Origin of the sequence: Streptomyces sp. NPDC005533 (assembly GCF_042871845.1) — a bacterium.
GTDB lineage: Bacteria > Actinomycetota > Actinomycetes > Streptomycetales > Streptomycetaceae > Streptomyces.
In genome coordinates, this window is record NZ_JBIAJH010000008.1 from 155927 (window position 1) to 253993 (window position 98067).

The window sequence follows — 98067 nt, forward strand, 5'->3', positions numbered from 1 at the left end:
GTACCCGCGCCGCGCAGCGGCACCCGCATCGCGCAGCGGGTCCCGCATCGCGCAGCGGGACCCGCGCCGGGCAGCGGGGCCCGGGTCGGGGGTCGCTTCGCGCGGCAGGGGGTAGGGGTGGGGATACCCGGTCGGGGGGGCTAGGGCCATGGTCCGGGTGGGCGGCCGCGGCTAGCGTGCCTGCATGGACGATGCCCCGCCCGCCCCCCGCGGCCACTACCTCCGCTCCGCCCGCCCGTGGCGAGCCGCGGGCTACCTCGCCGGCAGCGCCCTCACCGGCATCCCGACCCTCCTCACCCTCGTCCTCCTCGCCACCGCCGGCGCGGCCCTCGCCCCCGTCGCCATCGGCTTCCCGCTCCTCGCCCTGCTCGGCCTCGCCGGCATCCCCGCCGCCTCAGTAGAGCGCCGCCGGCTGCGGCTCGCCGCCCTAGACCACGGCCTCGACCCCGCCGCCACCCCCCACCGCACGCCCGCCGAGCCCGGCCTCCTCGCCTGGGCCGGGCTGCGCTTCCGCGAGCAGGCCACCTGGCGGGAGCTCGCCCACGCCGTCCTGCACGGCTTCCTGCTCTGGTGGGTCGACCTCGTCGCCGTCGGAACCCTCCTCGGCCTGCCCCTCCTCCTGCTCACCACACCGCTCCGGCTCGCCCTCTCCGCCGACGGCGAGGTCAAGGTGATCAAGCTGTGGCTGGTCACCTCCTACCCCGCCGCCTGCGCCCTCGCCGTCGCCGGAGCCGCGCTCCTCCCCGCCCTCCTCTACCCCCTCGGCGCCTTCGCCCGCGCCCGCGCCGCCCTCACCCGCGCCCTCCTCGCCCCCCCGTGAGCGCGAGCTCCGGGGACTGCTCGCCGAGGTCACCCGTTCCCGGGCGCGCCTCGTCGACGCCTACGAGGCCGAACGCCGCCGCATCGAGCGCGACCTCCACGACGGTGCCCAGCAGCGGCTCGTCGCCCTCACCATGACCCTCGGCCTCGCCCGCCTCGACGCGCCCCCGGGCCCGCTCGCCGATCAGCTCGCCGCCGCCCACGACGAGGCCGCCAAGGTGCTCGGGGAACTGCGCGAGCTGATCCACGGCATCCACCCCCAGGTGCTCACCGACTACGGCCTGACCGGCGCGCTCGCCGACGTCGCCGAGCGTTCCGCCGTCCCCGTCGACACCGACCTGGCCGCCGGCCTGCCCCGGCTGCCGGAGTCCGTCGAGGCCGCCGCCTACTTCGGCGTGTGCGAGGCCCTCGCCAACACCGGCAAGCACAGCGGCGCCACCCGCGCCGCCGTCACCGCCCGGCACACCGGCGCCGCGCTGCTGATCGACGTACGGGACGACGGCCGCGGCGGAGCGGATCCGGCGGCCGGATCCGGGCTGACCGGACTGGCGGACCGGATCGCCGTCCTCGATGGCACACTGACGATCACCAGCCCGCCCGGCGGCCCGACCGTCCTCAGCCTGGAGATCCCGTGCCCGGTGAGCCCCTGAAGATCGTCCTCGCCGAGGACGGGGTCCTGCTCCGCGAAGGGCTCGTCGGTCTGCTGACGCGTTTCGGCCACGAGGTGGCGGCCGCCGTGGGGAACGCGGGCCAGCTGCGGACCGCGGTCGCCGCGCACGCCCCGGACATCGTCGTGACCGACGTACGGATGCCCCCCGGCCACGGCGATGACGGACTGCGCGCCGCCGTGGAGCTGCGGACGGCCCGGCCCGGCCTGCCGGTGCTGGTGCTCAGCCAGTACGTGCAGCGCTCGTACGCCGCGGACCTGCTGGACTCCGGCGACGGCAGTGGCGTCGGCTACCTCCTCAAGGACCGGGTCGGGCAGGTGCAGCAGTTCCTCGACGCGGTGGTCACGGTGGCCGGCGGCGGCACGGTCGTGGACCCGGAGGTCGTGCGCCAGCTCCTGCGCCGGCGGCGCGATCCGCTAGCCGCGCTGACCCCGCGCGAGCGGGAGGTGCTGGGCCTGGTGGCGGAGGGGAAGTCCAACGGGGCCATCGCCCGCACGCTGGTGGTCTCCGAGGCGGCCGTCGGCAAACACATCGGGAACATCCTGGGGAAGCTCGACCTGCCGCCCGCCGAGGACACCCACCGCCGGGTCCTGGCGGTCCTCGCGTACCTCCGGAACTAGAGCCCCCGCCAGGACCTCCCCATTGGTTTTGAGCACCCCTGAGGAGCAGGTAGTATTTTCTCTGTCAGCAGGCGCCGCTAGCTCAGTTGGTTAGAGCAGCTGACTCTTAATCAGCGGGTCCGGGGTTCGAGTCCCTGGCGGCGCACCTGTCCTTCGGGCGGTTTCCGGTTCACCGGGAACCGCCCGAAGTGTTTTCCGGCCCGCGTACCGCCCCCCCCGCGGTCAGAGCGTGAGCGACAGCAGCAGCGGCGCGGCCTTCCGGTTCAGGGTGTCCGCCGCGGCGCGCAGCCGGTGCGCGTGCTCGACCGGCATCGACAGGGCCAGGCAGCCGACCGAGGCGCCGGCCGTGATCGGGACCGCCGCGCAGACCGTGCCCACGGCGTACTCCTGCAGGTCCAGCATCGGCACGGTTGCCGGCTGGGCGTCCAGCTTGGAGAAGAGGATCCGCTCGTTCACGATCGTCTTCGACGTGAGCCGGGCGATCTTGTGCCGGGACAGGTGGTCGCGCCGCCCGTTCAGGTCCAGCTGCGTGAGCAGGCACTTTCCGACGGCGCTGGCGTGCGCGGCGGAGCGGAAGTCCACCCACTCGTGCACCTTCGGCGTGCGGGGGCTGTCCGCGAACTGCGTGATCCTGACCTCGCCGTCCACGTACCGGCTGATGTAGACGGCCGCGCCGACCGAGTCGCGCAGCCGGTCCAGGGTCTCCTGCAGCTTGTCCGTGAGCGCCTGCTGCCGGTCGATGCCCGAGCCGAGCAGGACGAGGGAGTCCCCTATGGCGTAGGCGCCGTCGGAGACCTGCAGGACATACCCCTCCCGACGCAGCATGAGCAGCATCGGGGCGAGATGGACGGCGGGCAGGCCGGTCTCACGCGCGATCTGCACGTCGGTCACACCACCGGTGTGCCGTGCGATCGTTTCGAGTACGCGTAGTGCGTACTGCACCGAGTGGAACGGCGCGGTCGGCTCGGGCTTCAGCGCCACGGTTTCCCCCTAGCAGGTTGTTACCGCTTGCCCTACCACGATAGCCATCAAGAGGCCCATGTGGAGCGCCTGTTGGGGAGATTGATGGCTCAATCACGTCTCTCTGCCTGGATCTACTCCGCTGGCATATGCCACGGTCACGCGCGCTGTCCCGGTGCGCCGGGAATGCCCGGCCGCCGTTCACGGTTCGAATTCTTCGTACGGACGACACGGCGAGACGGGAGCGACGATGAGTGACACCGGTGGCGCACATGGACAGCACGGCGGGAACGGCGACATCCGGGGTGCCGCACAGGGCCGGGCCACCGTACCGCTCTCGGTCCTGGACCTCGTCACCGTCGGCGCCGGCAGCACCGCCCACGACTCCCTGCGCACCAGCGTGGCCATCGCCCGGCTCGCCGAGTCCCGCGGCTACCACCGCCACTGGGTGGCCGAACACCACTCCATGCCCGGCGTCGCCAGCTCCTCGCCGGCCGTGATCCTGGCCCACCTCGCCGCGCACACCTCCCGCATACGCCTCGGATCGGGCGGCGTCCTGCTGCCCAACCACGCCCCGCTCGCCATCGCCGAACAGTTCGGCACCCTGGAGGCGCTCGCCCCCGGGCGGATCGACCTCGGGCTCGGCCGGGCCCCGGGCACCGACGGCCGCACGGCCGCCGCGCTGCGCGGGACCGGGCGCCTCGACGAGTCCGCGGACGACTTCCCCCGCCAGCTCATGGAGCTCACCCGGTTCCTCGACGACGACTTCCCGGACGGGCACCCGTACGCCCGCGTGCACGCCGTACCGGGCCCCGTCCAGGGCCCCGCCGGACGCCCGCCGCTGTGGCTGCTCGGCTCCTCCGGCTTCAGCGCCCGGCTCGCCGGCGAGCTCGGCCTGCCCTTCGCCTACGCCCACCACTTCTCGGCGGCCGGCACCCTGCCCGCCCTCGACCTCTACCGGCAGAGCTTCCGCCCCTCGGCCGTCCTGGACGCCCCGTACGCCGTCATCGGGGTCTCGGCGCTCGCCGCCGACACCGACGCGGAGGCCCGCGCCCAGGTGCTCACCGGCGCGCTGTCGATGCTGCGGCTGCGCACCGGGCGGCCCGGACTGGTCCCGACGCCGCAGGAGGCGGCGGCGTACCCCTTCTCCCCGGCGGAGCGGGAGTTCGTGGACGGCTGGCTCGCGAACATCGTCCACGGCACCCCCGACGAGGTCCGCACCGGACTGGACGACCTCGCCAAGCGGACGGGCGCGGACGAACTGATGCTGACCGCCAACGCCCACAGCGGCGCGGCCCGGCTGCGTTCGTACGAGCTCGTCGCGGACGCGTACGGCATGCCCGTGCAGCCCCTGGCGGAACGCCCCTGAGGTGGCCCGCCCGCCTACGGACGCAGCCGGATGGTCCGGCGGGCCGAAGGACCGTCCAGCATGGCCGGGTCGACGGTGAGGGCCGGGCGGGGGGCGGGCGGGCTCCACGGGATGGTTTTCCGCTCGGACAGGGCCGAAGCCCACTGCCGCATGTCCGGTCGGGCGCCGTACGGCCCCGCCGCCTGACGCAGCAGCCGTTCCACCGCCGCCCGTTGGGTGTCGTTCAGCGTGCCGGGAACGGGGTGCCACGCATCGGCCGGGCGCAGGTAGGGGTCGCACGCCAGGACCCGCCCCACCAGCAGGGACACCTTGTACCGGTCGCTGTCGAGCGTCGGGTGGCCCGGCGGGGCCAGCGGGTCGTCCCAGTCCGGGGTGTTCGCCTGTGCGAGCACGGGAATGCTGCCGATGCGGCGGGCGCCGTCGCAGTCGATCAGGTGGACCGCGGGCAGGGGGCGCACCGACCACAGCAGGTTGGCGTGGGAGACGTCCCCGAAGACCAGGCCCCAGTCGTGCAGGCGGCCCAGGAGTGCGACACAGGCCCGGGCGAGTTCGAGACGCTGCTCGGGTGTCGGCTGGGGCAGGGACTGGTAGGCGGGTTTCGCCGGGCGCAGGAGGTACTGGATCTCGGCCAGCATGGTCTTCCCGCCGAGGGACTTCCAGGCGAACGCCCCCGGCACCCGGTTCATGAGGAAGCCGATCACCCTGCCGCCCTCCGTCACCCGGCACAGCGGCCAGGCCGCCTGGGCGTCGAGCACCGCCTGCTCGGCGGCGGGAAGGCTCTGCCGCCGCTTCACGAGGGCGTCGAGGGCGTGCGGGTCGGGCCGACCGTTGTAGAACTCCTTGAAGATCAGTCCGGGTTCGTCGGACAGCTCGTGGATGTGTCCCTGGCCGCCGGACGCCAGCCGGTGGCCCAGCCGCAGGGCCCGCAGTTCGACGTCGATGCCGGTGGCCGCGCCGGTACGGGCCGTCACGGCTGCTCCTCCCACACGCAGACGGCGCTGCGGTCGTCGTCGTAGCTCTTGGCCCGGACCTGCGCCTGCCAGAGGAATTCCGTGAGGCCGGGAATCCTTCCGAAGGCCCAGTGCGTGAGGAGGAACTCCTGGACCCTGGGCTCGTTCATCGGGTTGGACAGGCCGTCCGTGCAGATCATCAACAGATCGCCGGGCTCCGCCGTCAGCCACTGGACGACCGCCTTCGGCGACTCGCTCGGAAGCGCCGCCGTCCCGGTGTCGATCACCTCGCCGGAGCCGGACCGGTCCCAGGGCTCCTGCAGGTTCTCCCACACCCCGGAGCGCGCCCGGAAGAGCCCGCCGTCACCGACCCCGAAGTGGACCCGCTCCCGGCGCTCGGGGGCGGTGGGAACCAGCAGGCAGTGCAGGGTCGTGGCGTACATGCCGGGAGCGTCGGGCATGGCGTAGTCGGCGAGCCGTGTGCTGACGTGGGAGACGACCTTGTCCGCCACCTGATGGAGGGCCGTACGGTCACCCGCGCGCAGGGCTCCGGACAGTTCAGCGTGCCACCTGCCGACCGCCACGGAGGCCAGCCGGCAGGCCCGGTGCGCACCGAGGTGCGACTTGGGGGCGGAGCCCACCCCGTCGGCCACGGCCAGGAAGAGGAGCTCGTCCTCGCCCTCGCCGACCTGGGCGAGCAGCATGGCGTCCTGCCGTTGCTCGCCCCGGTAGCGGTGCAGGTCCCCTTTCACCGACGCGCCGCGGACGGTGAGCCGGCCGTAGCGGGCTCCGTCGAGGGCGATGTCGGGAATCACCAGTTCGGTGCGTGCTCCCTCCGGGAGGGGCAGCCGCACCGGGTCGGGGCTGTAGGACGGCGGCCGTGGTCCGACGTACGGGAGGTCGCCGTGGCCCCGCCACGCGTCCGGCTCGGTCGGCCGTGCCGTGTCCGCCGGCGGGGCGACGGGGGCTCCCTCGGCCCCGGGGTCCGGCAGGGCCGGGACTTCCAGGACGGGGGTGTCCGCGCCGCTCGCGGTCGGGTCGGTGCTCTCGCTCATCTGCCGCGCCCTCAGACCGTGTCGAGCGGGATCGAGGTGAAGCCGGGCACCGTGTCCGCCACCTGCAGGTTGGGTCCCTGCCCGCCGGGGGCCATGCCGTTGACGGAACGGACTATCGACTTGGTGAGTGCGGTGGCGAACTCCCGCAGCGCCGCCGCCGGCGAGACGGAGGCGTCTTCCTGGATGAATGCCTTGAAGGTCGCCACTTGGGTGATGGTCGCCCGATCGCAGTCCCCGATGCCGAAGGCGACGATGTGGGGACGGATCCCGGCCGCGGGGCCCGTGAGCGCGGCGTACTCCTGTGCCCAGCTGTCGGTCGGCACGCCGTCGGAGAGGAAGAAGACCACCGGCCGGTACACCTGATGCCCCTCGGCCTTCAGCCGGGCGACGTCCGCTTCCATCGTCAGACGCAGGGTCTCGAAGGCATGGCCGAAGTGCGTCAGCCCGCTGACCTGGAGGGCGGGCAGTCCGGTGAGCTCACTGATGTCGGCCAGCGGCTGGAGCACCCGGGCCTCGCTGGAGAATCCGATCAGACAGAACCGCGTCTTGTCCGAGACGGTCGGGTTGGAGCTGATCTCGTCGTAGAGCTCGGGCAGGGCGCTGTTGATGGCGTTGATGGGTTCACCACCCATGGACCCGGACTCGTCGCAGACCATGTAGAAGGGCAGAAGCTGCACGGATTACTCCCGTTTCGAGGCGCGTCAGGTGGTGGGGGTGAAGAAGTAGATCTCCACTTCGGCGGTGCCGCTGGGGCCGCTCAGGTAGTGGAAGTCCCGGGTGGTGGTCTGGGGGAACATCTCCGGCCGGGCCACGGCCAGCAGTTGGTTCACGGAGTGCGCGTACGCCTGCCCGGCGTCGGCGTTGCCGCCCCGCCCGAAGGTGAGCACGATGGCGGCCTCCCGGCCCTGGTGCCCGGCGGTGGCGGCCCGGATCTGCGCGATGAGGGCCTCCCGACTGTCGGGGCTTCCGCTCACGCTCAGTTCCACGGGCTTCTTCTCCACGGCCCGCGGCCCGGCCTGCTTCACGTCCGCGGTGGCAGCCGGTGTCGGGGCCGGTGCGGGGGCGGCCGAGGCGCGATCCACCGGGTGGTCGGGCTGGCTGCCGAGGGCCACCAGGGCGAAGACCAGCAGCATGTCGGCGAAGAGCCAGCCCGCGATCGCGGCGGGACCGGTGAAGGCGGTCCCCGTTCCGAGTCGCTTCACGAAGCCTGCTTCTTCTGGAAGTCGACGCTCCGCGACTCGTTCGACGGGTTCCCCGGCGGTACGGCGTCCTCCACGGGCAGGTGTACGGTGCCCAGGCCTTGGAGGGTGGTGACCCCGGCCGCGAACTGTGCCGCGCTGCCGCTCACCAGGTCGGCGCCTCGTCTCACGTCCACGGCGACGTCGCTCAGCCGGCTGGCCGATGCGTGCAGGGCGTCCAGTACCTGGCCGGTGACGTCGGCGACGAGCTCCGTACCCGTGGTGAAGCCGCGTTGGGCCACGGAGAGGTCGGCCAGCGCTTCCCCGACGCGTTCGCTCGCCTGCCACAGCTGGCCACCGACCACATCGGCGAGCTTCTCCAGGCCCGCGCCGGTCTCCGCGTTCACCCCGGCGAGCTGCTGCGCGTTCTCGCGGACCACGCCTTCGACGCGTACGCCGATCCGTTGCAGCTCGTCGCCCACGGCCTCCGCGAACTTCTCCAGGCTCGCCCTGGTGTCCGTACCGACCGCATCCACGGTGGCGGCGATCAGCGCCCCCTGTTCGGCGTTCTCGCGGACCACCTTCTCCACCCGCTCCACCGCGTCGGTGAGCGGGGCCACGGAGCGGTCGACCCGGTCGAGCTGGTCGTGCGCGGCCGCGGTGGTCTCGGATATCGACTCCGCCGCCTCGGTCAGCCTGCCGTGGGCGTCGAGGGCCTGGGAGGTCAGCTTGCCGAGCCGCCGGGAGGCCGACGTCAGTTCGGCGGTGAAACGCTGCGGGGAGGAGAGCCGATGGGTGTTCAGCACCAGCTGGATACGGGTCAGCAGCGGGACGAGCGCGTCGAGCAGGTGCTCTCCGCGCAGTTCGGCGGCTGCGGCGCGAGCGGACACCCTGCCCCGCTTGGCGGCGTGCAGTCCGGAGATGAGGAGCAGTCCGGCGATGAGGACGGTCGCGTCGGTGGCGACACTGCCGAATGTCAGCCATCCGGGCAATCTGCCGCCGAATCCGGACTGCCACAGCTGGAGAAAGGGCCGTTCGGCCTGTGCGGGATCACTGCTGATCAGCTCGCCGTAGGCATTGCTGGCCTGTACCAATCCGAACCAGGTGATCAGCAAAGGGAGGAAAACGATGACCCCCAACGCGATTTCGGCGCCTGCCAGCCATTTCGTCCCGCGCTCCGAATCGACCCGCGTCAGGCTCTCCGGACGGGCGTAACCGGCCAGGAGATCCAGCTCCGTCCAGGGGTCGAGGGGTCCGTCGCCGTCCAGGGCGTCGGCCAGGGCCTCCAGTTCCGCCCGGCGTGACGTGAGCTCGGGAGCCGAGGCCACGGAACGCAGCTCGACGGAAAGCACAGTCTGGTCCAGCAATTTCGGGTCGGCCACAGATTCGGCTCTTCCTCGATGTCGTCAGATCACGTGGGGGCAGCACATGTTAGGGGCAGATCTTCCGCCCGGTGACGGTCTGTCCATTCTGTGAAATCAGCTCCGTTCTACTCGCGTTGACCCACCCGAGCGATGCCCGTTCACCTAGCATGACCGCGCGCCCGGCCTTTTTTCGGGATCGCTCCCTGCCCATTCGCCCCGAGTATTGGCGGTCGTCACGTGATGCATCAGCTGCCGGCGGACGAGCCCGTCGCGCGGGGGATAGCCGACTGGCAGGCCGCCGAGGCGAACGCGGTCGACTGGCTGCGCTGGCTGGGGCATCCCCGCGCCACGTCCACCACCGGCGGGGCGGACGGCGGGGTCGACGTCGTGGGCGACGGAGCTTTCGCGCAGGTCAAGTTCTACGGCAAGGCCATCGGGGTGCAGCCCCTGCGCGAGCTGTACGGGGCCCGGGCCGGGAACCCCGGTCGCCTGTACTTCTTCATCAACTCCGGATACAGCCAGCCGGCCCTGACCTACGCCGAGCAAGTCGACATCGCGGCGTTCACGTACTCGGTGGTCACCGGCCGGCTCCACGCCATCAGCTCCACCGCTCGGGCCGTCCACGCCGAGGCGGTGCGGCGGACCGGGCTCCCGCCCGCTCCGGTCCCGCTGCCCCGATCCCCGGCTCCGGCACCCGCGGTCGCCCCGACGGCGGCGCCTTCGACGGCGGCCACGCGGCGCATCATCCCGTTGACCCCTGCGGGCGCCCCGAGGCGGCAGCCCGAGCCGGGCAGCCTGCCGGGACGCGAGATCATCCCGCTCGGCCCGCGGACCGGGCCCGCCCGTCCGGCGGGCACCGGCGAGCCCTCCGAGCACCCCCCGCGCCGCATCATCCCGCTGCGGCCTTAGCGCCCCGGGCTGTTGGGGCGTGCACCGGGGTGCCGCCGCCGGGCCGCGAGCGAAGCAGCGGGGATGCAAACAGGAGGGTCGACTTCCGTATCGAGCATGCGAACGGGGTTTGGCTGGTTTGTTGACGAAACCTTGCGGGGGGATGTCTGAAGGCAGCCTTAAACCGCTCGTCACCCGGGGTGGCGAGCGGTTTCTGATGTGCGCTCAACTCTCTGACTTGGGGAAATAGCGCGGGAGTGGTCTAGTCCTTCTTTGGTCCGAACCATTGACGCGGGGCTGGAGTGATCGCTATCACTTCTCTCACCTGAACTTCTTGCTCTCTCCTCCCACCCCCACGGAGCGGTTCATGCACATCCGTAAACCCCTCATCGCAGCCGCCGCCACGGCCGCGCTGGCAGCCGGAGCGCTTGCCTCCTTCGCGGGACTCGGCACGGCCCAGGCCGCCGGCGCCGGCACCACCGCCGCGGCGGGCGGCGTCCGCATCGCCTACTACGACCAGTGGAGCGTGTACGGGAACGCCTTCTACCCCAAGCACCTCGACACCCGTGGCATAGCGGGCAAGCTGGACGTCATCAACTACTCGTTCGGCAACATCCACCCCACCGACCTCACCTGTTTCGAGGCGAACAAGGCGGCGGGCGACGACAACAACCCCAACGCCGGTGACGGGGCGGGCGACTCGTACGCCGACTACCAGAAGTCCTTCAGCGCCGCGGACAGCGTCAGCGGGGCCGCCGACAAGTGGGACCAGCCGATCGTCGGCGTCTTCAACCAGTTCAAGCAGCTGAAGGCCAAGTACCCCCACCTGAAGATCAACATCTCGATCGGCGGCTGGACCTACTCGAAGTACTTCAGCGACGCGGCGAAGACCGACGCCTCCCGCAAGAAGCTCGTGTCCTCCTGCATCGACCAGTACATCAAGGGCAACCTGCCGGTCGAGGGCGGCTACGGCGGCCAGGGCGTCGCGGCCGGCATCTTCGACGGCATCGACATCGACTGGGAGTACCCGGGCTCCTCGGGCGGCCACCTCGGCAACCACTACGCCCCCGAGGACAAGCAGAACTTCACGCTCCTGCTCAAGGAGTTCCGCACCCAGCTCGACGCCTACGGCGCGGCCAACGGCGGCAAGAAGTACCTCCTGACCTCCGCCCTCCCGGCCGGCCAGGACAAGATCAAGTACATCGAGACGGACAAGATCGGCGCGTACCTCGACTACGCCAACATCATGACGTACGACATGCACGGCGCCTGGGACGGCGACGGGCCGACGTACCACCAGTCCCCGCTGTACTCCGGCGCCAACGACCCGACCGACCCGATCGCGCCGGGCACCCAGAAGTACAGCATCGACAACGCCATCGACTCCTGGATCGACGGCAACCCGGCCTACGGCATCACCGGCGGCTTCCCCGCCAACAAGCTGACCCTGGGCTACGAGTTCTACTACCGCGGCTGGAAGGGCGTCCCCGCCGGGACCACCAACGGCCTCGCCCAGTCCGCCACCGGCGCCTCGGGCGCCCGGCCCACCAGCCAGCAGGCCGGCATCGCCAACTACAAGGAGCTCGGCGGCCTCGTCGACAACCCGGCGACCACCTTCTGGGACGACCAGGCCAAGGCCTCGTACTTCTACAAGGACGGCGAGTTCTTCACCGGTCTGAACCAGAAGTCCATCCAGGCCCGGGTCGACTACGGCAAGCAGCGCGGTCTGGCCGGAGCGATGATGTACTCCCTCCTCGGCCTGGACAACAACACCACGCTGCTGAACCAGATCTCGGACGCGCTCGGCTCCGCCACGGTCCCGCCGACCACGCCTCCGACCACGCCTCCGACCACTCCGCCCACGACGCCGCCGACCACGCCGCCGACGACCCCGCCGACCACGGGCTGCGGTTCGACCCCGGCGTACGTCGCGGGCACCATCTACACCGCCGGCAACGAGGTCTCCCACAACGGCCGCAAGTACAAGGCCCAGTGGTGGACGCAGAACGAGACGCCGGGCACCACCGGTGAATGGGGTGTCTGGAAGGACCTCGGCGCCTGCTGATCTCCCCCCACCCCGCGCCGAGCGACGCCTCCGCCCTGTCCCCTCTCCGGGGGCGGGGCGGAGGTGTGTGTGACATGGTTGCCGGATTCCGAACACCTCACCGTGTCGACGCCACTACGCTCGGCGACAAGTTCATTTCCCGCTTGGGGGTGCCGTCTCATGGTCCAGGCCCGTGAAATCGATCCCAGTGCCTCGCCGCTGGACTACTACAGCTACGAGTTGCGCCGACTGAGGGGGGAGGCGGGGCTCAAGCAGGCGCAGCTGGGCAGCATCATCTTCTGCACAGGTTCCCTGATCGGCATGATCGAGAACGGCAAGCGGGTGCCGACCCGTGACTTCTCGGAACGGGTGGACGCGGCGCTGGGCACAGGCGGTGTGTTCTCCCGCCTGGTGGGTCTGGTCCTGCGGAGCCAGCTACCGGCGTGGTTTCAGGCCTATGCGGAGATGGAGGCCAGGGCGACGCACATCTCCTCGTTCCAGCCTCAGCTGGTCTACGGGCTCCTGCAGACCGAGGCATACGCGCGAGCGGTCCTCAAGGCGGGGTGGGGGGAGAAGCTCGACGAGGCGGTCGCTGCCAGGATGGAGCGCCAGCGCATCCTGACCCGGGAACGCCCGCCGCTCGTCTGGGTGGTGCTGGACGAAGCGGTGCTGCACCGGCCGTTCGGCGGCCGCGAAATAATGCGGGACCAGCTGAGCCACCTGCTGAACTTCCGGGATTCCCGCGAGATGCGGATCCAGATCCTTCCCTTCAGCGCCGGCCATCACCCGGCCACGGTCGGGGCGTTCAACGTTCTCCGGTTCGAAGGTGACCCGGATATCGTCTACGCCGAGAGCTACGGTTCGGCTCATGTGACAGCGAATCCCGAGACGGCCAGCGACTGTGCACATCGCTACGACCATTTGCAGGCCGCAGCGCTCTCTCTGGAGGAATCGGCGGCTCTGATCGCCCGTGTACGGGAGGAACGTTATGGAGACCATGCAGGACCTGGCGGGCGTGCAGTGGCGTAAGTCCAGCTACAGCGGCGGGACCGGCGGTGACTGCGTCGAGTGTGCCCCCCTCGGCGGAGCCGCATGGCGCGGGGTCTCGTGCAGCGGAACCACCGGAGGAGACGGCCTCGTCGCGGTCCGGGACTCCAAGAACCCCGACGGGCCGGTCTTCACGGTCACGGCAACGGCGTTCGTCACGTTCGTGCGGAGCCTCTGACCGGCGGAGCCCCCGTCAGAGCCAGCCCTGCTGCGCCGCCTTGAGGCCGGCTTCGAAGCGGCTCGTCGCGTGCAGGCGTTCCATGAGCGCGGACATCTGCCGTCGTACGGTGCGCAGGGACACCCCGAGCCGCTTGGCGGCGGCCTCGTCCGTCATGCCCGAGGCCAGGAGCTTCAGCAGTTCGAGCTCGGTCGCGGTGGGCCGGGCGTCGCTGGGGCGGGGGCGGTCCGCGCCGAGCGGTACGGCCGAGTTCCACGTCTGCTCGAACAGGGTGGTCAGCGAGGCCACGATCCCGGGGGCGCTGGTGCACAGGGCGCCCAGCCGGGAGTGGTCCGGGTCGATCGGGACGACCGCCACCGTACGGTCGAACACCAGGAGGCGCGGCGGCAGGAGCGGACTCGTCCGCACCTGGCCGCCCTGCTCGGTCAGCCACCGCGCATAGGCCAGGGTCGTCGGGTCGTTGCGCGCGCTGTCCTGGTAGACCGAGCGCATCTCGATGCCGCGGGCCAGCACGCCCTGGTCCAGCGGCCGGGAGGCCTCCAGGCTCGCTTCGGACAGGGCGCCGCCCGGCAGGATCGCCAGGCACTCCCGGGTCAGTCCGTGCGCGAGCTGCTCCAGGCGGCCCTGGATGGCGTCCATGCCCACGAGCCGTTCCGCGCCGTCGACCTCGGTGTTCGGGCTGAGTTCCGCGAACTCGGAGACCACCTGCGCCGCGGCCGCCTTGCTGCGGGCCAACTCCTGCTGCTGCCGGGCCAGTTCCTCCTCCTGGCGGCGCAGCAGCAGCTCCAGACCCAGTTCGGGTCGCACCGCGCGCAGTCCGCCCGGGCAGTCCCGTGACGGTCTGAGCAGGTCGAGGTCGACGAGCCGGTCCAGGCCGTCGCGGACCTGGGTCTCCGTGAGGCCGAGGCGGGCGCTGAGCTCGGCGATGCCTCCCGAAGGGTCGGCCAGCATGCCCCGGTACACGGCTTCCACGTCGGCTCCGAGCCCCAGCGTCTGCAGCATCTCCCAGCCCCCCGGCTGTAGTCGGGCCGCCCCCGGCGAGCGTCGCCTCCGCGATCGTAGGCGAAGTCTGGCACCAAGGTGCCAGGCCTGTTGGTGACAGCCGGAACCTCTTCTTCGCCGGGCCACGGGCCAGCAACATGGTGGTCACCGGGACGGCGGGGACGAAACTCCCCGACTCAGGCCAGAGCCGCAAGGACGATCCGGGTCAGCGCGCAGCACACCGCACCGAACGCATCGATTCCGAGCCTGTGACCTGGGGGAACCATGTCCCGCACCGCCCGCACCGCCCGCACCGCCCGCACCGCCGCTGTCGCCGCCGTCCTCACCGCCCTGTGCTTCGGCGCGGTCACCACCGCCTCGGTGACCGCCGCCGCCGAGAACCACCGCGTCAGCGCCTCCGCCGACGGCAGCATCAACTGGGACACGGCGCCCGCGTCCGTCGAGGACAGCCTCCCCTGGGACTAGCCGGGATGCGCGTCGTCCGAGCCTCACTCTCAGGGCCTCGTACCGATCCGGACCAGGAGGGCGTGCTCGCGCTCGTCTCCGATCTGATCTGGGCCCACACGCCCGCCGCCCACGGACTCGAACACCTGCGGACCAGAGCCGCAGCCGACGGCGTGGACGTCTACCTCTTCCTGCGGGCCGCCTCCGAAGCCGCGGCCCTCACCCAGGCCCACGCCATCCTCGACGGCGCCCGCGCCCCGCTGCGGGCGCACGGCTACCGCCCCGCCGAGCCGCGCCGCGAACGTCCCTCAGGAGAACGCAGTGACCACCACCCTCCGTCAGGCTGCCCGTAAGAGCGCGGTGGCCGCACTCTCCACCGCCCTCGGCGCCGGACTGCTCACCGCCGCGGCCGTCGCCGCCGCCCCGGCCGCCGAGGCCGCGACCACGTGCGGCGGCACCGCCTCGATCTACGGCGTCCTTCCCGACGGCCGCCTCACCTTCAGCACCATCACCCCGGCCACCGGTGCGTTGAAGAAGGTGCGGGTCGGAGCGGACCTCGGGTTCGAGCCCAAGGCGATGGCCACCCTCAACTTCAACACGGTGCTGGTGACCTCGACGACGGGCGCGCTCTACCGCCTCGACGTCCTCACCAACAACGAGTCCCTCGTCCTGGAACGCCCGCCCGTCAAGATCTTCGACAGCGGCTGGACCCACGACAAGCTCACCTACGACGGACACGGCCACCTGTACGGCACGGCGGGCGGGGTCCTGCTCCAGTACCTGGTCTCCCAGCCCAAGCCGACCGGCTCGGCGCACATCGGCCAGCGCAAGGAGATCGGCAGCGGCTTCGTCCTGAAGACCCTCACGGCCGCCGGAGACGACCGGCTGCTCGCCACCACGGCGGCCGGCGCACTCTACTCCTACAAGATCAACAGCGCCGGCACCTGGGACCGGGACGACCTCAAGGCCTCCGGCTGGTCCGGCTTCGACCAGGTCGTATCACCCGGCGGCGGCCTCTACTACGGCCGGATCGAGACCACGGGCGCCATGTACTGGTACAAGGACGCCAACCCGGCCGACGGCAGCGGCGCCGACATCGCCTACCACAACGACACCCCCGTCAACACCGGCGGTTGGACGCAGCAGCTGCTCTCCGCCCAGCCGGAGACGTTCACCTGCACCACCACCGCCGACCCGCTCGACGGCCGCGACATACCCGCCGTGAAGGCGGCCGGCCGCGACCTGATGAACCAGCACGACGGCGGCGCCTGGAACAGCACCGCCCAGTGGAACTGCCTGGAGCAGCTCTGGGACCGGGAGAGCGGCTGGCGCTACTGGGCCGACAACCCGAACTCCACGGCGTACGGCATCCCCCAGGCCCTGCCCGGTTCGAAGATGGACGCCTTCGGCGACGACTGGCGCACCAACCCGGTCACCCAGATCAAGTGGGGCCTGTCCTACATCGACGGCCAGTACGGCACGCCCTGCGGCGCCTGGACCCACTTCCTGAACAACAACTGGTACTGAGCGGCCCCCGCGTCACGCCCGCTCCCCTCTTCTCCCTCCCCTCACTTCCCCGGCCCGACGCGCGTACGTCAGGGCTGCCCAGAATCCGGAGACACCCATGTCCTCGTCGTCCCTCAAGCGCCGCTTCGCCGCCACCCTGGCCGTCGCCGCCACCACCCTCGGCATGGTCACCCTCAGCTCGACGGCCCCGGCCCAGGCCGCCGCGATCTGCGGCGGCAACGTGTCGGTCTACGGAATCCTCCCGGACGGACGCCTCACCTACACGGCGATAGCACCCAACACCGGCGACCGCGTCAAGACCCTGATCGGCGCGGACCTCGGCTTCACGCCCAAGGCGATGGCCACCCTCAACTTCAACACCGTCCTGGTGACCTCGACGGCCGGCGAGCTGTACCGCGTCGACATCCAGACCAACGACAGCGCCCTGGCCCTGGCCGGTGTCACCAAGATCTGGGACAGCGGCTGGACCTTCGACAAGCTGACCTACGACGGCGCCGGTCACCTCTACGGCACGGTCGGCGGCGAGCTCCACCGCTACAACGTCTCCCAGGCCAAGCCCAGCGGTCCCGCCCACATCGCCAAGCACGCCGTGATCGACACGGGCTTCGTCCTGAAGACGCTGGCCGCCGCCGGCGACGACGTCCTGATCGCCAGCACCGCCGACGGCCGCCTGCTCTCGTACCAGATCAACGGCGTCGGGGACTGGGAGAGCTCGGTGCTCAAGAGCTCCGGCTGGTCGGCGGTCGACAACCTCGTCTCGCCCGGCGGCGGCCTCTACTACGGCCGTACGAACGGCGGGATGTACTGGTACCACGACGCCGACCCCACCGACGGCAAGGGCGACGACATCGCCTACCACCCCGCCGACCCGGTCGACGCGAGCGGCTGGACCCAGAGCCTGCTCTCCGCCTTCGCGGGCGACTGCACCTACCAGCCGCCGGCGCCCCCCACCCCCACCCCCTCCACCAGGGGCGGACAGATCGCCCGCAGCGAGATCATGAGCCGCGCCGCGAACTGGCTGAGCCGTGACATCCCCTACAACCAGGGCGCGTACGCCTCCGACCCGGACGGCGACCACACCTACCGCACCGACTGCTCCGGCTTCGTCTCCATGGTCTGGCACGCCGGTACCAGCTACACGACGCAGAGCCTGCCGGGCGCCGCCGCCACCATCTCCAAGTCCGACCTCCAGCCCGGTGACGCGCTGAACACCCTGGACGGGCACGTGGTGCTCTTCGAGAAGTGGGTCGACAAGGCCGCGGGCAAGTTCTCGTACATCCACGAGGCCAACACCAACGACGACATGATGCGCGGTCAGGACTACCTCAACGGAGGCAGCGACGGACGCATCGCCGGCCACGCCGCCTCCGGCTACGTCGCCCTGCGCTACGACCACGTCGTCAACGGCTAGCCCCCGCGCGGGCGCAGGCCGGACCACCCCGCGGGGCGGTCCGGCCTTCGCCGCGGGTCCGGCCGGCGCTCATTCGGCCCCGCGGATCACGGCCTTGCCGCGGGCCCGTCGGGCTGCGCTCCGGCCGCCTCGGCGGCGGCCGAGGCGGCCGCGGACGCCGCGGAGGCCGCGGTCTGGCGCCCGATCATGCCGGCGATCACGTCCGGGGCCACCGCGCGCGAGAACAGCCAGCCCTGCCCGGTGTCGCAGCCGACGCGGCGCAGCCGGGCCGCCTGCCCGGCGGTCTCCACGCACTCCGCGGTCACCGTCAGGCCCAGCCGGTGGGCGAGCTGGACCAGGGCCTCGACGATGGTCTCGTCGGCCGGGTTCGGGTGCGTGCCCTCGTCGTAGCGGAAGCCCCGCACGAAGGAGCCGTCCAGCTTCAGCACCGAGACCGGCAGCCGGCTGAGGTAGGCGAGGTTCGAGTACCCGGTGCCGAAGTCGTCGATCGCGATCCGCACGCCCATGTCGCTGAGGGCCTGGAGCGCCTGCAGCGGCCGGCCCGCCGAGCCCATGACGGCCGACTCGGTCAGCTCCAGCTGGAGCAGCTGCGGGGCCAGGCCCGTCTCGGCCAGGATCTCCGCGACGTCCCCGACCAGGTCGGAGTCCCACACCTGGCGCACGGCCACGTTGACCGACACGAAGACCGGTGCGTCGCTGGGCTGCTCGATCTGCCAGCGCCGGGCCTGCCGGCAGGCCGTCCGCAGGACCCACTGCCCCAACTGGACGATGGAACCGTCCTCTTCCGCAATTCCGATGAACCGATTCGGCGTCAGCGTCCCGAACTGCGGATGGTTCCAGCGCACCAGGGCCTCGACCCCGCGCACCACTCCGCTCTCCAGGTCGACCAGCGGCTGGTACTCCAGCGCGAACTCCCCGCGCTCCACCGCCGGCCGCAGCGTCGAGGACAGCGCCTGCCGGGTCATGCGGTGCGCGTTGCGCTCCGGGTCGAAGAGGGTCCAGCGGGCCTTGCCGTCGGCCTTGGCCCAGTACAGGGTCGTGTCGGCGGCCTGCATCAGCCCGGTCGCCGAGGTGCCGGCCGTGGCCCGCTCCACCACCCCGATCGACGCGGAGACCGACAGCCGCTGCCCGGCCAGGTCGAACGGCTCCTGTACGGCGGCCAGTACGCTCCGCGCCAGGTCCGCGAGCTGCTCGGTGCCGGTGGAGTCCTCGACCAGCAGGGCGAACTCGTCGCCGCCGAGCCGCGCCACCAGGTGCCCGCCGGTGCGCCCGTACCCCGACTGGTCGGCGCACTGGGTCAGCCGGGCCGCCACGGCGGTCAGCAGCCGGTCGCCGACGCGGTGGCCGAGGGTGTCGTTGACCGCCTTGAACCCGTCGAGGTCCAGGTAGCACAGCCCGATCCGGCCGGTGCCCCCGTGGTCGTACGAGGAGGCCTCCAGGGCGGCGGAGAGCCGCTCGAAGAACAGCGCCCGGTTGGGCAGCCGGGTGACCGGGTCGTGCATCTGCAGGTGCCGGAGCCGGGCCTGGAGGTCGCGGCGGTCGCTGATGTCGGAGACGGACAGCAGGACGTCCCCGGTCCCGGGTACGGGCCCCAGGGTGACCTCGGTCCACAGCGAGTGCCCGTCGGGGTGCTTCAGGCGGCGGGTGCAGCGCAGCCGGGCCTGCCGGCCGCGGAGCACCTCCTGGTACGCGGCCCAGGTGCGGGCCTCCGCGGCCAGGTCCACCAGGTCCGCGGCGCACTGGTGGACGAGCGCGTGCGGCTCGCTGCCCAACAGCCCGGCGAAGGCCTCGTTGGCGGCGACCACGTAGCCCTCGCGGTCCACGACCGCCATGGCGAGGTGGGCCGCGTTGAAGGCGGCCCGGTAGTCGCGCCGCTCCGACTCGCCGGCGCGCGAGGGCACCGCCGACGCTGACGGCACTGCCAAGTGACGCTCCGTAATGGCCGATCGGATGCTGTCGGCCGCCGAACCGGTTCCCTCTGAGGTTCCGCTCACCGTTGGCTCCCGCAGTGTTCGTGAGTGTCCGTGCAGGAAAGTGTGCCGATCATAGAGGCTGCCGGGAGGCCCTATCCAGCGGCGTCGCCGCGCGAGCCCCCGGAGTTCGGCGTGATGACGGATTGCCGGACCAAGATCGCTTGATCGTTTCTGCGCGGCTGTGAACATGCGGAGGCTTTGGCTGATCTCGGGTGATCGGTCGTGACGTTCTGTAGGCAGGTGCGTGAAGTCCGGGGGTCACCGACTTGCCTCATTGCTCACTCGTGTGGGGCAGCGGAACAGGGCATTAGTAAGACAATCGCCTCAAGGTGGCTAAACAGGTACGAATCCACCACCGGAGGTCGATGTGGCGCGACAGCAGACACCCGGGGGAGTGGACCGTTCCCGCATCCGAAGTACCGCCGCGGCGCTCACCTCCCTCACCGCTCTCGCCGCCATGTCGCTCGTCGCGGGCCCCGCGGTGGCCGACTCCGGCGCCGGTCCCTGCGCGCTGACCCGGACGGGCGCGCACCACTCGCTGGGCCTGGACAGCTGGAACGGCGCCTACCCCAAGCCCGAGCGCACGCTCGATGCGGTCATGGTCTTCCTCTCCTTCCCCGACCACCGCACCACCGTCACGACCACGGAGCTCGCCCGCGACCACTTCCCCGCCACCAGCGAGTTCTTCGAGCAGGCCTCGTACGGCCGGTTCCGGCTCGCCCCGCACCCGCAGAAGCAGTGGATCCGGATGCCCAAGCCGTCCACCGCGTACGGGATAAGGCGGGACTGGGCCGCCGAGGACCGGGCCGCCTACCTGCGGGACGCGGTCAGGGCGGCCGACGCCGAGGTGGACTTCGCCAAGTACGACATCGTCTACTTCGTCGCCGACCCGGACGCGCCCGGAGTGGACTCCGACGCCACCAAGGTCGTCAACTTCGACCGCCCGATCGTCGCGGACGGCACCGAACTGCGGCGGATCGTCACCGTCTTCGAACGCCACCCGCCCGACCGCAACGTCCTCGCCCACGAGACCGGCCACGTCTTCGACCTCCCCGACCTCTACCACCGGCCCACGGACGGCAAGGGCGACTGGGACACGTACGTCGGCGACTGGGACGTCATGGGCAGTCAGTTCGGGATGGCCCCGGACCTCTTCGCCTGGCACAAGTGGAAGCTGGGCTGGCTGGACGCCTCCCAGGTGGACTGCGTGCAGTCCGGCTCCTCCATGCACACGCTCCAGCCGCTGGCGCAGGCCCCGCCGAGCGGCGGCACGGGCGGGACCCGGCTCGCGGTGATCCGTACGGGCCCCGGCAGCGCCATCGCCGTCGAGGCGCGGGGCTCCGCCGGCAACGACGGGGACACCTGCACGGAAGGGGTCCTCGTCTACCGGGTGCGCAACGAGGCGGCGTCCGGCGGCGGCCCCATCGAGGTCATGGACGCGCATCCGGACACGGAGGCGTGCTGGGACCGTTCGGTGTACCCGCCGCTGGCGGACGCGCCGCTGGAGGTCGGCGAGACGTACACCGTGCCGGGGGAGCGGATCACCATCAAGGTGGCGGACCGGACCCGGTCGGGCGCCTACACGGTGAAGATCACGACGTGACCCGGGCACGACGAAGAAGGCCCCCACTCGCGTGGGGGCCTTCTTCTCGTCTGTGCGCCGCCAGGGACTCGAACCCCGGACCCGCTGATTAAGAGTCAGCTGCTCTAACCAACTGAGCTAGCGGCGCTTGCTGACGAGGAAGACATTAGCAGGAGGATCCGCGGAACGAAAAATCGATATCCCCAGGTCCGGTCGGTGCGGGGCTGCGGGCCGCCCGGACGAAGGCCCAGAGCAGGGCCTCGGGCCCGGGGAGCCACGGCGTCCGCGCGTCGGGGGCGACCAGCCACCGGGAGGAGCCGGGGGCGGCGGCCAGCGGCGGCACGGTCACGGCGTCGCCGGGGCCGTGGCACAGGGGCACCGGAACGGTACGGGCACCTCCCCGTTCCTCCCACGCCAGCAGGGCGGGAAGCCGGTGCGCGGTGCCGGGGGCGGCGAAGAGGAGCATCCGGCCGCGGTGCACGGCGACGGGCCCGGAGCCGGGCCCCTCGGCCCGGAGCAGGTCCAGGACGCGGCGGCCGAGGACGAGCGGGACGTTGACGACGTCGAAGGCGCTCCCGCAGGGCAGCGTGGCGGGCAGGCCGGGCCGGGCCTCCCAGAGCGCGAGGGTGCTCCGGGGGTCGGCGCAGGCGGAGGCGAGCCAGGCGGCGCCCTGCGGGGTGACGCGGGTGGTGGCGGGCGCGGACCGTTCGGTGGGGGCGGGGCAACCGGGAGCCGTCGTCAGCGTCGTCATATGCCAAGGTCTACCCGCCGTAGCGGACCGGTTTCCGGGAGTTACCGGAAACCGGGACGCGCGGGGGGCTGCTGCGGTATGTTGCGCCCCGCATATGCCATCCGGGTGGGCCGGGGGGAGGCCCGTGCGGCGGGTCGGCCCGGCCCTGCGACGGCGTAGCCACTGCGGCGTGCCGGCTACGGCGTGCCGGCTACGGCGTGCCGGCTCCGCGCTGGAGGCTCTCGCCGAACTCGATCATCTTGAGGGCGTAGTCCTCGGTCCACTCCGCCTGCTCGGCGATCACCGCGGGCGAGAGCCGGTCGAAGCGCCGCGGATCCGCCAGCTGGGCCGCCGCCAGCGCCTGGAACTCCACGGCCCGGTCCTGTGCCGCCCGGAAGGCGAGGGCCAGCTCGGTCGCCCGGGTCAGCAGCTCCCGGGGGTCCTCGATCGACTCCAGGTCGAAGAAGTGCTCCGGATCCCCCGCGGCCTCCGAGGGCTCGAAGAGCAGAGGCGCCGGCCGCAGCCGCCGCTCGGTCCGCTCGGGCTCTGCCATCCGTGTCCTCCTGCTGCGCGTGCGAAATGCTTCCGGGCCACCGTCCATTGTCCAACGCCGCGCAAGACCCCACGCGATGGGCTGGAACACCTGTACGGCCGGCGAGGCGCACGAGCAGACCGACCGCCTCAGGGGCGGGGGAGTCGCACGGACGAGCGGTCGCGGCGGCTCGGGTCGTACGCGCACGCCGCGTACGACCCCCGCCTCGTCGGGAGCCCGCTCAGACCGTGACGGACTCCGCGGCGCGGCGCGCGGCCAGCTCGGCCACGTCGTCCAGTACGCCGGCCAGCTCGCCGACGAGCGCCTCGGGGGCCTCGAAGCCCTCGGGTCCGATCAGCTTGGGGATGCCCGGGACCGCGACGGACCGCTCGGCGGGCAGCATGCCGAGGCGGGTGAGCACCGGCAGCAGCATCTCGGCGGCCGGGACGCCCCCGGTGGGGCCGGCGCTGTAGCTGACGATGCCGACCGGCTTGCCCTTCCACTCGTTGTAGAGGAAGTCGATGGCGTTCTTGAAGGGGGCGGAGAAGCCGCCGTTGTACATCGGCAGGACGAAGAGGAAGGCGTCGGCCGAGTCGACCAGGGCGCTCCAGTCGCGGGTGTGCTGGTGGGCGTAGTTGCCCGTCGAGGCGTATTCGGGTTCGTCGAGGAAGGGCAGCGCGATCTCGGCGAGGTCGACGGGGGTGACCTCGAAGCCGCCGCGGTCGCGGGCCTGCTCGGTGACCCAGCGGGCGAGGGGGCGGCCGGAGGAGGTCGGGCGGGTGGCGGCGGAGACGACGTGCAGGCGGGTCATGGAAGGGGCTCCCGGTCGGTGCGGTTGTTGATGTGTCACCTATAGAACCCGCAAGGTGCATGACATGTCAACGAGATAGATGATGTGTCACCGACCTGGCTAAAGTGGAAGACATGACCCCCGCATCCGAGCCGCCCCGCTGGCTCACGGAGCCCGAACAGGCCGCCTGGTACGCCTGGCGACGGATGTTCCCGCTGGTCGACGCGGAGATCGCGCGCGACCTCAGCCAGGACAGCGGGCTCTCCGAGGCCGACTACGACGTCCTGTCGGTGCTCGGCTCCACGGACGGCCACCGCATGCGGATCACGGCGCTGGCCGAGCTGATGCAGTGGTCCCGCAGCCGGCTGTCCCACCAGCTCACCCGCATGGAGAAGCGCGGCACCGTCCGCCGCGAGGAGGTGGCCACGGACGGCCGGGGCGCGGAGGTCGTCCTCACCGGCACGGGCGTGGCCACCATCACGGCGGCGGCCCCCCTGCACGTGGAGTCCGTCCGCCGCCACCTGATCGACATCCTGACCCCGGCCCAGCTGCGCACCCTCGCCGAAGTCGGCGAACTCCTGCGCGAACGCAAGGGCGTCCGGCGCAAACCCTGAGCCGCAGCCGGCGGGCCCGGCCTCCCCTACGGGCGCCAGGGGACGCGGTGTTCTGCCAGGTGGGCCAGGACCGAGTGGTTGGCTTCCCAGCCGTCCGGGAACTTCACCGTCACGCCCAGTTGGACCGGTTCCGTCGAGGGGTGGTCGTCCAGCAGTTCCGCTATGCCCGCCCGGGCCACCACCACGCACGCGTGCCGGTGCCGGGAGGCCAGGACGCACAGGCGGCCCGTCTCCAGGTGGAAGGCCGTCGCGTCCGGGCGCCCCGACAAGGGGTGGAGGACCACCGTGAGGTCGTACTCGCGGCCCTGGAGGCGGTTCGCGGTGTCCACCGTGACCCCCGTGACCCCGAGCGCGGCCAGCGCCGCGCGGACGGCGGCCGCCTGGTCGCGGTGGGCGGTGCCGACCGCGATCCGGTCCGCCGTCAGCGGGGACGGGCCCTCGGACCGCTCGTCGGAGGTCACCGCCCCGCGGTCCAGGGCGCGGCGCACCACCAGCGCCACCGCCCCGACCGCCTCCGGGTCGGTGCGGGGGGTGTGCCGCGCGGGCAGCTCCAGCAGGCCCCAGCCCGCCTCCGCGGCCTCGTCCAGCACCCGGTCCGGGCCCGACCCGTCCGAGGGGACCCCGTACGACAGCCGCCGCTCGCCCCGCCCCGTACCGCTACGGAACTGCGTGTACGGGTAGAACGCGCGGGAGACCAGCGGCGCAGCCGTCGCCGGGAGCCGCCAGGACACCGGCAGCCGGTGCTGCGGCAGCTGCGGGTTGTGCGCCAGCAGGGTGCTCACCGCCGAGGCGGAGGGGTCGTAGGACAGGCCCGCCCACTGCTCCGCGCCGACCACGCTGAAGGGGTCCAGCTGCCCCGGGTCGCCCACGAACAGTGCCCGCTCGAACAGCCCGGCCACGGCCAGCAGCGCGTCCGAGCGCATCTGGTACGCCTCGTCGACGATGGCGTGCTGCCAGGGCTCGACGTCCTTGACGAAAGCCCACTTCGCCGCCGTGGAGATGGTGATCGGCAGCTCCAGCAGGTCCTTCGGCTTGGCCGACAGGGTGACCGAGGGCAGTTCGCGCAGCGCCGGATCGTAGGCGTCGCCCTCGCTGCTGTGCAGCCGGCCCACCTTCAGCTCCGGGTCCTTGTCGGCGAGCCGCAGCACCAGGTCGTCGACCTGCGCGTTCGTCTGCGCCACCACCATCAGTCGGCGCCCGGCCGCGGCCAGCTCCCGGGCCGCCCGCACCACGAGCGTGGACTTGCCGGCCCCGGGCGGGGAGTCGACGACCACGCCCCGCTCGACCCCGTGCAGGGTGTCGCGCAGGATCGCGGCGGTCGCCTCGGCCGCCGCGGCCCCGGGATCGAAGGATGCGCTCGCGGTCACAGCAGGTCCTCGTCGGTCACGGCGTCGGGCAGGGGGACGGCGCTCAGGTGCCCCGGCGGCCCGCCGTGGGTCCACGGGGTCTGCTCCGGATCCGGGAGCTTCGGGCCGCCGCGCGCGTCGTGCTCGAAGAGCGTCCAGCAGACCCGGTCACCCTTCTCCGGGACGGACCCGGGCTCCGGGTCCCGGCCGCGGCCCATCTTGTCGAGGAGCCGCAGCACCAGCCGCCCGTCCTCCTCGAAGCGTACGAACTGCGCGCTCTGCGGGCGACCGTCCAGCGAACGGAACACCTTCCCGCCGCCCCCGTCGGCGAGCTGCGGCCGGTCCTCGGTGGCCACCGTCACCAGCGGGCGCGGGCTCGGCCGCTTCGACTCCGTCCACTCCATCACCACCTCGGTGACCTCGCCGGCGAACGCCTCGCCCGCGAGGCGCCGGCCCGCCATGACGAGGGGGTCGTCCAGCGCCTCCTGCGCGTCGAGCCGCACCTGCTCGGTCTCCCGCGTGGCCAGCTTCTGGGCGGCCGTCACCGCGTCGTCGCGGCGGGGCTGCGGCGGCTCGCCCGCCCGTACGCGGTCCCGGTGGCCGGTGTACGACCAGCGGTCGCGCGTCCAGCGCTCCTCCGCGCGCTCGCCCGGCGGCAGGGAGCGCAGCAGGTCGATGGCCTCCCACGTCGCCCGCCAGGTGGGCGACATCTGGTCCACGACCAGCCGGCGCACGGCCTCCTCGGCCTTCCGCACCTCTGCGGTCCTCCGCACCCCGCTGTCCGCGTCCCTGTCCCCGGCCCCGGCCCCGGCCGCCAGGGCCGAGCGCGCCGCGTCGTACCGGGCGATGGCCGGGGCCAGCAGCTTGTTGTCGAAGGCCGGGTCGGTCGCCGGACCGGCCGGCGGGCACAGCAGCCGGCCCTCCGCGTCACGGCCCAGCTCCGCCCGCAGCGCCGCCTCGGCCCCCGAGAGGCCCTCCGGCGGATCGATCCAGCCCAGCAGGGCGCCCAGGTGCTGGTCCTCCAGGTTGCTCTGCCCGGTCGCCCAGTGCCGCCCCAGCAGATCCGTCGCCGACAGCAGCATCGAGGAACCGGGCACCCGCGAGCGCTCGGCGAGGTGCGTGAACCAGCGGCCCAGCATCGGCACCTGCGAGGGCGCCGGGTACGGGTTCTCCGGCTCCTCCTCGGCGGTCCGCCGGAACCGCATCGACCGTCCCAGCAGCCGTACGTACTCGATGCCCGCCCGGCTCGGCACGATCAGCTGCGGCGCGTCCACGCACAGCTCGGTCTCCACCTTGACCCGCTTGCCCGTCTCCGGGTCGGTCTCGCTGCGCTCGGCCGGCTCCACCGCGTCGGCGTACGCGTCGATGTGGGCCAGCACGGGGACCGCCAGGTCCGCGAGGAACGCCCAGCGCAGGTCCCGGTCGCGCGGCTGGGGTATCACGAACACCTGCGGCGCGTGCCGGTCCGTGCCGACCAGCGCGCCCAGCGGAGCCCCGGCCTCACCGGCCGTCGTCAGCGGCACGAGGACCATCGGGGTCTCGCTCAGGTGGCGGTGCCGTACGGTCGCGAGCGGCTGGGCGCGGCCCGCCCGTACGGCCTGCAGCCGGGCCAGCGTGTTCAGCAGGCTCATGCGCCGACCCCCGCCGCCGACTCCAGGGCCTCGGCGCGCAGCCGGGCCGCGCGGTGCAGGGCGGCCGCGGTCGGATCGTCGGCGCAGCCGGCCCCGGAGGCCGCCGCGAGGGCCTCCTCGACGGTGGTCAGCGCGCCCAGCTCGCCCCGTACGGAACGGCCCAGCGCGGTCACCGCGCCCGTGGTGCGGGCCCGGTCCCGACAGTGGAAGGCCAGCTCGCAGGCGGCCAGGCACTCGGGCGCGTAGGCGGCGTCGACGGCGGACACCGCCTCGACGAGCTCCTCGGCGGTCCGGGTCGCCGGGTCGAAGCTGAGGCCCTCGGGCAGCGCCGCGGCCAGCTCCTCGACCCGGGTCAGCCGGTCCAGCTGGCGCCGGGTCACGGAGCGCTCGCGGCGGACGTCGACGGGCGAGGCGGTGGGCAGGTTGGAGAAGTCCTTCGGGCAGACCAGCAGCACGGTGTGCCCGACCTCGGCGCCCGCCAGCTTCCCTGCGGTCTTCTCCAGCGCCAGCACGTACACGGCGGCCTGGCGGGCGGCGGCGCCCACCTTCGCGGCGTCGGCGGCTCCGTCGATCATCGGGAACGACTTGATCTCCACGACGGTCCAGCGGCCGTCGGGATGCACGACCACGGCGTCCGGCTCCAGGTAGGCCGGGGAGCCGGCCACCTCCAGGGCCAGCATCGGGTGGTCCAGCAGGGTCCACGCCCCGGCCGCGGTGGCCTCGCGCAGGGCGAGGGCGGTCCGGGCGGAGCGGCCCTCGGGCCCGGCGGCGGTGAGGTCGGGGACGCGGGCGTCCGCGCCGGGGGGCTCGGCGGCCGGGTCGAGGTGCGCGTGGACCAGCCGCAGCAGCTCGGCTCCGCCGTCGCCCTTGACCTTGGCCTCGAAGGAGTTCCCGCGGACTATGGCGAACTGCGACTGCCCGAACGCGGCGGGCGAGCCGAGGGCCGTGGCGAGGGCGTTCTTGTCCACGCCCGCGCCGTCGAGCAGGGCCCGTCTGCCGCAGCCCGGGTTGGCGGCGAGGGCCGCCAGCGCCCGGGCGTCGAGCGGACGGGGCGGCACGGCCGGACCGCGCAGGCCGGCGAGCCGCTGCCGCAGCGTGGTCGGCTGCGCAGGGCTGCTGGGCGGGTAGGAGCTCACGGGCGGAAGTGTCCCATCCGCCACTGACATTCGTGGACCCAGCGCGGAAACCGGCGGCGGGGGCGGGGGGAGGCCGACCGCCACGTCCACGTGTTGTTGGATGATGGTCGGACGGCTGAATGACCGGAAAAACGCATGAACGCGCACAGACTCGTATGAAACGGGAGAACCCCATGGCCCCCCGCATCCTGCTGGCCCGCCACGGCCAGACGGCGTGGTCCCAGCTCGGCAAGCACACCGGACGCACGGACGTGCCCCTGCTGGAGGAGGGCAAGCAGGGGGCGAAGCTGCTCGGCGAGCGGCTGGCCCGCGACCCGTGGAAGAACCTCTCCGGGGTCGAGGTCCGCACCAGCCCGCTGGTCCGCGCGAGCGAGAGCTGCGACCTCGCGGGCTTCGGCGTCCGGGCGGAGCCGTGGGACGCACTGCTGGAGTGGGACTACGGCGACTACGAGGGCATGACCCCGGCCGAGATCCAGGCGATCCGGCCGGGCTGGCTGATCTGGCGCGACGGGGTCCCGGGCGGCGAGTCCGTCGCCGACGTCGCGGCCCGCGCGGACGAGGTCGTCTCCTGGGCGCGCTCGGCGGAGCGCGACGTCCTGGTCTTCGCCCACGGCCACATCCTGCGCACCCTCGCCGCCCGGTGGCTCGGCTTCGACGCCTCCTTCGGCGCCCGCATCCGCCTGGAGCCCACCTCCCTCTCGGTCCTCGGCTGGGCCTACGGCGCCCCCGCGCTGGAACGCTGGAACGACACGGGCCACCTGGACGGGTAGGCCCCGCCCCGAGCGGGGCCGAGCCGAACCGCCCGCGGCGCGGCCGGCCCGGTCCTTCGGCCCCACCGCGCGTCAAAGCGTTTTCGCCGCAGGGGAGTTGGGAGGGGCGGACCGCGGGGAGGATACCGGCATGACGATTACCTCCGTGGTGCTGCGGCGGCGCGTGGACGATCTCGGTCCTGCCCTGGACTTCTACGTCCGCCTCACCGGTCAGCCCGCGACCCGGTTCGGGTTCGCCGGCCTGGACCTGGCGAGCGTCGGCCCGTTCCTGCTGTTCAGCGGGCCCGACGCGATCGCCGAGCGGTTCGCGGGAGTGGCCGCCACCCTCTCCGTGGCGGACCTGGACGCGGCCGTCGCGCACTGCGCCGCGTCCGGGGGCGAGGTGATCGCCGCCCCCGCCCCCACGCCCAACGGCCGCCGCGCGGTGGTGCGCCACCCCGACGGCGGGGTCTACGAGTACGTCGGCGGCTGACCGGCGGGATCAGACCGCCGCGTGTCTCGCCAGGAAGGCCCCCACCCGTGGGGAGCGCTGATGCGGAACGAGCGCGCCCGCCGTCTGCGACAGCATCGACCGGACCCGGGTGGACTGCACCTCGGACAGCAGGTCCAGCACCCGCCCGCCCGCCCAGGCGGCCTCGTCGGGGGCGCCCGCGCGGGCCAGGTCACCGGCCAGCTCGGCGGTGTAGAGGGCGACGTTCCGGGCGAAGTGCGGGTCCTGGAGGTCGGCGGCGCGGCGGGCGTGCCGGGCCGCGCGGGCGTGGTCCCCGAGCGTCGCCCAGCACCGGGCCTCCAGGGACTCCAGCTCCGCCTCGCCGAAGAAGGACATCCACTCGGGGTCGGCGTCGGCCTCGCCCCGGGAGAACTCCGTGTGGGCCCGCGTCAGCGCCTCCTCGCAGGCCTTGCGGTCGGCCAGCCCCGCCCAGCCGCCGGCCTCCCGCAGGGCGAGCAGGGACAGCAGCCGCGGGGAACCGAGGGAGCGCGCGGCCCGCAGGCCCGCCTGGGCCGCCCGTACCGCCTCACGGGAGCGGCCGCAGTCCCGGGCCAGGAAGGCCATGTTGCTGAAGGCGTGCGCCTCCAGGCCCGCGTCCCGGGCGACCCGGGCCGTCGCCAGGGCCTCCGCGTAGTGCGAGCGGGCGTCGTCGAAGCGGCCGGAGTCGTGGGCCAGCCAGCCCACCGAGACGGCCAGTTCACCGGCGCCCGCGTGCAGCCGGTCCTCGGTGGACTGCCGGGTGGCCCCCGCGTCGAGCAGGGCGTAGGCGGTGCGCAGGGGCTCGGCGGCCCTGCGGTACAGGGCGTCCGCCCCGTGCCGGTCGTCGAGCAGGCGGATCTGGCGTACGGCGTCCTCGACGGCGGCGGCTTCCGTCTCACCGGCGCGGGAAGGGAGCCGGCGGGTGTCGCCGAGCAGGGTGAGGCTGAGCGTCGCGGCCGCCACGGTCGCGGAGCCGCCCGCCATGAACGCGCGACGCAGCACGTCGCTCTCCTTGGCACTGGAAGGGGAACGGTGGAGGGGGACGGGGGAGGGGTCGCGCCGGCCCGATCGGCCACGGACGCTCTCACGCGGGGAGAAGCCCAGGTCGGCCAGGGCGCGGCCGGGGAACATATGGAGGAAGACGCGCTCGTAGGCGTAGTTGGGGCAGCGGATCTCGCCGGACTCGACGCGGCCGATGTAGCGCGCGTCGCAGGAAACCGTTTCTCCGATCTCCTTCGCCGCCCGGCGCACGAGGGCCGCGAACTCGGCCGGGGAGTGCTGCCCGCGCAGCCGCCGGAAGGTGGAGTTGGGTGAGTGGGGGGACGCCGCCATGGACGTGACCTCTCTGGCAAGGAACGCAGCACCGGTGCTGTGACCGGGGTCCGGCGCGCATGAACGTACCGCCAGCGAGGGGGTGTTCAAGCGATGTTTGGCTACAAAACGGATATCTCACCCGCGATCCGCCATGAACTGCCATCCTTTGCAGCGTCTTGCCGCCGCACCCGTTGACGTTCCCGTGCGTTGAACCCATGCGGATACGGATCGAGGAGGGGTTCCCTTGGTGGAGGGCGGCATGGAGAGCACTGGAACGAACACCGCGCCCGAGCCCGGCACGGCCCCGGACCTGGATCTGGATCTGGTGACCGTGCCCACGCGGCAGGGGCTGGAGGCGGTGGACATCATCCGCCGCGCGGCCAGCCAGGCCGGCGGGGTCGGCCCCGTCCTGCACGACGGATCCGGAGACACCCTCGGCTTCCTCGTCCCGCCCGGCACCGCCGACGCGTGGGACCTGCCGGGCAGCGCCTGTACGCAGACCAACGGGCGCGGGATGCGCTTCGGCGACGCCGCCTCGCCCGCCGCGGACGTCACCGGCTGGCTGCTCCCGCCGGAGGCCGTCGGCCCGGTCACCGACCCCGAGGTGCTGCGCGCGGCGCTCGGCGAGGCGGCCCGGCTGATCGAGGCCGCGGACAACTGCCGCTGACCCCTTCCCGACGTGCGCCCGGCACAATGGGGAGGTGGCGGGCAAGGACAGGAACAAGGGCAGGCAGCGCGGTCGCGGCACCGCGGAGGCGGTCACCGGGCAGGTGGACGGCGGCCGGGCGGAGCTGGAGCCGGACCGCGAGCGCGCCGGTGCCTGGACCCTGCTGATCGACGGGGCCCCGCAGTCGCATGTGGCCCTGGACGATCCCACGTACCTGGACTTCGCCTACCAGCGGCGGATCGGCCACCTCATCGACCTCGTCGCGCCCGCCCGGCAGCCGCTGAACGTGGTGCACCTGGGCGGCGGCGCCTTCACCCTCGCCCGCTACACGGCCGCCTCCCGCCCCCGCTCGACCCAGCAGATCGTGGAGATCGACGCCGCGCTGGTGGCCTTCGTACGGGAACACCTGCCGCTGGACCCGCAGGCGCGGGTCCGGGTCCGGGCGGTGGACGCCCGGGCGGGCCTGGCGAAGGTTCCGGACGGCTGGGCGGACCTGGTGATCGCGGACGTGTTCAGCGGCGCGCGTACCCCGGCGCACCTGACGAGCACCGAGTTCCTGGACGACGTACGGCGCGCCCTCGCGCCCACCGGGTGGTACGTGGCCAATCTCGCGGACGGTCCGCCGCTGACCCACCTGCGGAGCCAGATCGCGACGGCCGCGTCCCGGTTCACGGAGCTGGCGCTGGCCGCGGACCCGGTGGTCTGGCGGGGGAAACGATTCGGCAATGCCGTCCTGGTGGCCGCCGACCGCGAGCTGCCCGTCGCCGAATTCACCCGACGGGTCGCGAGCGACCCGCACCCGGGCCGGGTCGAGCACGGCCGGGCACTGACCGACTTCGCGGGCGGCGCGGCCCCCGTCGCCGACGCCTCCGCGGTGGCCTCGCCGCAGCCGCCGCCCTCGGTCTTCCGGTAGCCGAGCGGGCCTCCCGGCGCCAGGTCCCCGAGCGCAGCCGGGCCGGTGACGGACGCGGATCGCGCAGTTACAGATAAAGATCCCCAGAGTACTCCCGGCGGACGGCCGCCCTGCGTAGCCTGTGAACCCCTAGGAGGGCCTGCCCTCCTACGACGCGTTCAGGAGACGGCAAGGCAATGTCTGATTTCCCCGCAACCCCCGGTGCCCCCACCCCCGGCACCCCGAGCACCCCGAGCACCCCCAGCACCGCCGGCTCCGACTACACCCAGCGGCTGGCGCGCCTGGAGCAGTCCGGAATCAAGCGGCTGCTGCCCACCCAGGCGCCGTACCGCTGGAACCTGCAGCGCCTGCAGCTGGGCCGGGTCCTCGACATCGGCTGCGGGCTGGGGCGGAACCTGCTCAACTGCGGCCCCGACAGCGTGGGCGTCGACCACAACCCCCACTCGGTGCAGACCTGTCGCGAGCGCGGACTGAACGCCTACACCCCCGACGGGCTGGCCGCCGCGCCGGACTGCGGCCCCGGGTCCTTCGACAGCCTGCTGGTCGCCCACGTGCTGGAGCACGTGGAGGAGGACACGGCGGCGACGCTGCTGGAGCAGTACCTTCCGCTGGTCAAGCCGGGCGGGTCGGTCGTCATGATCACCCCGCAGGAGGTCGGTTTCCGGTCCGACGCCACCCACATCCGCTGGGTCGGCTTCGAGGAGCTGCGCAGCCACGCGGCCAAGGCGGGGATAGCCGTCCGACGGACCTACTCCTTCCCCTTCCCCCGGCCGATGGGCAAGGTCTTCCCGTACAACGAGTTCGTGCTGGTGGGCACGGTCCCCGCCTGAGGCCTCCCGTCCGGGACGGCCCGGCTCAGGGGTCGACGATCTCCACCATCGGCGGGTGGTCGTGCCAGGTGCAGAACACCGAGACCTCGCGGCCGTCCCGGGTGAAGGTGACCCGGATCCAGAAGTCCTGCTTCCACACCTGCATCCGCCAGCCGGCCGCCGGCGTCGCCGAGACCAGCTCGGCGGAGGACGCGCCCAGCGAGAAGACCACCCGGCCGCCGGAGACCGGATAGGCTTTCACGTTGCCCTGATGCGGCCCGTCCCCCTGCCCGTACGGGGACGGGCTTGCCGCGGGCTTCTGGGACGGCTTGCCGGAGGAGGGCGCGGTGGACGACGGCGCGGCCGGCGTCGGCGACGCGGAGGGCGACGGCGACGCGGACGCGGACTGCGCCGGGGCGTCCGGCGGCTGCGCGCGCTGCGTCGAGGAGGACAGCGGCTGGGCGGCCAGCGGCACCGCGAGCGGCGGATCGTAGGCCGTTCCCGACATGACGCTGTGCACGCCCCACCACGACAGCGTCACCGCCGCCCCGGTCGCCAGCGTCCACGCCATGGCATGAAGAAGTCCTCGTCGCATCAGGGCACATACTGCACCACCCGTCACAAGAGCCGCCCGACACCCCGCTGAGTCCCTCGAATGGACTACGGTGCGGGCCATGGCAAGTGTGCTCGTGGTCGAGGACGACCAGTTCGTACGTTCCGCCCTCATCCGGCACCTCACCGAGGCCTCGCACACCGTGCGCAGCGTCGGTACGGCCCTGGAGGCCCTGCGCGAGGTCGCGCACCACCGCTTCGACGTGGTCATCCTCGACCTCGGCCTGCCCGACCTCGACGGGTCGGAGGCGCTCAAGATGCTGCGCGGCATCACCGACGTGCCGGTGATCATCGCCACCGCGCGCGACGACGAGGCGGAGATCGTCCGGCTCCTCAACGACGGCGCCGACGACTACCTGACCAAACCGTTCTCCGTGGAGCACCTCTCCGCCCGCATGGCCGCCGTCCTGCGCCGCTCCCGGGCCGCCGCCGGAGCCGAACCCCCCTCGCGCGTCCTGCGCGTCGGCGGGCTCGCCATCGACCCGCTGCGCCGCCAGGCCGAGCTCGACGGGACCGTACTGGACCTCACCCGGCGGGAGTTCGACCTGCTGGCCTTCCTCGCCGGCCGGCCCGGGGTGGTCGTGGCCCGGCGCGAACTGCTCGCCGAGGTCTGGCAGCAGTCGTACGGGGACGACCAGACCATCGACGTCCACCTGTCCTGGCTGCGCCGCAAACTCGGCGAGACCGCCGCCCGCCCGCGCTACCTGCACACGCTGCGGGGTGTGGGCGTCAAGCTGGAGCCGCCGCAGTGATGGCCCGATGAGATGGGCCCTGGTCAAGGTCTGCCTCGCGGTCACGGCCATGGTGGTCGTGGCCTTCGCCGTGCCGCTCGGCCTCGTCGTCCAGGAGATGGCCAGCGACCGGGCCTTCTCCAACGCCGAACGGCAGGCCGCCACCATCGGGCCGACCCTGTCCATCACCACCGACCCGGTCCAGCTGCAGAAGGCCGTCGAGTCCACGCAGATGGGCGCCGCCCGGCGGATGGCCGTCCACGTCCCGGCCGTCGGCGACAGCGCCCCCGTGGAGATCGGCCGGGGCCGGGCGGGCGAGCACGCCGTCGCCGAGACCCGGCGGATCGGGCGGGCCACGACGGCCTCGGTGCCCGGCGGGGGTTCCGCGCTGCTCCAGCCGACCGCCCTCGGCTCCGGGGACATCGCCGTGGTGGAGATCTACGTACCGGAGAGCGAGGTCAGCAACGGCGTCGCGACGGCCTGGTTGGTGCTCGCGGGCGTCGGGCTGGCGCTGATCGTGGGCTCGGTGGCGGTCGCCGACCGCCTCGGCGCCCGGCTGGTGCGCCCGGCCGAGCGGCTCGCCGACGCCGCCCACCGACTGGGCGAGGGCCGGCTCGGGGCGCGGGTCCCCGAGGTGGGGCCGAAGGAACTCCGCTCGGCGGCCGTCGCGTTCAACGCGATGGCGGACCAGGTGGTGGAACTCCTCGCCAACGAGCGGGAGCTGGCCGCCGACCTCTCGCACCGGCTGCGGACGCCGCTGACGGTGCTGCGGCTCAACACGGCCTCGCTCGGGGACGGCCCGGCCGCCGAACAGACCCGGGCCGCGGTGGAGCAGCTGGAGCGCGAGGTCGACACGATCATCCGCACGGCGCGGGAACAGCGCCCCGCCACCGGCCTGGTCGGGGCGGCCGCCGGCTGCGACGCCTCCGAGGTGATCCGCGACCGGATGGACTTCTGGTCGGCGCTCGCGGAGGACGAGGGCCGCGAGGTGCGGCTCGCGGGTGTGGACCGTACCGTACGGATCCCCGTGGCCCGGCCCGAGCTCGCCGCCGCCCTCGACGCCATGCTCGGCAACGTCTTCCGGCACACCCCCGAGGGCACGCCCTTCTCGGTGGACGTCCACGACGCGGGTGACGCGGTCATCGTGCTCGTCTCGGACGCGGGCCCCGGCATCGCCGACCCGGAGGCGGCCCTGCGCCGGGGCAACGACGGCGGCCGCGACGGATCGACCGGCCTGGGCCTCGACATCGTGCGCCGCGTCGCCGAGTCGACGGGCGGCGACGTACGGCTCGGGCGCTCCGTCCTCGGCGGGACCGAGGTCCGGGTGTGGATCGGCCTCGACGGCCGGACCCTCGGCGGCCCGGGCGGCGGGCGGGCGGCCCGCGGCCGGCGCGGCAACCGCCGCAACCGGGGGCGCGCCTGAGCCGTCCGGGGGTACGGGAGCGACGTGTCCGGCCTGCACCGGTACGCGGGGGCGTGGACCCTCTTCCGCTGGTCATCGCCGTCGGCGCGGTGGCGGTCCGCATCGAGGAGGGCATCCACCGGTTCCCGCCGCACGACCCGAACCGGTACCCATTCTCCTGCGCCGTGGGCATCCTGGACCAGCCGGGAACTCCCGGCCGAGCGGAAGGAATCAGGCATGCGCTACGCAGTCCTCGGAACCGGGATCGTCGGCCGCACGCTGGCCGCCCGGCTCGCCTCCCTGGGCCACGAGGTGGTCATCGGCACCCGGGACCCCGAGGCGACCGCCGGGCGCGCCGAGTACGCCGACTGGCAGGCGGGGCAGCCCGGGGTCCGGCTCGCCGGCTTCGCGGAAGCCGCGCGGGACGGCGACACCCTGGTCAACGCCACCGGCGGGCAGGTCAGCATCGCCGCGCTGACGGAGGCGGACGCCGCGCACCTGGACGGCAAGATCCTCATCGACGTCGCGAACCCGCTGGACTTCTCGCGGGGCTTCCCGCCGAGGCTGGAACCGGTGGACACCGACAGCCTGGGCGAGCTGATCCAGCGCACCTTCCCCGGGCTGCGGGTGGTCAAGACGCTGAACACGATGAACTGCCTGGTCATGGTCGATCCGGGGCGGGTCGCCGGCGAGCACCACGTCTTCCTCTCGGGCGAGGACGCGGACGCGAAGAAGACCGTACGGGAGCTGCTCCACTCCTTCGGCTGGCCGGAGCGGAGCATCCTGGACCTGGGCGGGATCGAGACGGCGCGGGGCGCCGAGATGCTGCTGCCCGTCTGGCTGCGGCTGATGGGCTCCCTCGGGCACGCGGACTTCAACTTCCACATCCAGGGGGCGTCTTCGGACTGACGGTCCGGGGCGGGATCCGAGCGCCGGATCCCCCGCCGCACGGACGGGGGCGCAGATGTTGCCGCGCCCCCGGGTCGCGCCGAGTGTGGGCGTGACGGAAGGAGCCACGCATGAGAGTCATGCTCAGGGCGCACTTCGACACGGTCGCCACCAACGAGGGCATCAAGACCGGCTCGCTGCCCCAGGCGGTCAGGAAGCTGATGGACGCGGTGAAGCCGGAGGCGGCCTACTTCGGTCTGCACGAGGGCGTCCGCTCCTGCTGGATGGTCTTCGACCTGGACGACAGCTCGCGGATGCCGGCGCTGATGGAGGACATGTTCCTGCAGTTCAACGCCGAGCTGGAGGTGTCCCCCGTCATGAACGCGGAGGAGCTGGCGAAGGGCCTGGCGGCGATGCAGTCCTCGCCGTGACAGCCCCCGCCCCCCGACGCGGCGCGGCCGCCAGAGGTTAGGCCAGGGCCGGCTGTGTGGGGGTGATCCCCGCGGTACGGCCCCGCTGCGGGGACTCCGGCCCCGGGCCTCGAACGCCGGCGAGCCCGGACCGGCCGGTTGGGCCGGGGGTGGGTGTGTGTCGGGGTGATCCCCGCAGGGCGCCGAACGCAACAAGGCTCCGCTCTCCGACCCCTCGCCACGTTCGGCGTCCGAGGAGACGCCCCGACGCGCGCCCGCCCCCGGCCCAACCGGCCCCCTCGTACCCGGCCAGAGCGGCGCAGCCAACCGGCCCGGGCCAGTGGCAGCGCAGTCAGCCCGAGCGGAGGGAGCTGGTCACGGCCATGGCAGCCCACACGAGCCCGGCCGCGCCCGCCTCGCCGAGCGATTCGGCGAGCGCGTCGACCCCGGTGTTCGCCGCGCTCCAGGCGGCCCCCTGAAGCACCGCCAGCGCGCACAGCAGGGCCAGCCCGGGCGACCACAGCCGTACGCCGGCCCGCGCGCCCGGGGCGGCCACGGCCGGGCCCGGAGCGGTCGGATGCACCGCCGCGGCGGGGTGCACGGTGACGGCCAGAAGACCGGCCAGCGCAGGACCGACCATGCATCCGACCTCGTCCAGGGGGAAGGACAGGGCGGACCCGGGCAGCCTCTTGTCCGCACCGGCGAGCCGTGCCCAACGGACCCTGGCCAGCGGCCCGATCTGCGGCACGGTGAGTCCGGCGGCGACGGCGAGCGCCACGCGGGCGGCCGGCGGCAGCACGCCGAGGACGGCCGCGACCAGGGCGAGGAGGGCGGCCGGGTTCGCGGCGCAGGCGACGAGCAGCACGGGCCGGTGGCCGCGCCGGTCGGCGCGCCGGGCGAGGAACGCGTGGAGGGGAGCGGCGGAACGGACCCCTCGGAAGACCGTCAGCCGGTTTCCCCCGAGTTGAGTCGCTGGGCCTGGGCCCGGCCGACCTCGGCGGCGCGGTGCAGGTAGTCGGCGATGACGGCGAGCTCGCTGTCGGAGTAGCTCTCCAGGACGGCGCCGAAGGCACGGCCGGGGGTGTCCCACGCCGCGCCGATCCGCTCGCGGGCCGCGGGCGAGAGGGAGACGAGGGAGCGGCGGCGGTCGTTCGGGTCGGCGTGCCGCTCGACGACGCCCGCCTTGACCATGCGGTCGACGAGGCGGGTGGCGGAACCGGAGGTCAGGCCGGTGAGGCGGGCGATGTCGCCGGTGCTGACGGGGCCGGGCTCCATGTCGAGAAGGGCGACGCACTGCATGTCGGTGGGGTGGAGGCCGACGTGGTCCGCCATGGCCTGGTTGAAGAGGGAGTAGTCGGCGTAGTGCCGCTGGCTCTCGGTGACGATGCGCGCGAGCAACTCGGCGCGGCTCCACTCCTCGTCACCCGTACGAGTGGGATCGGTTGACATCGGCTCCTCCGTGCTTCAAATTTAACTGCGTGACGCAGAGAATGTGTCGCACAGAATCTGTTTCACATGTGGATTCTATGCCCAACTCCAGATGAGGAACCAGTCAGCCATGTCCATTCTCGTCACCGGCGGCCGCGGCGCCGTCGCCCGCGGCCTCCGTGCCCTCCTCGACGCCCACGGCGTCCCCTGCCGTCTCGGCTCCCGCGAGCGGGACACCCCCGATGCGGTCCACTGCGACCTCACCGATCCGTCGACTTTCCCCGACGCCCTCGCCGGTGTCCGCTCCGTCTTCCTCTACGCGGAGGCCTCCGGGGTCGACGCCTTCGTCAAGGAGGCCGTCGACGTGGGCGTCGAGCACGTCGTGCTCCTGTCCTCCTCCTCGGTGCTCGCCCCCGACGCCGCCGACAGCCCGCTGTCCGCGTCCCACCTCGCCGTCGAACAGGCCCTGTCCGCCTCCCCGCTGCGCACCACCCTGCTGCGCCCGGGTTCCTTCGCGAGCAATGCCCAGGGCTGGGCCTGGTCGGTGAAGTCCGGCCGCCCGGTCCACCTGCCCTACCCCGGCGCCTACTGCGATCCCGTCCACGAGGCGGACCTGGCCGAGGCGGCCTTCGCCGTCCTCACCGACCCCGCCCTCGCAGGGCGCGCCTATACCCTGACCGGTCCGCAGTCGCTGACCTTCGCGACCCAGCTCGCGATACTGGGCGATGTCCTCGGGCGGCCCATACCCTTCGAGGCCGTCTCCGCCGAGCAGTGGAAGTCCGAGGTCGACGGCTACATACCGGGCCCCTATGCCGACGCCCTGCTCGACTTCTGGGCCTCCTCGGACGGCCTCCCGGTCGAGATCACCGACAGCGTCGAGCGCCTCACCGGCCGCCCGGCGCGCACCTTCGAGACCTGGGTGGAAGACCACGCCGACGCCTTCGCGGCCTGAGCGCCGCGACGCGTGGCCTCAGCTGAGGGAGCCGATCCAGGCCCCGCGCCGGGCCCGTCAGAAGGCACCGTCGCGGGCCAGGCGGGCGTACCAGTGGGCGCTGGAGCGCGGGGTGCGGACCTGGGTCTCGTAGTCCACGTGCACGATGCCGAAGCGCTTGCTATAGCCGTAGGACCATTCGAAGTTGTCCAGCAGCGACCACAGGAAATAGCCCTCGACGGGGGCGCCGTCCGCCAAGGCCCGGTGTATGGCGCCGAGATGGGCCTCCAGGTACGCGATGCGAAGCGGGTCGTGCACGTCAGGCGCGTACGCCGCGCCGTTCTCGGTGACCAGCAGCGGCAGGCCGGGGGCCTCGCGGGTGAAGCGCATCAGCAGGTCGTACAGGCCGCTCGGGTCGATCGACCAGTCCATGTCGGTTCGCTCGCCCGGCGGTTGGTGGAAGGCCACCGTGTCCGCCGCGGGCCAGGGGGAATGGGCCGTACCGCCGTGACCGTCGGCGCGCGGGCCGTCCCCGTCGGGGGAGGCCGACACCACGGCAGGGGTGTAGTAGTTCACGCCGAGGAAGTCCAGCGGCTGGTGGATCAGTGCCTCGTCGCCGGGGCGGACGAAGGACCAGTCGGTCACCGGGGCCGTGTCCGCCAGCAGGTCCTGCGGATAGGCGCCGTGCAGCAGCGGCCCGGTGAAGATCCGGTTGGCGAGGGCGTCGATACGGCGGGCGGCGTCCGCGTCGGCGGCCGACGGGGTCAGCGGCCGGACCGCGCTGGGGTTGAGCGCGATGCCGGCCCGGGACCCGGCGGGCAGCGCGGCGGCGGCCATGCCGTGGGCCAGGTTCAGGTGGTGGGCGGCGCGCAGCGAGTCGGCGGGGGAGGTGCGGCCCGGGGCGTGCACCCCGGAGGCGTAGCCGAGGAAGGCGCTGCACCAGGGCTCGTTGAGCGTGGTCCAGAGTTCCACCCGGTCGCCCAGCACCGCCGCGACCTGGGCCGCGTACGAGGCGAAGGCGTAGGCCGTCTCCCGTTCGGGCCAGCCCCCCGCGGCCTCCAGCACCTGCGGCAGGTCCCAGTGGTAGAGGGTCACGCAGGGGGTGATCCCGTGGGAGAGGAGCTCGTCGACGAGCGCGTCGTAGAAGCCGATCCCGCCGGCCAGCACGCGCGGCCACGACACCGAGAACCGGTACGCCCCGAGCCCGAGTTCGGCCATCAGCCGCACGTCCTCGCGCCACAGCCGGAGGTGGTCGGCCGCCACGTCGCCCGTGTGCCCGCCGTACACCTTCCCCGGCGTCGCACAGAAGGTGTCCCAGATCGAGGCCTCGCGCGAGGCGGAACCGCCCTCGATCTGGAAGGCCGCCGTGGCCGTGCCCCAGAGGAAACCCTCGGGGAATCGCATGTCCGTCATCCCTTGACCGCTCCCTGCATGATGCCGCCGACGATCTGGCGGCCGAAGACGATGAACACCAGCAGCAGCGGGAGCGTCCCCAGCAGCGCGCCCGCCATGATGACCGACTGGTCCGGTATGTAGCCCCGGCCGAGCCCGGTCAGGGCCACCTGCACCGTCGGGCTGCCGTTCTGGGTCAGCGCGACGATCGGCCAGAAGAAGTCGTTCCAGGCCATGACGAAGGTCAGCATCCCCAGCACCGCCATCGCCGGCCGGGCCGCCGGGAACACCACGTGCCACATGACCCGAAGGGAACTCGCCCCGTCGGTGCGCGCCGCCTCCACCAGCTCGATCGGCAGCGCGTGCACCAGGTACTGGCGCATGAAGAACACCCCGAAGGCACCCACCAACGTCGGCAGGATCACCGCCTGGAGCCGGTCGGTCCACGACAGCTTCGCGATCAGCATGTAGAGCGGCACCACGCTCAGCTGGGGCGGGATCAGCATCGTCCCGACCACCAGCGCCATCAGCGTCCGTTGGCCGCGAAAGCGCAGCTTGGCGAAGGCGAAGCCCGCCAGCGTGGAGAAGAGCACGGTGCCCGCGGTGACCGTGCCCGCCACGATCACGGTGTTCAGCAGGGCGGTGCCCATGTTGGCGTCGGTCCACGCGACCTGGAGGTTGTGCCCCAGGTTCCCGCCGAACCAGAACGGCGGCGGGGTCTGCGCCAGCCGCGTGCTGTTCCGGGAGGCCGCGATCGCCGTCCACACGAGCGGGAAGAGCGAGCCGGCCGTGAACAGGCCGAGCACCAGGTACGTGAACCGGCCCGCGCGCAGTGATCTCATCGGGAGTCCTTCCGTCCGCGCAGCAGCCGCGCCGCGCCGGCGATCAGCAGCAGGATCAGGAACATCGCCCACGCGATCGCCGAGGCCCGGCCGAGGTGCAGGTTCACCCAGCCCTGCTCGTACAGGTACAGCCCGAGCGTCTGGAACTGGTGGTCCGAGCCGCCCGTCGCAGCCCCACCGCCGTTGAACAGCAGCGGCTCCCCGAACAGCTGCGTCGCCCCGATCGTCGACACGACACAGGTGAAGAAGATCGTCGGCCGCAGCGAGGGCACCGTGACGTGCCGGAACTGCTGCCAGGGCGAGGCCCCGTCCAGCGCGGCGGACTCGTACAAGTCACCCGGCACGGCCTGCATGGCGGCCAGGTAGATCAGCGCGTTGTAGCCGGTCCACCGCCAGATCACGATGGTGGAGACCGCCAACTGCGAGGCGAAGGTGCCGTTCTGCCAGTCGACCGTCCCGAAACCCACCCCCGAGAGCGCCCAGTTGATCATCCCGTAGTCCCGGCCGAACAGCAGCACGAAGACGAGGGTCGCGGCCGCCACCGACGTCGCGTACGGGGTGAGCAGCGCGACCCGGAAGAACGCGGAGCCGCGCAGCTTGTAGTTGAGCAGATGGGCCAGGCCGAGCGCGATCGCCAGCTGCGGAACCGTGGACAGCAGCCCGATGGTGAAGGTGTTGCGCAGCGCGTTCCAGAAGAACTCGTCGTCCCACAGTCGGGTGAAGTTCTTCAGCCCCACCCACGTCATGCTGTCGGGATCGGTCAGCTCCACCTGGTGCAGCGCCGCCCAGCCCGTGTAGAGCAGCGGGAACAGCCCGAAGGCGGCGAAGAAGAGGAAGAAGGGCGCCACGAAGGCGTAGGGACTGAAGCGCAGGTCCCAGCGGTAGCGGCGCGAGCGCCACACCTGACCCGGCCGGCCCCGGCCGTCCCCCTCCGCCGCCGGCCGCTGCCGGCCGACGGCGGAGGGGGACAGGGCAGTGGTCTCGTCCGTCACCGACGCCTCACTGGTCCAGGGCGTTGTCGATCGCCTTCACGGCGGCCTCCCAGGCCTCCTGCGGCGAACGGCCCTTCTGGTCGACCTGGAGCATGCCGATGTCCGCCAGGTTCTGCGAGATCACCAGGTCCTTCGGGCCGACCACGGTCACCGGCACCCCCTCCGCCGCCTTCGCGAAGATCTCGCCGATGGGAGCGCCGCCGAAGTACGCGTGCTGCGCGCCCGACACCGACGGCAGCTTGTACGAGGCGCTCGCGCTCGGGAAGCTGCCCCGCTTCTCGAAGAGCTTCGCCTGCTGCTCCGGGGCCGTCAGCCAGGCCGCCAGCTTCGCCGCCTCCTGGGCGTGCTTGCCCGCCTTCGGCACCACGAGGAAGGAGCCGCCCCAGTTGCTGGGCTTCGGCGCCTGCGCCACGTCCCACTTGTCCTTGCCCGCCGGGCCCGCCTTGTCCTGGATGTAGCCGAGCATCCAGGCCGGGCAGGAGACCGTGGCGAAGGAGCCGTTGGCGAAGCCCTGGTCCCAGCCCGGGGTGAACTGCTGGAGCTTGGCGCTCAGCCCGTCGGTGGCGAAGGAGGCCGCCAGGTCGAAGGCCCCGCGCACCGCCGGGTTGGTCTTGTAGACGACCTTGCCCTGCTCGTCGTAGAACCGCTGGGCGCTGCTCCCGGTCACCGCCGCCATCACGCCCGACGCCGAGTCCACGAAGGCCTTCCCGTCGCCGGCCTTCGCCTTGTACGCCCGGCCCGTCTCCAGGTACTTGTTCCAGTCGCCCGCCCACAGCGCCCCGACCGCGGCACGGTCGGTGGGCAGCCCGGCCGCCTCGAAGAGGTCCTTGCGGTAGCAGATGCCCTGCGGGCCGATGTCGGTGCCGAGGCCGACCGTGGCCCCGCCCTTCGCCGCGCTCGCCGTGCCCTGCGCCCACTTCCACGGCAGGTACGCGGCCTTGTCGACGCCCGGTGCCTTGCCGAGGTCGACGAGCTTGTCGGCCTGGGTGGCGGTGATCTCGGCGATGTTGTTGACCTCGACGGCCTGGATGTCCGCGAGCCCGCTGCCCGTCCCCAGGTGGGTGAGGAGCTGGGGGTAGTAGTTCTCGTTGCGCTCGATGGAGGTCTGCTCGATCCGGACCCCGGGATTCTGCGCCATGTACTCGTCGTACAGCCCGGCCTCCTTGAGGCCGAAGGCCCCGAAGACCCCGACGGTGAGGGTGGTCTTCCCCTTGGCGTCGGCCGGGGCGCCGGCGTCCGGCTTCTCGGCCGGGTCCTGCGCGCACCCCGCGAGCAGCAGGGCGGCCGCTCCCACCGCGGTGACCACCGTGACGAGGTTTCTTCGCACTCGGGCTTGGGCTCGCATGTGCATCCTCCCTGAAGGACGGAACGTGCCGGGTGTCTGTGACACAGTGTGGGAGCGCTCCCACAGTCGTCAAGGGGTAGATTCACAACCGGGAGGAAGCCATGAACGGGCACGGGCGCAGCGGGGGACGGCCCACGCTGGAGGAGGTCGCGGCGCGCGCCAGGGTAGGGCGCGGCACGGTCTCCCGGGTGATCAACGGATCCCCCAAGGTCAGCGAGCATACCCGGGCCGCGGTCGAGGCCGCGGTGGCGGAGCTGGGGTACGTGCCGAACCGCGCCGCGCGGGCGCTGGCGGCCAACCGGAACGACGCCATCGCTCTGGTGATCCCCGAGCCCGAGGCCCGTTTCTTCGCCGAGCCCTACTTCTCCGAAGTGGTCCGCGGGGTCGGCGCCGCCCTCGCCGAGACCGACGTCCAGCTCGTCCTGACCCTGGCCGGCAGCGACCGCGAGCGCCGCCGCCTCGCCCAGTACCTGTCCGGGCACCGCGTGGACGGCGTCCTGCTCGTCTCCGTCCACGCCGGGGACCCGCTGCCGGAGCTGCTGGCCGAGCTCGGCATCCCGACCGTGATCAGCGGCCGCCGCTCGGCCGCCGAGCCACTGCCGTCCGTCGACTCCGACAACCTCGCGGGCGCGGCCGAGGCGGTGCGTCACCTCCTCGATCGGGGCCGCCGCACGGTCGCCACGATCACCGGACCCCTGGACGTGTACGGGGCCCAGTGCCGCCTCGACGGCTACCGGCAGGCCCTGGCCGCCGTCGGCCGCCCCGTCGACGAGCCGCTGATCGCGGTCGGCGACTTCACCGAGGACGGCGGCCGACGGGCCATGCGCGAGCTGCTGGAACGCCGCCCTGGGCTCGACGCGGTCTTCGCCGCCTCGGACGTCATGGCGGCGGGCGCCCTGCGGGAGCTGCGCGCGGCCGGCCGCCGGGTACCGCACGACGTGGCGCTGGTCGGCTTCGACGACTCGGTGGTGGCCCGGCACATGGATCCGCCGCTGACCAGCGTCCGGCAGCCGATCGAGGAGATGGGCCGCACCATGGCGCAGGTGCTGCTGGCGAGGATCGCGGGGGAGACCGCCGAGACGGCCGAGGCGTCCGTCGTGCTGCCGAACCGGCTGGTGGTCCGCGAGTCGTCGTAGGAAAGCAGAAGGCCCCGATCGCCTTCGCGATCGGGGCCTTCCCGCAGGGTGAGTGACGGGACTTGAACCCGCGGCCACCTGGACCACAACCAGGTGCTCTACCAACTGAGCTACACCCACCATGTCCGGTCGGAAAACCGACCGGCCGAAGAAAAGGGTACAGGGTCCGGGAGGGTGCTCGCTCCACCCTTTCCCGCGCCCCCCTCCGGGAGGTACTACGCGCCCGGCGCGCTGTGCTTGGCGGCGATGGTCCGGGCGGTGTCCGAGTCGGGCCCGGGCTGCGGAACGAAGACCGCCTCCCGGTAGTAGCGCAGCTCGGTGATGGAGTCCTTGATGTCCGCCAGCGCCCGGTGGTTGCCGTTCTTCGGCGGGCTGTTGAAGTAGGCCCGCGGGTACCAGCGGCGCGCCAGCTCCTTGACCGAGGACACGTCCACGATCCGGTAGTGCAGGTAGCTCTCCAGCGCGGCCATGTCGCGCAGCAGGAAGCCGCGGTCGGTGCCGACCGAGTTCCCGCAGAGCGGCGCCTTGCGCGGCTCCTTCACGTGCTCCCGCACGTACGCCAGGACCTGCGCCTCGGCGTCCGCGAGGGTGGTGCCGCCGGCCAGCTCGTCGAGCAGCCCCGAGGCGGTGTGCATCTCGCGCACCACGTCGGGCATGGTCTCCAGGGCCGCGTCCGGCGGGCGGATCACGATGTCCACGCCTTCGCCGAGCACGTTGAGCTCCGAGTCGGTGACCAGTGCGGCCACCTCGATAAGTGCGTCGTCCGTCAACGAGAGCCCGGTCATCTCGCAGTCGATCCACACCATGCGATCGTTCATGTGTCCCACCTTATGCGGTCCCCCGCGGAGCGGACCGCATATGCGGAAGGTCCCCCATCGGCGGTGACCGATGGGGGACCTTCCGTTCGTCGTACCCGTGGTGGGGTTACGCGTGTTCCCGCAGGACCCGGCCCGGAGCGTAGAGCTCCGTCACCGTCGGGCCCGCCGCGGCCAGGGCCGCCGCCGCCCGGTGGGGCTGCGGAGTGCGCTGGTGCGGAACCGGCCCGGAGATGTCGGCCACCTGCGCGACGTCGGCCTGCGGCCGGCGTGCCCGGTAGGCGGAGCGGTAGGCGGCCGGGGAGGACCCCAGCTGCCGCCGGAAGTGACCCCGCAGGGCCACCGGCGAGCGGAACCCGCAGCGCCCGGCGACCTCGTCGACCGAGTAGTCGGACGTCTCCAACAGTCGCTGTGCCTGGAGCACCCGCTGGGTGATCAGCCACTGCAGCGGCGCACTGCCGGTGAGCGAGCGGAACCGGCGGTCGAAGGTGCGCCTGCTCATGTAGGCGCGGGCCGCCAGGGTCTCCACGTCGAACTGCTCGTGGAGGTGTTCCAGCGCCCAGGCGACGACCTCGGCCAGCGGGTCGGCGCCGATCTCCTCCGGCAGCGACCGGTCGAGATAGCGCTCCTGACCGCCCGTGCGGCGCGGCGGCACGACGAGCCTGCGGGCCAGGGCCCCGGCCGCCTCGCTGCCGTGGTCGGTGCGCACGATGTGCAGGCACAGGTCGATTCCGGCCGCGGTGCCCGCGGACGTGAGCACGTCGCCGTCGTCGACGAACAGTTCGCGCGGATCGACATGGACGGACGGGTACCGCTTGGCCAGCGTCGGCGCGTACATCCAGTGCGTCGTCGCGGGCCGGCCGTCCAGCAGACCGGCGGCGGCGAGCACGAAGGCTCCCGTGCACAGTCCGACGATCCGGGCCCCCTCCTCGTGCGCCAGACGCAGTGCGTCCAGCGCCTCGGGAGGCGGTGGTGAAGTGATGGAGCGCCAGGCGGGAACGACGACCGTGCCTGCCCGGGCGATCGCCTCCAACCCGTATGGCGCGGTCAGTTCGAGTCCGCCGGTGGTCCTGAGCGGACCGTCCTCACCGGCGCACACGAGCAGTCGATAGCGTGGAACTCCCGCGTCCTGCCGGTCAATGCCGAACACGGAAAGTGGAATGGAGCTCTCGAAGATCGGTCCGCCGCTGAAGAGCAGCACCGCGACGATCTCCCTGCGGCGACGCCCCGCGAGCTTCCGGCCGGCGTCTGTGACGACGGCGGTGGAATCCTGGCTCATGGCGCTAAGCCCCCCTTGGGTGTCGCGACTCCTTGGTCTGGTCGCACCTGCACGTTTCCCCTCGGCCTTGCACGTGGATCCCCCGCCGTAAATACATGATCGAATCTACTGCGTCCCGTGGTGTCGGCGTGACAAGTTCAGCACGCAGCGCTATGTCGACTTCTCAACTTGGCGAAAAGCATTCGATCAGTAAGCGTTCCGCTCCGCTACCCGAATGGGAAGTCCACCGCTCGCCTGTGGCCAGTACCCGTAGGGCCTCTACGCCCCTCGGGCTCTGTAGTCGCTGGTGGTGAGGGGGTTGGGGGGACATTCCGGCAAGGGGGGCACCCTGCCGGGAAGTTGGCTGAAAACGTGCGTGTGTGGGTGTGCGAATGAGTCAGTCCTGCGGGGACCCGGCTCCGGAGCCGTGGCAGCCGTGGCGGTTCCCGGCCCCGCCGCGCGAGTGCCGGCGGCGCCGGGACGGCGGCGGCCGCTCCTCCGCCAGGACCCGCGCGGCGGCCCGCTCCGCCTTCTCCGAGTGGCGCAGCAGGACCCGGCAGGCGGCCGTCACGGCCAGCAGGCCGAGGGTGGTGACGGCCGCCCCGCCGAAGGAGGTTCCGTAGACGACGAGGACGACGGGGACGAGCAGGCAGCTGAAGGCGGCCCAGCGCACCACGTCACCCGCGGGGTCGTCCTGGGCGCGGGTGGCGGAGTGCACGGACGGGTGAAGGGACGAATGGCGTCCCGGGCGCGGCGACGGGGCGGACCGCGGGCCCGGGTCGGCGGGCTGGAGGGACCGGACGGACTGCGTCGGCTGAGCTGGCTGGACGGGGTGAACCGGATGACCGGGCACGGCGTGCTCCCTGCGGGCTCTTACCTGAGGTCGGACTCGTGTCCAACGCCGCGCGGCGCGGCTCGGTCACTGCGCGCACGGGTGGCGCCGCCCCCCTCTCGTCACTGGCTGTAGGGGACAGTGGTCATTGCCAAGGAGCGCTCGCTCCGGCATGCTCCCTGGGACGCTCTCCAAGGGCGGCAAGCCCTGTGCAGGACAGGAGTGTCGCCGTACCCTGGTGGGTATGGGCTTGGGAAGATGCTTCCCGGACAGAGCTCCGTCACACTGCGTCGCCGATTTCGCCCCTGTTGCTTCCTCCAAGGACCTCTTCGCCGAGACACCCATGGCCGGTCACGAATTCTCCGAACCCGCGGACCGCAAGCGCAAACGCCTCGCCGATCCCGCGTCGGCCGCCGATCTGCGCGCGGTGGAACAGACACGCATGCCCTGCGATCCGGCCTTCCGGCACGGAGTCGTTGTGGGATTCGACGGCTCCACGTCCAGTGAGCGTGCCCTCGCGTACGCGATCGGCATGGCACGGCGCTCCGGATCGGGTCTGATCATCGTCCACGTCGCCAACCGGCTGCCCACCACCGTGTGGGCGGGGTGCGAGCCGCCCGTCTTCGTGGACGTGCCGGACCACCGCACCGAGGTGCTGGGGCTGGAACTCGCCTGTGCGGACTATCTGGCGGAAGTGCCGTGGATCCTGGTCGAGCGGGGTGGTGACATCTGCCATGAGCTGGAGGAGGTCGGCCGGGAGTATTCGGCCGACGCCATCGTGGTGGGCTCGACGCACGGGATCGTGGGCCGGATCTTCGGCTCGGTGGCCGGCCGGCTGGCCAAGCGCGCACAGCGACCCGTTGTTGTCATTCCGTGACCCTCTGTTAAGCCGATTGTGCGGTTGTGCACCCGTGTAAAGGGTAGATAAATGCTGCTGGGACGCAGCAAACAACTGCAGATCGAAGGGAGCCCGCCGTGGACAATGGTGTCTCTGCGGGAAGCACGGCCTCGACTTCGACCCTCGGGCACCTCGCCCTGGGTCTCACCCTTCTCGCGTTCGGTATCGGCCACACCGGTGTCATCCACGGCGTGTCCGCTGCCAACTCCGTGTCGCTCGCGATGTACGTCGGCGGCGCGGCCCTGTTCCTCCTCGGACTCCTGGAGTACCGCGGCGGCGACGGGTTCAACGGCACCGCCTTCGCGGGCCTCGGCATCTTCTGGTTCACCTGGGCCAAGGGCGCGGGGGCCTCGGTCTCCGACGAAGCCGCCGGGACGTTTCTCGTCCTGTTCGCGATGCTCGCGCTGACCCTCACGGTCGCCGCCGCGAGCGGTCTGTTCAGCCAGGGCGTCTACGGCCTGCTGACCCTGTCGCTCGTCCTGCTGGCGATAGGTTCCTTCATGGACAGCGGCGGGCTCGCCAAGGCGGGCGGCTGGGTCGCCGCCGTGTCCGGGCTGCTGGCCTGGTACGGGGCCACCGCGGCCCTGGCGCACTGGCCGATGGCCGTCGGCAGGTCCCGGCGCGGCGCGGTCGCCGCGAGCTGAGGACCCCGGGATCCACCGGGATCCGAAAGGATCGACCCCCGTGCGCACCGCGCACGGGGGTCGACTCTTATGACGGGGGGCCGTCGGCTACTCGACGGTGACCGACTTCGCCAGGTTGCGCGGCTTGTCGATGTCCCGGCCCATGGCGAGGGCCGTGTGGTACGCCAGCAGCTGGAGCGGGATGCCCATCAGGATCGGGTCCAGCTCGTCCTCGTTCTTCGGGACCACGATGGTGTGGTCCGCCTTCTCCTGCTCACGGTGGGCGACCGCCAGGATCCGGCCGCTGCGGGCCTTGATCTCCTCCAGCGCCGCGCGGTTCTTCTCCAGCAGGTCGTCGTCCGGAACGATCGCGACCGTCGGCAGCGAGGGCTCGATCAGGGCGAGGGGGCCGTGCTTGAGCTCGGAGGCCGGGTAGGCCTCGGCGTGGATGTAGGAGATCTCCTTCAGCTTGAGGGAGGCCTCCAGGGCCACCGGGTAGCCGCGCACCCGGCCGATGAACATCATCGACTTGGCCTCGGCGAACTCGGCCGCGAGCTTCTTGATGTCCGCTTCGCCGTCGAGGATCTCCTGGATCTGCGCGGGCAGCTTGCGCAGGCCCTCGATGATCCGCTTGCCGTCGGTGACCGACAGGTCCCGGATGCGGCCCAGGTGAACGGCGAGCAGCGCGAAGGCCACGACCGTGTTGGTGAAGCACTTGGTGGAGACGACGCAGACCTCGGGGCCGGCGTGCACGTACACGCCGCCGTCGGCCTCGCGGGCGATCGCGGAGCCGACCACGTTGACCACGCCGAGGACGCGGGCGCCCTTGCGCTTGAGCTCCTGCACGGCCGCGAGCACGTCGTACGTCTCGCCCGACTGGGAGACCGCGATGTAGAGGGTGTCGGGGTCCACGACCGGGTTGCGGTAGCGGAACTCGGATGCCGGCTCGGCGTCCGCGGGGATGCGGGCCATGCCCTCGATGAGGCCGGCGCCGATGAGGCCCGCGTGGTACGAGGTGCCGCAGCCGAGGATCTTGACCCGGCGGATGCCGCGCGCCTCGCGCGGGTCCAGGTTCAGGCCGCCGAGGTGCACGGTGTTGAAGCGGTCGTCGATCCGGCCGCGCAGCACGCGGTCGACCGCGTCGGGCTGCTCGGAGATCTCCTTGTGCATGTACGTGTCGTGGCCGCCCATGTCGTAGGAGGCGGCCTCCCACTCCACGGTCTCCGGGGTGGCGGTGGTGGTGGCACCGCTGGTGGTGTAGGTCCGGAAGTCGTCGGCCTTCAGGGTGGCCATCTCGCCGTCGTCGAGGGTGACGACCTGGCGGGTGTGCGCGACCAGCGCGGCGACGTCCGAGGCGACGAACATCTCCTTCTCGCCGATGCCGAGGACGACCGGGGAGCCGTTGCGGGCGACGACGATGCGGTCGGCGAAGTCGGCGTGCATGACGGCGATGCCGTAGGTGCCCTCGATCGCCTTGACGGCCTCGCGGACCTTGTCCTCCAGGGACTCGGCCTCGGAGCGGGCGATCAGGTGGACGATCACCTCGGTGTCGGTCTCCGACACGAAGACGACGCCCTCGGCCTCCAGCTTGGCGCGCAGCTCGGAGGCGTTGTCGACGATGCCGTTGTGGACGACGGCGACCTTGTTCTCGGCGTCCAGGTGCGGGTGCGAGTTGATGTCGCTCGGGGCGCCGTGCGTGGCCCAGCGGGTGTGGGCGATGCCGGTGGTGCCGGCGAAGCGCTTGGGGACGCGGGACTCCAGCTCGCGGACACGACCCTTGGCCTTGACCACCTTCAGGGTGGACGCCTTCGGGCTGTTCACGACGATGCCCGCCGAGTCGTAGCCGCGGTACTCCAGCCGCTGCAGGCCCTCCAGCAGCAGCGGTGCCACGTCACGCTTGCCGATGTAACCGACGATTCCGCACATACGGTTTTGCCCCTCCTGAAGTTCGGTTCGTGTACCCGCCCGCAGCCGCGTCCGCGGCCGCCGGCTCAGCCGTAGACGATGCGGCGCAGCTGTCGGAGCGAGAGCTCCGGAGGCGCCACGGCGCGGTGCGGCAGCTCGGCCGCGATCCGCTCGAAGATCTCCGCGTTGACCGCTCCGCCGGACTGCAGTTCCCGGTGGCGGCGGCGGACGAACTCCTCGGTCGTCTCGTCGAAGTAGGCGAGCACGTCGAGTACCACCCGGGCGGCTTCACCGCGCTGCAGCGCGGTGCTGCGCACCAGGTGGTCGACGAGGTCGTCATGCGACGGGCGGCGATCGAGCACTCGTAGATATTGGCGGCTAACGGCGACGAACGCAAAGATCCTGCCCGAATCCGGGCAGGATCCCCCTGGTCTGGACCAGTGAATGGGTGACTCCGGTTAGAAGCGCCGCAAAACCGCCTGTTTCGCCGCAGCGAACTCCTCGGCCGTCAGCACCCCGGCCTGGTGCAGATCGCCCAGCTCGCGCAGCCGCCGCAACAGGGCGTCGTGGTCCTCGGCGGGAGCGGCCTCCGAGGAGAGCTCCGCGGGGGCGGTGACCGCGTCCGCCGGACCCTCCTGCGGCGCCGCCGGATGGGGCATCCGTACCGCCACGGCCGCCGCGACCAGCGCCATCAGCGGGTCCTTCTTGAAACCGAAGAGCTCCACGGTGTGCGGGTCGTACTTGGGGGCCGGGGCCGGCGGGGCGCCCGTCAGGGTGAAGCGCAGCCAGCCGTTCTCCAGCCCCTTCGACGGGGACCACTCCACCGTGCGCAGGTCGGCGATCCGGAATTCCCGCGGCCCCGCCGAGCGCTTGGCCTCTTCCGTCGTCCAGTTCCAGTCCAGGACCACCCGGTCGCCGTCGAAGGCCGCCGTCCCGTCGCCGGCGCCCACCGCGATCGGCACGGCCGGACCCGGCAGCAGGTAGGTGTCCACCGGACCGGTGTCCACCTGGTCCAGCAGCAGTGCGTTGCGCACCTCGTCCACGAAGTACTCCGCGACCCCGCTGCGGTCGGACTCCACGGTCAGCCGGTACGGGTCGGAGGCCTCCGGCAGGCGTCCGCCCGTCACCTGGAGCAGGGGGTCCGCGCCGTCACGCAGCCGCAACCGCAGCCGGCCCGCCTTCCGGCTCGGCTCGTACGAGATCCCCGCCAGCGCGCGCAGCGGTACGACCACCTCGCCGAGGGTCTGCCGCAACAGTGCCACCCCCTTGTCGCGGCCCGGCACGATGCGCACCGCGTCCCCGTCGAAGCTCCAAGTGCCGTCCTTCTGGATGATTTCCGCCATCCGGCGATTCTCCCACCGTCACGGACGGGCCAGTTGGCCTATACCTGGGCCATGAGAGTCCTGCGACTGCGACGCACGCTCGGCGCCCTGCTGGCCCTCGGCCTCGTGGGCGGTGCCGTCTCCTGCACCGCCGCCCACGGGGACGACGCCAGACCCGGCGACGACCCGCCCGCGGCCCTCACCCCCTTCGAGCGGCTGCTGCCCGCGCCGGTCTCCGCGCGCGCGGAAGAGCCCGGGTACTCCTTCGGGGCGGGGACGGTCATCCGTACCGGCCGGGGCGCGGACGAGGAGGTCCGCCGGGTGGGCGAGCTCCTCGCGGAGCAGCTGCGCGGCCCGAGCGGGCTGCCGCTGCCGGTGGTCGACGGGGCGCGGGGGGACGGGATCCGGCTCACGATCGACGAGGAGGCCGAAGGCTTGGGCGACGAGGGGTACCGGCTGGAGTCCGGCCCCGACGGGGTCACCCTCACCGCACGGACCCCGGCCGGCCTCTTCCGCGCGGGGCAGACGCTGCGCCAGCTGGTGCCGGTGGCCGGGCCCGGGACGGTCCCGGGCGGGACGGTCACCGACCGGCCGCGCTTCGCGTACCGGGGGGCGATGGTCGACATCGCGCGGCACTTCTTCTCGGTGGAGCAGGTCAAGCGGTACGTCGACCAGCTCGCCCAGTACAAGGTCAACACGCTGCACCTGCACCTGACCGACGACCAGGGCTGGCGGCTCGCGGTCGACTCCTGGCCGCGGCTGGCGGAGTACGGCGGCGGCAGCGAGGTCGGCGGCGGGCCCGGCGGGCACTGGACGAAGGACGAGTACCGGGAACTGGTGGCCTACGCCGGCGAGCGGTACGTGGACGTGGTCCCGGAGATCGACATGCCCGGGCACGTGAACGCGGCGCTCGCCTCCTACCCGGAGCTGAACTGCGACGGCAAGGCCCCGGACCGGTACACCGGGACCAAGGTGGGCTTCAGCTCCCTGTGCGTGGCCAGGGAGCGGACGTACGAGTTCATCGACGAGGTGCTCGGCGAGCTCGCCGCGCTGACCCCCGGACGCTACCTGCACATCGGCGGCGACGAGGCGCACGTGACGCCGGCGGCGGACTACGCGGCCTTCATGGACCGGGCGCAGGCGGTGGTGGGCCGGTACGGGAAGACGGTGATGGCCTGGCACCAGCTGGCGACGGCGCGGCCGGCGCAGGGGGCCGTGCTCCAGTACTGGGGCCACGACAAGACCCCGGCCGCGGACCGGGCGGCCGTGGTGGCGGCGGCGCAGGCGGGCCACCCGCTGGTGCTCTCACCGGCGGACCGGGTGTATCTGGACATGAAGTACGAGGCGACGACGAAGCCGGGGCTGGCGTGGGCCGGGTACGTACCGGTGAAGCGGTCGTACTCCTGGAACCCGGGGGCCTACCTGGCCGGGGTCCCGGAGTCCGCCGTCCTGGGGGTGGAGGCCCCGCTGTGGACGGAGAACGTCGCGACGCGCGCGGACTGGGAGCTGATGGCGTTCCCGCGGGTCCTGGGCCTGGCCGAGCTCGGCTGGTCCCCGGCGGGCTCGCTGGACTGGACCTCCTACAGCCGCCGGCTGGCGGCCCAGCAGCCGCGCCTCGACGCGCAGGGCATCGGCTTCTACCGGGCCCCGGACGTGCCGTGGGCGAGGTAACCGGAGGACGTTTCCGGAAATCGAATCCACGACTCCCGCCGGCGGCTCCCGGCCCGCCCCCTCAGAACTCCTGCTGATCGGCGTCGGGCGGGAGGAGGCAGGGAGTGCTGACGGACAGGGTCAGCGTGTCCTCGGTCACGTCGCCGACGGAGACGTACTGCTTGTCCTTCGGATGCTCCGCCTGGACCAGACAGGCTCCGCGCTCCTCCGCGTGCGAACGGGAGCGCCAGTTCGTTCGGATCGTGGGACGCGGAAGGGGCGGGCGGGCCGAGGGACCGTAGTCGGCACGCCCGCCCCGTGGGTCACCGCCGGGCGAAGGCCGCGACGGGGTTCTTGAGGGTGCCGATCAGCTGGAGTGCGGCGGACGGGTCGGAGAGGTCGACCATCTGCTTGTTGTTGCGCAGCTGGAGGCGGTTCAGGCAGGACAGCTGGAACTCCTCCGCGAAGAGGTCGTACCTCGCGAAGCGCTCCGCGAGCTGCGGCATCGACTCCTGGTAGGCGTGGCCGCAGTCGGCGACCGCCTTCCAGAAGGTGTCCTCCTCGCAGATGCCCTCCGACACCAGGATCGAGCCGAGGAAGCGGAAGAAGCAGTCGAAGACGTCGGTGAAGACCGACAGCAGCTTCATGTCCTCCGGGATGTCCGCCCGGACCCGCTCGACCGCGGGCGGAAGGACCGCGTCCGGGTCCATGACGACGATCTCCTCGGCGATGTCCTTGAAGATCGCCCGCTTCACGACGCCGCCCTCGATGACGAGGATGGTGTTCTCGCCGTGCGGCATGTACGCGAGGTCGTACTGGTAGAAGCAGTGCAGCAGCGGGACCAGGTACGCCTTGAGGTACGAGCGCAGCCATTCCTCGGGGGTCAGGCCCGACTCCGCGATCAGGGCGCCGACGAAGGACTTGCCCTCGGCGTCCACGTGCAGCAGTGAGGCCATGGTGGCGAGCCGCTCGTCGCCCTTGAGGGAGGCGACCGGGGACTCGCGCCACAGCGCGGCCAGCATCTTGCGGTACGGCGAGTAGCGGTCGGTGGCCCGCTCGTACTGGCGGTGGTGGTAGCCGATCGCCGCGCGCTCGCGGATGATCGAGAAGTCCACCGACTGCAGGACCTCGTCGCCCTCGATCAGCTGGTGCAGCCAGTCGTTGATCGCCGGCGTGGCCTCCATGTAGGCGGCCGACAGGCCCCGCATGAAGCCCATGTTGAGCACCGAGATCGCCGTCTTGACGTAGTGCTTCTCGGGGGCGCTCGTGTTGAAGAACGTACGGATCGACTGCTGGGCCAGGTACGCGTCCGAGCCCTCGCCGAGCAGCACCAGGCGACGGTTGGCGATCTCGGCGGCGAAGGTGACCGTGGTCTTGTTCCACCACTGCCACGGGTGGACCGGCAGCAGGTGGTAGTCGGCCGGGTCCAGGCCGAGGGCCGTCAGCCGCGCCGCGAACCCGGCGACGGTCTCCTCGCCCAGCTCGGCGCGGACGAACGAGTCGTGGTCCAGGCCCGCGCCCGCCGTGAAGGTGGAGACGTCCTTGTGCGCCGCCACCCACACCAGGTGGACCGGGCTCGCGGTCTCCGGGGCGTACGAGAGGTACTCGTGCACGCCGAAGCCGAGGCGGCCGTTGTTCGCCACGAAACAGGGGTGGCCCTCGGTCATGCCCGTCTCGATGTCCTGGAAGGAGGACTTCGCGAGGACGTCGGAGGAGACCTGCGGCTTCGTGTACTTGAAGGCCGTGCCGGCCAGGGTGGAGGAGATCTCCTCCAGGTAGACGGGCAGGACCTCCGGGCTCAGGCCCAGCGCCTCGCGCAGCTCGATGTGGAAGTCGATCGCGTCCAGCGGGAGCTCGGCGCCGTCCTGTAGGCGGGTGACCGAGGTCTCGTCCACCGCCCAGTGGTCGAGGGCGTGCAGGACGGCCTTGAACCGGTACTCCACCGTGGAGTCGTCGCTCAGGACCGCGTACCAGGAGTCGCCCAGCGGCTCGGGCGTCAGGAGGCGTTCGTGGGAGAACTCCGCGAGGGCCTTGCGGACCAGCGCGCGGTTGGCGCGGGCCCACAGCTCCGGGGAGAGGTGGGAGACGGCGTCGGCCAGGCTCATATCGACGCTCCCCGGGTGATGCCGGTGGCGGCCTCGAACCGGGCGCGGGTGCAGAAGCTGAGGAGGGCTTCCTTCTCCGGCTTGCGGATCTCGCGCTCGGGGACGAAACCGACCACGGCGTTGAGGGCGTGCACCGCCGTGTTGCGGACGTCGGGTTCGACGACGACGCGCTGCGTCTCCTCGTCGGCGAAGAGGGCGGCCATCACCGTGGTGATCACGGCGCGGGTGAAGCCGCTGAGGGGCTGGTCGCTCGGCGCGACGAGGAAGTGCATGCCGACGTCGCCGGGCCGGGCGTCGTACAGGCCGACCAGTTCCAGCTCGCTCGGGTCGTAGCTCTCCATCAGGAAGGCCGGGCGGCCCTCGTGGAGGCCGATGAAGGCGTGGTGGTGCTCGTGCGCGGCGATCCGCATGTACTCGCGCTCGACGTCCGGCAGCGAGGCGTCCTGCATCATCCAGAACGAGGCCTTGGGGTGCGTGACCCACCCGTGCAGGAGCTCCGCGTCGGCGAAGGGGTCCAGCGGGCGGAGGGCGAAGGTCCCGAGGGCCGCGTCCGTCCGGCTGAAGAGGGTTTCGGTGGTGCTCATGCGTGCGTGCCTTCCGGTGCTGCGAACTGCTGGAACGCGATGGACTTCTCGACCTTGTAGTACGCGCGTCCGAGGAGCTCGCCCACGATGTAGGCGTTGCGGTACGCGGCCATGCCGAGGTCGGGCGAGGTCAGGGAGTGGTTGTGGGTGGTGCCGTTCTGCAGGTACACCCCGCGGCCCGTGGTGTCGACGCTGTAGTTGCGGCCGGCGTCGAGGCGGCCGTGGCCGTCGAAGTTCAGCCGCTCGCGCACCGGGGCGAGGAACTCGGGCACCCGGTACTTGTAGCCGGTGGCCAGGACCAGACCCTCGGAGGCGAGGGTGAAGTCCCGCTCCTGCTCCTCCTGGCGCAGCCCCAGGGTGTAGGTGCCCGTGGTGGTGTCGTACGCCGCGCTGTTCAGGGAGGTGTTGGTCAGCAGGGTGGTCGGCACCTGCCCCGGCATGGTGATCCGCTTCTGGTAGAGCAGGTCGAAGATGGCGTTGATCAGGTCGCCGTCGATGCCCTTGAAGAGGTTCTTCTGCTGGGTCTCCAGCCGGTAGCGGGTGTCCTCGGGGAGGGCGTGGAAGTAGTCCACGTACTCGGGGGAGGTCATCTCCAGCGTCAGCTTGGTGTACTCCAGCGGGAAGAACCTCGGGGAGCGGGTCACCCAGTTGAGCTGGTAGCCGTACGTGTCGATCTCGGCGAGCAGGTCGTAGTAGATCTCGGCCGCGCTCTGGCCGGAGCCGATCAGGGTGATGGACTTCTTCTTCTGCAGCTCCGCCTTGTTCCGCATGTAGGCGGAGTTGTGCAGGAAGTCGCCGCCGAGGCCGGCGCAGGCCTCCGGGACGAAGGGCGGGGTGCCGGTGCCCAGGACCAGGCGGCGGGCCCGGTGGGTGTCGCCCCGGTCCGTGTGGACCTCGTAGAGACCGGCCTGCTCGTCGTAGGTGACCTCGGTGACGGAGGTGGAGTACAGGACGTTGTCGAGGCGGTCGGCGGCCCAGCGGCAGTAGTCGTTGTACTCGGCGCGCAGCGGGTAGAAGTTCTCCCGGATGTAGAACGAGTACAGCCGGTCCTGGTCCTTCAGGTAGTTCAGGAAGGAGAAGGGCGAGGTCGGGTCGGCGAGGGTGACCAGGTCCGACATGAACGGCGTCTGCAGGTGCGCGCCGTCCAGGAACATCCCCGCGTGCCACTCGAAGTGCGGCTTCGACTCGATGAACAGGCCGTTCAGCTCGTCGATCGGCGCGGTGAGGCAGGCGAGTCCCAGGTTGAAGGGGCCGAGGCCGATACCGATGAAGTCGTGGGGCTCAGTGGTGGACGGCAAGGGATTCTCCCAGGAACTGCTCGGCGTGCGCGGCGAGGAGGTCGAGGACGGCAGCGATGTCGGCCGTCGTGGTCTGCGGGTTGAGGAGGGTGAACTTCAGGTACTGCTTCCCGTCCACCTTCGTCCCCGCGACGACGGCCTCGCCGGAGGCGAAGAGTGCCTTGCGGGCATGGAGCTGGGCCTCGTCGAGGAGGTCGGCGGGGACCTCCCGGCCGGGCAGGAAGCGGAAGACGAGGGTGGAGATCTGCGGCTTGACGACGACCTCGAAGCGCGGGTCGGCGTCGATGAGGTCCCAGCCGGCGGCGGCCAGGTCGACGACCTCGTCGAAGAGCGAGCCGACGCCGTCGGCGCCCATCACGCGCAGGGTCATCCAGAGCTTGAGCGCGTCGAAGCGGCGCGTGGTCTGGATGGACTTGTCGACCTGGTTGGGGATGCGCTCCTCGGCCATGCGACGCGGGTTGAGGTAGTCCGCGTGGTACGTGGCGTGCTTGAGGGTGTCGCGGTCGCGGACCAGCATCGCGCTGGAACTGACCGGCTGGAAGAACGACTTGTGGTAGTCGACCGTGACCGAGTCGGCGTGCTCGATGCCGTCGAGGAGGTGCCGGCGGGTGGGGGAGACCAGCAGTCCGCAGCCGTACGCGGCGTCCACGTGCATCCACGCGGAGTGCTCGGCGGTCAGGCGGGCGATCTCGGGGAGCGGGTCGATGGACCCGAAGTCGGTGGTGCCGGCGGTGGCGACGACGGCCATCGGGAAGAGGCCTTCGGCGGCGCACTCCTCCAGCTCCAGGGCGAGCACCGCGGTGTCCATCCGGCGGTTGCGGTCGACGGGGACCGAGATGACGGCCTCGTAGCCGAGGCCGAGCATGGCGGCCGACTTCTGCACGCTGAAGTGGCTGGCCTCGGAGGTGAAGATGCGCAGCTTGGGCAGGAGTTCGGCCTTGGTGGGCACGGCGCCCTCCTCCAGGGCCCGCTTCATGACGATCCGGCAGGCCTCGTCGCGGGCGAGGAGCAGCGCGTGGAAGTTGGACTGGCTGCCGCCGGAGGTGAAGATGCCGTCCGCGGCGGGGCCGAGGCCGATGCGCCGGGCGGTCCAGTCGATGAGGCGGCGCTCGATCAGCGTGCCGCCGATGGACTGGTCCCAGGTGTCGAGGGAGGAGTTGACGGCCGAGAGGACCGCCTCGCCGAGCACCGCGGGGATCACGACGGGGCAGTTGAGGTGCCCGAGGTAGCGCGGGTGGTGGAAGTACACCGCGTCGCGCAGGTAGACGTCCTCCAGCTCGTCCAGGACGGCGGCCGCGTCCGCGAGCGGCTTGTCCAGGTCGATCCCGTTGATGACCGGGGCGAGTTCGTCGACGGATATACCGGTGTGGGGCCGTTCCGTGGTCGCGAGTTTGGCGGCGACGCGGTCGACGCCCTCGGTGACGGAACGCCGGTAGAGGTCCGCGGTCGTCTCGTTCAGCAGATGCGAGCGCATCAACTTTCCTCCGGGCAGGGGGAGAAGGGGAGGGTGGGTTGTGTGATGTTTAGGTTAGCCTAACCTAAGCTAATAAGCCAAACGAGAGGGGCCCTGACTGGAAGTCAGGGCCCCTCTTCAACGGCCTTGCGAAATACGCAAGTTGACTAAAGTTCGGACGCCGGGTCCTCGCTCGGAGCCTCGCCGGCGTACGCCTCGGCGAGGAGCTGCTCCTCGCTCGCGCCGAGCCGCCAGTAACCGGTGAAACGCACCGCCCGTCGGTCGACGGATCGTTCCTGCACGAAGTGGCGGCGCACCGCGCGAACGGTGCCGGCCTCGCCCGCCAGCCAGACGTACGGGACCTCGGCGGCGAGCGGCTCCGCCGCGCGCAGCACGCTCAGGACCTGCTCGGTGCGCTCCCGGCCGTGGCCCTCGCGCACGATCCAGGTGATGTCCGCGTCGGCGAGCGTGTCGAGCGCGATCCGGTCGTCCTCGTGCGGGACCTCGAACCAGGCCCGCACCCGCGTCCCGGCGGCCAGCCGGTCCAGGATCGCGGCCGCGGCCGGCAGGGCGGTCTCGTCCGCGTACATCCAGATTGCGTCGGTGGCGGCCGGCGGCCGGAAGCGCACGGACTTGTTCTCCGCGACGGCCGGGCCGATGGCCAGGATCCGGCGGCCGGTGACCGCGCGCCCGGCCCAGCGGGAGGCCGGCGACGCGTCGCCGTGCAGGACGAAGTCGATGTCGATCTCGACCGCTCCCCCGGACGTACGGCGCTGCTCGCGCACCGTGTAGGAGCGCATCACCGGCCGCTCCTCGTCCGGCATCCCGCGCCAGGCGGCGAACCAGGTGTCCTCGTCCGTGGACGGGAGCACGGTGTGCTCCTGGTCGGACGGCGGCAGGAAGAGCGACAGGCTCTGGTCGAAGCCGCCCGAGCGGAAGTCCGCGAGGGACTCCCCGCCGAACGTGACCCGCAGGAACGAGTGGCCGAGGCGGCGCGTGCGGACCACTTCGAGCGCGAAGAACCTGAAGTGGGCGACGGCCGGAGCGGTGTCGTCGGACGCGGTGACGGTCATGCGGAGGATCCCCCTGGAAGTCGGAACGGCCTACGGGCGCCCGGGGTCACCGGGCGCCGCGGGTGGAGCGGGTCAGCTGACCTTCTTGGCGTTCTGGATGGACTTCGCGAGGTCCTCGAGGATCTGGGCGCACTTGGCGTACGAGTAGATCGGCTCGGTGACGCGCGGGGTGATCTGGCCGGCCTTCACCGCGGGGAGCTCGGCCCAGGTGGCCTTCGCCTTCAGCTCCTCCGGCTGGAGGGTGCCGGTGCGGTTGTCGAGCAGGACGACGTCGGCCTTGTACTTGCCGGCGTTCTCCCAGCTGAGGCTCTCGAAGAAGCCGCCCTCGTCCAGCTTCTCCGGGGTGACGAACTCGACGCCGAGCTGCTTGAAGTACTTCAGGTCGGCCGAGGTGTCCGGGGTGGAGACGTAGAACAGGTCGGCGGAGCCGGAGCCCACGAGCACCTTGACGCCCGGGTTGGCCTTGGTGGCCTCGCGCACCTTCGCGGCGGCGGCCTCGAAGCGGGCCTTCGCGTCGACGGCGGTCTTGGCGTTCATGTCGGCGCCCAGGGACTTGGCGAGGTCCGCGGTGCGCTCCAGCGCCTTGTCGAGGGTGGCGTCGCCGCCCACGGAGATCGCGGCGGCCGGGGCCAGCTTCAGGATCTTGTCCTTGGAGGCCTCCGGGACGTACCAGTACGTGCCGTCCCAGGTGTTGGTGACGAGCAGCTCGGGCTGGAGGGCCGCGTACTTCTCGACGTTGAACTCGTCGTAGACGTTGCCGAGGATCTCGACCTTGGAGATGTCCATCGAGCCGGCCTGGACGTCGGGCTTGCCGTCGGCGGTCTTGGTCGGGCCGAAGACGCCCTTGACCGAGACGCCGTAGTCGTACAGCGCGGCCGCGGTGCCGGTGAACGCGACGATGTTCTTCGGCTTCGACTTGGTGCTGACCTCCTTGCCGAGGTCGTCCTTGAAGGTCCAGGGGCCGGAGGCCGCAGCGCCGTTGTCCTTGCCGCCGTCGCCCTTCGCCGAGTCGGTGCCACCGCACGCGGCGAGCGCCGCGACCAGGCCGAGGGCGCCGCCTGCCGCGATGAATCCGCGGCGGGTGAAGGAGGAGGTACGGGACTTGGGCATGTCGATGTCCGTTTTCGTGCGTATCCGGGCGGCCACTGAGCCGTTCGTGAGGAAGGTTAGCCTAACCTTGGCCGAAAACGGTAAGGGGGCCCTAAGTTTTTTGGGGCCCCCTCGTTCCGCCCGTACCCGGACGCGCTCTGCGCCTAGGCGGAGAAGCCCAGTTCACGGGCGATCAGCATGCGCTGCACCTCGCTGGTGCCCTCGCCGATCTCCAGGATCTTGGAATCCCGCCACATGCGGGCCACCGGGTACTCGTTCATGAACCCGTAGCCTCCGTGGATCTGGGTCGCCTCACGGGCGTTGTCGACGGCCACCGTCGAGGAGTACAGCTTCGCGATCGCCGCCTCCTTCTTGAAGGGCTCGCCGGCCACCAGCCGGGAGGCCGCGTCGCGCCAGCCGATGCGGGCCATGTGGGCGCGCATCTCCATGTCGGCCAGCTTGAACTGGATGGCCTGGTTGTCGCCGATCGCCTTGCCGAAGGCGTGCCGCTCCTTGGCGTACTTCACCGACTCGTCCACACAGCCCTGCGCGAGCCCCGTCGCGAGCGCCGAGATGGCGATCCGGCCCTCGTCGAGGATCCGCAGGAACTGGGCGTAGCCCCGGCCCTCCGCGCCCACCAGGTTGGCCAGGGGCACCCGTACGTCGTCGAAGGACAGCTCACGGGTGTCCGAGGAGTTCCAGCCCACCTTGGAGTAGGGCGCGGCCACCGTGAAGCCCGGGGTGCCGGACGGGACGATGATCGAGGAGATCTCCGGGCGGCCGTCCGCCTTGCGGCCCGTCACGGCGGTGACCGTGACCAGACCGGTGATGTCCGTACCGGAGTTGGTGATGAAGCACTTCGAGCCGTTGATGACCCACTCGTCGCCGTCCTTGACGGCCGTGGTGCGGGTGCCACCGGCGTCGGAGCCCGCGCCGGGCTCGGTCAGGCCGAAGGCGCCGAGGATCTCGCCGGAGCACATCCGCGGCAGCCACTCCCGCTTCTGCTCCTCCGAGCCGAAGAGGTAGAGGGGCATGGCGCCCAGGGAGACGCCGGCCTCCAGGGTGATGGCCACCGAGGAGTCGACGCGGGCCAGCTCCTCCAGGGCGATGCCCAGGGCGAGGTAGTCCCCGCCCATGCCGCCGTACTCCTCCGGGAAGGGCAGGCCGAACAGGCCCATGCGGCCCATCTCGGCGACGATCTCGTAGGGGAACTCGTGCCGCTCGTAGAGGTCGCCGATCTTCGGGGCGACGACGTCGTGCGCGAACGCCTCGACGGTGCGGCGGAGTTCCTCGTGCTCGGGGGTGAGCCGGTGGTCGAGGGACATGGTGTGACTACTCCTTGTGGGAGAGGGCGCGGACGGTACGTGAGGGGCTGGGACGCCCCAGCTGTTCGGCCATCCACACGCTCGTGGCGGTGAGGGCGGCCAGATCGACCCCGGTCTCGATGCCGAGGCCGTCGAGCATCCACACCAGGTCCTCGGTCGCGAGATTGCCGGTGGCGCTCTTCGCGTACGGGCATCCGCCGAGGCCGCCGGCGGAGGCGTCGACGGTGGTCACGCCGTGCTGGAGCGCGGCGAGGGTGTTGGAGAGGGCTTGGCCGTAGGTGTCGTGGAAGTGCACGCCGATGCGGTCGGTGCCGACGCCCGCCTCGTTCAGGCCGCCGAGCAGCTCCCGGACGTGGCCGGGAGTGGCGACGCCGATGGTGTCGCCGAGGCTCAGCTCGTCGCAGCCGAGGTCGAGCAGGGACTTCGCGACCCGTACGACCTGGTGGACCGGGACGGGGCCCTCCCAGGGGTCGCCGAAGCACATCGAGAGGTAGCCGCGAACGTGCGCCCCGTCCTGCTTGGCACGGGCCACGACGGGCTCGAACATCGCGAGGGACTCGGCCACGGTCCGGTTGAGGTTGCGGGAGGCGAAGGTCTCGGTGGCCGAACCGAAGACGGCGATGCGGGTGGCCCCGAGGGCGAGCGCGCGGTCCAGGCCGCGCTCGTTGGGGACGAGGACGGGCAGGGCCACCCCGTCGAGGTCCGCGAGCCGCGGGAACAGCTCCTCGGCGTCGGCCAGCTGCGGAACCCACTTGGGGTGCACGAAGCTGGTGGCCTCGACGGTGGTGAGTCCGGCGGCGGCCAGCCGGTGGATGAACTCCGCCTTGACCTCGGTGGGTACGGCGCTCTTCTCGTTCTGGAGCCCGTCGCGCGCGCCGACCTCGTGGATCCGGACCCGGGCCGGGAGGCCGGCGGCCGGAACGGTCATGGGCAGGCGGTTCATTCGCCCTCCTCGTCCGGGGTGACGACGGCCAGGACCTGGTCCATCGCCACCGTGGTGCCGGGGGACACGTCGAGCTCGGTGACGGTGCCGGCGTGCGGGGCGGAGATGACGTGCTCCATCTTCATGGCCTCGACGACGAGCAGGCTCTGCCCGGCCGTCACCCGGTCGCCGACGGCCACCTTGACGACGGTGACCGTGCCGGGCATCGGGGCGGCGAGGGTGTCCGCCCCCGCGCTCGCCGCGCCGTGGGCGGACACCGGGTCGTGGCGCTGGACGTGCCAGCTGTCTCCGTCGCGGCCGAGCCAGACCCCCTCCGGGGAGGCGGCGTGGCTGAACCGGTGCGTGACGCCGTCGAGTTCGACCGTGACGAGGTCGGCGGTGCGGGCCACGATCCGAGCGCGCGCCGGGGCGCCGGGGCTCTGCCCCGGATCCCGCTCCTCCCTCTCCGACGGGGCCGAAAGGGCGAGCTCGTGGTCGGCGCCCAGGCTGCGGGTGCGGACCTCCACCGGGTCCTGGCCGGGAAGGCGGAAGTGGTGGACCGTCCAGGCGGGGGAGCCGCCCAGGCGCCAGCCGTCGGCGGCGTCGAACGGGTCGACCCATCCCTCCTGCCGTGGCTTCGCCAGGGGCTGCGCCAGCAGGGCCGCCGTGGCGTACACCTCGTCCGGGACCCCCTCCGGCAGGAGGGACGGGAGGTCACGCTCCACCAGCCCGGTGTCGAGGTCGCCCGACACCACATCGGGGTGCGCCAGCAGCCTCCGCAGGAAACCGGCGTTGGTCTGGACACCCAGGATCACGGTGTCCGCCAGAGCCCCCCGCAGCAGGCGCAGCGCACTGGCGCGGTCGGGCCCGTACGCGATGACCTTCGACAGCATCGGGTCGTACGTCGACCCCACCGGCACGCCCGCCGTCAGCCCGGAGTCCGTGCGCACGGCCCCGCCGTCCGGCTCGGAGAGGGCCAGCACCGTACCGCCCGACGGCAGGAACCCGCGCGCCGGGTCCTCCGCGCAGACGCGGGCCTCGATCGCGTGCCCGGTCAGCGTCACCCCGGACTGGTCGAAGCCCAGCGGGGCGCCGGCCGCCACCCGGATCTGCTGCTCGACCAGGTCCAGCCCGGTGATCAGCTCCGTCACCGGGTGCTCGACCTGGAGGCGGGTGTTCATCTCCATGAAGTAGTAGGAGGAGGGGTCGCCGCCGGGGACGATGAACTCCACCGTGCCCGCGCCGACGTACCCGCAGGAGCGGGCCGCGTCGACCGCCGCCGCGCCCATCGCCGCACGCGTCTTCTCGTCGAGCAGGACCGACGGCGCCTCCTCGATCACCTTCTGGTGCCGGCGCTGGAGCGAGCACTCGCGCTCGCCGAGGTGCACCACGTTCCCGTGGGCGTCCGCCAGCACCTGGATCTCGATGTGCCGCGGCCGGTCGATCCACCGCTCCACCAGCAGGGTGTCGTCGCCGAAGGAGGACTTCGCCTCGCGGCGGGCCGCCGCGATCTCCTCGGCCAGCACCGCCTCGTCGCGGACCAGCCGCATGCCCTTGCCGCCGCCGCCCGCAGAGGGCTTGAGCAGCACCGGCATGCCGATCTCCATGGAGGCGGCGACCAGTTCGGCGTCGGTCAGTCCGCTGCCCGAGGAGCCGGGGACCACGGGCACGCCCGCCGCCTTCACCGTCTCCTTGGCCCGGATCTTGTCGCCCATGAGGGAGATGGCGGAGGCGGGCGGCCCGATGAAGGCCAGCCCGGCGTCCGCGCAGGCCTGGGCGAAGGCGGCGTTCTCCGCGAGGAAGCCGTAGCCCGGGTGGACGGCCTCGGCGCCCGTCCGCTTCGCGGCATCCAGCAGCCGCTCCACCGACAGGTAGCTCTCGGCGGCCGCCGCCGGGCCGATCCGGACGGCCGTGTCGGCCTCCCGTACGTGCCGGGCGTCCGCGTCGGCGTCGCTGAAGACGGCCACGGAGCGGATGCCGAGCTCCCGCAGGGTGCGGATGACCCGGACCGCGATCTCGCCGCGGTTCGCGACAAGGACAGTGCTGAACATCAGTGAGGTCCTCACGTCACATACGGAAGATGCCGAAAGCGGAGTCGCCCAGCGGGGCGTTCGCGCACGCGGTCAGGGCCAGTCCCAGCACCTGCCGGGTCTCCATCGGGTCGATGACCCCGTCGTCCCACAGCCGCGCCGTGGCGTAGTAGGCGTTGCCCTGCTCCTCGTACTGCGCGCGGACCGGGGCCTTGAAGGCCTCCTCGTCCTCGCCCGACCACTCCTGGCCCGCGCCCTCGATCTGGTCGCGCTTGACGGTGGCGAGGACCGAGGCCGCCTGCTCGCCGCCCATCACGGAGATCTTGGCGTTGGGCCACATCCACAGGAACCGCGGCGAGTACGCCCGCCCGCACATCGAGTAGTTGCCCGCGCCGTACGAGCCGCCGACGACCACCGTCAGCTTCGGCACCCGGGTGCAGGCCACGGCCGTCACCATCTTGGCGCCGTGCTTGGCGATGCCGCCCGCCTCGTAGTCCTTGCCGACCATGAAGCCCGAGATGTTCTGGAGGAAGAGGAGCGGGATGCCGCGCTGGTCGCACAGCTCGATGAAGTGCGCGCCCTTCTGGGCGGATTCGGCGAACAGGATGCCGTTGTTGGCGATGATCCCGACCGGGTGTCCGTGGATCCGGGCGAAGCCGGTGACCAGGGTCTGGCCGAACTCGGACTTGAACTCCTGGAAGCGGGACCCGTCCACGATCCGCGCGATGATCTCGCGGGCGTCGTACGGGGTGCGCGAGTCGACGGGCACCGCGCCGTACAGGCCGTACGGGTCCACCTTGGGCTCCTCCGGAGCCTCGACCGCCCAGGGCAGGGCCCCGCGCTCCGGGAGGGTCGCCACGATGTTCCGTACGATCCGCAGCGCGTGCGCGTCGTCCTCCGCGAGGTGGTCGGTCACGCCGGAGACGCGGGAGTGCACCTCGCCGCCGCCGAGCTCCTCGGCCGTGACCACCTCACCGGTGGCGGCCTTCACCAGCGGCGGGCCGCCGAGGAAGATCGTGCCCTGGTTGCGGACGATGACGGCCTCGTCGCTCATGGCCGGGACGTACGCGCCGCCCGCCGTGCAGGAGCCGAGGACGGCCGCGATCTGCGGGATGCCGGCGCCCGACATGCGCGCCTGGTTGTAGAAGATGCGGCCGAAGTGCTCCCGGTCGGGGAAGACCTCGTCCTGCATGGGGAGGAAGGCGCCGCCCGAGTCGACCAGGTAGAGGCAGGGGAGACGGTTCTCCAGGGCCACCTCCTGGGCGCGGAGGTGCTTCTTGACGGTCATCGGGTAGTACGTGCCGCCCTTGACGGTGGCGTCGTTCGCGACGATCACGCACTCGCGACCGCTGACCCGGCCGATGCCCGCGATGACCCCGGCGGCGGGGGCGGCGCCCCCGTACATGCCCTCGGCGGCCAGCGGGGCCAGCTCCAGGAAGGGCGATCCGGGGTCGAGGAGCGTGTCCACGCGGTCGCGGGGGAGGAGCTTCCCGCGGGCGGTGTGGCGGGCGCGGGCCTTCTCGCCGCCGCCGAGCCGGGCCGCGTCGAGCCGGGCGCGCAGCCCCTCGGTCAGCTCGTGGTGGGCGGCCTCGTTGGTCCGCCAGGCCTCGGACGCCGGGTCCGCGGCGCTCGTCAGCACTGGTGCCTGCTGCATCGGTCGAGCTCCCTTGCTCGGTGCACGCTGTTAATAAGCGTTAACGCATGTACGGCCTAGGTTAACGAGCGCTAACGGCCCTGTCTAGAATGGTTTCCCATGAGCACCAGAGCGGCCGCCCCCACCCGTCGCGAGCAGATCCTCAGTGAGGCCGCCCGCCTCTTCGCCGCGCGCGGATTCCACGGTGTCGGCGTCGACGAGATAGGCGCCGCGGTGGGGATCAGCGGCCCCGGCCTGTACCGGCACTTCGCGGGCAAGGACGCCATGCTCGCCGAGCTGCTCGTCGGCATCAGCGAGCGGCTGCTGACCGGCGGCCGCCACCGGGTGGCGGAGGCGGCGGGCGCCCCGGAGCGGGTCCTGTCCTCCCTCATCGACGGGCACATCGACTTCGCGCTCGACGACCGGGCGCTGATCACCCTGCACGACCGGGAGCTCGACCGCCTACGGGAGGCCGACCGCAAGCTCGTACGGCAGCTGCAGCGCCAGTACGTGGAGCTGTGGGTGGAGGTCGTACGGGAACTGCACCCGGAGGTCGCCGAGGCCGAGGTGCGCGTCTCCGTGCACGCGGTCTTCGGCCTGCTGAACTCCACCCCCCACCTCGCGGCCCTGGGCCGCGAGGCGACGGAATCGCTGCTGCGCCGCCTCGCGCACGGGGCGTTCGGGGCGCTGTCGGCATGACCCGAGGCGTCCGTCGATCGGAATGGACGCGCCGCCTCCGCCTGGGCGGCGGCAGAATGGCCCGTATGCCGAAGCCGATAGAGACGCCGAGCCGTGCCGAACTCATCGACCATCTGGTCCGTACGCGGATCGCGGGGCAGGTGGCGACCCCGCGCGAGAACAACCTCTCCCACTACCGCAAGCTCGCCAACGGCGACCGGCACTACTGGCTCGGGCTGGAGCTCGGCGACCGGTGGACGGACGAGCAGGACGTCCTCGCGGTGATGGCGGAGCGGTGCGGGGTCGTGGACGACCCGGCCTTCCGGTACGGCCAGGACACCATCGACCCGGAGCTGACCGTGGCCGGCCTGGACCGGCTGGCGGCGCGGCTGCGCAAGGCGGCGCTGGACCGGCAGAGCGTGCTGTTCGCCACCGGCCACCCGGGCGGCCTGCTGGACGTCCACCGGGCCACGGCGGCGGCCCTGCGCGCCGCGGGCTGCGAGATCGTCGTCATCCCCTCGGGCCTGGTGGCCGACGAGGGCTCGGTGTGGCAGTTCGCGGACGTCGCCGTCCTGGAGCGCGGCGCGACCCTGTGGCACACCCACTCGCCCGAGCCGATGGCCGCCATCCTGGACGGCCTGACGGCCGAGAACCGCCCGCAGCCGGACCTGGTCGTCGCCGACCACGGCTGGGCGGGCTGCGCGGCCCAGCGCGGCCTGGACGCGGTCGGCTACGCCGACTGCAACGACCCGGCCCTCTTCCTCGCCGAAGCCGAAGGCACCCTCCAGGTCGCGATCCCCCTGGACGACCACGTCCGCGACCCGCGCTTCTACGACCCGCTGGTCGCATACCTCCTCAACGCGGCAGGCCTGCAGGGGGAGTAGCGGACGTCACCGAGAAGCCCCGACCGGTATCCCGGCCGGGGCCTTGCGTGTCGCCTCTCCGCAGTGCGAGCGGTGGACGGAGCGTTGTTTCCTCGGGTTCAGCCCTCCTGGCCGGTCGAGCGTACGTAGCGCACGCCGGGTGGGTCTTGGGGGAGGAACCCCTTCGTGCCGTCCTGTTGGTGGAAGACCACGAGGTAGAGCTTGCACGGCTTGGCGGTGGCAGGTCCCTGATAGTCGAACCTGACCCCTGGGTTCTCATCGGGGTATGTGTCAAACACCCAAGTCGCCGGGCCGGTGTACGAACGTCCCGCCGCATCGGCGGACCGCCCGCACTCCGGTCCGGGGCGTGTGACCTTTTCCAGATCCGCAGAACCGTCCGTGCGAAGCGTCAGACGGCCGCCGTCAGAGCCTTGCCAGACCCCCACGACATCACTCATCTCGAGTGCCTCGCCGTCCCGGCCCTGACCCTCCATCTGGAAGGCGGCCACTAATGCCACGAAAAGACCAGTCGCGCCTATAGCCCCCCCGAGGATCCATCGCCAGCTGATTCTCACCAAGTGCTCCTCTTTGGTTTCGTCGCCGCGGCTCACTCAAACATTGAACGGTGTGCGTATTCCCCGGAGTTCACGAACGCCTTCGCTTCTTGAATGATTTGATCATGGAAATGTGGTCCCCCCAGTCGTAGTTTGGTGGTGAGTGCCCGTTCGAGGACGCGCTTGCCGATCTCTCGTCCGCGCACGTTGTTGTAGAGATCCGCCAACTGGTCTCCCCGCTCGCCTTCATGTAGGTAAGCCTCATGAGCGTCGGCCCACACGATGGCGCGGTCCTCGCCGAGATCAAGCGTCAGCCTGGCCTGCCACAAGGAGTGGCGATAAGAATTGGGGTCCATGCCTGAGCGCTTCTCTTCCTCCTTGGATACCTGCTCGGCCCACTTTTTTATCTCGTAGGCCTTCGCGCACTCAATGGGGTTATGGGTGCAGGTGTCTCGCTCGGCTAGATTTGCCTTTTTCAGCGAGTTCTCCGCTGCCGCGTTCGCCCCGTCGTCCGGAACCCAATCGAGCGGCCATGTCTGCCGGCCGAAGTATGCATGCTCCAAGCGGAGCGCCTGGGTCACGATTTCTTGCTTGCTGCGCCCGTCTGGGGCCTTGACGTAGAGTCCGACCGGACGCTTTGGCACAGCACAGTACATGCCACAACCCTGGACGCGCCGGGATCGCAGCGTTCCGTAGCCAGTCGTGTACTTCCGCGCGACTTCAACGACGCTTTGGGGCTTGGACTGGAAGCCCTGGTCGGTGTTATTGCCCTCGAAGTACTTGAGGCCATCAGGGTCGGAGAACGTGAAGGGGTTGTTCGCAGCGTAGGTGTAGCCGTGGAGTTGCTGAGCGTCCTTGAAGTCCATGATCGGGTCCACCGAGATGAAGCGGCCGATCAGGGGGTCGTACTCGCGGGCTCCGATGTGGGTCAGGCCACTGTCGTTGTCCTTCGTGCCTCCGACAAAGGTCTTCTCGCCGGTCCACGTCGTCGGCTGGGTGCCGCGGGTCTCGCCGAACAGACTCGTCTTGCGGCGGGTGACCGTCTGGGTCGCGTCGGCTGTCACCTGGGTGGTGCCGGTGTTGTGGTGGTCGGCGAGGGTGAAGGTGAGCTTGCCACCCGTGCGCATCGCGACATCGCCGTAGTAGCGGGTCCCGGTGAGCGTGCCCGCCTTGTCGAGCTTCAGCTCGTTGCCGGCCGGCAGGTAGAGGGTGGTGGCGTCCTTCTCCTTGCGCAGGATGCGGTTACCGGTCGCGTCGTAGACGAACGAGTCGGTAGCGGTGCCCTGCACGAGGGACTTGAGGCGGCCCTCCGCGTCCCATTCGAGGTACTGGGTTTCACCCGTGCCGCTCTTGCGGGTCTTGGTGTTACCGGCCGCGTCGTAGGTGAAGGTCTCCTCATGCGGGTCGGTGCCGGTCTGGGCGACCTTGGGCAGGTCGTGCTTCCCGGCGGTCGACGGCGCGTACGTTCGGATGGTGTCCGCGGTCGGGCCCGAGGCGGCCTTGTGCTTGGTCTCCGTCTTACGGTTGCCGACGGCGTCGTAGGTGTACGTGGTCCAGTACGGGTCCTCGCCACCGACGACGGTCGCCGACGGAGTGGCCGCGCACGTCTCGCCCTTGTTGGTCCATGCCTGGGTGATGCGGCGCAGGGCGTCGAGGTTGACGCACTGAGTGTCGGTCGTCCGGGTGACGTCCTGGCCGTACGCGGTGGCAACGGAGGTCAGGTTGCCGACGGGGTCGTTCGTGTACTTGGTGTCCTCGATCCGCTGAGGGGCGAGGTCACGATCGGCATAGGCCCGGGTGAGGGCGCCGGTGTGCTCGTCGAACTCGTTGGACCGGTACAGGCGCTGGCCGGCGGCGCCCAGTTCCTGCCGGATGGTTCGGCCGTAGTGGTCGTACGTCATCGACGACACGAGGCGGCTGGTGCCGGCGCCCATGTTGTTGAGCAGACCGGAGACCGACTTGTAGGTGCTTCCCACCGTCTCGGCCGGGAGGCCGCCCATGGCCGGGTGCTTGGTCGTGAGGACCTGGCCGGCGATGTTGTAGGTGTTCGTCCACTTGTACGTGCCGGCCAGGGTGCCGGTATCCGGGGTGGACGGGACGGTGACCTGGGATTCGAGAGGCTGGTAGAGGTCGTTGTAGGCCAGGACCTCCGAGGTGTACGCCTTCCCGTCGACGTAGCGCGTGGACTTGGTCGGTTTGCCCTTGGCCACTGTGTCGAAGACGGACGAGGTCAGCGTCGCTGCGCCCTGCTTGGTGGCGACGACGCGACCGAGGTCGTCGTAGTCGGTGTGCAGGGTGATGCCGCGGGCGTCGGTGATGTCGGTGACGCGGTCACCGGCGTCGTAGGCGGTCTTGGTGACGCCCTTGTCCGGGTCGTTCGTCTCGACCTGACGGCCGCGGACGTCGTAGGTGTACGTCCACTTGGCGTTGCCCGGGTCGGTGACCTGGGCCAGTTGCCCGAGCTTGTTGTAGGTGTACAGCGTCGACTGCGAGGCGGTGCGGGCCGGGTCGGTGTACTGCTTGGCCTCGATCGTGCGACCCAGCGCGTCGACGACGGTGGTGCTCGTGGTGCCGCCCTGGGGCGGGCTGACCGTGGTGGTGTCGCCGGTGTAGCTGGTCGTGGTGCGCTTGGTCTCGGTGCCGAACTTCTTGGCGATCACCGCGGTCGGGCGGCCGGCACCGTCGAAGAGGGTGTCGGTGGAGGCCGGGTAGTTGAGCTCCTGTCCCGTGACCAGGACGGGCGAAGGCGTGCCGTCGGCGTAGTACGTACCGGAGGAACGCCACGCCAGACCGCGCGTGTCGTAGAAGGTCTCCGTGACCAGACGGCCGGCCAGGTCGGGCGACTGGGTCTGCGTCTGGCGCTCGCGCAGGAGACCGTCCTGGATGGAGTGGACGACGGAGTACTCGTAGTCGTGCGTCAGCGTCTTGGACGTGACCACGTTGGGACCGCTGTTGCGGACGGTGTACTCGAACACCCGGCTCGGCAGGTCCGGGTTGGCCTCCTGGGTCCAGTTCGGGACCCAGACCTTCGTCACCCGACCCAGGGCGTCGTACGCCGTCGTGACGACCTTGCCGTTGGGGTCGGTCACCTTGGTCGCCTGACCGCGCAGCGGGTCGAGCTGGCTGGTGACGGCGTGGCCGAGCGTGTTGGTCGCCGTCATCGCGGTCGGGACCTCGCCGGTGGCCGGCGTATACGCGGTGGTGGTGACCTTTCCGTACGCGTCGGCGGCCGCCAGCGCCCGGCCGTACAGGTCGTAGCAGAGCTCGTTCTTGGCCGCCCCGCAGGTGGAGGGGACGCTCGACGTGGTGTCGTAGCCGTCACCCTTGCCGTTGATCTTCTCGGTCTTCGTCACCAGGCCCGTGCCGGGTACGGTGCCGAGCGTGCCGTTGTCGAAATAGGTCCGGGTGTCGCTGATGACGTCCGCGGGAGTGCTGCCGGTGGTTTCACAGGGCAGCGCGACGGTTTTGACCTGGCTCTGCCGGTCCAGGATCCACGTGGCCGTGTTGCGTGCGTAGGTGGTCGTCGTGCAGGACTCGTCGCCGGTCTTGGCGGTGTCGCCCATGCTCGACTGCCAGTCGACCATGCCGTATTCGTCGAAGTGGTGGCTGGTCTCGGTCGTGCGGGTGCCGCCGGTGACGGTGGTGCGGGTCGACTCCTTCTCGACGTTGGTCTTGTAGGAGGTGAGGTTGGGCAGGCCGGGGCGCAGCCGCTTGGCCACCTCGCCCGAACGCCACGGCGTGCTCGACGTCGCGCTCACGAGCTTGGCCGTGTCGTCGCCCTCGTACGTGGCCGTCTCGCGGACCATGCCGGCGAACTCGGGCCGGTCCGTGACCGCGGTCCCGGTGCCGTCCTTGACCGCCTTGCCGTCGAGGCCCCGGAAGTAACGGGTCTCCGACAGCGTCTTCGGGTCACTGGCCGCACCCGTGCGGGTCTGGACCAGTTCGTAGCCGCGCGGGATGGAGTGGACGCGGTCCTCGGCCTTGGTGAACTCGCCGGTGTCCTTCTCCCAGGCCGCTCCGCCGACGTAGGTGTACGAGGTCACCTTGTCGGGTGTCGAAGCCAGGTTGTCGCCCTCCACGATCTGGGTGACGACGTAGGTGTTGAACCAGTCGAGCTTGGAGTCGTCTCCCTCCCACACCCACTTGACCGGGAAGCAGCGCGTGGTGTTCGTCGCGTCCGCGGCCGGAAGCGTGGTGGGCGTGCAGTCCTGCTGGGAGTAGGTGACACCGATGATGCCGCCGGTCTCGGTGTTGACCTGTGACATCCGCAGCCGGGTGTAAGGGGCCAGACCGTCCCCGGTCTTGTCCACCCGGTTGGGGCGCTGTTCACCGGCGAAGGTGACGGGATCGAACGGGACGTCCGTCGCGGCGCCGCCCTTGGCGGTGCGCACGATGGACTTCAACCACATCGGGGTGGAGATGCCATCGCCCGCCGGCGGGAAGTTCTGGTCCAGGGTCCAGGAGTCGACGTCCTGGTACGCGCCGCCCGTAAGGATCTTGGTGTTGATCCCGGTGAGGCGTACCCGCGACCAGAACGTCGGCGAGAACTGGCTCTTGCACTCCGTGGACCCGTCCTTGCAGAACATGTCGTACGGCGAGTCCGGCCAGTTCGTGGCGTTGGCCTCGTCGAAGCTGCCGCAGCCGGTGAGGCAGCGCTCGCTGACGTCGAACTTCACCTGGGCCATGGCCTTGCCGGTGTAGACCGCGTCGGAGCGCAGCCCGTAGTCGATGTGGTCGAGCCAGCCGCCGCGGATGTACGGCGTGACCGTGGCTTTGCCGGTGGTCTCCGAGACGTTGCGACCGTAGTTGTTGGTCTCGGTCTTCCAGTAGTACGCCATGGCGCTGCCGCCGGGGGCGACGACGTAGTCGAGCTGCCAGCGCCAGGCCTGCTGGCACCACGCGCTCGCGAACGAGGCGTTGTAGCAGGGTTCGCCCGCCTGGTTCCCGAAGACCGGCACGGTCCAGGTCGAGTTCGTCGTCGGGTCGTCAGCGGCCGAGCCGTTGTCCTTCCAGCCGGGGAGGCGGTTCAGGCCGAAGAAGTACTGCGTGCCGTCGGTCGTGGTGATCTTCCAGTGTTCACCCACACCATCGACGCCCGCGGTGCCCTTGTCGCCGTTGACGGCACCGGTGAGCTTCTCGACCTTCTCGCCCGAGTCCGTGGCGGGGTGCCACCCCTTGCCCTGCTCGTAGACGAGTTCGGTCGACTTGCCACCCAGCGACATCGTGGCGTTGTCGTTGAACCAGCACTGGTCGCCGACCTTGGTGGTGTTGGTGCCGCCGGTCTTGTCGTCGTTGCAGGACTTGTACTTGCGCTCGATGAAGCCGGGCTCCCAGTTCCAGCCGTCACCGATCCACGAGCTCTGGCTGTTGGACGCGCCGGTGCGGCCGTCGACGGACTGGGAGCTGTAGCCGAGCGAGATCTGAGGGGCCAGCCCGCCGGGCACGGAGGGCGTAGCGATCGGGTAGGACCAGGAGAAGGCGCCGGTCGATCCACCTGAGCTCCACGAGCCCGACTGCTGGAGGGAGGTCGCCTTGTAGTCACCCGTCGGACCCGCGTCACCGGCCGTTGTGGCCAGTACGGTCCCGTTGCCCGGACCCGCAGAGGCAGACGACGGCATGGCCTGCCCGCCCGAGGCCTTGGCGGACGGAGTGGTCACCTGCGCCGAGAGCTTGCCCGCGCGCGTGTCGTTCTGTGTCTGCAGCGGTTTCTGGGTACGGCACTCCGCGCGATCGGGAGTCGTCAGCGCACAGGCCGGAAGCTCCACCAGTCGCAGCCGGGAGGCGTAGTCGCCGCCGTAGGCGCCCCGGAAGGTGTTGTAGTCCACCTCGACCTTGGCCGTCGCGGACTGCACGCCGCCGTCGGAGCGGCTCACCGACAGCATGACACCGTCGACGCCCGCCTTGCGCGCCGCGTCTTTGCCGGTGACGGAGACCTTGACCTTCGACGGCGCTTCGGCCGCTTTGCCCGGCGCGACGTAGACCGAGACGGGGAGCTTGCCCGCCTGCGGTGAGCCTGAGCCGACGGCCGGCCCCCGAGCGGCCCCCGACAGGAACGACTTCGAGATCGGACCCGAAGCCGAAACCGAGGTCAGATCCACCTCCGCCGAACCCGCTGCCGGCCAGGAGACCTTCGGCGCCTTCCACGGAGTCGCCGCCGCGTCATCGGCCTTCTTCGCCCCACCTGCACGGACCGGCTTGACCGGCACCGCCTTCGGCTGCTTGAGCTCCGACAGTGACGGCTTGGCTTTGCTGTCCGCTACAGCAACCGTACTGGGCAATATGCCTGAGAGGACTGCTGCGGCCAGCGCCGCAGAAAGCCCCCGCATGCGAGATTTTCTCACACCCCACCCCATACTTCTAGAATGATTTAAGGCGCACAGTAACAGGCGGAATTCGCCAATCCGGCGTCCCGGGGGGAGCCCTGAATGGACGTAGTGGATTTAGCGCATCAAATGGGGCTACGGGCGTCTGATCTGCATAAAAACGCCAGGTCAGGGGCGCTAGAGTCGAGATTGCAAGTAGGGTCACCCATGAATATCGGACAGCTGGAGTTTGTGTGAGAAGAAAAGAGGCTCTACTCGGCGCGCCGGGTGGGCGGGGGGTTTTGCGGGCCATTTCCGTGGCCTTGATAAGCGGAATGACTGCCACCGGATTGGCTGTATTTCAGCCATCGGCGACTGCGGCCGCCGCCACCGATCCAGTTGCCGAGGGCTCGATGAGCGCGGCGGACTTCGCGCTTGCCAAGGCGAAGGAAGCCGGCCAGCCCTACGAGCGGACGTCCGCGCGGACCGAGACCTCGGACACCTGGGCGCTGCCGACGGGCAAGTGGTCGGTCAAGCGGCACGGGACGACCGTGCGGGTCCGGCGCGCCGGCGGGTGGGTCGCGACCGATCCCACACTGCAGTTCGAGGCGGACGGGAAGGTGAAGCCGAAGGCGTCGGCCGTCTCCATCGCCTTCTCGGGGGGTGGGACCGGTCCGCTGCTGACAGGGGTGCGGAACGGGCGCACCCTGTCGTTCTCCTGGCCCACAGCGCTGCCGAAGCCGACGCTGGCCGCGAACGTGGCGACGTACCCGAACGTCCTTCCCGATGTCGACCTGCAGCTGAAGGCCGAAGTCGAAGGATTTTCCCAGCTGCTGGTGGTCAAGACCGCCGCGGCGGCCAAGCATCCCGACCTCGCCACGCTGAAGTTCAAGCTCGACACCGTCGGACTGAACGTCACCAGGAACGCGGCGACTGGACTGCTGACCGCGGTCAATCCGGCCGGCGAAGTGGTCTTCACCTCCCCGACCCCGGTGATGTGGGACTCCACCACCACGGGGGCTCCGCCCCAGACGCCCGCAGGGGCGGGAGTACTCAGCGCCGGCTCGGAGACGGACCCGGCACCCGCGGACGCCTTCGTGACACCGTCCGGGGCCAAGAACGCCCAGATGCCCACCACCGTCACGGGCGACAACCTGGAGATCAAGCCCGACCAGGCCCTCCTCGCGAGCCCCGAGACGAAGTACCCGGTCTTCATCGACCCGTCCGTGGCGTGGGGCGAGCGGCAGAACTGGTCGTGGGTCTACCGCAAGTGGGAGACGAATTCCTACTGGAACACCAAAGAGGACGTGAGGGTCGGGTACGAGAAGGACACGCACGGCCTCTCGCGCGCCTACTTCCAGCTCGACACCTCGGACGTCAAGGGTGCTCAGGTGTCGAAGGCGACGTTCCGGATCAAGGAGACCTGGTCCTGGTCCTGTACCAAGACCCCTGTCGAGCTGTGGAGCACCGGCCCCATCTCGTCCGAGACGACGTGGAAGAATCAGCCGGGCAAGGCGAACGCTCGCTGGCAGGACACGGTCAAGGACGCCAAGGGGCGTGCCGAATGTGCGGCCGGCAACCTCGAGTTCAACGCCACCGATGCCGTGCAGCAGTCGGCGGCCAACCACTGGTCGAGCGTGACCCTGGGCCTGTTCGCGTCGGACGAGACCGACGAGTTCCAGTGGAAGCGTTTCGACGCGAAGACCATGACGCTGGAAATCGAGTACAACAATCCGCCTGACACGCCGTCCGACCTGGGGACCTCTCCCTGGGTGCCCTGTGTCCAGGGCGGCTCGATCGGCAATGCCACCATCAGCGTCAACGCGACGATCTCGGACCGCGATTCCGGAAACCTGAGCACCGAGTTCCAGATCTTCAAGGACGGCCAGAGCGCCCCCGTCGCCGGCCAGCACATTCCGGCCAACAACGGCAAGGTCGCCACTTGGAACGTCCCCGACGCCTCGCTCCCCAACGGGAGCTACAGCTGGAAGGCGCGGACGACCGACCAGGACGGCGCCCAGTCCGCCTGGTCCCAGACGTGCAAGTTCACCGTGGACCGTGACCGGCCGGCCGAGGCGCCGAAGATCACTTCCACCGCCTTCCCCGATGGGAGGAACGGCTGGCCGCAGGGCACGGGCAAGGCCCGCCAGGAAGGGGACTTCGTCCTCTCCGCCAACGGTGACAAGGACGTCACCTGGTACGGCTACTACACCGACTGGGACCCGGAGGTGAGGAGCACCTCCGTGGCCCCGGGCGCTTCGTTCACCGCGAAGCTCACCCCGCCGGGCGCGGGCCCGCACTTCGTCTACGCCTTCAGCCAGGACGCCGCCGGAAACCGTTCCGACACCGCCGCCTACCAGTTCTACGCGGCGCGCACGGCAACGGTGGACGTGCCCCACGACCTCAATGGCGACGGTTTCCGCGACATCTGGAGCAGCGACCTCTTCGGCAGCCTCCTGACCTACACCGGCCAGGGCAACGGCAAGTTCTCCGCAACGGTCAGCTCCGCCAACTCCTTCGCCCGCTCGCAGGTGGCAGCCCTGGGCGACTGGAATGACGACGGCCACAACGACATGATCGCTCTCGAGCAGAAACCCGGCATGACCCGTAAGACGTTGTGGGTCTACGACAACAACGGCCAGGGCACCGTCGACAACCACACCGAGAAGACGGCGGACCGGCCCCAGGACGACCACTGGTCCGACGCCGAGCAGATCATCGCGCCTGGCGACCTCAACGGCGACAAGGTCCCGGACGTCCTCGTCAAGCAGGGAAACAAGCTCTGGGCCTACTACAACACCCTCTGGGGCGCCCTCAAAGCACCCGTGCTGGTGGGCGGCACCGACTGGGACAAGTACACGGTGATCGTCCCCGGTGACCTCAACAAGGACGGTATGCCCGACCTGTGGCTGAGGGACAATGCCAACGGTGACATTCTGCGCACCTACGGAAAGAAGAGCCCGGAAGAGGGCCAGGCGGTCGACCTGGCCACGTGGGGTACTCAGACCCGGAGCAAGGTGGCCTCCGGTGTAACCCAGGCCGAGTATCCGCAGGTGAGCTCGGCTGGTGACCTCAACGGTGACGGGGTCCCCGATCTGTGGGCTCGTCAGGCCGACAACACCATGGTCGGGTGGCCGGGGAAGCTCTCCACCGATGGCAGCACCGTCGGCTCCTTCACGTCCCGCTTCGAGATCGACGGAGTCCCGGGCGCCCGGATCCCCAGCGGTACCACGCTGGCCTCGGGGCAGGAGTTCTCCAGTGGCAATTCCAAGCTGCTGATGCAGGCCGACGGCAACCTCGTGCTGTACAGCAAGGACGCCAAGCAGCTTTGGGCCACCGGGACAAGCAAGAACCCGGGCGCCACGGCTCGCATGCAGAGTGACGGCAACTTCGTCGTCTACGCGGCTGACGGCAAGACCGAGCTGTGGAGCAGCAGGACCAGCACTCCGTACTCGTACGCGGTCCTCCAGCCGCGTGGCGTGCTCGTCCTCTACAACCCCTCCGGGCAGAGCCTGTGGACCAGCGGCACACAGAGCCGGCCGGACTACAACGGCGATGGCTACACGGACATGGCACTTCGCGATGCCAATGGTGATTTCTGGATTTATCCCGGCACCGGCGGTACGGGCACCAGCACGTTCGGCCCCCGGTACTTCGCCGGCAACGGCTGGTGGCGTGATCAGTGGACGAACGTGTACGCCGCCGACCTCAACAACGACGGGTACACCGACATCATCGGACGCACCCGTCTCGGGGACCTGTACCTGTACCCGGGCACCGGCAGAACCGGAACCAAATCCTTCGGTAACCGCGTCCTGATAGGTACCGGTTGGAACACCTACGTGGACCTCGGCTTCGGAGACGTGAACGGTGACGGCCGCACCGACGTCATCGGCCGTGACAGCGGCGGCAAGATGTGGGTCTATCCCCACAACGGCGGGACGGGCAGTCAAGCCCTCAGCGGCAGGGTCGTGATCGGCGACGGCTGGTTGACCGCTGACTGGCCCACCTTCCGGGTAGCCGACCTCAACAACGACTACAAGATCGATGTTCTGGGGCACCGCAACAACGGAAAGCTCTACCTCTACCCGAACGCCAGTACTGGCGGTTCCATCAGTTTCGGGAACCCCGGCATCGTCGGCGAGGGTTGGTGGAACGGCGAATGGAACCCCTTCGCCACCGACCTCAACAGCGACGGTACGCCTGAGCAAGTCGGCGTGACCCGTACCGGGGAGATGTACGACTTCACCGGCGGCGCCGGCACTCTGATCGGTCATGGGTTGACCGGATACGACGTCATCCTCTGATCCCAGCCGCGCAGTGAGGGGGTGGGGTCCCGAGGGGCCTCACCCCCTTCGTCGTTCACTGACCAGGGGGACGTGTGGGGGGCGTTGTCAGTGGTGGTGGCTACGGTCGGTGGATGACCAAGACGCCGAAGGTGCACCGTTCGTTGGCCGTGCTGGGCGACGATCCTCAAGGGCTGGGCCTGGGGCTGGAGTTGCCGGCCGGTGGGGTGGTGAGCGGGCGGGGGGAGCCGCTGTTGTGGGTTTCCGACGGGCCCGTGGGGGTCGGGGCGCTCGCCGCGCACCGGGGCGCGGCCCTGGCCGCCGCCGGGTTGCAGGCGGTGCTGCTCCAGGGCCGGCGCGGCCTGGAGGAGTGGTGGCGGGACCGGGAGCTGCGGCCGCGGCGGATGTCCGACCCGGACGACCACCACGTCGAGCCGGTGCTGCGCGAGTACTGGCAGGGAGTCGTCCCCGACCCCGAGGAGGGGGAGGAGGGCGAGGAGCTCATCGCCCCCTTCGGCCGGGACTGGCCGGGGCTCGCGGAGTCCGGGCCGGCGGGTGGGCCGGACGCGGTGGACCCGGAGGTCGCGGCCTGCGAGCTGGCGGACGAGCTGATCGGCAGCGGGTCCCTGCCGAGTCCGCGGCTCGCGCTGGTCCCCGCCGCCCGCGGAGCCGACGTACCCACGGCGATGGGCTGGTGCGGGCCGACCAACCACGAGACCGACACCGCCCGCGTCAGCGCGGTCCTGCGGTCCTGGGAGGACCGGTTCGGCGCCCGCGTCGTCGCCCTCGGTTTCGACGAGCTGTACGTGTCGGTCGCGGCCCCGCCGCCCACGCTCGCCCGGGCGCTGCCGGTGGCCGCGGAGCACTTCGCCTTCGCGCCCGACAACGTATGGCAGGGCAGCGGCACGATCCGCGCCTACGCCGACGAGGCGGTCACCGGCAGCAACCTCTGGGGGTTCTGGTGGGACTGAGGTCCGTCAGGCGCGCGGGACGCGGACGACGCCCTCCTGGATGACGGTCACGGCCAGCCGGCCGTCCTGGGTCCAGATGCGGGCCTGGCCGAGGCCCCGGCCGGCGGCCGCCGAGGGCGACTCCTGGTCGTACAGCAGCCACTCGTCCGCCCGGAACGGCCGGTGGAACCACATCGCGTGGTCCAGCGAGGCGCCGACCACGTCGCCCACCGCCCAGCCGCCCCGGCCGTGCGCGAGCAGCACCGAGTCCAGCAGGGTCATGTCGGAGACGTAGGTGGCCAGGCATGTGTGCAGCAGGGGATCGGCGCTGTCCAGCTTGCCGGCCGTCCGGAACCACACCTGGGAGCGCGGCTCCACCGGTTCGCCGACGCTGCCCCAGGGCGGGGTCGTGGCGTACCGCAGGTCCACCGCCTCGCGGGTCTCGATCAGCCGCTCCACCGTGCCCGGGTCGCGGAAGATCTCCCGGTACGCGGGCAACGATTCGGCCGCGGTGGGCAGGGTCTCCGGGTCCGGGGCCGACGGCATCGCGACCTGGTGGTCGAGCCCGTCCTCGTACGTCTGGAACGACGCGGAGAGGTGGAAGATCGGCTGGCCGTGCTGGACGGCGACGACCCGGCGCGTGGTGAAGGAGCGCCCGTCGCGGATCCGGTCCACCGAGTACACGATGGGCGCGCCGGTGTCCCCGGTGCGCAGGAAGTACGAGTGGAGCGAGTGCGCGGTGCGGTCCGCGGGGACGGTCCGCCCGGCCGCGACCAGGGCCTGGGCCGCGACCTGACCGCCGAAGACGCGCGGTACCAGCGAAGGGCGGCTGGTACCGCGGAAGATGTTCTCCTCGATCTGCTCGAGGTCGAGCAGATCGAGGAGCGACGTCAGTGCCTCGTTCATGGGGGAAGGGTAAGTGCCCGGATTCCCTACAGGCCCATGGACTTGGCGATGATGGACTTCATGACCTCGCTGGTGCCGCCGTAGATGCGGTTGACGCGGTTGTCGGCGTACAGGCGGGCGATCGGGTACTCGTTCATGTAGCCGTAACCGCCGTGCAGCTGGAGGCACTTGTCGATGACGCGGTGCGCGACCTCGGTGCAGAACAGCTTCGCGGACGCGGCCTCGGCGGCGGTCAGCTCACCGGCGTCCAGGGCCTCCAGGGCGCGGTCGGCGACGGCCTCGGCGGCGTCCACCTCGGCCTGGCAGGCGGCCAGTTCGAACTTGGTGTTCTGGAAGTGCGCGACCGGCTTGCCGAAGACGGTGCGCTCCGTCACGTACTGCTGGGCGAACCGGATGGCGGCCTTGGCCTGCGCGTACGCGCCGAAGGCGATGCCCCAGCGCTCGGACGGCAGGTTCGCGCCGAGGTAGTAGAAGCCCTTGTTCTCCTCGCCGAGCAGGTCCTCGACCGGGACCTTCACGTCGACGAACGCCAGCTCGGCGGTGTCGGAGGTGCGCAGGCCCAGCTTGTCCAGCTTGCGGCCGATGGAGTAGCCCTCGGACTTGGTGTCCACGGCGAAGAGGGAGATGCCGAAGCGGCGGTCCTCCGCGCTCGGGGCGGAGGTGCGGGCGCAGACGATCACGCGGTCGGCGTGCACGCCACCGGTGATGAAGGTCTTGGCGCCGTTGAGGACGTAGTGGGTGCCGTCCTCGGAGAGCTTGGCGGTGGTCTTCATGCCCGCGACGTCGGAGCCGGTGCCCGGCTCGGTCATCGCCAGTGCCCACATCTCCTCACCGGAGACGAACTTCGGGAGGTAACGCTTCTTCTGCTCGTCGTCGGCGAGCATCTTGATGTAGGGCAGGGCGAGCAGCACGTGCACGCCGGAGCCGCCGAAGTTGACGCCCGCGCGCGAGGTCTCCTCGTACAGGACGGCCTCGAACTTGTGGGTGTCCAGGCCCGCGCCGCCGAACTCCTCGGGGACGTTGATGCCGAAGACGCCCAGCTCGCCGAGCTTGTAGTAGAAGTCGCGGGGCGCCTGTCCGGCGGCGAACCAGTCGTCGTAGACAGGGACGACCTCGGCCTCGATGAAGGCGCGGATGGTCTCGCGGAACGCCTCGTGGTCCTCGTTGAACACCGTACGGCGCACGGCCGGCTCCCTTCGGTCGCGGCAGTCCGCCGCCTGAATCTAAGCGCTTGCTCAGATTAAGTTACCGGCGAGTTGTCCACCCTGTCCAGAGTGGGTGACCGACCTCATGCGGGGGCGCCGGCGCAGGCCGGGCGGGCTCAGCCCGGCGCCGGGGCGAGGTGCTCGGCCAGCGCCTCGTGGGTGAGGTGGAGCCCGGCCCGCAGGACCGCGTCACGGCGGCCGGGGTGGGCCGCCCGATGCCGCAGTTCGAGCTCCCGGGCCCGCCGCAGCCGCTCCACGCAGTCCTCGCCGCGCAGGGCCGCGTCGAGGGCGGAGGCGGTCGCCCCGACCAGCGGCGCCATGGCGCGCACCGCCGCGTCGGCGGGGGAGGACCGGATCTCCATCTCCCGCGCGAGGAACAACAGGGCCGGCGCCGTCCGCGCCGCCAGCCGCAGCCGCGGGCGGAGCGTGTCCGCGGCCCCGGCCGGCGCCTGCCGGGGCGGCAGGAGCAGCAGGCGTCCCGTCCTGCGGTCCAGCGCGGCGGACAGTTCGTACGGGCGGCGCCAGCGGGCGAAGCGGTCGGCCGGCGCGGGGCCCGTGGGCCGCCCGGCGGCGGCCCGCGCCGCGATCCGCTCCAGCAGGGCGCCCAGCCCGGTGCGGTACTCCTCCAGGCCGGTCACGGCCTCCCGGTACGGGTCGGGCGGCCACAGCAGCGGGCCGAGGAGCACCACGACGGCGATGCCGACCGCGCTCTCCTCCAGCCGGGCCAGCGGGTACCCGGGCACCGGCGTCGCGTAGATCACCAGCGCGGTGACCAGCACCTGCTGGTTGGGGGAGCCGTCGTGGCGCAGCAGGAACATCCCGGCGCAGGCGCACACGACGAGGACCAGGAACGACAGCGAGCCCGACGGCAGCCAGTGCAGGACCAGCACGCTCACCGCCACGCCCACGACCACCCCCACCAGCCGCTCCAGGGCCAGCCGGGGCGCCGTGAACACGTCGTCGCGCAGGATGAGGACGGCGGGCAGGGCGGCCGGCACGGGGGCCGTGCTCGTACCGAGCCACAGGCACACGAACCAGGGGACGGTCGCGCACACCAGCAGCCGTGCGGCCGGTGCCAGGCGCTCACCGAAGGGGCGGCGCCGCGCCGGTACGGACGTGCTGCCGAGCATGCGGCACATCGTAGGCGCGGCCGCCGTCCCCGGCGGGCCCGCCGGGCGGGCGGCGGAGGGCGTTCAGCCGCCCGGCCCCGGCGGGGGCTTCTCCCAGCGCAGGGCGAACCACAGCTCCATCCGGGTGTCCGGGTCGTCCAGGTCCCGCCCCAGCAGCTCCGCGCAGCGCGCCACACGCTGGCGGACCGTGTTGCGGTGCACCCCCAGGGCGGCGGCGGTCCGGTCCCAGCCACCGTGGTGCGCCAGCCAGCCGCGCAGCGTATCCCGCAGGACGGGGGAGAGCGGTGCGAGCAGGGCCGCGGCGTGCGCGCGGGCCTCCGCCTCGCCGACCAGGCCGGAGAAGCCGGGCGCGGCGTGCCGGGCCAGGGGGGTACGGGCCGCCTCGGCGCGCTCCAGGGCCCGCCGGGCCTGCGCGTCGGCCGCGGGCAGTGCGTCGGGCGCCGCCGGGGCGCTCACCCCGAGGCGCCAGCCGGGCCGTGGGCCCGGCTCCCGCTCGGTGAGCAGGCGTACGGGATCCCCGCGCGGGTCGACCAGTACGGTGCCCAGCGCGGCCGCCAGGGCCTGCGGGTCGCCCGTCCCGCGGGCGTGCACCACGCGCCAGGGCCCGGGGGACAGGGCCGCGGCGGGGTCGCCGTCGAGGAGCAGCCGGGTCAGGGCCGCCGCCTCGGGTCCGGCGGCCGGGCGGTGCGCGGTGAGCAGGGTCAGCAGCACCGCCGCGACCGAGGCGATCGTGTGGTCGCCGGGGGCGCGGGTCGGGGTGGCGGTCCCGAGCGCCCGCAGGGCGTCCGCCCCCGGCTCGCCCGCGGCCTCCGGCCCGCCCGCCCGCCCGGCGCCCGGCCCGGACGCGATGCCCCGGCCGGGGAGGCCGTCCGGAGCCGCGCCCGCCGCCGCTGCCGGGCCCGCCGTCGCTGCCGCGCCCGCCGCCGCTGCCGGGCCCGCCGTCGCTGCCGGGCCCGCCGTCGCTGCCGGGCCCGCCGTCGCTGCCGGGCCCGCCGTCGCTGCCGGGCCCGCCGTCGCTGCCGCGCCCGCCGCCGCTGCCGCGCCCGCCGTCACTGCCGGGCCCGCCGTCGCTGTCGGGCCCGCCGCTACTCCCGGGCCCGTCGCCGCGGTCGGCCCCGCCGCGGTCGCCCCCGCCGCGGGCGCCGGGCCGCCCAGGGCGTGGGCCGTGAGGTGCCACCCCGCCGCCTGGTCGGTCGCCGTCGCGGGCCCGCCCGCCCTGCCGACGCGGGCCAGCAGCACGCGCAGCGCCGCCGCGGCCTCCGGCGGCGGCGGGCTCCCCGCGGAGCGGTCGTCCGGCCGGAGCGTGACGTGGCCGCCCAGGCTCGCCGCCAGCCGCGACAGCACCGCCGGGACCGGATCGGGCCGGGCGGCCGCCGCCGCGAGGGACTGCTGGGCCTCGGTGACCCGGCGCAGCTCCCGCGTACGGGCCCCCGCCATCAGCCGCCAGACCGTACGGGCCACCGCGCTGAAGGGCGTGCCCGGCGGGACCTCCAGGAGCGGCAGCCCGTGGTGCGCGCAGGCCTCCGCCAGGCCGGCCGGTACCCGCTCGTGCACGGGCGCCACCCCGAAGCCGAGCGCCGCCACCCCGGCCTCGGCCAGGCGGGCGACGTAGCCGTCGGGATCCGTGCCCAGCCCGGCCCCCGCCGTCAGCAGCAGTTCGCCGCCCAGCAGGTACGGGGACGGGTCGGCCATCTCGGAGGCGTGCACCCCGTGCACATCGGCCTCGGCCGGGCCCGCGAGGTGGCGCAGCCCCAGCTCCCGGTCGGGCAGCAGCGCGCCGAGCGCCACCGGAGGGGTGGGCGGCGGCGGGGCAGTGGGCTGGGCCTGCATGGATACTCCGTACAGATCAGGGGTCTCCTGTGGATGGTACGTACACTTCGCGCCGGGTGGGCGCCGCCTTACGCTCGAAGAACCGCACTTGTAGGACCTCCAGAAGGGCACCCCCCCATGAGCACGCAGCCGCGCGGCCCCGTCGACTCCTCCCGCATCCCGCGCTACGCGGGCCCGGCGACCTTCGCCCGGCTGCCCCGCCTCGACGAGGTCGGCTCCGCCGACGTCGCCGTCGTGGGCGTGCCCTTCGACTCCGGCGTCTCCTACCGCCCCGGCGCCCGCTTCGGCGGCAACGCCATCCGCGAGGCCTCGCGCCTGCTGCGCCCCTACAACCCGGCGCAGGACGCCTCCCCCTTCGCCCTCGCGCAGGTCGCGGACGCCGGCGACATCGCCGTGAACCCCTTCAACATCAACGAGGCCGTCGAGACGGTCGAGGCCGCCGCTGACGAGCTGCTCGGCAACGGCTCCCGCCTGATGACCCTCGGCGGCGACCACACCATCGCCCTTCCGCTGCTCCGCTCGGTCGCGAAGAAGCACGGCCCGGTGGCCCTGCTCCACTTCGACGCGCACCTGGACACCTGGGACACGTACTTCGGTGCCGAGTACACCCACGGCACGCCGTTCCGGCGGGCGGTGGAGGAGGGCATCCTCGACACCGAGGCGCTCTCGCACGTCGGCACCCGCGGCCCGCTGTACGGCAAGCAGGACCTCGACGACGACGCCAAGATGGGCTTCGGCATCGTCACCTCGGCGGACGTCTACCGCCGCGGCGCCGACGAGGTCGCCGACCAGCTGCGCCAGCGCATCGGCGACCGCCCGCTCTACATCTCCATCGACATCGACGTGCTGGACCCGGCGCACGCGCCCGGCACCGGCACCCCCGAGGCGGGCGGCATGACCTCCCGCGAGCTGCTGGAGATCATCCGCGGCCTGTCCTCCTGCAACCTGGTTTCGGCGGATGTCGTCGAGGTGGCCCCGGCGTACGATCACGCGGAGATCACCTCGGTCGCGGCCTCGCACACCGCGTACGAGCTGACCACGATCATGAGCCGTCAGATCTCCGCCGCCAGGCAGGGTCGATAAGCGTCGATGAGCACAGCGCGGCGGCGAAGGCGAACCCGAAGGGTGAGTAAGCGCACGTGACGCACGACCACGACCTGGTACTCCGTCCCACCGAGGCCCAGACGGCCGCCGCCCTGGCCCCACCGCCGGGGCGGACGGGCGGGGACCTGGTCGTGGAAACGCTGCGCTCGCTGGGCGCCACCACCGTCTTCGGACTGCCGGGGCAGCACGCCCTCGGCCTCTTCGACGCCGTGGGGCGCTCCGACCTGCGCCTCGTCGGTCTGCGTACGGAGAACAACGCGGGCTTCGCCGCCGACGCCTACGGCCGCATCACGGGCGAGGCGGCCCCCCTCCTCCTCTCCACCGGCCCGGGCGCGCTCATGGCCCTGCCCGCGCTCGCGGAGGCCGCCGCCGCCTCGGCCCCGGTGCTCGCCCTCTCCTCACAGGTCCCCGTCGCGGGGCTGGGCGGGGGCCGGCGCGGCCACCTGCACGAGCTGCGCGACCAGTCGGCGTCCTTCCGGGACGTGGTGAAGTCGGTCCACACCGCCCGCACCCCCTCCCAGATCCCCTCCGTCATCGCGGAGGCCTGGGAGTCGGCGCTGACCGCTCCGCACGGCCCGGTCTGGGTGGAGGTCCCGGAGGACGTCCTGCGTGCGGAGACGTTCATCCCGCAGGTGACGGGCATGGACGCGACCCCGCACGAGCTCGCCCCCCGCCCGGAGCTCACCGCCCTGGCCGCGCACTGGCTCTCCTCGGCCGAGCGCCCGGTGATCATCGCGGGCGGCGGGGTCGTCCGCTCCGACGCCGCCGGCAAGCTCCGGCAGCTGGCGGAACGCCTGGGCGCCCCCGTGGTCACCACCTTCGGCGGCAAGGGCGCCTTCCCGTGGACCCACCCGCTCTCCCTCCAGTCCTGGCTGGAGGACCGCCACATGACGGACTTCCTGGAGGACGCGGACGTCCTGCTGGTCGTCGGCTCGGGCCTCGGGGAACTCTCCTCGAACTACCACACGTTCTTCCCCACGGGCCGGGTCGTCCAGATCGAGGCCGACCTCGGCAAGCTGGAGTCCAACCACCCGGCCCTCGGCATCCACGCGGACGCCCGCCTGGCCCTCCAGGCCCTGCTGGAGACGGTGTCCGAGCGCGAGGACCCCGACGCCCCCGAGCGCGTCCGCCTCGTCCTCGACGACATCGAGGCACGCCTCGCCGGCCAGGACGTCTCCCTGGAGCGCTCGCTGCTGACCTCGATCCGCTCCGCCCTGCCGCCGCGCTCCCCGTCCTTCTGGGACATGACGATCCTGTCGTACTGGGCCTGGTCCGCCTTCGACGCGAAGCACCCCAACACCATGCACTCGGCGCAGGGCGCGGGCGGCCTCGGCTACGCCTTCCCGGCGGCCCTGGGCGCCTGCGTCGCCGAACCGGGTACCCCGGTCCTGGCGGTGTCCGGCGACGGCGGCGCGATGTACTCGATCGCGGAACTGGCCACGGCCCGCCAGCACGACCTCGACGTCACCTGGCTGATCGTGGACGACGGCGGCTACGGAATCCTGCGCGAGTACATGACGCAGTCCTTCGGCAGCGCCACCGCCACGGAACTCACCCGCCCCGACTTCGCCGCCCTGGCGGCGTCCTTCGACGTCCCGGCGACCACCACCACCCCGGAATCCCTGGCTGCCGACCTCAAGAAGGCGCTCGCCACGCCCGGCCCCTCCGTGGTCGTCCTGCCGGCCCTCCTCAAGATGTTCGCCCCGACCCACGTCTGACCGGGGCGGCCCCGGCCCACCCGGCGACCGGCCCCGTCCGGGTGCCCCCCGCGTGCGCCGGAGCCGCCGTGCGTACACGTTCGAATTGTTGCGGCGGGATGAAATCCGCCGGTCGGAGCGTTGCCGCCTCCGGCAGGACAAGACGAACGGGGAGGCACCACGTGACGGCGGCTGGGGAGAAACAGGGCTGGGGCAAGCGGCTGGCGGCCTACACCTGGCGGTACAGGCGCAACGTGCTGCTCGCGCTCGGCTCCTCGCTGGCCGGCATGGCCGTGCTGGCGCTCGTACCGCTCGTCACCAGGGTGATCATCGACGATGTCATCGGGGACCGGAGCAAGCCCATGGGGCCCTGGGCCGGGCTCCTCATAGCCGCCGCCCTCCTGGTCTACGTGCTCACCTACATACGCCGGTTCTACGGCGGGCGGCTCGCCCTCGACGTGCAGCACGACCTGCGCACCGACATGTACGCCACCATCGCCCGCCTCGACGGGCGCCGCCAGGACGAGCTGTCCACCGGGCAGGTCGTCGGGCGGGCCACCACCGACCTCCAGCTGATCCAGGGCCTGCTCTTCATGCTGCCCATGACCATCGGGAACTTCCTGCTCTTCGGGATATCCCTCGGGGTCATGCTGTGGCTCTCCCCGCTGCTGACGGTCGTCGCGCTGCTGATGGCCCCCGCCCTCTGGTTCATCGCCAAGCGCAGCCGCAAGAAGCTCTTCCCGGCCACCTGGTGGGCCCAGGGCCAGGCCGCCGCCGTCGCCACCGTCGTCGACGGGGCCGTGACCGGCGTCCGCGTCGTCAAGGGCTTCGGCCAGGAGGAGCAGGAGACCGGCAAGCTGCGCACGGCGAGCCGCCGGCTGTTCGCCGGACGGATGCGCACCATCCGCCTCAACTCCCGCTACACCCCCGCCCTCCAGGCCGTACCCGCCCTCGCCCAGGTCGCCATGCTGGCCCTCGGCGGCTGGATGGCCACCGAGGGGCAGGTCACCCTCGGCACCTTCGTCGCCTTCTCCACCTACCTGGCCCAGCTCGTCGGCCCGGTCCGCATGCTCGCCATGGTCCTCACCGTCGGACAGCAGGCCCGCGCCGGCGTCGAGCGGGTCTTCGAGCTCATCGACACCGAACCCGCGATCCGGGAGGGCGCCCACGAGCTGCCCGCCGACGCGCCCGCCACCGTCGAGTTCGACGACGTCCGCTTCGGCTACGACCCCGAGCGGCCCGTCCTCGACGGGTTCTCGCTCTCCGTCGCGGAAGGCGAGACCATCGCCGTCGTCGGCGCCTCCGGGAGCGGGAAGTCCACCGTCTCGCTGCTGCTGCCCCGCTTCTACGACGCCGACGGCGGGACGGTCCGCGTCGGCGGGCACGACGTCCGCGACCTGACCTACGACTCCCTGCGCTCCGCGATCGGGCTGGTCCCGGAGGACTCCTTCCTCTTCTCCGACACCATCCGCTCCAACATCGCCTACGGGCACCCCGGCGCCACCGACGCCCAGGTCGAGGCCGCCGCCCGCGCCGCCCAGGCCGAGGGCTTCATCCAGGCCCTGCCCGCCGGGTACGACACCAAGGTCGGCGAGCAGGGGCTCACCCTCTCCGGCGGCCAGCGCCAGCGCATCGCCCTCGCCCGGGCCATCCTCACCGACCCCCGGCTGCTCCTCCTCGACGACGCCACCTCCGCCGTGGACGCGCGCGTCGAGCACGAGATCCACGAGGCCCTGCGCGCCGTCATGGCCGGCCGGACCACCCTGCTGATCGCCCACCGCCGCTCCACGCTCGCGCTGGCCGACCGGATCGCCGTACTCGACCGCGGGCGGCTCGCCGACCTCGGGACGCACGAGGAACTGGAGCGCCGCTCGGCGCTCTACCGCCGACTGCTCACCGACCCCGACGCGCTCGGCGCCGGCTCGCCGCGGACTCCGGACGCGCCGCTGATGACGGAGTTCGAGCGGGAGCTCGACCGCAAGCTCGAACGGGACATCGAGCTCGAAGCCGAGATCGACTCCGAACCGGTCAACGCCAAGCGCCGGGTCGCGGCCGGGATCACCCCCGAGCTGTGGCGGCGCCGCGACGGGCAGAGCGCCCAGGCCCCCGCCGCCGCGGGCGCCACGCCCGGAGCCGGCCACTCCATGGCCGGGGCCGTCGCCGGCATGCCGGCGACGCCCGAACTCCTCGCGCAGGTGGCCGCGCTGCCGCCGGCCGAGGACGAACCCGACGTGGACGAGACCCGCGCCGCGTCCGCCGAGGAGAGCTACGGCCTGCGCCGCCTGCTGCGCGGCTTCTGGGCGCCGCTCGCCATCAGCCTCGGCCTCGTCGCCGTGGACGCCGGCGCCGGACTGCTGCTGCCGATCCTGATCCGGCACGGCATCGACAAGGGCGTGGAGCAGGCCGTGCTCGGCGCCGTCTGGGCGGCCGCCGCCCTCGCGCTCGCCCTCGTCGTCGCCCAGTGGGCCGCGCAGTTCGCCGAGACCCGCATGACGGGCCGAACCGGCGAGCGCGTCCTGTACGCCCTCCGCGTCAAGATCTTCGCCCAGCTCCAGCGCCTCGGCCTCGACTACTACGAGCGCGAGCTGACCGGCAAGATCATGACCCGGATGACCACCGACGTCGACTCGCTGAGCTCGTTCCTGCAGACCGGGCTCGTCACCGCCGTCGTCTCCGTCTTCACCTTCTTCGGGATCCTCGTCGCCCTGCTCGTCCTCGACGTCGAGCTCGCGCTGATCGTCTTCGCGACACTGCCCGTCCTCGTCGTCGGCACGATCGTCTTCCGCCGCAGGTCCGTCGCCGCCTACGAGCTCGCCCGCGACCGGGTCAGCCTGGTCAACGCCGACCTCCAGGAGTCCGTCTCGGGCCTGCGCATCGTCCAGGCCTTCCGCCGCGAGGGCTCCGGCGCCACCCGCTTCGCCGAGCGCAGCGACTCCTACCGCGAGGCCCGGGTCCGCGGCCAGTGGCTGATATCCGTCTACTTCCCCTTCGTCCAGCTGCTGTCCTCGGGGGCCGCCGCCGCCGTGCTGATCGTCGGCGCGGGCCGGGTGGAAGCCGGGACGCTCACCACCGGCGCGCTCGTCGCGTACCTGCTCTACATCGACCTGTTCTTCGCTCCCGTCCAGCAGCTCTCCCAGGTCTTCGACGGCTACCAGCAGGCCACCGTCTCCCTGGGCCGCATCCAGGGGCTGCTGCGCGAGCCCACCACCACCCCGCTCCCCGACGCCCCCCGCGAGGTGCCGGAGCTGCGCGGGGAGATCGCCTTCGAGGACGTCCGCTTCCAGTACGGGACGGCCGAGGAGCGCGGCGAGAAGGGGGAGGCGCTGGCTGGCATCAGCCTGCGGATACCCGCCGGGCAGACCGTCGCCTTCGTCGGCGAGACGGGAGCCGGCAAGTCCACGCTGGTCAAGATGGTGGCCCGGTTCTACGACCCGACCTCCGGCCGGATCACCGCGGACGGCGTCGATCTGCGGCAGCTCGACCTGACGGCGTACCGGCACCGCCTGGGCGTCGTCCCCCAGGAGCCCTACCTCTTCCCGGGGACCGTCCGCGACGCCATCGCCTACGGGCGGCCCGACGCGAGCGACGCCGAGGTGGAGGCCGCGGCCCGCGCGGTCGGCGCCCACGACATGGTCGCCACCCTCGACGGCGGCTACCTGCACACCGTCGCCGAACGCGGACGCAACCTCTCCGCCGGCCAGCGCCAGCTGATCGCGCTGGCCCGGGCCGAACTCGTCGACCCGGACGTGCTGCTGCTCGACGAGGCCACCGCAGCCCTGGACCTGGCCACCGAGGCCCAGGTCAACCGGGCGACGGACCGCCTCGCCGGCAAGCGCACCACCCTGGTGGTCGCCCACCGGCTGACCACCGCCGCGCGCGCCGACCGCGTCGTGGTCATGGACCGCGGCCGGGTCGTGGAGGACGGCACCCACGCCGAGCTCCTGGAGCGCGGCGGCCGGTACGCGCAGCTGTGGCGCACCTTCGTCGGGGAGGACGAGCGCGCGGCGGCCTGAGGGGAGCGTCAGAGGCTCACAGCTCGCCGAAGAGCAGGTTGCCCGGGGCGTCCTCCTCGGTGCCGGTGTAGTACTCGCGTACCGCGTGGAGGAGTTCGTCCACCGTCAGGGTGCCGTCCCCGTCCGCGTCGATGCGCCGGAACAGCGCCTCGGTGTCGGCGGGGCCCAGCCTCGTGTCGAAGGCCAGCTGGGCCCTGTGGAACTCCTCCAGGCTGATGACTCCGTCGCCGTCGGTGTCGACGATCGTGAGGATCGCCCGCATCATCGGCCGGAACGACCTGTCGTAGGCGGGCCCGCCCTGCGCGTACAGGCGCGTCATGCCCAGCTTGTACTCCTCGGGCGTGACCTTGCCGTCCCGGTCCATGTCCAGCTCGGTGAAGAGGTCCTGCCAGAAGTCGGTCAGGCCGCGCATCACCAGTTCGGCCTTGGGTGAGCCGGCCGGCTCGTCGAGGGCCGACAGCAGCCGGGATCCGAGCGCGAAGATGTCGTCGGCCTCGACCACCCCGCTCCCGTCGGCGTCCAGGTGCGTGAAGGCGCGCTCCAGCTTGCGGTCGAGCAGGTCGTCGATCATGTCAGTGCCTTTCACGGCTACGGCGAGCGGATTGCTGGTCACCTAGCGTAATCGGCCGTCTGGTCGTGAACTCTGTTCTCCCGCTGGGGCGTTGTGGATGCACTCGGACGAGGGACGCGTGGCCGGGTGCTTGTGTGCTGCAACCTTCCGGGGGGTTCGGATGTCGTACGTGCGTACGTGCACCGTGCGTACGACCGATCGGGGGACAGGTTGTTGCAGGGGTGGAGGAGACGGGGCCGCCGGGCCGCGTCCTTGGTGGTCTTCGCGGCGGCCCTGTGGCTCTGCGTCGGCGGGCAGTTCGCGGCGCCGCCCGCGCAGGCGGCGGCCCACGGCTGCGGAGGCCGGCTGGCGAGGACCGTGCCGTTCGAGACGGGCGAGGTGCGCGTGTACAAGAGCCGCGACCGGGCCTGCGCGGTGACCGTGGCCCGCGTCCCCGGCGAAGGGCGGCGGATGGCGGTGAGCATCCAGCCGCGCGGCGGGGTCCCCGTCCGCGAGGAGGGGCGGTTCACCCGATATGCCGGGCCCGTCACCGTGGGTGCGATCAGTCGCTGCGTGTATGTAAGGGGCGGTGTGGGAGCCGGATCGGCCACCTCCGGCTGGATCCTGTGCTGAGGTACCGGCCCAACTGGGTCTGTTCAGCGGCGCGTTGCCCCCGCTAGGTTCACCGCGACCGAAGTGAACTCAAGGGGAGGGTGAATGCGCAAGACGCTCGGATGGCTGCTGTCGCTCGTGGTGCTCATCGGCACCATGGGCGCGGCCGGCACCACGGCGCAAGCGGCCACAGCCGCGGAACCGCCGGCCGCCACGGACATCAAGGACCAGATCCTCGGCATTCCCGGGATGAGCCTGATCGAGGAGAAGCCGTACCCCGGTTACCGCTTCTTCGTTCTGAACTACGAGCAGCCGGTGGACCACCGGCAGCCGTCGAAGGGCACCTTCAAGCAGCGCCTGACCCTTCTGCACAAGGACGTCTCGCGGCCGTCGGTGTTCTTCACCTCGGGCTACAACGTCAACACCAGCCCGCGCCGCAGTGAGCCGACGACCATCGTCGACGGCAACCAGGTGTCCCTGGAGTATCGATTCTTCACCCCCTCCCGGCCTGACCCGGCCACCTGGGCGAACCTGGACATCTGGCAGGCAGCCAGCGACCAGCACCGCCTCTTCACCGCCCTGAAGAAGATCTACAAGAAGAACTGGCTGGCCACGGGCGGCAGCAAGGGCGGCATGACGGCGACGTACTACGAGCGCTTCTACCCGCGCGACATGGACGGCGTCGTCGCGTACGTCGCGCCCAACGACGTCGTCAACAAGGAGGACTCGGCCTACGACCGGTTCTTCGCCAAGGTCGGCACCAAGGAGTGCCGCGACAGGCTGAACGCCGTCCAGCGCGAGGCCCTCGTGCGCCGCGAGCCGCTGGAGGCCAAGTACGCCGTGGCCGCCGCCGAGAACGGCTGGACCTTCACCACCGTCGGCAACCTCGACAAGGCCTACGAGGCCGTCGTGCTCGACTACGTCTGGGCGTTCTGGCAGTACAGCCTGCTCGCCGACTGCGGCTCCGTCCCGGACGCCAGGACCGCCGGCGACCAGGAGATCTGGGATTCGATCGACGCGATCTCCGGCTTCTCGGCCTACGCCGACCAGGGCCTGGAGACGTACACGCCGTACTACTACCAGGCGGGTACGCAGCTCGGTTCCCCGGACATCAAGCAGCCGCACCTGGGCAACCTGAGCCGCTACGGCTACCAGCCGCCGCGCAACTTCGTGCCCCGCGACATCCCCATGACCTTCCAGCAGGGCGTCATGGCGGACGTGGACAAGTGGGTGCGCGACAACGCCGACCAGATGCTCTTCGTGTACGGGCAGAACGATCCGTGGGGCGCTGAACCCTTCCGCCTCGGATACGGGGTGCGCGACAGCTACGTCATGATCGCGCCGGGCGCCAACCACGGGGCCAACGTCGCGAAGCTCCTGGACGGCGAGAAGACCCTCGCCACCGCGAAGATCCTCCAGTGGGCCGGGGTGGCGCCGGCCGCCACCGTCGCCGACGAGTCGAAGGCGGCGCCGCTGGCCGCCGCGGACGCGCAGCTCGACCAGCAGGACCTGGAGCGCGAGCCGCAGCTGCGGCCGTGACGCACCCCGGGCCGGGGCCGACAGGTCCCGGCCCGTGCGCCGCGGGCTGACGCCGGGAGCTACCGCGTCAGCCCGTGGCCCAGCGGGTAGCGGCCCGGCACGGGGACGGGGAGGCGGCCGGCGGGCCGTACCGCCCCGGTGAGCACCCGGGCCGCCGCCCGCATCTCCACGTCCGTCCACGAGTACGTCGCCAGCTCCGCCGCGCAGGCCGGCAGCCGGGCCGGGTCGTACGGATTGCGGACCGCCAGCAGGATCACCGGGACGCCGGACGCGACCAGGTCCGTCACCAGCCGGTGCTGTGGATCGTCGTCGTCCTGCTCCGGAACGTTGTACGTGCACACCAGGACGGCCGCGTGGCCGGGCACCGCGGCCACGGCACGGGCCGGCGGCACCGCCGTGGCCCGGCAGCCCAGGGCCGTCAGCTCCCGGGCCAGTACGGCCGTCGGAGGCCCCGTGGTGCCCGTGGGGGAGGCCGGATCCGTCCCCGTGACCAGCAGCCGGGGGCCGGCCGTCGCGTCGATCGGCACCAGCCCGCGGGGATTGGCCAGCAGGGTCGTCGTGCCCGCCGCGATCTGGTCGGCGGCGTCCCGGTGCCTGCGGATGCCGACGGTGGCGTCCACCGCCTCGGTCGTGGTGTAGGCCTCGTCGAACAGCCCCCGGCGGGACTTCAGTTCCAGGATCCGCAGCACCGACTCCTCGATCCGGCCCTCCGTCAGCTCGCCCGCCTCGACGGCCGTCAGCACACTGCGGTACGCGAGCCCCAGGTCCGGCGGGTTCAGCAACTGGTCGCAGCCCGCCAGCAGGGCCAGGACGGGAACGCGGTCGTCCCCGTACTTCTGCCGGACCCCGGCCATGTCCAGGGCGTCCGTGACCACCACCCCCTGGAAGCCGAGGCGTTCGCGCAGGATGCCCGTGACGATCGGCCGGGAGAGCGTCGCCGGGTCTCCCGAGGGATCGAGCGCGGGAAAGACGATGTGCGCCGTCATGACCGCGTCCACGCCCGCCTCCACCGCGGCCCGGAACGGCGGCTCGTCCAGCTCCTCCCAGACGGCCCGGGTGTGCCGCATCACCGGCAGGCCCACGTGGCTGTCGGTCTCGGTGTCCCCGTGGCCCGGGAAGTGCTTCGCGGTGGCGGCCACGCCCGCGCCCTGGTAACCGCGCACCTGGGCGGCCACCAGGGCCGCCACGGCGTGCGGGTCGGAGCCGAAGGACCGTACCCCGATCACCGGGTTGGCCGGGTTGACGTTGACGTCGGCCACCGGCGCGTAGTCCTGCCGGATGCCCAGCGCGGCGAGCTCCGCGCCCGCGATGCGCGCGGCCCGCTGGGCGTCGGCGGTGGAACCGCCCGCGCCGAGCGCCATCGCCCCCGGGAACAAAGTGGCCGGGGCGCCGATCCGGGCGACGGCGCCGTGCTCCTGGTCGGTCGAGAGCAGCAGCGGGATCCGCGCGCCGGAGGTGAGGGCCGCCTGCTGGAGGCCGACCGAGAGGGCGGCGATCTGGTGCGGGCTGCGGGTGTTGTGGGCCCAGGCGAAGTAGACGATCCCGCCGAGGTGGTAGCGCGAGACCAGCTCGGCGGCGGTGCGCACGCCGAACAGGGCCTGGTTCTGCTCGGCGTCGGCCGGGTCGGGATCGGTCGCCGCATGCCCGTACGCCCGCGAGACGAAGAGCTGCCCGACCTTCTCGGCGAGGCTCATCCCGTCCACGAAGCGGCGCAGGCTCGCCCGGTCGGGGTGGTGGCCGGGCGGCTCCTCGGGGGACCGCGGGTCGTCGGGGGCGCCGGGCGTGCCGAGCGTGGCGGAGGCGGCCCCCGCGGCGGCGACGGCGGCCATGGCGGCTGCGGTGAGCAGGGACCGGCGGGAGGCGTGGTGCGGCACGGGGCGGACCCTACCGGGTGCCCTCCGGGCGGGTCGGCTGTGTCGGGGTGTGTTGGCCAAGTACCGCCGGTTGCCCTGCCGGGCGGGGGCGGGCTTCGGCGGGGCCGGGCTGGCCAGGGTGGGTGGCGCGGTTTAGACGGGGCCGGGGCCGGGGTGGGTGGGGGGGGGGGGGGGGGGGGGGGGGGGGGGGGGGGGGGGGGGGGGGGGGGGGGGGGGGGGGGGGGGGGGGGGGGGGGGGGGGGGGGGGGGG

Annotated in this window: 80 protein-coding genes, 3 tRNA genes and 2 pseudogenes; 37 read left to right on the forward strand and 48 right to left on the reverse strand. The window is 71.8% G+C overall.

Annotated features, from left to right (window positions below; translation table 11 throughout):
• Window positions 1–184 precede the first annotated feature (184 nt).
• From ACFYP3_RS10850 to ACFYP3_RS10860, 3 genes and pseudogenes are all read left to right on the forward strand, one after another.
• Window positions 185–1469: pseudogene (locus ACFYP3_RS10850) on the forward strand (sensor domain-containing protein).
• Window positions 1451–2107 (forward strand): response regulator, encoded by a 657-nt coding sequence (locus tag ACFYP3_RS10855; protein WP_388830009.1) that lies wholly within the window; start codon window positions 1451–1453, stop codon window positions 2105–2107. The pseudogene ACFYP3_RS10850 and the gene ACFYP3_RS10855 overlap by 19 nt, the downstream one beginning before the upstream one ends.
• A 71-nt stretch (window positions 2108–2178) precedes the next feature.
• A tRNA-Lys gene (locus ACFYP3_RS10860) sits at window positions 2179–2252 on the forward strand.
• A 77-nt stretch (window positions 2253–2329) separates the two neighbouring features.
• Here the strand turns inward: ACFYP3_RS10860 and ACFYP3_RS10865 are convergent.
• The gene (locus tag ACFYP3_RS10865) at window positions 2330–3088 is read right to left on the reverse strand and encodes an IclR family transcriptional regulator (RefSeq protein ID WP_030718073.1); all 759 of its coding nucleotides are present in this window, start codon (window positions 3086–3088) and stop codon (window positions 2330–2332) included.
• Between the two features lie 229 nt (window positions 3089–3317).
• Here ACFYP3_RS10865 and ACFYP3_RS10870 point away from each other — a divergent pair, with 229 nt between their 5' ends.
• Complete coding sequence (locus tag ACFYP3_RS10870) at window positions 3318–4436, forward strand: LLM class flavin-dependent oxidoreductase (RefSeq protein WP_388830013.1); 1119 nt, start codon at window positions 3318–3320, stop codon at window positions 4434–4436.
• A 14-nt stretch (window positions 4437–4450) separates the two neighbouring features.
• On the opposite strand, the gene ACFYP3_RS10875 is transcribed toward ACFYP3_RS10870, so the two are convergent.
• Genes ACFYP3_RS10875 through ACFYP3_RS10895 form a run of 5 tightly spaced genes read right to left on the reverse strand, consistent with a single transcriptional unit; the run spans window position 4451 to window position 8971 of the window.
• Window positions 4451–5407, reverse strand: a complete 957-nt coding sequence (locus ACFYP3_RS10875; protein ID WP_388830016.1) for a hypothetical protein — start codon at window positions 5405–5407, stop codon at window positions 4451–4453.
• The gene (locus ACFYP3_RS10880; RefSeq protein ID WP_388830019.1) at window positions 5404–6441 is read right to left on the reverse strand and encodes a protein phosphatase 2C domain-containing protein; all 1038 of its coding nucleotides are present in this window, start codon (window positions 6439–6441) and stop codon (window positions 5404–5406) included. Before ACFYP3_RS10880 ends, ACFYP3_RS10875 begins: the two co-directional genes overlap by 4 nt.
• Before the next feature lie 11 nt (window positions 6442–6452).
• Window positions 6453–7118, reverse strand: a complete 666-nt coding sequence (locus ACFYP3_RS10885; protein WP_388830022.1) for a VWA domain-containing protein — start codon at window positions 7116–7118, stop codon at window positions 6453–6455.
• Between the two features lie 24 nt (window positions 7119–7142).
• On the reverse strand, window positions 7143–7643 hold the full coding sequence (locus tag ACFYP3_RS10890; protein ID WP_388830025.1) for a hypothetical protein: 501 nt from the start codon (window positions 7641–7643) through the stop codon (window positions 7143–7145).
• Window positions 7640–8971, reverse strand: a complete 1332-nt coding sequence (locus ACFYP3_RS10895; RefSeq protein WP_388830028.1) for a methyl-accepting chemotaxis protein — start codon at window positions 8969–8971, stop codon at window positions 7640–7642. The genes ACFYP3_RS10890 and ACFYP3_RS10895 overlap by 4 nt, the downstream gene beginning before the upstream one ends.
• Window positions 8972–9223: 252 nt before the next feature.
• On the opposite strand from ACFYP3_RS10895, the gene ACFYP3_RS10900 reads away from it, so the two are divergent.
• The 4 genes from ACFYP3_RS10900 to ACFYP3_RS10915 all read left to right on the forward strand — a co-directional run bounded on the left by ACFYP3_RS10900 (window position 9224) and on the right by ACFYP3_RS10915 (window position 13140).
• Window positions 9224–9892, forward strand: a complete 669-nt coding sequence (locus ACFYP3_RS10900; protein WP_388830030.1) for a restriction endonuclease — start codon at window positions 9224–9226, stop codon at window positions 9890–9892.
• Window positions 9893–10238: 346 nt separating this feature from the next.
• Window positions 10239–11936, forward strand: a complete 1698-nt coding sequence (locus tag ACFYP3_RS10905; protein WP_388830034.1) for a glycosyl hydrolase family 18 protein — start codon at window positions 10239–10241, stop codon at window positions 11934–11936.
• 159 nt (window positions 11937–12095) lie between these two features.
• On the forward strand, window positions 12096–12944 hold the full coding sequence (locus ACFYP3_RS10910; protein WP_388830037.1) for a helix-turn-helix transcriptional regulator: 849 nt from the start codon (window positions 12096–12098) through the stop codon (window positions 12942–12944).
• Entirely contained in the window at window positions 12904–13140 is a 237-nt protein-coding gene (locus ACFYP3_RS10915; RefSeq protein WP_388830040.1) for a DUF397 domain-containing protein, read from the forward strand. Before ACFYP3_RS10910 ends, ACFYP3_RS10915 begins: the two co-directional genes overlap by 41 nt.
• Before the next feature lie 15 nt (window positions 13141–13155).
• On the opposite strand, the gene ACFYP3_RS10920 is transcribed toward ACFYP3_RS10915, so the two are convergent.
• A complete protein-coding gene (locus tag ACFYP3_RS10920) occupies window positions 13156–14142 on the reverse strand; it encodes a LuxR C-terminal-related transcriptional regulator (protein ID WP_388830043.1) in 987 nt (328 codons plus the stop codon).
• A gap of 264 nt (window positions 14143–14406) precedes the next feature.
• Here ACFYP3_RS10920 and ACFYP3_RS10925 point away from each other — a divergent pair, with 264 nt between their 5' ends.
• From ACFYP3_RS10925 to ACFYP3_RS10940, 4 genes are all read left to right on the forward strand, one after another.
• The gene (locus ACFYP3_RS10925; RefSeq protein WP_388830046.1) at window positions 14407–14607 is read left to right on the forward strand and encodes a hypothetical protein; all 201 of its coding nucleotides are present in this window, start codon (window positions 14407–14409) and stop codon (window positions 14605–14607) included.
• 62 nt (window positions 14608–14669) lie between these two features.
• Window positions 14670–14939 (forward strand): hypothetical protein, encoded by a 270-nt coding sequence (locus ACFYP3_RS10930; RefSeq protein ID WP_388830048.1) that lies wholly within the window; start codon window positions 14670–14672, stop codon window positions 14937–14939.
• Window positions 14908–16113, forward strand: a complete 1206-nt coding sequence (locus ACFYP3_RS10935) for a peptidase S1 and S6 (RefSeq protein ID WP_388830051.1) — start codon at window positions 14908–14910, stop codon at window positions 16111–16113. The genes ACFYP3_RS10930 and ACFYP3_RS10935 overlap by 32 nt, the downstream gene beginning before the upstream one ends.
• Before the next feature lie 97 nt (window positions 16114–16210).
• A complete protein-coding gene (locus ACFYP3_RS10940) occupies window positions 16211–17524 on the forward strand; it encodes a tachylectin-related carbohydrate-binding protein (RefSeq protein ID WP_388830054.1) in 1314 nt (437 codons plus the stop codon).
• Between the two features lie 86 nt (window positions 17525–17610).
• Here the strand turns inward: ACFYP3_RS10940 and ACFYP3_RS10945 are convergent, their stop codons facing one another.
• Entirely contained in the window at window positions 17611–19518 is a 1908-nt protein-coding gene (locus ACFYP3_RS10945) for a putative bifunctional diguanylate cyclase/phosphodiesterase (protein ID WP_388830057.1), read from the reverse strand.
• A 346-nt stretch (window positions 19519–19864) separates the two neighbouring features.
• On the opposite strand from ACFYP3_RS10945, the gene ACFYP3_RS10950 reads away from it, so the two are divergent.
• Window positions 19865–21100 carry a M6 family metalloprotease domain-containing protein gene (locus tag ACFYP3_RS10950; protein ID WP_388830060.1) on the forward strand — a complete coding sequence of 412 codons (1236 nt, stop codon included), beginning with the start codon at window positions 19865–19867 and terminating at the stop codon, window positions 21098–21100.
• A gap of 53 nt (window positions 21101–21153) precedes the next feature.
• On the opposite strand, the gene ACFYP3_RS10955 is transcribed toward ACFYP3_RS10950, so the two are convergent.
• From ACFYP3_RS10955 to ACFYP3_RS10970, 4 genes and pseudogenes are all read right to left on the reverse strand, one after another.
• A tRNA-Lys gene (locus ACFYP3_RS10955) sits at window positions 21154–21227 on the reverse strand.
• A pseudogene (locus ACFYP3_RS10960) lies at window positions 21218–21830 on the reverse strand (bifunctional DNA primase/polymerase). The gene ACFYP3_RS10955 and the pseudogene ACFYP3_RS10960 overlap by 10 nt, the downstream one beginning before the upstream one ends.
• A 190-nt stretch (window positions 21831–22020) precedes the next feature.
• Window positions 22021–22362, reverse strand: a complete 342-nt coding sequence (locus tag ACFYP3_RS10965; RefSeq protein WP_388830063.1) for a hypothetical protein — start codon at window positions 22360–22362, stop codon at window positions 22021–22023.
• A gap of 220 nt (window positions 22363–22582) precedes the next feature.
• Complete coding sequence (locus ACFYP3_RS10970) at window positions 22583–23152, reverse strand: NADPH-dependent FMN reductase (RefSeq protein WP_376617227.1); 570 nt, start codon at window positions 23150–23152, stop codon at window positions 22583–22585.
• Window positions 23153–23265: 113 nt separating this feature from the next.
• Here ACFYP3_RS10970 and ACFYP3_RS10975 point away from each other — a divergent pair, with 113 nt between their 5' ends.
• Complete coding sequence (locus ACFYP3_RS10975) at window positions 23266–23745, forward strand: MarR family winged helix-turn-helix transcriptional regulator (RefSeq protein WP_388830066.1); 480 nt, start codon at window positions 23266–23268, stop codon at window positions 23743–23745.
• A 26-nt stretch (window positions 23746–23771) separates the two neighbouring features.
• Here ACFYP3_RS10975 and ACFYP3_RS10980 read toward each other — a convergent pair whose 3' ends face one another.
• Genes ACFYP3_RS10980 through ACFYP3_RS10990 form a run of 3 tightly spaced genes read right to left on the reverse strand, consistent with a single transcriptional unit; the run spans window position 23772 to window position 27888 of the window.
• Entirely contained in the window at window positions 23772–25112 is a 1341-nt protein-coding gene (locus ACFYP3_RS10980) for an AAA domain-containing protein (RefSeq protein WP_388830069.1), read from the reverse strand.
• Window positions 25109–26722, reverse strand: coding sequence for a hypothetical protein (locus ACFYP3_RS10985; protein ID WP_388830072.1), 1614 nt, complete (start codon window positions 26720–26722; stop codon window positions 25109–25111). The genes ACFYP3_RS10980 and ACFYP3_RS10985 overlap by 4 nt, the downstream gene beginning before the upstream one ends.
• Window positions 26719–27888, reverse strand: a complete 1170-nt coding sequence (locus tag ACFYP3_RS10990; protein ID WP_388830074.1) for a hypothetical protein — start codon at window positions 27886–27888, stop codon at window positions 26719–26721. Before ACFYP3_RS10990 ends, ACFYP3_RS10985 begins: the two co-directional genes overlap by 4 nt.
• A 143-nt stretch (window positions 27889–28031) precedes the next feature.
• Here ACFYP3_RS10990 and ACFYP3_RS10995 point away from each other — a divergent pair, with 143 nt between their 5' ends.
• Window positions 28032–28628, forward strand: coding sequence for a histidine phosphatase family protein (locus tag ACFYP3_RS10995; RefSeq protein ID WP_388830077.1), 597 nt, complete (start codon window positions 28032–28034; stop codon window positions 28626–28628).
• Between the two features lie 130 nt (window positions 28629–28758).
• Window positions 28759–29100, forward strand: a complete 342-nt coding sequence (locus ACFYP3_RS11000) for a VOC family protein (protein WP_030718135.1) — start codon at window positions 28759–28761, stop codon at window positions 29098–29100.
• Between the two features lie 9 nt (window positions 29101–29109).
• Here the strand turns inward: ACFYP3_RS11000 and ACFYP3_RS11005 are convergent, their stop codons facing one another.
• A complete protein-coding gene (locus ACFYP3_RS11005) occupies window positions 29110–30429 on the reverse strand; it encodes a tetratricopeptide repeat protein (protein ID WP_388830080.1) in 1320 nt (439 codons plus the stop codon).
• Between the two features lie 241 nt (window positions 30430–30670).
• Between ACFYP3_RS11005 and ACFYP3_RS11010 the strand changes: the two genes are divergently transcribed.
• From ACFYP3_RS11010 to ACFYP3_RS11020, 3 genes are all read left to right on the forward strand, one after another.
• Window positions 30671–31078 (forward strand): hypothetical protein, encoded by a 408-nt coding sequence (locus tag ACFYP3_RS11010; RefSeq protein ID WP_388830083.1) that lies wholly within the window; start codon window positions 30671–30673, stop codon window positions 31076–31078.
• Window positions 31079–31112: 34 nt separating this feature from the next.
• Window positions 31113–31991 carry a spermidine synthase gene (locus tag ACFYP3_RS11015; RefSeq protein ID WP_388830086.1) on the forward strand — a complete coding sequence of 293 codons (879 nt, stop codon included), beginning with the start codon at window positions 31113–31115 and terminating at the stop codon, window positions 31989–31991.
• Between the two features lie 176 nt (window positions 31992–32167).
• A complete protein-coding gene (locus tag ACFYP3_RS11020; RefSeq protein WP_388830089.1) occupies window positions 32168–32821 on the forward strand; it encodes a class I SAM-dependent methyltransferase in 654 nt (217 codons plus the stop codon).
• 25 nt (window positions 32822–32846) lie between these two features.
• Here the strand turns inward: ACFYP3_RS11020 and ACFYP3_RS11025 are convergent, their stop codons facing one another.
• Window positions 32847–33395, reverse strand: a complete 549-nt coding sequence (locus tag ACFYP3_RS11025; protein WP_388830092.1) for a hypothetical protein — start codon at window positions 33393–33395, stop codon at window positions 32847–32849.
• A 79-nt stretch (window positions 33396–33474) separates the two neighbouring features.
• On the opposite strand from ACFYP3_RS11025, the gene ACFYP3_RS11030 reads away from it, so the two are divergent.
• The 4 genes from ACFYP3_RS11030 to ACFYP3_RS11045 all read left to right on the forward strand — a co-directional run bounded on the left by ACFYP3_RS11030 (window position 33475) and on the right by ACFYP3_RS11045 (window position 36864).
• Window positions 33475–34164, forward strand: coding sequence for a response regulator transcription factor (locus ACFYP3_RS11030; RefSeq protein ID WP_078893179.1), 690 nt, complete (start codon window positions 33475–33477; stop codon window positions 34162–34164).
• A 7-nt stretch (window positions 34165–34171) separates the two neighbouring features.
• Window positions 34172–35566 (forward strand): sensor histidine kinase, encoded by a 1395-nt coding sequence (locus ACFYP3_RS11035; protein ID WP_388830096.1) that lies wholly within the window; start codon window positions 34172–34174, stop codon window positions 35564–35566.
• 216 nt (window positions 35567–35782) lie between these two features.
• A complete protein-coding gene (locus ACFYP3_RS11040) occupies window positions 35783–36454 on the forward strand; it encodes an NADPH-dependent F420 reductase (protein ID WP_388830099.1) in 672 nt (223 codons plus the stop codon).
• Window positions 36455–36564: 110 nt separating this feature from the next.
• Window positions 36565–36864 carry a DUF3303 family protein gene (locus tag ACFYP3_RS11045; protein WP_388830102.1) on the forward strand — a complete coding sequence of 100 codons (300 nt, stop codon included), beginning with the start codon at window positions 36565–36567 and terminating at the stop codon, window positions 36862–36864.
• 331 nt (window positions 36865–37195) lie between these two features.
• On the opposite strand, the gene ACFYP3_RS11050 is transcribed toward ACFYP3_RS11045, so the two are convergent.
• Together ACFYP3_RS11050 and ACFYP3_RS11055 are read right to left on the reverse strand one after the other, a co-directional pair.
• Window positions 37196–37708: a hypothetical protein gene (locus ACFYP3_RS11050; RefSeq protein ID WP_388830105.1), complete on the reverse strand. Its 513-nt coding sequence runs from the start codon at window positions 37706–37708 to the stop codon at window positions 37196–37198.
• Window positions 37709–37788: 80 nt separating this feature from the next.
• Window positions 37789–38292 carry a MarR family winged helix-turn-helix transcriptional regulator gene (locus ACFYP3_RS11055; protein ID WP_388830108.1) on the reverse strand — a complete coding sequence of 168 codons (504 nt, stop codon included), beginning with the start codon at window positions 38290–38292 and terminating at the stop codon, window positions 37789–37791.
• 109 nt (window positions 38293–38401) lie between these two features.
• Between ACFYP3_RS11055 and ACFYP3_RS11060 the strand changes: the two genes are divergently transcribed.
• Window positions 38402–39223, forward strand: coding sequence for an NAD(P)H-binding protein (locus ACFYP3_RS11060; protein ID WP_388830111.1), 822 nt, complete (start codon window positions 38402–38404; stop codon window positions 39221–39223).
• Between the two features lie 57 nt (window positions 39224–39280).
• Here the strand turns inward: ACFYP3_RS11060 and ACFYP3_RS11065 are convergent, their stop codons facing one another.
• The 4 genes from ACFYP3_RS11065 to ACFYP3_RS11080 are packed head-to-tail and all read right to left on the reverse strand — an operon-like array spanning window position 39281 to window position 43773.
• Entirely contained in the window at window positions 39281–40615 is a 1335-nt protein-coding gene (locus ACFYP3_RS11065) for a GH1 family beta-glucosidase (RefSeq protein ID WP_388830114.1), read from the reverse strand.
• Entirely contained in the window at window positions 40612–41436 is an 825-nt protein-coding gene (locus ACFYP3_RS11070) for a carbohydrate ABC transporter permease (protein ID WP_388830117.1), read from the reverse strand. The genes ACFYP3_RS11065 and ACFYP3_RS11070 overlap by 4 nt, the downstream gene beginning before the upstream one ends.
• Window positions 41433–42428: a carbohydrate ABC transporter permease gene (locus ACFYP3_RS11075; protein WP_388830120.1), complete on the reverse strand. Its 996-nt coding sequence runs from the start codon at window positions 42426–42428 to the stop codon at window positions 41433–41435. Before ACFYP3_RS11075 ends, ACFYP3_RS11070 begins: the two co-directional genes overlap by 4 nt.
• 7 nt (window positions 42429–42435) lie before the next feature.
• Window positions 42436–43773 (reverse strand): ABC transporter substrate-binding protein, encoded by a 1338-nt coding sequence (locus ACFYP3_RS11080; RefSeq protein WP_388830123.1) that lies wholly within the window; start codon window positions 43771–43773, stop codon window positions 42436–42438.
• Window positions 43774–43874: 101 nt separating this feature from the next.
• On the opposite strand from ACFYP3_RS11080, the gene ACFYP3_RS11085 reads away from it, so the two are divergent.
• Window positions 43875–44909: a LacI family DNA-binding transcriptional regulator gene (locus ACFYP3_RS11085; protein ID WP_388830126.1), complete on the forward strand. Its 1035-nt coding sequence runs from the start codon at window positions 43875–43877 to the stop codon at window positions 44907–44909.
• 47 nt (window positions 44910–44956) lie between these two features.
• On the opposite strand, the gene ACFYP3_RS11090 is transcribed toward ACFYP3_RS11085, so the two are convergent.
• The 4 genes from ACFYP3_RS11090 to ACFYP3_RS11105 form a co-directional block, all read right to left on the reverse strand.
• Window positions 44957–45029: transfer RNA gene (locus ACFYP3_RS11090), tRNA-His, on the reverse strand.
• A gap of 95 nt (window positions 45030–45124) precedes the next feature.
• Window positions 45125–45727 carry an oligoribonuclease gene (orn, locus tag ACFYP3_RS11095; RefSeq protein WP_388830130.1) on the reverse strand — a complete coding sequence of 201 codons (603 nt, stop codon included), beginning with the start codon at window positions 45725–45727 and terminating at the stop codon, window positions 45125–45127.
• Between the two features lie 106 nt (window positions 45728–45833).
• Window positions 45834–47003: a helix-turn-helix domain-containing protein gene (locus ACFYP3_RS11100; RefSeq protein ID WP_388830133.1), complete on the reverse strand. Its 1170-nt coding sequence runs from the start codon at window positions 47001–47003 to the stop codon at window positions 45834–45836.
• Between the two features lie 376 nt (window positions 47004–47379).
• Window positions 47380–47700, reverse strand: coding sequence for a hypothetical protein (locus ACFYP3_RS11105; RefSeq protein WP_388830136.1), 321 nt, complete (start codon window positions 47698–47700; stop codon window positions 47380–47382).
• Between the two features lie 457 nt (window positions 47701–48157).
• On the opposite strand from ACFYP3_RS11105, the gene ACFYP3_RS11110 reads away from it, so the two are divergent.
• Window positions 48158–48691 (forward strand): universal stress protein, encoded by a 534-nt coding sequence (locus ACFYP3_RS11110; protein ID WP_030718175.1) that lies wholly within the window; start codon window positions 48158–48160, stop codon window positions 48689–48691.
• Between the two features lie 98 nt (window positions 48692–48789).
• Window positions 48790–49356, forward strand: coding sequence for an acetate uptake transporter (locus tag ACFYP3_RS11115; RefSeq protein ID WP_388830139.1), 567 nt, complete (start codon window positions 48790–48792; stop codon window positions 49354–49356).
• A gap of 87 nt (window positions 49357–49443) precedes the next feature.
• On the opposite strand, the gene glmS is transcribed toward ACFYP3_RS11115, so the two are convergent.
• The 3 genes from glmS to ACFYP3_RS11130 form a co-directional block, all read right to left on the reverse strand.
• Window positions 49444–51261 carry a glutamine--fructose-6-phosphate transaminase (isomerizing) gene (glmS, locus tag ACFYP3_RS11120; RefSeq protein ID WP_388830142.1) on the reverse strand — a complete coding sequence of 606 codons (1818 nt, stop codon included), beginning with the start codon at window positions 51259–51261 and terminating at the stop codon, window positions 49444–49446.
• A gap of 65 nt (window positions 51262–51326) precedes the next feature.
• A complete protein-coding gene (locus tag ACFYP3_RS11125) occupies window positions 51327–51602 on the reverse strand; it encodes a hypothetical protein (RefSeq protein WP_030008735.1) in 276 nt (91 codons plus the stop codon).
• Window positions 51603–51698: 96 nt separating this feature from the next.
• A complete protein-coding gene (locus tag ACFYP3_RS11130; protein ID WP_388830145.1) occupies window positions 51699–52583 on the reverse strand; it encodes a DUF4429 domain-containing protein in 885 nt (294 codons plus the stop codon).
• A 51-nt stretch (window positions 52584–52634) separates the two neighbouring features.
• Between ACFYP3_RS11130 and ACFYP3_RS11135 the strand changes: the two genes are divergently transcribed.
• Window positions 52635–54233, forward strand: coding sequence for a beta-N-acetylhexosaminidase (locus ACFYP3_RS11135; RefSeq protein WP_388830148.1), 1599 nt, complete (start codon window positions 52635–52637; stop codon window positions 54231–54233).
• 302 nt (window positions 54234–54535) lie between these two features.
• Here the strand turns inward: ACFYP3_RS11135 and ACFYP3_RS11140 are convergent, their stop codons facing one another.
• From ACFYP3_RS11140 to ACFYP3_RS11185, 10 genes are all read right to left on the reverse strand, one after another.
• Entirely contained in the window at window positions 54536–56317 is a 1782-nt protein-coding gene (locus ACFYP3_RS11140) for an IucA/IucC family protein (protein ID WP_388830151.1), read from the reverse strand.
• Window positions 56314–56901, reverse strand: a complete 588-nt coding sequence (locus ACFYP3_RS11145) for a GNAT family N-acetyltransferase (RefSeq protein ID WP_388830154.1) — start codon at window positions 56899–56901, stop codon at window positions 56314–56316. Before ACFYP3_RS11145 ends, ACFYP3_RS11140 begins: the two co-directional genes overlap by 4 nt.
• Window positions 56898–58199: a lysine N(6)-hydroxylase/L-ornithine N(5)-oxygenase family protein gene (locus ACFYP3_RS11150; protein WP_388830157.1), complete on the reverse strand. Its 1302-nt coding sequence runs from the start codon at window positions 58197–58199 to the stop codon at window positions 56898–56900. Before ACFYP3_RS11150 ends, ACFYP3_RS11145 begins: the two co-directional genes overlap by 4 nt.
• Window positions 58183–59673: a pyridoxal phosphate-dependent decarboxylase family protein gene (locus tag ACFYP3_RS11155; RefSeq protein WP_388830160.1), complete on the reverse strand. Its 1491-nt coding sequence runs from the start codon at window positions 59671–59673 to the stop codon at window positions 58183–58185. The genes ACFYP3_RS11150 and ACFYP3_RS11155 overlap by 17 nt, the downstream gene beginning before the upstream one ends.
• Before the next feature lie 146 nt (window positions 59674–59819).
• Window positions 59820–60725, reverse strand: coding sequence for a siderophore-interacting protein (locus ACFYP3_RS11160; RefSeq protein WP_388830163.1), 906 nt, complete (start codon window positions 60723–60725; stop codon window positions 59820–59822).
• 72 nt (window positions 60726–60797) lie between these two features.
• On the reverse strand, window positions 60798–61835 hold the full coding sequence (locus tag ACFYP3_RS11165) for an ABC transporter substrate-binding protein (RefSeq protein ID WP_388830166.1): 1038 nt from the start codon (window positions 61833–61835) through the stop codon (window positions 60798–60800).
• A gap of 143 nt (window positions 61836–61978) precedes the next feature.
• Window positions 61979–63139: an acyl-CoA dehydrogenase family protein gene (locus tag ACFYP3_RS11170; RefSeq protein WP_388830169.1), complete on the reverse strand. Its 1161-nt coding sequence runs from the start codon at window positions 63137–63139 to the stop codon at window positions 61979–61981.
• A 7-nt stretch (window positions 63140–63146) separates the two neighbouring features.
• On the reverse strand, window positions 63147–64082 hold the full coding sequence (locus ACFYP3_RS11175) for a hydroxymethylglutaryl-CoA lyase (protein WP_388830172.1): 936 nt from the start codon (window positions 64080–64082) through the stop codon (window positions 63147–63149).
• The gene (locus ACFYP3_RS11180; RefSeq protein WP_388830175.1) at window positions 64079–66112 is read right to left on the reverse strand and encodes an acetyl/propionyl/methylcrotonyl-CoA carboxylase subunit alpha; all 2034 of its coding nucleotides are present in this window, start codon (window positions 66110–66112) and stop codon (window positions 64079–64081) included. The genes ACFYP3_RS11175 and ACFYP3_RS11180 overlap by 4 nt, the downstream gene beginning before the upstream one ends.
• A 16-nt stretch (window positions 66113–66128) precedes the next feature.
• A complete protein-coding gene (locus tag ACFYP3_RS11185; protein WP_388830178.1) occupies window positions 66129–67745 on the reverse strand; it encodes a carboxyl transferase domain-containing protein in 1617 nt (538 codons plus the stop codon).
• Between the two features lie 99 nt (window positions 67746–67844).
• Here ACFYP3_RS11185 and ACFYP3_RS11190 point away from each other — a divergent pair, with 99 nt between their 5' ends.
• On the forward strand, window positions 67845–68423 hold the full coding sequence (locus tag ACFYP3_RS11190) for a TetR/AcrR family transcriptional regulator (RefSeq protein WP_362808860.1): 579 nt from the start codon (window positions 67845–67847) through the stop codon (window positions 68421–68423).
• A 56-nt stretch (window positions 68424–68479) separates the two neighbouring features.
• Window positions 68480–69286, forward strand: a complete 807-nt coding sequence (locus tag ACFYP3_RS11195) for a phosphatase (protein ID WP_388830181.1) — start codon at window positions 68480–68482, stop codon at window positions 69284–69286.
• 98 nt (window positions 69287–69384) lie between these two features.
• On the opposite strand, the gene ACFYP3_RS11200 is transcribed toward ACFYP3_RS11195, so the two are convergent.
• Together ACFYP3_RS11200 and ACFYP3_RS11205 are read right to left on the reverse strand one after the other, a co-directional pair.
• Window positions 69385–69876: a hypothetical protein gene (locus ACFYP3_RS11200; protein ID WP_388830184.1), complete on the reverse strand. Its 492-nt coding sequence runs from the start codon at window positions 69874–69876 to the stop codon at window positions 69385–69387.
• A complete protein-coding gene (locus ACFYP3_RS11205) occupies window positions 69873–76025 on the reverse strand; it encodes an RHS repeat-associated core domain-containing protein (protein ID WP_388830187.1) in 6153 nt (2050 codons plus the stop codon). Before ACFYP3_RS11205 ends, ACFYP3_RS11200 begins: the two co-directional genes overlap by 4 nt.
• A 509-nt stretch (window positions 76026–76534) precedes the next feature.
• Here ACFYP3_RS11205 and ACFYP3_RS11210 point away from each other — a divergent pair.
• Window positions 76535–80428, forward strand: coding sequence for an FG-GAP-like repeat-containing protein (locus ACFYP3_RS11210; RefSeq protein WP_388830190.1), 3894 nt, complete (start codon window positions 76535–76537; stop codon window positions 80426–80428).
• 113 nt (window positions 80429–80541) lie between these two features.
• Window positions 80542–81378 carry a DUF4253 domain-containing protein gene (locus tag ACFYP3_RS11215; RefSeq protein ID WP_388830193.1) on the forward strand — a complete coding sequence of 279 codons (837 nt, stop codon included), beginning with the start codon at window positions 80542–80544 and terminating at the stop codon, window positions 81376–81378.
• A 6-nt stretch (window positions 81379–81384) separates the two neighbouring features.
• On the opposite strand, the gene tesB is transcribed toward ACFYP3_RS11215, so the two are convergent.
• From tesB to ACFYP3_RS11235, 4 genes are all read right to left on the reverse strand, one after another.
• Window positions 81385–82263, reverse strand: a complete 879-nt coding sequence (tesB, locus tag ACFYP3_RS11220; protein ID WP_388830197.1) for an acyl-CoA thioesterase II — start codon at window positions 82261–82263, stop codon at window positions 81385–81387.
• Window positions 82264–82289: 26 nt separating this feature from the next.
• Entirely contained in the window at window positions 82290–83447 is a 1158-nt protein-coding gene (locus ACFYP3_RS11225) for an acyl-CoA dehydrogenase family protein (protein ID WP_388830200.1), read from the reverse strand.
• 137 nt (window positions 83448–83584) lie between these two features.
• Window positions 83585–84598 carry an FUSC family protein gene (locus tag ACFYP3_RS11230; protein WP_388830203.1) on the reverse strand — a complete coding sequence of 338 codons (1014 nt, stop codon included), beginning with the start codon at window positions 84596–84598 and terminating at the stop codon, window positions 83585–83587.
• Window positions 84599–84661: 63 nt separating this feature from the next.
• Window positions 84662–86428: a PucR family transcriptional regulator gene (locus tag ACFYP3_RS11235; RefSeq protein ID WP_388830206.1), complete on the reverse strand. Its 1767-nt coding sequence runs from the start codon at window positions 86426–86428 to the stop codon at window positions 84662–84664.
• 117 nt (window positions 86429–86545) lie between these two features.
• Between ACFYP3_RS11235 and speB the strand changes: the two genes are divergently transcribed.
• The 3 genes from speB to ACFYP3_RS11250 all read left to right on the forward strand — a co-directional run bounded on the left by speB (window position 86546) and on the right by ACFYP3_RS11250 (window position 93242).
• Window positions 86546–87511, forward strand: a complete 966-nt coding sequence (speB, locus tag ACFYP3_RS11240; RefSeq protein ID WP_030718242.1) for an agmatinase — start codon at window positions 86546–86548, stop codon at window positions 87509–87511.
• Window positions 87512–87567: 56 nt separating this feature from the next.
• Entirely contained in the window at window positions 87568–89250 is a 1683-nt protein-coding gene (locus tag ACFYP3_RS11245) for a thiamine pyrophosphate-binding protein (RefSeq protein WP_388830209.1), read from the forward strand.
• 161 nt (window positions 89251–89411) lie between these two features.
• The gene (locus tag ACFYP3_RS11250; RefSeq protein ID WP_388830212.1) at window positions 89412–93242 is read left to right on the forward strand and encodes an ABC transporter ATP-binding protein; all 3831 of its coding nucleotides are present in this window, start codon (window positions 89412–89414) and stop codon (window positions 93240–93242) included.
• 16 nt (window positions 93243–93258) lie between these two features.
• On the opposite strand, the gene ACFYP3_RS11255 is transcribed toward ACFYP3_RS11250, so the two are convergent.
• Window positions 93259–93813: an EF-hand domain-containing protein gene (locus ACFYP3_RS11255; RefSeq protein ID WP_388830215.1), complete on the reverse strand. Its 555-nt coding sequence runs from the start codon at window positions 93811–93813 to the stop codon at window positions 93259–93261.
• Between the two features lie 255 nt (window positions 93814–94068).
• Here ACFYP3_RS11255 and ACFYP3_RS11260 point away from each other — a divergent pair, with 255 nt between their 5' ends.
• Window positions 94069–94425, forward strand: coding sequence for a hypothetical protein (locus ACFYP3_RS11260; RefSeq protein ID WP_388830245.1), 357 nt, complete (start codon window positions 94069–94071; stop codon window positions 94423–94425).
• Between the two features lie 84 nt (window positions 94426–94509).
• Complete coding sequence (locus tag ACFYP3_RS11265) at window positions 94510–95943, forward strand: aminopeptidase (protein ID WP_388830218.1); 1434 nt, start codon at window positions 94510–94512, stop codon at window positions 95941–95943.
• 59 nt (window positions 95944–96002) lie between these two features.
• Here the strand turns inward: ACFYP3_RS11265 and ACFYP3_RS11270 are convergent, their stop codons facing one another.
• A complete protein-coding gene (locus ACFYP3_RS11270; protein WP_388830221.1) occupies window positions 96003–97817 on the reverse strand; it encodes a glycoside hydrolase family 3 protein in 1815 nt (604 codons plus the stop codon).
• Window positions 97818–98067 lie beyond the last annotated feature (250 nt).

Bases quoted from the DNA above. Each gene is read 5' to 3' on its own strand.
- orn (WP_388830130.1), bottom strand. From the start codon at position 45,727: ATGAACGATCGCATGGTGTGGATCGACTGCGAGATGACCGGGCTCTCG.
- ACFYP3_RS11030 (WP_078893179.1), top strand. From the start codon at position 33,475: ATGGCAAGTGTGCTCGTGGTCGAGGACGACCAGTTCGTACGTTCCGCC.
- ACFYP3_RS11080 (WP_388830123.1), bottom strand. From the start codon at position 43,773: ATGCGAGCCCAAGCCCGAGTGCGAAGAAACCTCGTCACGGTGGTCACC.
- ACFYP3_RS11055 (WP_388830108.1), bottom strand. From the start codon at position 38,292: ATGTCAACCGATCCCACTCGTACGGGTGACGAGGAGTGGAGCCGCGCC.
- ACFYP3_RS10870 (WP_388830013.1), top strand. From the start codon at position 3,318: ATGAGTGACACCGGTGGCGCACATGGACAGCACGGCGGGAACGGCGAC.
- ACFYP3_RS11065 (WP_388830114.1), bottom strand. From the start codon at position 40,615: ATGACGGACATGCGATTCCCCGAGGGTTTCCTCTGGGGCACGGCCACG.
- ACFYP3_RS10940 (WP_388830054.1), top strand. From the start codon at position 16,211: ATGTCCTCGTCGTCCCTCAAGCGCCGCTTCGCCGCCACCCTGGCCGTC.
- ACFYP3_RS11185 (WP_388830178.1), bottom strand. From the start codon at position 67,745: ATGCAGCAGGCACCAGTGCTGACGAGCGCCGCGGACCCGGCGTCCGAG.
- ACFYP3_RS10900 (WP_388830030.1), top strand. From the start codon at position 9,224: ATGCATCAGCTGCCGGCGGACGAGCCCGTCGCGCGGGGGATAGCCGAC.
- ACFYP3_RS10975 (WP_388830066.1), top strand. From the start codon at position 23,266: ATGACCCCCGCATCCGAGCCGCCCCGCTGGCTCACGGAGCCCGAACAG.
- ACFYP3_RS11060 (WP_388830111.1), top strand. From the start codon at position 38,402: ATGTCCATTCTCGTCACCGGCGGCCGCGGCGCCGTCGCCCGCGGCCTC.
- ACFYP3_RS11035 (WP_388830096.1), top strand. From the start codon at position 34,172: ATGAGATGGGCCCTGGTCAAGGTCTGCCTCGCGGTCACGGCCATGGTG.
- ACFYP3_RS11265 (WP_388830218.1), top strand. From the start codon at position 94,510: ATGCGCAAGACGCTCGGATGGCTGCTGTCGCTCGTGGTGCTCATCGGC.
- ACFYP3_RS10995 (WP_388830077.1), top strand. From the start codon at position 28,032: ATGGCCCCCCGCATCCTGCTGGCCCGCCACGGCCAGACGGCGTGGTCC.
- ACFYP3_RS11175 (WP_388830172.1), bottom strand. From the start codon at position 64,082: ATGAACCGCCTGCCCATGACCGTTCCGGCCGCCGGCCTCCCGGCCCGG.
- ACFYP3_RS11000 (WP_030718135.1), top strand. From the start codon at position 28,759: ATGACGATTACCTCCGTGGTGCTGCGGCGGCGCGTGGACGATCTCGGT.
- ACFYP3_RS11235 (WP_388830206.1), bottom strand. From the start codon at position 86,428: ATGCAGGCCCAGCCCACTGCCCCGCCGCCGCCCACCCCTCCGGTGGCG.
- ACFYP3_RS10915 (WP_388830040.1), top strand. From the start codon at position 12,904: ATGGAGACCATGCAGGACCTGGCGGGCGTGCAGTGGCGTAAGTCCAGC.
- ACFYP3_RS11110 (WP_030718175.1), top strand. From the start codon at position 48,158: ATGGCCGGTCACGAATTCTCCGAACCCGCGGACCGCAAGCGCAAACGC.
- ACFYP3_RS11195 (WP_388830181.1), top strand. From the start codon at position 68,480: ATGGCCCGTATGCCGAAGCCGATAGAGACGCCGAGCCGTGCCGAACTC.
- ACFYP3_RS11010 (WP_388830083.1), top strand. From the start codon at position 30,671: ATGGAGAGCACTGGAACGAACACCGCGCCCGAGCCCGGCACGGCCCCG.
- ACFYP3_RS10925 (WP_388830046.1), top strand. From the start codon at position 14,407: ATGTCCCGCACCGCCCGCACCGCCCGCACCGCCCGCACCGCCGCTGTC.
- ACFYP3_RS11230 (WP_388830203.1), bottom strand. From the start codon at position 84,598: ATGCTCGGCAGCACGTCCGTACCGGCGCGGCGCCGCCCCTTCGGTGAG.
- ACFYP3_RS11165 (WP_388830166.1), bottom strand. From the start codon at position 61,835: ATGCCCAAGTCCCGTACCTCCTCCTTCACCCGCCGCGGATTCATCGCG.
- ACFYP3_RS11140 (WP_388830151.1), bottom strand. From the start codon at position 56,317: ATGAGCCTGGCCGACGCCGTCTCCCACCTCTCCCCGGAGCTGTGGGCC.
- ACFYP3_RS11210 (WP_388830190.1), top strand. From the start codon at position 76,535: ATGAGCGCGGCGGACTTCGCGCTTGCCAAGGCGAAGGAAGCCGGCCAG.
- ACFYP3_RS11005 (WP_388830080.1), bottom strand. From the start codon at position 30,429: ATGGCGGCGTCCCCCCACTCACCCAACTCCACCTTCCGGCGGCTGCGC.
- ACFYP3_RS10990 (WP_388830074.1), bottom strand. From the start codon at position 27,888: ATGTCAGTGGCGGATGGGACACTTCCGCCCGTGAGCTCCTACCCGCCC.
- glmS (WP_388830142.1), bottom strand. From the start codon at position 51,261: ATGTGCGGAATCGTCGGTTACATCGGCAAGCGTGACGTGGCACCGCTG.
- ACFYP3_RS10910 (WP_388830037.1), top strand. From the start codon at position 12,096: ATGGTCCAGGCCCGTGAAATCGATCCCAGTGCCTCGCCGCTGGACTAC.
- ACFYP3_RS11170 (WP_388830169.1), bottom strand. From the start codon at position 63,139: ATGTCCCTCGACCACCGGCTCACCCCCGAGCACGAGGAACTCCGCCGC.
- ACFYP3_RS10920 (WP_388830043.1), bottom strand. From the start codon at position 14,142: ATGCTGCAGACGCTGGGGCTCGGAGCCGACGTGGAAGCCGTGTACCGG.
- tesB (WP_388830197.1), bottom strand. From the start codon at position 82,263: ATGAACGAGGCACTGACGTCGCTCCTCGATCTGCTCGACCTCGAGCAG.
- ACFYP3_RS11085 (WP_388830126.1), top strand. From the start codon at position 43,875: ATGAACGGGCACGGGCGCAGCGGGGGACGGCCCACGCTGGAGGAGGTC.
- ACFYP3_RS11045 (WP_388830102.1), top strand. From the start codon at position 36,565: ATGAGAGTCATGCTCAGGGCGCACTTCGACACGGTCGCCACCAACGAG.
- ACFYP3_RS10905 (WP_388830034.1), top strand. From the start codon at position 10,239: ATGCACATCCGTAAACCCCTCATCGCAGCCGCCGCCACGGCCGCGCTG.
- ACFYP3_RS11215 (WP_388830193.1), top strand. From the start codon at position 80,542: ATGACCAAGACGCCGAAGGTGCACCGTTCGTTGGCCGTGCTGGGCGAC.
- ACFYP3_RS11255 (WP_388830215.1), bottom strand. From the start codon at position 93,813: ATGATCGACGACCTGCTCGACCGCAAGCTGGAGCGCGCCTTCACGCAC.
- ACFYP3_RS11135 (WP_388830148.1), top strand. From the start codon at position 52,635: ATGAGAGTCCTGCGACTGCGACGCACGCTCGGCGCCCTGCTGGCCCTC.
- ACFYP3_RS11190 (WP_362808860.1), top strand. From the start codon at position 67,845: ATGAGCACCAGAGCGGCCGCCCCCACCCGTCGCGAGCAGATCCTCAGT.
- ACFYP3_RS11160 (WP_388830163.1), bottom strand. From the start codon at position 60,725: ATGACCGTCACCGCGTCCGACGACACCGCTCCGGCCGTCGCCCACTTC.
- ACFYP3_RS11145 (WP_388830154.1), bottom strand. From the start codon at position 56,901: ATGAGCACCACCGAAACCCTCTTCAGCCGGACGGACGCGGCCCTCGGG.
- ACFYP3_RS11070 (WP_388830117.1), bottom strand. From the start codon at position 41,436: ATGAGATCACTGCGCGCGGGCCGGTTCACGTACCTGGTGCTCGGCCTG.
- ACFYP3_RS10880 (WP_388830019.1), bottom strand. From the start codon at position 6,441: ATGAGCGAGAGCACCGACCCGACCGCGAGCGGCGCGGACACCCCCGTC.
- ACFYP3_RS10985 (WP_388830072.1), bottom strand. From the start codon at position 26,722: ATGAGCCTGCTGAACACGCTGGCCCGGCTGCAGGCCGTACGGGCGGGC.
- ACFYP3_RS11100 (WP_388830133.1), bottom strand. From the start codon at position 47,003: ATGAGCCAGGATTCCACCGCCGTCGTCACAGACGCCGGCCGGAAGCTC.
- ACFYP3_RS11155 (WP_388830160.1), bottom strand. From the start codon at position 59,673: ATGCGCTCGCATCTGCTGAACGAGACGACCGCGGACCTCTACCGGCGT.
- ACFYP3_RS10970 (WP_376617227.1), bottom strand. From the start codon at position 23,152: ATGACCCGCCTGCACGTCGTCTCCGCCGCCACCCGCCCGACCTCCTCC.
- ACFYP3_RS11020 (WP_388830089.1), top strand. From the start codon at position 32,168: ATGTCTGATTTCCCCGCAACCCCCGGTGCCCCCACCCCCGGCACCCCG.
- ACFYP3_RS11130 (WP_388830145.1), bottom strand. From the start codon at position 52,583: ATGGCGGAAATCATCCAGAAGGACGGCACTTGGAGCTTCGACGGGGAC.
- speB (WP_030718242.1), top strand. From the start codon at position 86,546: ATGAGCACGCAGCCGCGCGGCCCCGTCGACTCCTCCCGCATCCCGCGC.
- ACFYP3_RS10965 (WP_388830063.1), bottom strand. From the start codon at position 22,362: ATGGCAGAGCCCGAGCGGACCGAGCGGCGGCTGCGGCCGGCGCCTCTG.
- ACFYP3_RS11025 (WP_388830092.1), bottom strand. From the start codon at position 33,395: ATGCGACGAGGACTTCTTCATGCCATGGCGTGGACGCTGGCGACCGGG.
- ACFYP3_RS11040 (WP_388830099.1), top strand. From the start codon at position 35,783: ATGCGCTACGCAGTCCTCGGAACCGGGATCGTCGGCCGCACGCTGGCC.
- ACFYP3_RS11180 (WP_388830175.1), bottom strand. From the start codon at position 66,112: ATGTTCAGCACTGTCCTTGTCGCGAACCGCGGCGAGATCGCGGTCCGG.